Genomic DNA, 115343 nt, shown 5'->3' on the forward strand with positions numbered 1-115343 from the left:
CTGGAACCAGTGCATGGCGAGGCGATTGCTTTGTGGAAAAATGGATTGATTCGTGTGGAAAATGGTGCGGATTGGATCGTATTGTCCGGCGGCGCGGCAGAGCATACGGCAGTTTCGGTACGTGAGGCAGCGTATCCAGGCGATTGCCGAACATTGTTGGTGAATCTGGTGACACCGTTTGAGCATAAGGTGAGTATTCGGCTATCGCCAGGTGCGGCGACGGATGGTGCGGCGCAGGCGTTGGAGTGGGTGGAACGTCAGCGGGGGTAAGGGTTGGGTTGGAAAAGGGGATAAGGGCATGGACTCCTGTGGAGTGTGTGTTCTTATCCCTTTTTGGTTTGTTGTGGAGGAGGATGTTCTTGTACAGAGAGCGACAGCTGATTTAATTAATCAGCACATCGAGCTTGAATTTCAATCCACGCTCCCGCACGGAGAGCGACTTGGTTAACGAGCGAACGTATAATTACAATGAAATGGCATTTCAATCCACGCTCTCGCACGGAGAGCGACATGTCTCCCTTTGCCACGAGCACCTTTTCGGTTTATTTCAATCCACGCTCTCGCACGGAGAGCGACTCTCCTAGACCCATCTTCTTGCGGATCTCTTTGGTTTATTTCAATCCACGCTCTCGCACGGAGAGCGACTGCGGGCACTTTCAGCCCTTATATAGCAAGGCAATTCACACTAAAAAGCGCGAACCTCCATTTTAGAGTAGCTGAATAAGCTTCAAAATACAACAAAAACGCTGAAATCCCTTGCCCAGCAAGGAGCGCGAACCTCCCAGAGATTTGATGTGAGCTTGGGGTTCGCGCTTTTTGGATATAAAAGGAAAAAAGCTGGATTAGATCAGCTTTCTCTAGTTATACCACTCGGTGTATCTAACAAAGCTGTTTTATTCTGCCGAATGGATCATGCGCACATCGTTCATTTTCGCTTCATCCGGTAGCGTTGGTCATCATTTAAATATCTAAACTTTCTCCCTATAAAAACGTTTAAAGAATTGCACTCATTTCGCATTCCTTCGTTTCATTTCATTTCACTTTGGTGTATGATATGGATATAAAAAGCCTGTGGTGCGTCAACACCACAGGCGAGAATAATAGGGCCGGCACATACGTCGGCGATCACGAATAACTTCAGAAGTTACAAGAAAACCGCCGGATTAGGTTCCCTGACCTTTAGCTCCGGCGGTTTTTCTTGTTTTTGCGACGTCGCTGCTTTGGCTTCCGCTTTTTGAGCAGATGGCGTATCTGTAACCAGACCAGTAAAAACTGACCTGTATGGATACCGATTGTAAGCAGTTTCATCACAAAATCAAGGTGCGACATGGCGTCACCTCCTTTCGGAGTGCGATGCCGTGCCTGTACCGCCGGATACGTATTATTCCTTTGTATAGTGTAGCATAGTGAGGTGAAGAAACGAACGGGGACTGCTCTGTTTATTCGTATACTTTGACGCAGAAAAGATTGGGTGAGACTTTTTTTCGCCTTCATATATAAATGCCCATGCTCTTTGTGCAAGGGGATAAATCATTTGGATATCCAGCTTGCTCCTATCAAAAACTTTAAATTTTAAATAATGACACTCCATTCGTATTCCATCTTTTCATTTCATTTCGCTTTGGTGTATAATATGGATATAAAAAAGCCTGCGGTGTTGGAGCACCACAGGCGAGAATAATAGAGCCGGCACATACGTCGGCGATCGCGAATAACTTCAGAAGTTACAAGAAAACCGCCGGATTGGTTTGCCAACCACTAGCCCCGGCGGTTTTTCTTGTTTTTGCGACGTCGCTGCTTTGGCTTCCGCTTTTTGAGCAGATGGCGTATCTGTAACCAGACGAGCAAAAACTGACCTGTATGGATACCGATTGTAAGCAGCTTCATCACAAAATCAAGGTGCGACATGGAATCATCTCCTTTCGGAGCGCGATGCCGTGCCTGTACCGCCGGATGCATATTATTCCTTTGTATAGTGTAGCATAGCGAGGTGAAGAAACGAACGGGGATTCATCTATTTATTCGTATGTTTTAACGTAAAAAAGATTTATTGCGACTTTTTTTCGCTTTCACATAATAATGCCCATGCTCTTTGTCCAAGAGCATGGGCATTTTGGGTTATATTGTCGGATGGGACGGTTATTTGGAGCCAGGCTCCCGCACGGAGAGCGACTGTGAAGACGGAATTTTTGAATCTTTCAAAATCTTAAATTTCAATCCACGCTCTCGCACGGAGAGCGACTGCGTGCACTTTCAGCCCTCATATAGCAAGGCATTTCACACCCAAAAGCGCGAACCTCCATTTTAGAGTAGCGCAAAGAACTCCAAAATACAACCAAAACGCCCAAATCCCTTACAGGGCAAGGAGCGCGAACCTCCCAGGGATTTCAGGTGCGCTTAGGGTTCGCGCTGGATCGTGTTTCCATACTATTATGCAATAGTTCGTACTGTCGATTGTAAGCGCTCGTTTTATGATTTACAAAAACACTCCTGCTGCCCACAAACTCCAATCAGCACATCACACGATCTAGAGCTAAACGCCTAACATCCTCTCTCTCCCTTTAACCCACAATCATTTCCCCAACCGCTTCTTCAAATGCGTACGCAGCGATTTCGCCAATGCAGGCTCATTCAACAGCTGATGCAGCGTAGCTGTCTCCCCTTTTTCTTCATACAAAATACGATTGCATTCCGCGATCGTTATGCCATTACCTTCGCGATGCAACCATTGAAACGTATCGCCAGCAGTAATCGTTCCCGCAGTAAGCACGCGGAAATAGAAACCGGAATAACCGGTGTCGCGCACGCGTATCACCATTTCGCTACGTTCGAGGTGGGCGGACAGTTTGAAGCAAGGTTGGCGTGGCTGGCTGACTTGGACGGTGGCGGTGCCGATTTGGTATGTATCACCGATGCAGACGTCGCGCTCGAGCAAGCCTTGCACGGTAAAATTTTCGCCAAAAGCGCCCGGCTCGAATGGGCGGTTCATCTGTTCGCTCCACCACGGGTAGTGGTCGGCGGAGTAGACGCAAGCTGCTTTATCCGGGCCGCCGTGGTTTTTCAGATCACCCTGACCGTCGTGCTCGATGCCGTCGGCGCTAATGGACAGCGACTCGGCAGTTGGCGTTTTGATAAAACCGGTATAGACGGATTTGCCATTCCATTCGACATCGATGGGCAGAGCGGTGTTTAGCGATAGCAGTCGTGCGATCAACGTTTCGTTTGCGGTGGATGTGTTCATATGGATTTCTCCTTTCAGTATGTAAAACGATAGCATCAGAGTGAAGATGTAGACATGTATGGATGTCAACATATTTACCGACATCAACAAGTAGGCTGTGTTCAATAAACATCAAGTTTAAACGTAACTGAGCATATTCATGAGCAAGTGAGCATTGGATAAACACAACTTAAATTGACCTGAGATAACCTACGACATTGATCAAGATGAATTGGAGTGTTGAATCTGTTTTAAGATCGTATTATTAGAATTTCAGTACACAATCAAAATGAACATTGAACTTGGTCGTTGTACTACAAGTATGACGTAAACATAAGCTTTCCGGTTCGTGAATCTTCAATTACAGCGGGAAACAAAGCGATTTTGCGTAGCACAGATTATACGGCGTTGCGCTTGGGAATATGTCATGTTTGCTCATTTATAGATTTCTTGGCTCGTCTGTAGATTTCCGGATTTAATATGCGATCTTTGCTCGATCTTCCCTTGTTCCTCATTGCAGTGATGATTGCTCCCACCGCTCCATGCTCGATCCCCATACGCGCCGTCAAATGCAGCGCCGTTCATATCCTGGCTTTGTGTCTTGACGATAATTGTATCATAATAATGGTTGGATACGATTTCAATCTGTCATACTCGAACGCTAGGCGTTTTGGAGTTGCACATATAAAGGGGAGCCAGATGGAAAGGTTATTTCGATGGACTATAATATTGCTGCTCTGCTTGTTCATCGTCGGCACCGCTCTGCCGGTTATGGCGAGCGGTGGGGGGGTGGCTCATGCTTATTTGCACAGTCATGTCAAAGACGATATAAGGCTGTTTACAGACAAAGATATCGAGCGCATGAACCGTGCGCTGGTGAATCATCATTATAAGCTGTATGTCGTAACTGCATCGGGTTACAACGAGGTAGCTGGGATGAAGCTGGCGGATCAAGTATATGATGAGCTGGGGCTCGGTTATGATGATCTGCTGCTGTTGATTACGACCAATCCGAATTTTGTGCATATAGCGTTTGAAAATGAACAGCTCGCCTTCCGTATCATGTCCAGTCGTGCGCGCAGCGTGCGCGGTGTGACCGACACGCAATTTGTACCTTATGCCAAAAATGGAGATGTTGCCGGTGGCGTTATCGCTGTCAGTGAATACATTAACGGCTTGGGCGCTGTACCTAGTGAAAATGCAAGCATAACAGATGAAAATACAGGCAAAGGTAACATCGCAGCGCCGATCACGTCGGACATGTCACACATAAGCGAGCAGCAAAATAACAATTTACATCACAAACGGCAACTGGTAATGCAAATTGGTACGGTAATATTGATCGTGCTTGTGCTTGCCAGTGTGCTGCTCGTGCTGCGCCGATTATCGACACGTCGGAAGCTGCTGCGACGCCGGACAGCGATCCAGCGCCAAATTAATAAAATGGAACATCGGCTTGCCGTGCTGCTTGGCTCGGATGCGCTGAATGTGAATCTGCCAACCGATGGCAGCAGCAAAGACAAAAGTATGCTGCAATCTCAACTACGTCAGGACGGGGAACAGCAGTTGCAACAACTTCAGCAATGCCGCATAGCTGTGCGTACAGTGCGGTTGCGACTGCTATCTCTGTCGCGCCCTAGATTGGAACTGGGCAGGCTAGAGCATGAATTACTGCTAATTGATGAGCAGTTGATTCCGTTGGAGCAGCAGCATGCGTTGCTGGATGGAACGGTGCCTGCTGAAGCTTCTGTGCCGACTAATCTGGTGGCGACTACAACTCATACTACTGCTATCGATTCGGATACAATTGTACCGTCTCTGCAAACATATGATCCGGCGCAAACGTATGATTTGGATGCGATCGCGGCGGAACTGGAGGCATTTATCGCCCGTGAAGGGCTATATGTCGGCGGAGCAGATCATCCGCTTGTACTGCTGGAACAGGCGCGTACCGATCAGCAGCGGATGCGTAATTTACAAGCTCGCGGCGATCGCAGTGGTGCGGCGGCAGCGGAGCGTACACTGGATAGTCATGTGCACAAAGCGCAGCGTTTAGTGGAGGACATGCTTCGCTTTCGCACGTATGCGATGCAACTGTCCGAGCAAGCGGAGCGAACGTTGGAGGAATATGAACTATTGCCTGACTGGTATGCACGTGAATGGGAGCGTTTGGAAGGGCATTATACAGAGTTGCATCTGGCACAGCAACGCAAGCGTTATGAGGAAATGAACGATTTGTTGCAGCGAATCGACCGACTGTGCCCGCAGATCGTCCATAATTTGCTTAGTGCGGCGCCGGATTATCGTCGTGCTTATGAAGATGGCATGCAGATCAGTATGGCGATCCAGCGTTTGCAGGAGCAGCGGCTTGCATTGCTTAGTTATGCGGAAGAACTTGATTTGCGCAAAAAGCTAAATATGGAGCGCTGGGAAGCGCTCAGCAGTCATCATCGTGATATCGCCAGTCGTTTAAGCGAGCAGCAGTTGGATCATCTGCAAATTAGCCCGTTTCAAGAGCAAAGCTTTCAGTCGCTCGAGCATGCCCGTCTGCTGCTATTGCAACAACCGGTCGATCTGTATACTGCCGAACAGTCGCTAGAGCTAAGCGAGCAGCATTTGGAACAGCTCATCCGTCAGTTTGAAACGGCAGAACGATCGATCCGCGCTGCTCAGCCAGATGGAGAGCAACCTTCCGGTAGCACTGCGGAGGAGAGTGTGGAAAATGAACAGCATGATATGCCACTCGACCAGCGTAAATTAGATGAGCACAAGTAAACAGGATAAAAGTTCCTCTGTACAAACTGTCAAGCGGATTAGAATGAGCGAGCAGAAGCAGAAGCAGAAGCAGAAGCAGAAGCAGAAGCAGAAGCAGAAGCAGAAGCAGAAGCAGAGCAAATAGCTAATAGGCTGTCTCAAATGAAAATTGTGTTTAAACGTACTTCAATCGATTCAGTACCAAGCGATGGTTAGATCGACAAACTGTAAATGTACTTGAGACAATCTACTAGGTGGTGTCTTCAAACGATCATCCTTGTCAGTTTATCGGTCGAATGGGTCACGCTTCAAGTGAGTTGAGCTGCTTATACGACAATAATCTAATGAAAAAACCCATCAAACTGCTTATAAAGAAGTTTGAAGACACGCCCTAGTACGTTGACCAAGTTCAATGTTCATTTGGATTGTGTACTGAAATCCTGATCCATACGATCTTAAAACAGATTCAACACGCATATTAATCTCGGTCAACACCAGAGCTTAATCCTCCTGAACAACCTTGCAAAGCGATGTTAAGCCTGTTATAAACTGGCAGCAAAATGAACAAAAGAAAGCCCTGCTACATGCAACTTGACCGTCACGATGACCGACGGTGCTGTTTGCAGCAGGGCTTATTTATCGTATTCGTAGCGTAAACGTCACCGCTTATTGTTTCATAGGCATCATTCATGTACATGAGCTGCCATGTACATAAGCTGCGGATTGGCAGAGGAAGATTATGGCGGATAGAGGCGAGCAACCGCTTGATTGAATCGCCAGTCGATCGTTGCACCTGACCGCTAGTAGCTTCATATCCGTCAGCGACATGCTTTATCGCACACTGCTTGCTCGGTCTGCATGATCAATCGGTTTATTTATTTATTTATTTATTTACGAGCGGACGGACTTCCAGCGCCAGATCAGTTCACCGAGCAAATAACCGCACAATAAAAAGAGCGGTACGGTGCGTGAAATTTCACCCAAAATGCCGTCCAGCGTCAGTGCAAAGGTATGATCCATATAATGCATCGCCATCACTCCGAGCGAGGTGACGCCGCCGTAGCCGCACACACCTTCACACCAGATGAATTGATATTTACTCATCCTGACCTCCAACGCTTTGCGTATGATGGTTTTATCATAAAACATTACGAAAGCGGCTTCAATACTAAAAATGGAAATAGCTGCCGTTATTTTGTATCCATCGGCTGGATAAAATGGTGCAGATCATGATCCGCTTTTGCCTGATTGCATAAATTGCATGCACAGACACAATTGAGTGGTGTCGTATGCCCGCCACGTGCACGCGGCAACAGATGATCGATCGTATCCCCGTAGCCGCCGCAAAAATAACATGTATAATGATCACGTTCCAAAATATACTTTCGAAACGAGCGATTGCTGTACAGCCTGCGAATCGTATGCCGATTCACGACGACTGCGGCGTATTGTTCGACCAATGTCACCGCGGTGTCCAGATCGGTCTCCTGATGCCAGCGCCGCCCTTTATCGGTGCGACCGCGCATATGCACAATGCCGCGGCGGGTCGGGCGCAAGATGGACAGATCGAGCCCGTGCCCGCGAATATCGCTCGCTTCGATAGAGGGCAGACTGCGAACCGGACGTGCGGTTACGATGGCGGAGCTGGCTTCATGACGAGCTGCCGAGCGAATGAGCTGTGTTTCCGCTCCATTCCTGTCAGCAGATTGCGCTGTGACTATGGCACCGGATGGCAGTGCGGCAGCAGCGGTCGCCTGTTGCGCTGCTACTGTCTGATCGTCTACATATGCTGAATCGGCGGCTGATGTCTTGAACTCGGCAGTGGCGATCTTTAATTGTTTGCGGCAATGGCGACAGGTGCCACGGCGACGCGCTCGTCCGGACTTGCGCCCGGTTCGTTTTAAATAATGGGAGAGCGGATACGTCTGACCGCAACGTGAACAAACTTTACTTGGGTTTTCTGCCGCCGCGTCTGCACTATGCTCTTGTTGTGGTGCACAATCGACTACATCGGCAGCGACTGTTGCTGATTCCGAACCAATATGCTGCATCGTTCTCACCTGTTTTCTGTAAATTATCCTGTTGGGAGGATCGCCAGCTTGTGGCTATAGCGGCAGCAAATCCTGTCGTTTGGCAATCGGTTCGCAATCTTTACATACGCCGACCAGACCACCTTTATCGGTAGCGTAAAATGTCAGACGGTGAACTTCCTTTTTGCAATATGAGCATTTTTGCAGTCGTAGCTTGGGCACATCGCCTGACTTGGACAAAGGGAGCGGTCGTACGGTCGCAGGTACAGCCTTTTTGTGCTCTTGCAGCTGATCGCCTTTTAAAAGCTGCTCTGGTAGCTGCTGGGTGCGTTTCATCTCTTTGCCTGGCGTTACGCGGCGCTGCCGAAAGTCGGCAAGATCGACTACATTATGCGACGTAGCGCCTGTTTGTCCGCTTGTCGCTGTCTCGTCCGGTCTCGGAGTGTGATGATTGATCAGTTTACGCGGCTGGGCGAACAGGATCAAGCTGATCCAAACGGCGACCAATACGATCGCAACCATTCCAACTGCCATTAAAATCCATCCAGGGTGCATCTAACTCACCTTCCTCGCTGATAATTAAGCCGTGCTGCGCTGTACTCTGGCGGTGATTCCCTTTTAATTCCTGCTCATCCCTTTTTTGTTACATTTTAATTTGATATAATGCGTGACAAGGGCAGGGAGGAGAAACGAAAAGGCTTTTCCCGTTGCCAGCTACATATAGGTCAGAGTACGCAAACGGTGGAACAGAAGAAGCTGATTGAAACTATGAAAGGAATGAAGCCTGTGAACAAGAAAATGAGACGATTGACGGTACTATGTCTGCTGGCTGTCCTGTTCGCTTCTGTACTCAGTTCGTGCGGATCGGATACCAGTAGTAATGAAGAAGATGGACGGGTGACGATTAAGTTTTGGACGATTGCCTTGCAACCGACTTTTAACGATTATTTCAATAATCTAATCTCAGAATACCAAAAAAACCACCCCGGCGTCACGGTAGAATGGAGCGATTATCCGTATGATGCTATCTCTAATAAACTATTAACCGGAATTGCGAGTGGTAACGTGCCTGATGTCGTCAATTTGAATACCGAATTTGCCAATCAGATGGCTTCCAAAGGCGCATTAGCCGATCTGACGCCGTATTTGAGCGATCAGGAACGGCAATCTTATTTTGACGGTATTTTTAATTCGACCGTCCTTGCTGGCAAACCGTATGCACTGCCTTGGTATACTGGCACCGAAGTGCTGTATATGAACACAAGGCTCGTAAAACAGGCGGGACTAAATCCGGCGAATCCACCGAAAACACGTGATGAGCTGAACGAATGGGCACGTACGATCAAAGCAAAAACAGGCGCGAGCGGCTATGCGCTTACGTTTGCGGCGCGCTTGTTCCCAGTGGAAGGCATATCGATTCTGAATGAGGATAAAACGGCTGCCGCCTTCAACACACCGGCAGCGCTGCAAATGATCGAGCATATGCAGCAGTTGATTCAGCAAGGGGTAATCGTACGCGACAACGCTAATTTTGACAAACAAATCCAGTATTATTCCAGCGAACAGACCGCATTTGAGATCGCTGGGCCGACATTTATTAACTTTATCAAAACGGCGGCACCGGATGTGTATCAAAATACGATCGCTGTGCCGCTGCCGACTGGCAAAGCTGATGTGCGCCTGTCCAATACGATGGATTTGGTCATACCGGCGAAGTCCGGCAATCCGAAACAGGCAGCTGAATTCGCCAAATTCATTACCGATGCAACCAATCAGACGTCATTTGCCAAAGCAGCCAATACGTTGCCAAGCACAAAAGCATCGATTAAAGACCCGTATTTTACCGAAAACAACAACTCACTTGAAGCGCAAGCAAAAGTCGCTTCGGCTAAAAGTCTCGACAAAGCGGTCGATTATATGGTCGGTGTGCCCAATGCCGGGGATATTAACTCCGCCATTGCGGTGCAGTTGCAAGAAATTTTCCTGAACGGCAAAGACCCGCAGCAAGGTCTCACTATGGCGGAGCAGGAAGTGAATCAAATTTTGAAGCAGTAAAATAAAACAAACACCTGTAACGATGCAACCATTAACGTAGACGACAGATTACAGATTACGACGACTTCTATTTTTTCATTTGCTGTGAACTTAACAAGACGCTCGATCACAGTGACTCCTATCCTCATCTGGAAGTGAGAACGGACTGACCCTGAAAAGGCGGTGAACGCGCATGACAAGATGGATGAAAACCGAGACGTTTGCCGCGTGGGCGTTTATGGCACCCGGTTTACTCATTGTGGCGGTATTCGTATTGTGGCCGATATTGTACGGCATTCCGCTGTCCCTGACCGATTATTCGGTTATCGGGGAAACGCATTATGTAGGCTTTAAAAATTATGTGACCGCTGTGCATGATCGCAGCTTTCTCATATCGCTCTGGAACTCGCTCGTGTATGTGCTGATCGTGCCGTGCATCCAGATCATTTCGATTTTGATGGCGATTCTCGTCAATACAAGGCTACCGCTAATCAAAGCGTTTCGCGCCGCTTATTATGTGCCGGTCGTCACCTCGATGGTCGCGGTGGCGCTAATGTGGAGCTGGCTGTTCAGCAGCAATGGTGTCGTCAACTATGTGCTGATGCAGCTTGGCATCATTCACGAGCAGATCGGCTGGCTGTCGACGAGCAGCACGGCGTTGTATGCGCTCATGTTTATTACGCTCTGGAAAGGGCTTGGTTATTATATGGTGTTATACCTTGCCGGTTTACAGTCGATTCCGTCCGAGCTGTATGAAGCGGCGATGATCGATGGGGCAAGCCGCTGGCAGACGGTGCTGCGGATCACGATCCCGCTATTGCGTCCGCATATTTTGTTTTGTACACTAATTTCGCTCATGGGGGCGATCCGTGTATTTGACGAAATGTTTGTGCTAACCAAGGGCGGTCCCGGCAATGCAACATTAACGTCCAGCCTGTACATTTACCAAAAAGGGCTAGAGCAATTCAATTTCGGTTATGCTTCCGCACTAGGGCTAATCGTGAGTGTTATTGTCGGTGCGCTTAGCATCGTCGTGTTCCGTTTGAACCGGAAAGGCGGTGTACAAACGTACTCATGAACAATGCGATGAAGTATTCCCGCGACCATTCGCTGTCATCTGCCCGAGCGCTGCGTGTGGTGAAAAAGACGCTGCGTTATACGATCATTTATGCGCTGCTGCTATTGCTGGCATTACTAATGACCGGGCCATTTTTGTGGCTGCTTAGTGTGTCGCTCATGCCGGGACGGAATGTGTTTTCTAACCCGCCAGCGATTTTGCCGACGTTTATCAATTTTGCAAACTATGTGCAAGTATGGAATTACATGAATTTCCCGCGTTATATTATGAACACGGTCATGATTACCGCGCTTGGTGTGGCGGCAAATATTGTTTTGTCGTGTATGACGGCGTATCCGCTAGCGCTGTTTCGGTTTAAAGGTAGAGATATCGTGTTTACGCTGCTGATCGCTACGATGATCATCCCGTCAGCAACGGCGATGATCGTGCATTATTTGACGATTCAGTGGCTGCATCTGGGCAATACGTATATCGGGGTCGTATTGCCTGCCGCTGTATCGGTGTTTAATATTTTCCTGATGCGGCAAACGTTTCTCGGCATTCCGACTGAGATTCGTGATTCCGGCAAAATGGATGGTGCGTCCGAGCTGCGCATTTGGTGGCAGCTTGTATTGCCGCTTGTGAAGCCGGGCATTGCGGTCATTTTGCTGCTCGAAGTGATGGCGTTTTGGAACAATTTCCTGTGGCCGATCGTCGTGCTGGACGATCCGCAAAAATATCCGCTTGCCGCTGCACTGACGTATTTAAATGGACAGTTTGCTTACAATTTCGGCTGGATCGCGGCGGGTACGATCATTTCGGTCATTCCGATTATCGCCATTTTCCTATTTACACAGCGTTATTATATGGAAGGGCTAGCTGGGGCGGTCAAAGGATAACGTAGCCGGTGCAATGAGTGCGTTGCCGTATTGCAGCCTCTATACGATTGATCCTATGTGTAATTTATAACGTCTAGGTGAAGATCGACATCGCCGCAACGAACCGGATGAAGCGCAATTTCAAACGGGATAGAGATAAGCGGACAAAAGGATACTGAAACTATCCGGTGTAATTGCCGCTTGCAGTTGATCTCATTTGTGCACGATGCTCTTAGCAGGCACTTCCGTCGAAGCGTGGACGTAGCACTTCGCGCTCAAACCCGAACGTTGATCATAGGTTGCCATGCTGTCGCAGCCGTTGACGTATGCTCAGCAATCGACTCAAACCCGAACGTTGATCATAGGTTGCTTCGTTTGGCAACAATCGATGTGAACATCTTGAGTAAACTTTAATCGAACTTTGACAATACGTTGCTATACATGCTCAAACCTGTCTTTAATCTGTATTGTTGATCTGACCAGCCTGTATCGGTTGCTGCATGTAGGCGCGACCGCTACAGGCTGGTGGTGTGATTATGCGAAAGGAGCTGTAACCGTATGAGTACCGATAACGATCGTACAGAAGGGATTACCCGCATCGTCATGATGCCGCTGGATGAGCGGCCATGTAATTATCATTTCCCATATCGACTCGTTCGTACGACCGATGTCGAGCCGGTGCGTCCGCCACTGGAATGGATGGGACGCAAAAAAGAACCTGCCGACACGGATCGGTTATGGACATGGACACAGATGGAAAGCCAAAATGCCGCTGGAGCGGTGTTATCGCTTGATACGCTGCTCTATGGCGGCATCGTACCTTCAAGGCTGCATGAGCTAAGCGTCGATACGATTGCGGTGCGGCTGGCGCGTTTACGTCAGTTGAAAGAGAATCATCCAGGGCTTATTATTTATGCATTTCAATTAATTATGCGTTGTCCGCAATATTCATCGTCAGATGAAGAACCGGATTATTATGCCGATTGGGGCAGAGAAATTTTCCGTAAAGGCTATTTGGAACATCTGTCTGAGCATCAGCCATTAAGCACAGCGGAGCAGAGCGAGCTGGACGATATTAATAGCCGTTTGCCACAGGACATACTGGACGACTATCTCGGTCGCCGCGCTGTTAACCGTGAAGCGAATCGGTTAGCACTGGACTATGTAGCGGACGGAACGATTGATTTTCTTATTTTCCCGCAGGATGATTCCGCTCCTTACGGCTATACGGCACGCGACCAGCAGCGTGTGCGCGCCGGCATTCGCGAACGCCAATTGGGGACAAAAGTATATATGTACCCTGGCGCTGATGAAGTAGGCTGTACGCTGATCGCCCGGATGCTGAACACGCTAAATGGTATGACACCGCGTGTGTATCCGCGTTTTGGCTCGGTGCGTGGCTCGCAGATCGTCCCTGCCTATGAAGATCGCCCGCTGCTGGAAACGCTCAAATACCAAATTATTGCGGCTGGTGGCATGATCGTATCGAGTCAGCAGGAAGCGGACATCGTGCTGCTGCTCAATACGCCGGGCGAGCGGATGGGGGAAGCGGTCAATCAGGGCGTACCAGCGCCCAATTATGATACCGAGCGTGGCGTGGTCGAATTGGTGGAATATGCGGCATATTTGCTGCGACAGCAACAAGCCGCTCACCATCCAGACTTAGGACAGAAGCCGGACAGTCAGCAGTCGATGTATGCAGCGGCATGCCATCCTGTCGTTGCGCTTGCCGATATCGCCTATGCGAATGGCGGCGATCTGGAACTGCTCGATTTGCTGCGTCAGCAAGGCATATTGTACCAACTGGGCGGTTATGCAGGCTGGAATACAAGCTCGAATACACTTGGCACCGTGATTGCACAGTCGATGTTATTGGCGCAGTATGGGCATTCGCAGCGTCAGCTTAACTTTTTGGCGCTGCGGTATGTGGAAGACCTCGGCTACGATTCGGTCGTCCGCAAAGCGCTGAGCAACGGCCCGATTCAAGAGCTGGGGCTGGACAAATTTATGCTCGACGGACAGCGTGGCATTGTGTCGGTTATGGTACGCGAAGGGCTGGAACAATTTATCGCCCATTACTTAAGTCAGGAAGGCTATACGATCGACATACTAGACTGTTATATGCCGTGGAATCGCATGTTTGAGGTGGGACTGTCGGTGAAAGTAACGCAGGAAGTGTAGCGGAATGTGCAGCACGATATAATTCGCAATATGTATGCTATTGGTGTATCAATATATCTGAGTGTCGGAAATGCTCAGCGTATAGGCAAACTGATCTGCGGCGAGTTGCGCGGAACGAATTGAAACAAGGGAAACAGAATGGCTCAAGTGTTTGCGAATTTCAAACACGAGTTGCAATGAAAAAAGGTTTTTGCGTAGCAAAAGACGGTACTGTTCTCAGCCTGGAAATCGATATTTTGTACGGATTCATAGATTTCCAGGCGAGATTGGATTCCATCGCTTTGTTTCTTATGTTAGTAAAAACTGCTCTAGTCCAAAACGTTTGCCTGCACCTGCAATTCGATTCGTATGTTCATAACTTCTATCTCTACTTATATCGTTTAACAGCGCAACATGTACATGTCAGCACGCGCATTTTTACATTTTGGCTAATCGAAGGGAGCACATCATAATGAACAAACAGCAATCTACTCAACCCGCCTATCCGCAAACGAACTACCAAACGTTGCAAGCCGATGTGGTCGTGATCGGCGCTAGTCTAGGCGGTACGCTGGCAGCATTGGCGGCGGCAAAACAAGGATTATACGTTATTTTGACTGAGCCGACCGATTGGATTGGCGGGCAGCTTACCTCGCAAGCGGTGCCGCCGGATGAGCATCGCTGGATTGAACAAGGAATCGGTGCCACAGGCACATATATCGAATTTCGCGAACGGGTACGCGAATATTACCGTTTAAATTATCCGCTTACCGAAGCAGCGCTGGAAAATCCGATTCTCAATCCGGGTAACGGTTGGGTTAGTCGACTTGCCCATGAGCCCAAAATTGCGCTACGGGTGCTCGAAGATATGCTGTCCGTGTATGTGAACACTGGGCGGATTCGTATTTTGTACGGAACGGTGCCAGTAGAAGCCGTAACCGAGCACGATCGGATCGTAGCGATCACCGTACAGGGCAAAGACAGTGCTGCTTGTGGGGTGGCGAATTATACGACACTGCTAGGCAGTTATTATTTGGACGGTACCGACGAAGGTGATCTGCTGGAATTGAGCGGCACGGAATATGTGAGCGGTGCCGAAGCGCGTTCCGACACAGATGAGCCGCATGCATTGGAGGAAGCCGATCCGCTCGATATGCAGTCGATTACCCATGTGGCTGCGGTTGATTATATCGAAGGTGGCGATTTTACGATTGAGCGCCCGGCACAATATGATTACTGGAAAGCGTATAAGCCGTCCTTTTCCGAATATCCAATTTTAAGCTGGTATGCGACCGATGCGAACGATACGAGCAAGCTGAAAGAGTTCACACTGTTTCCGAACGAGCAAGGTGTCACCTCACTGTGGGATTATCGCCGCATCGTTGATCCAGCGATCTGGACGGAAAAGCTGAGCGCCGAAGTGTCCTTGCTAAACTGGGCGATGAACGACTACTATGCTGCCCCGGTAACCGGTGTATCGCTCCAGGAACGTCTGCCTAATTTGGAAAGCGCGCGCCAGCTCACCTTATCGCTCGTCTACTGGTTGCAGACAGAAGCGCCGCGACTGGACGGCGGCAAAGGATATCCGGGTATCCGGCTACGCGGCGACATTGTCGGCACTACAGATGGTCTTGCCAAAGCGCCATACATTCGTGAATCAAGACGCATCAAAGGCATGTACACGATTACCGAACATGATGTGAGCAAAGAGCTGCGCGGTCAACGAGGCATTAAGCGCTATGCGGATAGCGTTGGTATCGGCAGTTATTCGCTTGATCTGCATCCGACGGTAGTTACGCACCGTACATTTTATATCCCGAACTATCCGTTCGAAATTCCGCTCGGCTCGCTCATTCCGGTACGTATGACCAATTTGCTGCCTGCCTGCAAAAACATTAGCATGACCCAGATCGCTGGCGGTTGTTATCGCCTGCATCCGGTAGAGTGGAATATCGGTGAAGCTGCCGGTTATCTAGCAGCATATGCGATCGCCAATGAGCTGACACCGCAGCAAATATACGCCTCTACCGAACATGTAAGCCGCTACCAGGAGCTGCTGCAACATGATGGCGTACAGCTTCATTGGCCGGAAGAAGTGGAACAAGAAGTGTTGCAACCACCGCAGTCGTAAGCAACTGGACAGAGGGTTGTAGCCGTGTAGACGGCAAGCGGTCAACGCGCGCGGAACGATACAGCATAAATACGTCTGAAATCCTGCATCATAAACGATCTTGTTTCAGATCACGTTCATATTACCGCTTGCGGTCGGTATATTCATACACTGTGTACAGCAGGCAGTTCAGTTATGCTATGGAATAGGCGACGATTCCGTGTTTAATATCACGGTGCTCCCCTACGACCAGCATAACTCGTAAAGCATCAAAGTTGCTCACTATGCAGCAACTCGATCAGCTCCAGCCGCAGCGACTGCATGGCGTCCTCCTGTGACATCGGCATATAACGGCTAAGCTGGCGCATTTCCGGTTCGTAATAGTCTAACAACTTCAGCATCGCCTGCTGTCCGTCAGGGCGACGTGCTTGTTCCAGCAGCATTACAAATTGTATGTCTGGGAGAGGAATTGGATACTTTTGCGTTTCCATCGGTTCACCGCCTGTTGACTAATTTGAAGCTGTATCGCCAGCTCCTGCTCGCTGCGCCCTTCAATGTATAAGCCGATCATCATTTGCCGTGCTTTTGCCCACGGTAGGCTATCGATCCATGCTTGTACAATGACCATGTTCAGTTCGTCGAATTTTACGGAAACAGGTGCAATTTGCTCATTTAAACTTAAATTTTCATGATATAATTGGGCTTTGGCGCGGTATTGCATCCGCCACGATGCTTGCCGTAGCCGCTGCCTGTATTGTTCGCTTAACGGTACAATAACGGACATAAGAATCGTCTCCTTTTATATGACGTTTATGATATAATTTCCATTTAAGGTAACTTATGTTCTTATTTTACATCGAAAAATGAAGTACGGCGCAGGATGTATGATGGTTGTATAGCTGAAAAAGAGAGCTTTTTTGGCGGAACGTTGCTGCTCTGACGGTAGGTGTGATTGCATGCAGTGGCAAAAAGGTGCGCAAGCAAGCTGAGGGAATTGCCCGGAAAGGTGTTTTAAGGAAATGGTTATGATTTTGCTGTTTATTTTTGCAATTCAGATTGTGTATGTTACGGCGTATACGCTGCGTACGATTTTGACACTTAAAGGTCAGAAGTATATCGCTGCCAGCATCGGTACGATCGAAGTTGTCATTTATGTCGTTGGTTTGAATATGGTGCTGAGCTACCTTGATCAGATCGTCAGTCTGATCGTTTATGCGGTCGGTTACGGGATGGGCATTTTGCTTGGCTCCTGGATTGAAGAAAAGATTGCACTCGGCTATATTACCGTCAAAGTGATTAGCGATGCACCGAACTCTCGCCTTGCCGAAGTGTTGCGCGATAAAGGTTATGGTGTGACCGCATGGATCGGTCACGGTCGTGATGGCGAACGGATCGTGATGGAAATTCTCGCCAAACGCAAAAACCGGGAAAATCTATACAAAAATATTTTGGAAGTGGACCCGAAAGCATTTGTCATTATGGTCGAGCCACGCGAGTTCCACGGCGGATTTTGGACTAAAGCGATTAAGCGTTGATTAGGTGTTCATGATGTTATGTTATAGATCGATACGGAATTTGCACGATCAGTTGGTTAATGCTGGCGTTCACCTATAGCAGACATTAGATAGATCAATATTCATCGTGAATTACTCATTTCATATGGAAAAACGAATAACCCGCTGTCGATGTAGTCAATGTGACAGCGGGTTATTCGTTGTGCGCGTTGGGACTGTAGTTAGCCGTATAGTTAGCTGGTGCTAGCTTATAAACTTGGCGCAAATGTAAAAAGATGGGTTTCTTTGCCGCTGTTGTATGTTTAAAGTGCTAGGGTAGGGCGATATAGCTATTCCGAGGCTATCCAATCGCAGACTATAACAGGAGGATGATGAATATGGAAATCGATGTACCGATGATACCTATGAACGACGGACATAATATACCCGCCATCGGGCTAGGCACGTACTCGCTGAACGGACATGCAGGTGCCGCTGCGATCCGGCAAGGGATCGATACCGGCTATCGTCTGCTCGACTCTGCTTTTAATTACGAAAACGAAGGCGCGGTCGGCAAAGCGGTGCGCGATAGTGCGGTGCCACGCGATCAACTGCATATTTGTTCCAAACTGCCCGGACGTCGCCATGCGTACGAGCAGGCGCTGGTGACGATTGAGGAATCGCTGCTGCGGACAGGGCTCGACTATTTTGACCTATACATTATTCATTGGCCAAATCCGAAAACGGATCAATATGTCGAAGCATGGCAAGCGCTGATCGAAGCGAGAACACGCGGTTATGTACGGTCGATCGGTGTGAGCAATTTTTTGCCAGAGCATTTGGAACGCATTATTCGTGAAACTGATGTCGTACCATGTTTGAACCAGATTGAGCTGCATCCGTATTTTGAACAAGCAGCACAGCGCCAGTTTCATGAGCAACATGGGATCATTACCGAATCGTGGAGCCCGCTCGGACGTGGGCGCGGTGATGGGGTGCTGGAAGATGAAGGGGTACGCGCCATCGCGGAAACATACGGCAAAACGCCGACCCAGATCATCTTGCGCTGGCATACACAGCTTGGCGCGGTGCCGATTCCGAAGGCAGGCTCGCCAGAGCATCAGCAGGAAAATTTGAATATTTTTGATTTCGAGCTGACCGCTGAGCAGATGAAGACGATTTCGGCATTTAGCAAAGATAATAAACGGCTATGGAATCAAGACCCGGCGGAGTATGAGGAATTTTAAGCCGAATGAATGGAGCGCAAAGTGAGTAGATTGCGCTAGCAGTATAATTCGCCTAGTGTTTGCACAGCTAGCGACCGATATACGATTGCATCAGAGACGACATACAAGGGCATCCATTAATGGGTGCCTTTTGCTCATTCTACATACTGGTAAATTAACACAAGCGCATTATGAATAACTTCACCGCCGATCATATCGGAAATATCGGTATAACTGCTATAGGCTTGTACGGACGTTGGTGGAAACAAGGCGCAGCTATACTGTACATCCACTTCAAATGAATGAAGCTGTGCATTGTCAATTACTTCAGTCAGCTTACGATGGAAAACGGCTGCTTTGGACTCGCTAATCATAATCGTGCGCATAATATGTCTACGCATCGTATCACTCCTTCTGTATCGTTGAATAAGGGGATGAGACGTAAAGGCGTGCTATGTTCAATATGATTTGGTATAAACACAAACATGCATAATGATGATCCGCTGGAACGCATGCATTGTGCAGACACACACCAGCACACACCAGCACACACCAGCACACACCAGCACACACCAGCACACACCAGCACACACCTTTCCTTTTATACGAACAGCTTCAAATGCCGTTCCAACCAATCGACATAGCTTTGCTCCCGTGCCAGCGCCTTAGTTAGAACGAGATAATGACCGAGCTGCGGATCGTTAAAAGAAAGCGACTCGGCTTCGCCAGCCTTGCGTCCATTGGGAGCGTCTGAGTCGGCGTTTTGCTGCTTGTGTGCCATAAATATCGGCATTAACTGCTCATATCGCTGCTGTAAGTCAGCGAGCTTAGCACGTCGCTGCCGTAGCTGATCTGTGAACAGAGCATGCGCTTGTTCCAACGAGAGTGTATGAATAAAATACATTTTCAGCATAAACTCATCTTTTTCCGTTTCCGGCAACGACTCCGGCTGTGCTGCCCATGCCAGCAATTGCTGACGACCGTGATCAGTGATCGTGTACATTTTCTTTTCCAACTTCTCGCCTTGAATTTGGGTGCGAAATTCGATCAGACCTTCATCGACTAGTTTGCGTAACTCCGGGTAAATTTGGCTATGTTTAGCACTCCAAAATTGACCGATCTCTCGTTTAAACTGACTTGTAATATCGTAGCCGCTATATTCTTGACGGTAGAGCAGACCGAGAATGGCATATTTTAATACTCGCACAGTTGATTTCTCCTTTGATTCGCAATAGATGTGTACATTTGACCATAGCATATGAAGATGGTAAAATAAACATGTTGATATTTACATGTTTTTGAAAAGCACAGTTATGATTACAATGCGGTGAGCGCTGGAGTGATTCATGTTCACTACCATTAGCACGATTCAGTTTGGGGAGTTTGTTAGGGAAATTCATGTTTAATAAATCTTATTTTTATAGCGTAACGCTATACGATGAAACAAAGCTCGAACATAACAGTGGATCGGCTTTAATGGATCATTGCTGTAGCGTGACTGTGCTCGTTCGTATCACAAACATGACGCTGTCATTCGTAGGCAAAGCTACACCCATCATCTTAACGGAAAGCTGGTGCTTAACAATGGAAAACTTTGTAGGCAGTCATATGATCTATACGTATGAGAATGGCTGGGAGTATGAAATTTATATTAAAAATGATCACACGATCGATTACCGTATTCACTCCGGTATGGTGGCAGGCCGCTGGGTTCGCGATCAACAAGTCGACCTGGTGAAACTGACCGAAGGCGTGTATAAAGTATCATGGACCGAGCCAACCGGCACGGACGTATCACTGAATTTTATGCCAACAGAAAAACGGATGCACGGCATTATTTTCTTCCCTAAATGGGTACACGAGCGTCCCGATATTACCGTCTGCTTCCAAAACGACCATATTGCGCTGATGGAGGAATCACGGCTCAAATACGAAACGTATCCAAAATACGTTGTGCCTGAATTTGCCGATATTACGTTTATCGAACATGCAGGTGTGAATAATGAAGAAGTGATCGCGGTTGCTCCCTATCCAGGCATGACCGACGATATCCGCGCAGGTCGCCCATTGCGTAAAGATTAATTTGATAAATATACATGGTAATAGGATGTAGCAAAACCCGTGTTATTCGACTGGATGTTCGAATAGCACGGGTTTTTATGTTTTGAGGTGAAAGTATGATTAATATGATTAAATAGAGTGATATTTAATGAGTTTTTGTAAATGTATACGACTTACATTGCTTTTTAGTCATTATTCTCCCTGCTGGATGCACCTAGACATTATGCATTCTTAACTCACAACACATAATGTAGCATAATCGCCTTAATTATTTTCCATTTATGCAGACATACATAAATGCCGCCCGGCGCGGTACGTGAAATGCCAACGTTCACGTAAGTTTTACACTTTAAATTTAATATGGTAAAAAATCATTGGTAACCATTATTATCTTTAACGATGGTTGCTTTTGCATATAAAGTGTAGTGATAACATGATATAAATCGAAACACTATTAACCTATCCATATTTATTTCATATTAAAATACCTAATCTACGAAGGAGGCATTGAACTTGAACCCGACTAACTTGGACTGGGCACAACTCGTACATTCAGACGGACAACTGAACCGCGAACGGGTAACACATATTGAAATTATATACACAGGTTTGCACGGACAATCTGTACAACGCTTCCGATTAAAAGATGGACAAAGTGGACAAAGTGGACAAAGTGGACAAAGCTATATTTACAAGCCATTACCACCAGGCGATGAACGCTTTCGGGAAATTAAAGCGTATGTACAAATTATGCCGTTGCTGGCAGAGCTTGTACACGCGCCGACCTATCCGGCATTAATTGCGTATGCTGCACCGGCTGAACAGTTGGCGTACTGGCAGGAATCGAGTCCGTCGTTTGCCGAGCCAATCGCTTCATTTGTGCATCCGGCATGTTGGATGATTGCCGAGGATAGCGGTGTGTTAGATCATCAGCACTCCTCTGCTGTGCTGGAACAGGTGATTGAGCAGATGGCATGCTGGCATACAGTAGGTGAGCACGATTTGACCGCATTACCGCAAAGCGGGCAAAAGCCGCCGCTGCATAAGGCAGCAGCTTCGCTATTCCAGCGCTGGGAACAGGTGCAGGCGGTTATACAGGAAGTCGTTGCGCCAGCTCAAGCTTTCGTTGAGCGATCAGATGAGCTTTTCGCTTCCCGCACAGCGCGATTATTTCCGTTATCCGCGCAGTTGCTGTCTGCATTACATAGCGATCTGCGCGCGGCTACCGAGCGTATAGGTGCACAGCGATCTGTTTTGCTGCATGGTGATTTGCATGCCGGTAATTATGGGATCAATCCGCACGGAACGATGATTGTTTTGGATTGGGAGCACAGTCATGCCGGGTCATTATTTTGGGACGTCTACCATTTGCTCGATCTGTCGCATCCGCTATTTCCGCGTTTAATGACTGCCGAGCTTCGTCACCGGTTGCTGGAACGATATTGGATAGCGAGCAGCACAGCGATCACGGCTGCTTCGTGGCAGCGTCATGCTGTAGTGCTTGCCGAATATGCTGATTTTGCCGGATTCCAAAAAGATTATGTGCTGTATGCGATCCTATATTCCCTTTGGATGCTGCTGCTCATTCGCAGCGATTTGCGGCAACAACCACCGATCTGGCCGCATGCGCTATTGCTGGCACAGCAGTATGAGACGCAGCAGCATTTAGGACAATGTTTAGTTGCTTGGCAGGCGAAGCGGACAGAGATATAAATCCATTTTAGCGAAAGGAAATCGTATATGCCGGTCGAAGTGTCGACCGTAGTCAACAGGACATAAATCCAGTGCAGCGAAAGGAGGCTCGGAATGCGACTTGCCGAGGAATATGTGCGCTTACGAACGAGCTGGCAACAACATAGCGAAGGAGCAGCCTTTCATGTGACGATGCCGGAGCTAGCTAATGTATTATGCTGTACACCGCGGAATGCGCGCCTCATTATCGCACGTTTGGTCGCCGCGGGCTGGATTATATTTCAATCCGGACGCGGGCGTGGACATACGTCAATGTTGACGTTTAGTCAGTCACTGACAGAGGTGGTAATGAATGAAGCGAAGGCACGCGTACAGCGCGGCGATGTAGCTGCTGCGCTTGCTTGGATACGGCAGCCGGGCATAGCGGAGCAGGTAGAGGCGGCATTTATGAGCTGGCTCGGGCAGTATTTTGGTTATACGTCAGGACGATCTTCACAGCAGGAGCAGCGGCTTATGGATACGCTGCGACTTCCTATTTATCGTCCGGTCGTCTGCTTGGACCCGGCGGAGGCGGTATTTGCGTTTGATACACAGTTGATTCATCAACTGTATAGCCGCTTGGTGGAATATAATGCACAGGACGGTCAATTGCTGCCTGGTATTGCTCATGACTGGGAAGGAGAGCAAGACGGAACAAAATGGACGTTTTATTTGTATAAACATGTTCGTTTTCATCATGATCGTTTGCTGACCGCAGACGATGTGGTGGCAAGCTTGCGACGATTGCAAACGGGAAATTATGCGCATAGCTGGTTACTGGCAAATGCCGCTGACATTTATGCTGCTCATCCGTATACCATTGTTATTACGCTGACAGCGTCGAATTACTGGTTGCCATTGCTGCTATCACATAGCGGAGCATCGATTGTAGCGGATGAGATCGGGCAGAAGTCTATGTTGCCGATCGGTACAGGTATGTATCGATTGCTGGAATGGACAGCAGGACGTTGTGTATTGGAGCGTTTTGAGGCGTATTATAGTACGGGAGCATTAATTGACCGAATTGAAATTTTAATTATGCCAGAGCAGGAGGCACCGATTGCACTTGTGGGCGGTCATGGCATGCTGACCGTATTGACAGGGGAATTGGATACGGAAGCGTTTGATCATTTGCCGCGTCAGCATGTTCATACCGGTGTATCGATGCTGATGCTCAATCGCAAGCATGGCAGCTTGGCAGAGGACAAAGCATTACGACAGGCATTGTGTTACGGTGTGGATCGCACAGCATTGGTGGCTGCGATGGGCGATACGTATACCGCTCCGGCGCATGGGCTGATGATTGCAAATGGATCGTTGACAGCGGCAAATGCGTCAGCTGTCGAGTCGAATCGGTCTTGTCAACGTAGGGCAAAGACAGCTAAGCTGGGTACAACCGCTGCTACAAACTGCATCGATGCAATGTATTGTGCCTGCGAGTATTCACAGCATGATGCAATCGCTCAGCTACAACGATCTGCCTATGACGGCGCAGAACTGCAACTGTATACATTTCAACGCCACGAGCGTTCCGCCTACTGGCTGCGCGAAGCGTATGCAACAATCGGTATCCGGATCGCGGTGCATATTGTAGCATGGGCTGATATGATGAGCGATAAAATTGTAGCCCAAGCCGACCTATTGCTGTTTGAGGCAGTAATAAGCGGCGGGTTACATCGTCAGCTAGAATATATGCATTCCAAGCAAAGTCTAATTCGACGTATGTTGCCTGAAAGGCTAGTGAATATGCTTGAGCCGTTAACGGCTCAGCTGTTGCTCAATCATTTGCCTGTAGGCAGAAATGGCAGCAGTCAGCATCATATGAGCAAAGACGGTAAGCTAGTATCGACTTCAAATCAATCAACAGAGCAAAATCCAAAATCGTTCGCGCTTGAGCCAATCGGTAATATGTCTATAAATACGTCCGTCAATCAGTCAGGCAACGAGTCACCTCAGCCGCAACCTGCGCAGGAGCAGCGCCCATTAGCCGCAATGCCGCTTGCGACTACAGCATGGTTAAACAGCGTAAATCATTTGCTGCAATCTACTTATAGCGCTGTATTTCTGGCGGAACGGTCAGCAAGCATGATCATCCCTTCATTTTTGCGTGGCGTACAGATGAATGAGCGCGGCTGGGTCGATTTTGGCAAATTATATGTAGTAGAGCCGGATTCGGAATAAAAGCGGAAAAGAGATACCGTCCGTTTACCCTTTTTCTGTCCACATGATCCCTGTATACTGCATCATAAGCTGACTCGGTTGCTTGGCGATCACTATCCATGTACCGATAATTGCTGCTGCTAGCGATAGTGAAGCATGAAGCAATGGATGATCGTTTAAACGTAACCCGGTTTAGATCGTCTCCAACAAATATAGGGGGAATTCACATGGAAACAGGAATTCAAATTGAACGCTTGCAACAGCTGGACAGCCGCTTACCCGCATTTGTGGATATGTTAATTGCAGTCGTACACGATGGCGCATCAATCGGATTTCTAACGCCACTTTCGAGGGCGGCAGCAGAGCAATATTGGCGCAGTGTGCCAGGTGACGATGTGATCGTACTGATCGCTACGGTCGATGGACAACTGGCAGGCACGGTACAAATCCATTTATGCAGCAAGCCTAACGGCATGCATCGCGCTGAAATTGCCAAGCTGATAGTACATCCACAATTTCGCCGCCGTGGGATCGCCCGTCTGCTGATGGAATGTGCAGAGCAATATGCTAAACAGGCAGAGCGGATATTGCTCGTGCTCGACACGCGAGATGGCGATCCGTCTAATACGCTATACCGTTCGCTTGGCTATATCCAAGCCGGACAAATTCCACAGTTTGCGATCTCGGATACAGGCATTTTGCATGCTACCAATCTGTATTACAAGCTGCTACAGCAACCAGCGTTATGGACGATGACGACTGAAAATGATGAGCAATAGAATAGGTAAGGGATGATCCGAGGACGATAGTTTTATACCGAATAGCACAGACAGAACACAGGTAGAACACAGTAGAACACAGACATAAAACAGACATAAAACAGACATAAAACAGACAGATGCGAGCGACATCAATCTGTTGTTGCTGTACGCTACGTATACATCTAATCTTGCCGCTTCCATAGCCATGCATGATCCTATCCAGATGATCGTGCATGGCTTTTCCATATGTACAAACATGTTGATCCATTTCCATTACAGTTGGCAGATGGCGGCAAACTCGCTATAGTGATAATGAATATGGCAGCAAGACCAGCAAGACAGGAGGTAGACAATCATCATGACAAAAGTCGGACTAGTAATGCGCAAAATTCAGTTCACCGAAAATCAAGGGCCGCGTGTATTTGCCGAGCGGTTGAAAGCGCTAAGTGCGGAGCTTGGAGTGGAAATCGTATTTATTTCCCCGGAGCGAAATGTGAGCGGGTATGACTGGTTGCCTGGGTATGAGCATGAGAAGGGCGATCTGGTCAATTATGATATCGTGCTCGATCAAATTAATAAACATGGCATTGAGCATGTACTGTATACGGTATCAGGTTTTACGTTTTTGAATATGTTTTTGTCAAAGAGTGTGTTGTTCCCGCACAGTTTCCCTGACCCGGCGCTGACAGGCTATGAAATGATGAAGCCTTTTTATACGATTGTCAACAAAGCGGTCGTGCAGACGCCATTTCTGAAACGACAAATGGCAACGCAGTTCGGCATTACCGATGTCGATGTGATTCCGATCGGCTTTAGCGAACAATTGGCAGAACGGCATTATAACCCTGATCTGGTCGTCGATAACCGGATTTTGTGGATCGGTCGGGATGAGGACAATCGTCGCCCTGATCTGGTACTGGAATATGCGCGCCGTAATCCGGACAAAGAAGTGTATATGGTGTTTGGCGGCGAGCGCTATCGTGAAAGTATGAAAAAATATAATATTCCGTCCAATATTAAGCTACAGTTTGCCTTATCACAAGATGAGATTTTCCAATTGATGAACAGTGCGAAAGTGTATTGGAGCTGTTCGCGTTTTGATACATTTGCGATGCCACTCACTGAAGCGCTGGCGATGGGCAAAATTGTCGTCAAGCCGGAACATCCGTGTTATGACCATATTAGCTCGACCCATTCGTTTGCCGGTAATGAGCAAAACTGGTTTGAACTGGTCAATATGGCGGTGTCGTCGCCGCGCCGCTATTCGCAGGACAATCGGGATTATGCGTTTGCGACATTTGCGAGCCGGATAATGAAACAAGGTTATCGGAATTTCTATGCGGATTGGCTAAAATGATACCGAGCGGCAAAACATACTTCCATCTACTATTCATCCATACAAGAACGGAGCGAACCCGATGAACAAATTACGCAAAGCGATTATTGATACAGACACGGCTGGCGACGATACGATCGCCATTTTGACGGCGCTGCATCATTTTGATGTGCAAGGCATTATGATGACAGGTGGTAATGTGCAATTTGACCAAGAGGTTGAAAATGCGCTGTATACGATTCAGGTGGCGGGAAAGGGCGGTGCTGACGGAAACATTCCGGTTTACAAAGGCTGTGAGCGTCCGCTGCTCATGACCTGGAATGCGCAGTCGCATCGTACGGTGGAAGATGTACACGGTAGCGACGGGATGGGCGGTTCGAATTTCCCACAAGCGATCCAGCGTCCGGCAGACGGGCATGCGGTCGATTTTCTGATTGAAACGGTGCACCGTTATCCGGGTGAAATTCATCTGCTGGCGATCGCGCCATTAACGAACATCGCGATGGCGATTCAAAAAGACCCGACGATCGTACCGAAAATCCCGCATTTGTACGTCATGGGCGGTACGAACAATGCGCTTGGCAATATTACACCAGCAGCCGAATACAATTTCTATGTCGATCCGGAGGCGGCACATATCGTACTGCGTTCCGGCATTCCGACGACGATGGTCGGTTGGGAAATGTGTACACGCCATTCGCTGATGGATGATAACGACCATGCGGAAATTGCGGCACTCGGCACAGCCGGGGCTCAGTTTTTTATCGATGTGAATCGGGTCGTGATGCAGTTTAACAAACAGGTGCATCGACTGAACGGTACGACACATCCGGACACATTGCTAATGGCGGTCGCTGCGAATGAAGCGGTGATGACGGAAGCGCATAATTATTTTGTTGATGTGGAAACGAAGGGCGAGTGGACGCGCGGCTACAGTGTCGTGGATATTAATGGACGGCTTGGTCAGCAGCCGAATGTGCGGGTGTGTGAACATATCGATCGTCCGCTGTTTAAGCAGATGCTGTTGGATGTGTTGAGCGCGATTAAGTAGGGTGTGTGCATCAACGCCCTAACACAACCTGAATGCAGAGCACTTCAAAAAACGATTGTTTCTCGTCTAGTCGAGAAATAGTCGTTTTTTTATTGCAAATAAAGATTGAAAATTAAACACAATCATTGTATATCGAGCATCGTATTTGGAGAAAAATGAATACATTTTAGCTACTGAGTTGTTTTATAATTAAGTTTGTAATGTTTTTTAAGGATATGCAAAAGGAGACCGAATTTTATGATTAACAAAATCGTATTCATTTTTGCCCTGTTGTTATTTATACAACCTATTTCCATCATTCCTACTACAATTTTGGCTGAACCATCATTGCATAATGACAACAAACTAGCAGACAACCCTGTTAATGCCTATCAACAGCAAGCGCCAGCTACTCCAGCTATTGATCAAAGTACAATTTTATACTCTAAACAGCTAAGCCAATGGAAACAACAATTTCCAAGCTATCAACCGCAATTTCCATCCAAGTTTGTACAGCCAAAACGGTTAGCTTCTTCAGCCAAACCATCCACAGCTGTATCTACGCATCACAACGAAATTTATAAACTTCAGCCCAAATATTTAACGAACAACTTTTCCTTTTCAATGATAGCGTCCACGATTACCGATCAAAATATGGTCATTAGCGCAGGCAATTTCAGAACACGTTCCGATCTTAGTGGCATGAGCTGGGAGTCCCAAGATCATTACAGTCATCCGGATTTAAAATACCCTACCGATGCAAACTTCTCTAATTTAACTTTAACCTATACATATTATTTATATGGTGATGTACCTGCGATGAATGCTACGTTGGCACCGGTATTGACGGTAGAAACTAACAGTGGCGAAGTGTACTATGTTCGCTTATGGAACTATGTCGTGAATCGCGCGCAGGATGATTGGGAAGCAGGAGCGCATATTACATTTCCAGCCGGCAGAACAGCAGGGAGCGCAACCGGCACGACAGGCAATATTGAAATCGATTTTAACAATTTGTATGCAGGTTGGCAGCCATATGTGCAAGAAAGCAAGCTCACTACCGATGGTACCCAACAATACTCCACACAATGGGTCAAAAATAAAGATTGGAAAAAAGTACCTGTACAAGATATCAAAAAATTAATGTGGACGTATGTGCCCAAAGAATATGATGTCACAGCGACCGACGCGGATTTACATGATTCCAAAAGCTTTTTAGTTAAAATGACCGACTGGACGGTAACAGGCGCTGCTTTTTTACGAACAGAACCGGACGCCAAGCCCGCACAAAAGGTTAGAATTACCGATGATTATGATGATATTTATAACTTGACGCCTGAACGAGTCGTCTCGGATTACCAAAAATTAGGATTTACAGGTTGGGTGACGATGTATGTGGGCGCCTCTCATTATTACGATAAAAAATATGTAAACGGAACGATGCAAATCATTACCGACCATCCGTTTAATGCCGGTTTTGAACAATGGTACGACAATTATATTCAACGACTACAGCAACATCATTTTAAGTTGATCCATTCCATTTCGATGGAAAATGTCGATGCACCTGCCGAATGGTGGCAACGTACATGGAATAATATACCCGCTACTAGCGGTTGGACGCCGCCGCCTCATTTGTTAAGTTTTACTAATAAAGCTGTACAACAATTTTACAAAAGCTATGTGAATGAACTTGCGCAAATGTCAGTGAACAATGGGATGCAGCCTATGATTCAATTAGGTGAACCGTGGTGGTGGTTTATGGAAGGTATGGATCAGAAACCGCCGGCTTTTTACGATCAAGCGACTCGTGATCTGTATAAAAAAGAAACCGGTAAAGCGATGTATGAGTTTAAATCGAGCAATGAATCGATCAAAGGGCATGAAGATTTACTGTACTGGCTAAGAGATAAAAATGGTGAATTTTCGCTTATGCTGCGGGATGAACTCAAAAAAAATAACCCGGATGCGCAATTTACAGTGCTTTTTTTCACGCCATCTGTAATCGATCAAGATCGTGTTCCGGCTATGATGCGCATCGTGAATTTCCCGTATAAACAATGGAAATACCCGAATCTTGATTTCTTTATGCTGGAAGACTATGACTACCTTATTGATGATCAGTCACAAAAACATCGAAATACGTTGACCTATGTACAAGCTCATTTGGGATATCCTGCCAAGCTGATTCATTATTTTAGCGGTTATGTGAGTGACAGACAGCATCTTGAAGTATGGAACAACATCAATCAAGCGATTAATGATGGATTTAATCAAGGTTTTGGGGAAGTGTATGTTTGGGCTTATGCGCAAGTAAAGCGGGATGGCTGGGTGATGCCGGATATGATTATGGCAAGTAAACCTACAGGGTTGTACGAGCAGCCTTTTGAGTTAAGTTTGACAACGACGGCAGATCAAATTAGGTATACGACAGATGGAACCGTCCCGACGCTAACGCATGGCACCGTCTATTCCAAACCGATCCATATCGCTGCTGCCACCACCATTAAAGCCGGTGTCGTCAAAAATGGAGTCATTACCCAAATTTATGATTTTGCGTACGATATCGGTATTAAATAATATGAACATGATCTATTTAAGCGCTTAATCTAAGAGCGGTTTGCGCAAAACGGGAAGCTTTATATTGTGGAGTGTACGTATGATCAGCAGTCAATACGACCAAAAGAGAACAGATGATGATCAATGAATGATTCCAAGACCTCGGGTGACAATCCTCAAGGTCTTTCTTTTTACTTACCGTGTGCCAAATAAAGCGGGCAGTTCAAACTGTCCCAAATTCATCCTATCCCCTCTACCGTATGTTTATGTAATACTGCGATATGTACATAAATGCTTGGACGATTTCGCATGGTGATCTGTATTTAGGTTAGGCGCATTTTTTAATCTAAAAACCGAATGCTGCACAATGAATTTATTTTTATGCATTCGCAGCAGTACTGAAACAAGGTATATAATAAAAAGAAAACCTACGGAGGATCAGCGATCATGTACCGTATTGCGATTTGTGATGATGAGCAGCCGCACAGGGAAGAAGTGCGGCGGATGTTGCTCGATCTGTCCATAAAGTCTGGCATTGAGTTTGAACCGGAAGAATTTACGTCAGGTGAAGCGCTGCTATCGCATTACGAGAACGGTGGCGAACCTTTTCATATGCTTGTGCTTGATATTGAAATGAACGGATTGACTGGCATCGAGACGGCGCGCAAGTTGCGGGAGATGAAGCGGCTGAGCGAACAGATCGTATTTTTGACGAGTTATGCCGAATATATGCTGGAAAGTTTTGATGTGATCACCTTTCAATATTTGCTGAAGCCGGTAAAGCCTGCATTATTTGTTGAAAAGATGCTCAAGCTGTGCCGTTATTTTGCCGAAAAAGAACAGGATATTTTGATCGTCAAATCCGTTGAAGGTGAGCTAGTGCTGCATTATGACGATATTATTGCAATTGAAGCCGCCAAAAGCTTGACCGTCAAACATAAGCTCCACCTTACTACTACACACGGTGTGTATGAAGGACGCGGGCTAATTTCCAGCTATGCCGAGAGTTTGAAAAAGGAGCGATTTTTGCAAATTCACCGTTCGGTGCTCGTCAATTTGTCGCATGTACATAAATTCGCTGGTAGTCGGGTCGTCATGTCTAACGGGATGGAGCTGCCGATCGGACGCTCCAAGCTCAAAGAAGTCAAAGACGCCTGTACCCGTTTTATGGTGTTGAGGATGGAATGATGAGCGCAATGATGCTGTTTTGGCTGCTGAATGTGGGCACAACGCTCGTGATGGCGGTGCAGATTCATTTCTTTTTTAATTCGGTATTTGGTAGCGACAAAAGCAAACCTAACAAAAAATATTGGATCGCCGCTTTTTTGCCGCTAACATTCGCTTATTTAACGCTTAATTTGCCGGATATCGTATCTTCGTTGCTGGCGATTGGAGTTATTTTTGTGTTTGCGCAAGCATATAATGTGTCGCAGAAGTTAAAATTAATGTTTACGATTTTGTATGCGGTGTTGTTGACGCTGATCAATCTTATTTTGATATATCTGTTTATACCTTCATTGCAGTTAGGCATGAGCCAAGTGGTAGATATGAAGACACATATGTTGATCACAGCGATCTTGTTAATCGATTTTACGATTATGTTTGCGATCATTCATGTGATCCGGCTGGTCGTCAAACGCCGCCGCTTTCCGCTAGAAGCGAGGTATGCACTCGCTTTTCTAAGCGTGCCGGTGATCAGCATTTATTTGGTGAACGTGTTTACGATTTATGGTGAGAAAAATGTCCATTATTTTGTGGCTGTGTTTGGCTTTATTATTTTAAATGTACTAGTTGTGTATATGCTCGATACCGTGATCGCCCGTTTTCAATTAACTTTGCAAAATGACCGTTTGCAAAGCCAGATGGATTACCAGGACGCCAATTACGAGAAGACAGTGCATAGCTTCAAAGAGATTAAACGCATTATCCATGATACGAACAAACATCTGCTCGTCATAGCCGAATATATCGAACACGGACGTAGCGAGGAAGCGATCGAGCATATTCGGACGACATTAACGGGCATCGATCATGCATATATGCGAGTGAATACAGGCAATCTCGTTGTCGATGCACTGCTTACTAATGCACTTAATGTTGGGCGCGCGAACGGGATTCGTATCGATACCGAGCTGCGGTTACGCGAGCCAGAGCTACCGATTGAACGCTACGATCTGTCCGTTGTGCTCGGCAATATGTTGGACAATGCGGTCGAAGCTTCGAAACATGTGCGCCAAGCCGAAGATCGGCTTATCCAAGTTGACATTCGATCGAGCGAAGCGGCGCTGTTGATCCGTGTGCGCAATCATACAGAACGCGAAGTAACCGATCTGCGCACACGTAAAGCAAGCCCGGGAGAACACGGCTTTGGGTTGACGAATATCGAGCGTATTTGCGAGAAATATGGTGGTCATATGACGATTGAGACGGCAAATTGTACGTTTGATAATATGGTGATGTTGCCATTTGCTTAATATATGTACGCAAACCTGGTCTGTTGAGGCAAACACCATTGCAGTACGGAATAAGGGGGCGGACTCCCGTCTTGCACAGGAATCTACGAATAGGGAGAGAAGGTAGATTCCCGTGCTCACAAATCGTATAAACATATACTTGTATCACACACGATGAACGTAGCTAGGCTAGTCTATATGACACTAAACTCTACATGTAACGCGGTCAGCCTATTAGTAGTTAAAGCACGTCTTGTCGCGTCTCAGTTTGTATCTATTTTCTGTGCCAAGAGCTTCGAACATGTCGTTCGGGGTTCTTTTTGTGCGTTTCAGGACATGGGGAAGGTGGATGCTTGTCCATACGGTATGCTTTATTCAGAGCTACAGAGCATACTAACTTTTCGAGGAGGATCAACGATCATATGACACAACCGATACATGTCTGGAAAAAAACGACGACAGCAACTATGGTTGCGCTGCTGCTGATATTGCCGATGACCGAAGGAGCAAGCGTCGCCAACGCCGCGACCGAAACGGTTAACACTGCCAGTGTATCCACGTCTACGTACAATATGTCGGCATCTGCCACTGCCGCGCATAACAATCCGGCACAGGCGAAAGCGCAAGAAATGATCGCAGCGCTGATGGCGAATTATGGGGTGACCGGGGCGCAGTATGCGATCCGGGATCATGGGCAAATTATGCTATCTGGCGGCACAACGCTGGACGATAACGGCAATCCACAAATGATCGATGCAGGCAGTATGTTTGGCGTCGGCTCGGTGAGCAAAATGGTTGTGACCGCTGCGACGATGATGTTGGTCGATGATGGCAAAGTCGATATCGACCAGCCGTTGACGACATACATTCCTGATTTCCAAATGGCGGACGAGCGTTACCGCCAAATTACCGTCCGTATGCTAATGAACCATTCAGCAGGCTTGTACGGTTCACATTACAAAAATTCGATTCTGATGGACGATAATGATACGCAAAATTACGATCAACTGTTGAGCAATCTGCGCAAACAGCGCCTAAAGTCCGCTCCAGGCGCCTATTCGGTATATGCGAACGACGGCTTTCAACTGCTGGAATTGCTAGTGGAGCGGGTAAGCAAAATGAGTTATAGCGAATTTTTGCACAAACGTGTGAGCACACCACTCGGTCTGAGCGCTACCGAAACGCCGCTCGATCCATTCGATCGCAGCAGGCTTGAACCGCTCCGTTTGCCAGGCATTCCGAATGCACTGCCACCGGAAAATGCGAATATTCTCGGCACAGGCGGCGTGTATTCTACCGCACAGGAACTGACACAGTTTGCGGAATTGCTGATCGGCAAGCGTCCTGATCTGTTGTCCGTACAATCGGCACAAGCGATGTTGAAGCCGGAATATCGTAACGGTGTGTGGGTGCCAGACACAAAAAACGCATTTGGTTATGGGCTTGGTTGGGATTCCGTCGATCTTGAACCGTTTGGCGATTACGGTATTCGCGCGGCGACGAAAGGCGGCGATACGATTATGTATCATTCCGCATTGATCAGTTTGCCGGATGACGATATTTCGATCGCATTGGTGACGGCTGGCGGTTCGTCTGTATTTAATACGACTGCGGCGACGAATATTTTGTTGCAATATTTGAAGCAGAACGGCGCGATTACCGATATTTTGCCTGAACCGACATTCGAGCAGCCGCGCCAACAAACGATGCCGGAGGCGATGAGTCAATATGCAGGCTTGTACGGTACGGTAGGCGAAACGCGTACGGTGGACATCCACAACGATACGATCGATATGCCTGCAATGATGAGCAATCTGATTCCGGCGCAAGCGTATGTGTATACCGGCAATGGTGAATTTACAAGTCAAGACGGACGTACCGTACTTGCTTTTGACGAACAGACGAATGGGCATACGTATATACGTATCCGCAGCGATATCGAGTTGCCTGGCATCGGCAATACGCGGATGGCATTTTATGAATTGCAAAAGTTGGATAACCATCCGGTTGATGAGGCGGTAGCGAACGTTTGGAAACAGCGCGATGGGAAAGCGTATTATGCACTCGATGAGAAAATCAATTCATTTTTCTATATTTCGCCTTCGATTCTGACGAAGACGATCAAGCTGGATGCCGCTAGCGGTTATGCGAACGGTGCGCAGATTATCGATGCCGATCATGCGGTCAATATTGCCGAAATTCCAGTTATGAACGGACGCGATACATTCGATCTGAACTTTACCCGTCAACAGGGAATCGAATATTTGCAAGCAGACGGACGCACCTATATGAACGAAGATGCGATAGAGACGCTACCTGCCGCGCCAGCTGCGATCGTAACGATCCCCGCTTCAGGCAATGTGCGCTGGTTTAACATTTCGGCAAGCACAGCCGGCAAAACAATGACCGCAGAACTGCCTGCCCATGCAGGCTTTGTCGTGTATGACAAAAACGGCTCCCCGGTCAGTCTTTCAGTCGCTACAGGTTCTAATACGGCTGTATTGCCGGAAGGCGGCAAAGTTGTATTTGGCGGACAAGCCGGGGATGTGCTGAAGCTGACGCTGGCGCAACAGTAAAGTACAAATATTCAGAGCAACAATCCCGCGTAAACCTTCAGAATTAATATGAAAAATTGGGACGAGAAACAAATGTCAGAAAGCCGATTATGAAAAGCTGTATCCATCAAAAATCCGATTCCGGTTGCATATGACGGAAATCGGATTTTTGGTTTGATCAAAAAAGTATACAGTTGATTGCATTTAAAACAAACAAATGTATACAGTAAGCATGATTTTTTTATTGCATATGTATATCATGGTGTGCGCAAAATATCATCTACCAACACATCAAAATAGCTGATTGGAGACAAACGAGCCAAAAAGCTAACATGTGCTTGATTTGAGAAATCAGGAAATGCCAAGTGATCAGGAATTGATTTTTTTCCCTTTCATCGATGCTTCCTCATACAAAATATGAATAGTTCTTCTCAAGGATCGACTCATTAAAAAATCACCTCAGGCACAGCACCAAACTTGCCTTTCATATAAAGTTGAGACCAGTTATGGTTGTTATACGTAATGCCTTCAAACTCTTTCAGTGAGAACACAATCGTACTTTCAGTTTCCCGATCTTTATCCACAAAATAAATTTGTTCTTTTGCAAAAAAGTCGGGATTTAATAAGAATGGATTGTGAGTGACCAACAGAAATTGTGCTCGTTGTTGCATGCCTTCATTCAGAAAGTTGTTAATGATTCCTTCTTGTAATCTGAAATGGTAATGACTTTCAAATTCATCGCTAACGTATAAACCTCCATATAAAATAGATTCATAAATATGCAGGGAGTTGGCGAGAAACTTACGTGTACCTGACGATTCCAAACCCATAGACAACGTATAATTGTTGTCACCAACCTGATGGATCGTTTCGATACGATATTGTCTGTTTTTACGGGCATCATTCAGTATTTTTTTTTGCATAGTTGTAGGCATTTGTGCAAAAGCATTGGAGGTTGAAAGTGCAGCTACAATATCATCTGTTACATCTTGAATATGAAAGTTTGCTAAAGCAAAATCAAAATCGGTCAAATTTTGTAAAATATATTGCTTAAACGCTTCATTTTTGTTTAGTGCTTCTGTAAATTCATTTAAATTCTCACCATTAGAGTCAAACCGAAGCTCGCGGTTCAGAAACTGTCCGCATATTTCTGCAAGATTAAAGCTTAGTGTACTCACTTCATCCGCATAAAATGTTTTGTTGATGTCAAATAGTATTAAAGATAAAACAAGCTTATGGGTGATATTTTCCTGTTTGATCTTTTCCAAAATACGAGAAATGTCTAGAGAGGATTCAATAACGTCGTACAAACGTTTGAAAATAAATACAGGTTGATCTAGTTTTGTTTTTAACACTTTACGATAATACAGTACTTCCTGTTTAATCTTTTGTAAGCTGTGATCAAACGAAAATTCGTAATTAATAAAATAGGAAGATGGCGGATGATCAAGTTGTTCGGTAATTTCAGTTACAAATTCGATCTTAAAAGTGGAGATCGGATTATCATCAAAGGCATACGGTTGGAGAGGGAATTCGATATCATCCGGTGTAAGAAAGGAAACGCTGTTTAAAAAATATTCGCGCATCACACGTAACCCGATTAAAACATTTGTTTTTCCTGAAGCATTAGCGCCAAGTAGCAGTGAACCGTTTAAAATGGCTCTTTTACGAGCATTGTCATAATATTCGAATAAAATATTATCTTTAAAAATGCTCGCATTACTATAAGAATGATTAAATGAAATTTCCAACTCGTTTTTTATCGATAAAAAGTTGCTTACTGAGAATTTAGATAGCATATTATCCCTCCTTTGTACAGTATAACAAAGTTGAGTCGAAATAGAAAAAATAATTTAGAACGTTTTTTGGATGATTTTAAGCGCTATTTAATTGAATATTTTATTTATGAGAATAGTCTTCCTATTTTACATTGACATTATATTTAAACCCAAACATAGCAACACATTCGACACATCCTACCTATATACTACATAATCATACAATTACTACTTGATAAAATTATAATTTGTACCGATACAATTCATAATAGGTACATAGCAAGCATTATACATGGAGATACGGAGGAAATTGCATGAGCTTTAAGTTGCGTACCGGATTGGTACTCATCTTCATTGTGCTCTCGCTTGTGTTGTCGATTGCGCTCGGTCTAGTGTTGAATCGATATGCGGTACATAGTGTAAAAGAGGAGATTGGACAAGCGCTGTCCAGCACTGCTTATGATACGGCAGATAAGCTGGATAATTTTATGTGGACACATGCGGGAGAAATGGATTTACTGGCACGTTTGCCCGTATTCATGCAATCGGTCAATACAAAAGATATACACGACATGCTCGATCAGCTTCAGACGAATGTCCCGTCTTTTTCATGGATCGGTTATTTGAACACAAAAGGGACGGTCATTGCTTCGACTGACAATATTTTACTCGGTCAGGATTTATCGCAGCGACCTGTATTTCAACAGGGTATCCGGCACAAGTTTATCGGGGATGTGCATGATGCCGTCTTGCTTGCCAAATTATTGCCTAATCCGAGTGGGGAGCCATTGCAATTCGTCGATATTAGCCTGCCGGTCATCGATCGTTCTGGACGCACGGTTGGCGTGCTTGCGGCGCATCTAAGTTGGGAATGGGCGCGTGAAGTAAAGCGTTCCATGTTATCGTCGCTGCATCGTGCATCTAATCATGTCGATCTGTTTATTATTAGTCATAAAGATCGTACGATTTTGCTCGGTCCGGATCATATGATTGGACAAACGCTAAAGCTAAACAGTGTGACCGAAGCTCAAGCAGGGCATGACGGCTGGCAGCTGGAGCAATGGCCAGATGGCAAAACATATTTAACCGGCTACGCCTATTGCAAAGGATATATGGATTACAAAGGACTGGGCTGGATAGTACTTGTGCGCCAGCCTGAATCGATGGCACTCGCTTCGGTCATCGAATTAAATCGTTTTAGCGTAATGGCGGCAATTTGCGCTGCCGCTCTGTTTGCTGTGATCGGCTGGTTTGTGGCTGGCTGGATTGCGCTGCCGATTTTGCGGCTGACGAGGCGTGCCGATCGGCTTGCCGCTGGTGAGGATGTTACGTTGCCGGAAAAAGGCGGTTTTGACGAAATTCAGATTTTATCGCGTTCGCTAAATCGGATGCTACGTTCGCTCGTGCAAAAAGATGCTGAGCTGGGGCAGATGCAAACGATCGCTCATTATGATCATTTGACCGGGTTGCCCAATCGGACTGCACTGGAAAACTATCTAGAGCAGACGATTGGAGCGGTCGATGAGCAGGGGCAGCAACTTGGCTTTTTGTATATCGATCTGGATGGATTTAAAAAAGTTAATGACACGCTCGGTCACCAGGCAGGCGACCATCTGCTGCAAAAGGTTGCCCAGCGACTGAATGAAATCGCCCAGGCAGGCGATATTACGGTACGTCTTGGTGGTGACGAATTTCTCGTCGTACTGCGCACGTCAGCCGAGCAACTGGCTGCAGCAGTAGCGCAATATGGGCAGGAGGTGATCGCCAGTTTGAATCGACCGTTCGTGTTGGAATACGAGAAAGTTGTCATCGGTTGCAGCATTGGTGCCGCCCTGTATCCAGTCGATAGCGATAACCCGATTGAGATTATGCGGATGGCAGATCAGGCGCTGTATCAATCGAAGCGAGCGGGGAAAAATCGGTTGACCTTTTATGAGGAAACGGCTGCTGTATCACTAGTATAAGCATAAACGATTACAAATATCGTTAATAACGTCATAAAGCCAGTTCTACGCTGCATTGTGCAGTATAGAACTGGCTTTATTTGTATACTGTAGTCGATGGACTCATCGTATGTTGACGCTTAATAATGTATTAATAAATCAACCTAAAGGCGATATCGCATTCTACCATGTAATGAAGACAGCCTACTAGCAATCCCCACAACTTAGCGTCGCTGCCCCGCAATTCGCTGTCCGATCACAAGCATAATAAAGAGTACTGCCAGCGACCCGATAATCGTCACAATGGATACAATCAAATACCCGAATCCTGCCCAACCAGGCTGAAATAAGCTGTATAACATCAATATAGCACCTAGCAGTACGCCGATCAGCCCTGGTATAAACTGAATTGTACGTGATTGCTGATTTCGCCGTGTCAATATGATACTGACGAGCAGCAAAACGAGCGCAACGCCGCCGCCAATTCCGAGTAATCCCATTTTTGCACCTCCTCTGTGCATCTGTTGCCATGCTTGTATTTGCCATTCGCGCCAGCTATGTCATTCGATTACACTCTACAGCTTAAGCACTACCGCGCGTACGGGATAGTTGGTAAAAGAGCTGGAACATAAGCAATACTAGCCCGATCAGACAAGTGCCGATCATTGCAAGCGAGAAGGCAGCAATGCCTTGCCATATCCCTTGTTTCATATCTACATCGATATACAGCAGCACCAGCCCAGCAACAAGCCCAAGCAATCCCGGCAAAAAGCGCAAAATCCGTGGTGTAACGAAAAAGTACGTCAGCAGCAATCCAAGCAAATACATTACAAGCCCAGCACCTAGCCCGGCATATACAAGCGGATGAATCGGTTGCATATACAAATCCCCCTTTCGATCAATCGGTCTCCTGTCCATCTTACCATCTGTACGGTGTCGGCAACACTGTTACATGGCACTGTATCTGTTTCGGTTAGATTAGTTAGTTTGCCTGTATATTTAGCATGAGTACACTGAACGAATCGTATACGTTATAGTTCATAAGTACAAAAAGGGTAAATGTCGAATTGAAATCGTATCATATTGAAAAAATGGAACAGTCTCTACGGCTAAGTTCAGATTGGTAAAACTTGCAAAAAAACAATATCAAAAGCAGTTTAGGCAGCAAGCGACAGGGTAATGTGAATATAGGAAAAGAGAACTGCTTAAAATGTGCAACATACGCTATATTCCTCCATTCTGTCGATCATTTTTCCGACTTCAAGCTTATTGTAAGCGCTTCATAACAACGGTATTGTAGGATGCAATCGTAATGCTGTTGTTGTATGAGCTGCTATTCATGCAACATTCGATTAGCGTGCCGAGGGCGATCATAGTTGCTTGAAGATCGCTTTAATCGTTCGTTTCACTCGTTTCATCTATTAATCTTGAAAGGGATGATATTATGAAAAAATGGTTAAGTGCATGCCTTGCGGCTGTGCTGCTCGGGCTAACCTTAACGGCGTGTGGCGACGATCATGCTGCCGACAGCAATGTGGTACAGCTTGAGTTTTTCCAAAATAAGCCGGAAGCGAAAGCAAGTTTTGATGAATTGATTGCCAAATTCAACCAAGAGCATCCAACGATCCGGGTCAGTCAAGTTAATCCGCCTGATGCGGAAACAGTACTAAAGACGCGTGTCGTTAAAAATGACGTACCCGACATAATCGGCATGGGCGCTACCGATACCTATTCGTTGTTGGCACAGAGCGGCATTTTCCTTAATTTGACCAATGATCCGCTCTTGCAAAAGGTGAATCCACAATACGTACAGATGTTAAGCGATGTGTCGGGTAGGCAGGAAGTGAATGGCATTCCATTTGCGCTTAATGCAAGCGGTATTATTTACAATAAAGCGATTTTTGCAAAGTTCGGCTTGTCGGTGCCAAAAACATGGGATGAGCTAATCGCTACGGCACAAAAGGCAAAAGAGGCGGGTGTTATTCCATTTTATTTTACGTATAAAGATGACTGGCAAAGCAATTTGCCGTTTAACGATATGGGCGGTTCGCTCGTCGGAATCGATTTTTATAAACAGCGTCGTGAAAACAAAACGACATTTGTAGCAGCCTATCAGGAAGTAGCTAAAAAGCAACTGGAATTGCTGAATTATGGGCATAGCGATAATTTTGGTAAAGGTTATTCGGATGGCAACCGTGCCTTCGGTAATGGGCAAGCTGCGATGTACATTCAAGGTAGCTGGGCAATTTCCGAAATTCGCAAAGTGAACCCGGATATTCAACTTGGCTTTTTCCCGCTGCCGGCAAGTAATGATGAATCACAAACAAAGCTGACCGCAGGCGTTGATACATTGCTCGCCATCTCTAGCCAGACCGAACATCCAGAGCAAGCCAAACAGTTTCTGTCGTTCCTACTGGAACCGCAAAACAGCCAGCAATATATCGACCAGCAAAATCTGTTTTCCGCCGTGGACGGTGTACAGCAGCAGGATGATAGCGTCGCTCGTCTACTGCCTTATTTTGAACAGGGCAAAATCGTCGACTTTGTTGATCACTATATCCCGAGCGCCGTACAGCTTAACCCGACTGTACAGGCATTTTTGCAAAATAAAGACATTAACGCATTTCTAAGCACACTGGATCAAGAGTGGGATAAAGTAGCGGCGCGCCGGGCGAGTTAGCAGATGTAGATAACATCGTTAGCGGTATAGTAAACAGGACGTTTGCATAGCCAAAGATCATACGGCTGCATTTGTGTTCGAGTATGTTTATCGTCTCGGGACAGACGCTGGGCATTTCATCGCTGTCTACTACGATCTACTAAATATGCTCAGTAATGAACTTCATTTGAGTAGTATGGAATATTTCCTCCGTACTGCACGATCTACCAAATATGCTCGGTAATGAACGCCTTGTCTGGATTGGCGTCATCATCGTGCCGGTATGGCAGGGCATAACGCTAAATACGATCGTGTTTATAGTATTCAAACACTGGGAGCAGCATGTATAGTTGCTTATCGTGCGGCACGGCTCAGTTACTACTTGTGTTTGTTGCTGCGTTGCTTACCAGTTTATACAAAAGCCTATATAATGTCTCACTTGTAAGCGCTATCTAAGCAAGCATTACTATACTATACCGAATAAGAAAGGAGCTATTCCAATGTCCAAACGTATGTATACGTATTACTGGATGACGATTCCGGCGGTATTGCTGTTTTTCTTGTTTTTGACATTGCCGGCGATTCAAGGTGTGTATTATTCGTTTACGAATTATAACGGTTTTGGTCAAACGTATGACTTTATCGGGCTACGCAATTATGTGAACTTGTTTACCGACAATGTAGTTGGTGATGCGTACTGGTTTACGATTAAATTTGCGGTCGTAGTAACGATTGTAGTTAATATTTTTAGTTTGCTGATTGCGTTAGGGTTAAATGCAAGCATTCGGCTGCGCAATTTTTTTCGGGGGATTTATTTTCTGCCTAACATTTTGAGCGTATTGATCGTTGGATACATATTCAATTATTTGTTTTCCAATGTGTTTACCGTCTGGGGGCAGACGCTGGGCATTGCATCGCTGTCGACCAATATGCTCGGTAATGAAAGCCTTGCCTGGATTGGCGTCGTCATCGTGGCGGTATGGCAGGGCATTGCGCTAAATACGATTTTGTATTTGGCAGGGTTGCAGACGATTCCAAGCGATGTGTATGAGGCGTCCAGTCTGGACGGTGCGAGCAAATGGCGCGAATTTTGGAGCATTACGTTCCCACTTATCGCTCCATTTTTCACGATTAATATGGTGCTGGCGATGAAAAATGCGCTGATGGTATTTGACCAGATCGTGGCGCTGACAAACGGTGGGCCAGGGCGCGCCACGCAATCGATCTCTTTTCTGATCTATACCGGCGGTTTTGAAGGCGGCGAATTTGCGTATCAGTCCGCGAACTCGGTCATTTATTTTATCGTGATTGCGTTTATCTCGATCGTGCAGATTCGTTTCCTGCAAAGAAGGGAGATGGATATGTAATGAAAGCAACACGTCGAATCAACTTGCCGATTAATATCGTTGTGGCGATCGGTACGATTGTCATCCTGTTCCCGCTCTATATGGCGCTCACGATTGCGCTCAAAGACCCGCAGCAGATGGCACAATCGCTGTTCGGTCTGCCGACGAACTGGCGATTTGATAACTTTGCCAATGCGATCGAAGTGACGAATTTCTTCCAAGCGTTCCGCAACAGTGTGCTGGTCACGACGAGTACGGTCGTGCTGACGCTACTGACGAACTCGATGGTCGCTTATGCGATTGGGCGCAATATGCAGCGCAGTAAATTTTTTAAAGGATTGTATTTTTATTTTGTGAGTGCGATGTTCATTCCGTTTCCGATCATTATGCTGCCGATTGTGAAGCTGACCGCAACGCTGCATATGACCAATCTGGTCGGATTGACCATTTTGCATACGGTATATGCGCTCGCTTTTAATGTGTTTGTATATGTCGGTTATATTCGCTCGATTCCAGTTGCGCTAGAGGAAGCGGCAACAGTGGACGGTGCGAGCACATGGGGGACGTTTTGGCGGATTATTTTCCCGTTGATGGCACCGATTAATGCGACGGTTGGCATTCTTGTCTGCTTGTCCACATACAACGATTTCCTGTTGCCATTGATTATCGTGAGCGATCAGACGATGTACACATTACCGCTCGTACAGTACATTTTCCAGGGGCAATTTAACACCGATTACAATCTGGCGTTTGCATCGTACTTGCTGGCAATGCTGCCGATGATTATCATTTATCTGTTTGCCCAGAAATGGATCATTAGCGGCGTGACACGCGGTTCGGTGAAGTAACAGGTGTTAGTAAATTGAAGTGCGAGTGTAAACAAGTCTGTTCATTAAGCGATCAGGAAGTACACCTAAACGGAATGAAAGTGAGACAGCTTATTAGCTTGACTGCTTTAAATATTGGCTTTAAATTGGATAGCTGTCCTTATTTATAAAGGGGATTTGTACAAAATCAAACTATATATTGAAGATGGTCAAAACACTATTCGTATTTGCTATGGCGCAAATGTAAATCTATAGCTCAACATAAGCTTGTTCTTCGCCTATTCGATCTGCAATTGTAGATGGCGCAAATATAAATATATAGCTCAAGACAAGCTTCTCCGGTGCAGCCGTTTGGTTGGATAGGAGAAGCTTTTGGCATTGAAAGGGAAGTTCATACCGTAAGTTGCCTGCATTTGCTAGCGCAAGCGCTTGGCGGCTTCGGTCGATTGGCTAGTCTCATCGTTTTTTACAGCAAATGATATCATGTTGTTGTTTAAAGTGCTGTAAGCGATCACTATTGAATACACATACAAGCTCAATTAGCGACTTACCTTTATATTGTAAATAACTTTTCTATAAGATAAGATGGAGGTGAAAAACCTGTAAATCCCATTTTTGCTTAATTAAGGAGGTACATGTTGATGCCAAAAAAAGGCTATCTGCTGAAAAAGGGTACCGTTTTGACGATGGACAATGTGTTAGGCAGTTATCGGCAAGCGGATGTGCTCATTGAAGGCTCGCGTATTGAACAGATTGCGCCTAATCTGCACGTATCTGAGCATGATTATGAGACGATGGATGCGACAGGTATGATCATTTTGCCGGGATTGGTCGATACACATCGTCATGTGTGGGAATCGCTTGTGCGGACAGCAGGGGCGAACTGGTCGCTGCCTGTTTATTTGCAAAACTTGTATTATGGCGGGTTGGGCAGTCGTTTGCGTCCACAGGATAGTTATATCGGCAATTTGCTCGGCGCATTGGAAGCGCTTAATTCCGGTGTGACTACATTGCTCGATTGGAGTATGCCGTATTCACCAGAACATACGGATGAGCTGATTCGCGGTTTGCAAGAGTCAGGCATGAGAGCGGTGTTTGCACTCGGTGTGAATGGGGAAACCGAATATTGGAATCGGGACAGTCGTCTCGTCGTGTCGGATGATGTGTATCGGGTGAAAAAGCAATATTTTGCTGCGGATGACGGATTATTGACGCTAGGACTGGCAATTCGTGGGCCGGAATTTAGTCACTGGGATACGACTGTGACCGAAATTGGCATCGCGCGTGAGTTAAATGCGGTCTGTTCGATGCATATCGGTTTTGGTAACTGGGGCGCTAGCGATCATTCTGTCACTCGTTTGTATGAAGCAGGTTTGCTTGGGTCTGATCTGAATATGGTGCACGGCAACAAAATGCTGGCGGACGAGTACCGGATGCTGGCGGATGCCGGCGCTTCATTGTCGGTCACACCAGAGGTGGAGATGATGATGGGGCATGGCTATCCGGCGACCGGATTTTTTATGGAGCAAGGCGGTATGCCAGCGCTTGGTGTCGATGTAGTCACCTCGACAGCAGGTGAGATGTTCACCCAGATGAAGTTTGCGCTGCAAGCGGAACGGGCACGGGTCAATGAACAGATTATCGCTTCTGGCAATATGCCGATTGAGCTAAATGTAGGCGCGGTGCAAGCGCTGGAAATGGCAACGACCGCTGGCGCACGCGCACTGCGGCTCGATCACCAGATCGGGCAGCTAAAGCCGGGGTATGAAGCCGATCTGATGATGATTCGCGCATCCGATCTGAATTTGCTGCCGGTGATCGATCCGATTGGCGCAGTCGTACAATTTGCGCAGCCGTCCAATGTCGATACCGTGTTTGTCGCTGGGCGTGCGGTAAAACGGAACGGTCAGCTTGTCGGTGTCGATCTGGAACGTGTGCGTAAACTTGCCCTCCAAAGCCGTGAATATTTGGCGCAACAATACACATTTAGCGATGTAGATCGGATCGTGTATTCATAAACGTCAAGCGGCGGCAGTTTGGTAGTGTATGTTATAGCAGGGCAAGACAGCGATCGGGCAGGTACAATGAACGGACATGCCATTCGAGCTGTTTGGCAAATGCTTGACTGTAAGCTGGTCGACTGCACATTGGTTTGGTTGAAGTGTGCTGAAGCGATTTATTTTGTTCTATTGAAATCGATAGCGTAGTCAAATGGAAGGTTAAAGCAAAGCAAACTCCCGGTTCAGCAGAAACGGGAGTTTGTTTGTACCGATATCGATACCGATAAGCGATCGATTGCCTGCTTATTGGCAGTGTTGTGCAGCGTGCTTGTTGTCTTGTGCCGATCAACGATGTATGGATTCATGATAATTACTGAATCGTTCTGTTGTACGATGCCAAGCTGCGAATGCGAAGCGATCCATTCGTTTACTACAATCACATTCTGCTGCGGCATCGAGACGATTGCTTTCCAGCGGCAAGTGATTCACTCGTCTACCACAATCCCTATTTATTCGACTTCCGTTTCAGACTGCGCATCTATCGCTTCGTTCTGCACCGTCCGCAGCGGAGCCGTCCATTCGCAAAATAGTGCATAATCCCGTTCCACCTGATCGGCATAAGCGTACGCCCAGCGTGAAAGATGATGGGCAAAATGATCCGGCTCGTCGCCCATCGCCGCGGCGATTTCACGCTCGCTATGATAATTCAGAATGCCTTGACTCAGGTCGGCGTCGGCGCGTGCATGCATTTTGGCAGTCAGATTGCCCATGCTGGTGACGATTTTTTGCATATCGTTCAGATCGGTAATATTTTCTAGCTTCAGGCGCTTTTTGTACGGAGAACGTTCACGCACATAAAAGTCCCGTCCATCCAATGTCACAAAGCCCAAATACGGATCGGCTTTATGGTGCATCGCTTGTTGGGTCGTTGTCACCCGTTTGCCTTGAGGGGCAAAGTTATGCCAGAACGATTCGCTATAGGGCAGGAAATAAGCAGGCACCGGTGCGCGCACTTCTTTGACTTCCAACACGATATCGTCTGCGCCTTGTTGCTCGGCTCCGCCTTCGATCAGCACATAATAACGATCCAGTCCGATCGATGCCGTACCAGAGCCGTGTTTAATCGCAATATCTTTAATATTGTAGTGTGCTACATCGTCTTGGCAGCACAGTAATGATTGTTGATACTCCCCCCACACCTGTTCTAGCAATTGCTGCTCATGGGCGGATGGAACGACCAGCTCGCTATTTTCCAAAAACACACGATCCGTTTGCATTACCGCTGTTACTTTTTCCAGAAAATGACCTTGCCGTCGCTTTTCCAGCTTGCGCAGCAATTTGCGAATCGGGCCGTTTGCCTGTTGTTCATCCATACAAAATTTGCCCGGATCATCTTTACCGGCAGCAAAGCGGCGAATTTGTTTGTAATATGCTTGCACATACTGCTCTAGCGCTGTCAGTTGCTGCTGGCGATCATAACTGAGCTGCCGACCAACCAATGCGATACTAACCGACATACGCAGCACATCGTACAAATACGAACCGACATAACCTTCGTCAAAATCATTCACATCATACACAATATCCCTGGATTCATTACGAAAAGCGCCGAAGTTTTCAAAATGCAAATCGCCTTGAATCCATGTCGGACGATCATCCGGTGTATGATACGGAAAATAATGACGAGTAGCGTCAAAATAAAACAAATACGCACTGCCGCGAAAAAACGAAAACGCGGTTTGTGCCATTTTGCGATATTTCTCGGCTCGTTTGGCAGCATCCAATTGCATAATTACACCATCAAATTCATCCAGCACCGAGATGAGCGTATCCCGACGCAGCTTCGTGCGCGTACGAATGACATTTTCCGTAATGGTTGAGTTCATAGGTAACCCTTCTTTCGTATGTATCGTTTAGCCATATGATAGCGTGGGGGGGAAGGATTTTCAACGGTGTGCGTGCGTGTTCGCTTTGATGATGGTGCATCCATCACTATGGGTCGGCACGGCATACACCACTGCGGTACGGAATAAGGGGACGGACTCTTAATCCCAATAATGAACAATAATGGTATTTTGTTGGGATCGATCGCTGGAGGAAACGGATGATTACGCATATGATCCATGCTCATTTTAGACGCTGTTGTATAATTGTATGGCATGGAGACGATAAGAAACATGGATCATACGTGTTCATAATCAATGCAGACATTAGCTTTAACTGTGATTCCATAGAGCTCTATTTATAACTGCTTCCTTTAATTGGGGGGCGAGCTTTTTATTTCCCGGGAAAAGACGTCCAGTGCTGTACGTTTCTCCCAGCCACTAGCTGCCCAAAATGATTTGCCTTCCGCATTGCTGCTCATTACAAAAATATGAGCTTTATCAATGCCTTGCCGCTCCAACGCCTCCATACTGCGAGCAAGCAAATCTTTGGCAATGCCATGTCCGCGAGCTTCGACAGCGACAGCCATATGGTACAAATACGCACGTCGTCCATCATGTCCTGCCAGCAATGTGCCGATGACTGCCTGATGTTCAGGATAGGAAAGATTGACTGCGACATACGAACAGCCTGGATTGCGTTCAAGATAGCGCTCGATTTGGGGGAGTGTATCGGCTTCACTTAGTCCCATGCCTTCGGTATTGCTCCATAAATAATACATCGCGGCATAATCGGCAATGTTCATTTCACGAATCATAATCATACATAGGCTCCTTTTGACGATGAAATGGGGATGGATGTCTAGATTTGTATGTGGGAGCAGACCGTATCGTGTGCTCCCAAGGCATGAAAATAGATACAGGTGTTCGATATTTTTATATTGTTTATTTTATTATTGATTGTTGTGCGGAAATTTTCAATTTTTTCTGGCAATTATGGTTAATAAGGCTTAGCATAGAGGAAGTAAGCGAATGATTTAGTCAGACAACAGGCTCCGCTTTGTCTGATTTTTTGAAGCGGAGTATCACTTTAAACGATTTAAGCATAATTTTTCAGGAGGCAATCCTTTGAATATAAAAAAGAATATGAAAAAATGGCTGTTTTTGGCGCTGATTTTGAGTGCAGTATGTGTAGAAACGATTTCGGCGGCACGGTTACATTCAGATCAATCGCTGACAAGTACAAACAGTACACCGATCCGCGTCAATGCGGTGACAGCGGACGAGACAGGCAGTACATTGGCAAATGCTGGGGATGATGAGGAAAGCAGCCGTGATATCGTATTTGCCGATAGCGCACTTGGTGTGATGATTGAAGGTGAGCCGAATGGACAAGGTATGTACGATCATTTGACGATTCGTACGCCTGTTTTTCAAGGTAATCTGCCAGGACAACAGGTACAGAATCCGACTTATGCGCCGTGGGTAGCTGAAGCAGATTTGGACGGAGACGGACAGCCAGAGCTGATCGTAAATCTGACTTCGGGATACGGTACAGGAATGGAGCTGAATACGATCCAAGTATTTAGCCAAAATGGTGAAAATATTCCGGTGGAAGCGTTACAAACGGGCATGGCACGCCAGTTTAGTGCTAGTATCAATGGCGATCAATTGGCACTGAAGTTAAACGGAGTTGTGCATTCGCTCCCTTTAAAAAACTTGCCAGAGCAGACCGTATCCAGCAAGCCGCCAGTATTCGGCGGAGCGGTACAACAATTTAAGGTTGATCATCATCAAATTACCGCCATTTATTCGCTACAAGTCGGCATAAATGGCTTTATCGGTGAACTGGATGCAACGTATCGTTATGAAAATGGTATGTTGCGCCTGGCACCAGCGAAATTGAATTTGCAATAGACAGCGCATGTATAACAAATACCTGCCTTTACTCGGAAACAAGGCAGGCATTGCAGCGGGATCAGTATGTGCTCATTCAGGCATTATGATCCGGTCAATCTAGTACGTTGACCGAGATTCATTCAAGTGTTGAATCAGTTTTAAGGTCGCATTGATCACGATTTCAGTACACAATCCAAATTAACATTGAACTTGGTCAAGGTATGAGTAGGCTGACCGCGCTACATGTAGAGTTTAAAATGTTTGCGGCTATATGAACATATAACATGCTTCCGTGATCGCGGCGGTTGCCAGTCGCTTCTGTTCACCGTTATACTATCCTGTTGCGTTGTTACCGTATAACCGGCTCACAGCCCGTCCGCAATGTGGATCAATTCGCGCATTCCTTGTTGAATAAGCATCTCATTGGCAAAAGAAAAACTAAGCCGGATATACTGGCTGTGACGTTTGCCATGATCAAATAGTGAGCCGGGCACAAAGCTAATGCCTGCGGGTAATGCATGGCTAAGCAAGCGGGGCACGGACAGCTCTGGCGGCAGCTCTACCCATAAATTTAAACCGCCCTGTGGTTCGGTATAATGCCAGTTGGTGCGGCGCAATTCATCTTGCATCGTTTCTAGGCGAATGCATAAGGCGATGCGCAACTTATCGAGATGACGATGAAGTCGATCGGACATAAAATAATGCAAAAACACTTTCTGATTTAGCAGCGGTGTACCTCCGTCAGTCAATGATTTGCAGGAGATCAATGTTTGTAACCACGGCTGCCTTGCTGCGATACAAGCGATACGCAAACCTGGCGAAATGTATTTGCTAAAGCTGCGAATATGGATCGTATAGCCTTCCGTATCATAAGCGAACAGCGGTGGTGGCGGTGCATCGCCAAAGTAAATATCACTGCATGTATCGTCTTCGATTAGCAAACACTGGTGCTGTGCCGCGAGATCGACCAGTTGTTTGCGTTGTTCCGCTGGAATGCACCATCCGGTTGGATTGTGGAATGTTGGATTCAAGTAGAACAGACGCGGACGATATTGTCGCATTAATTGTGCAATCTGTTCGATTGGATAGCCATTTGCATCGATATCGATCTCTAGAAATCGTGCGCCTTTTTGCCGGAATACATCAAGTGCAGTCGCATACGTAGGCGACTCCACGAGCACATAATCGCCGGGACGAATCCATGCTTCAGAAATTAGAAAAATCGCCTGCTGGGCACCGCTGGAAATCAGCAGTTCTTCCGGTTCGATATAAAAGCGCGAGTGTTGGCTAAAATAGCGTGCCAACAATTGCCTTAGTTCCAAATCACCTTGCACATGCGCATACGTGCCGAGCAGCTTTGGATACAGATCGAATACCTTTTTCGTATATTCAGCAAAATAATGATTAGGCAACAAATTTGGATCGATCAGCGCTTGTGAAAATTGATAGCGTGCTGGCAACCGATGCAGCTCATTCATCGTGCCTGCAAACAGTGCAGGTTCCAGCTCATTTTCATTTGTTAATGCGTGTACAGCAGGTGGTGCGACATAATAACCGGATTTGCTGCGCGCATAGATTATGCCCTGTTCTTTCAGATGCTGATACGCTTTAAATACGGTTAAGCGATGCATACCGCTATCACGGGATAACTGTCGGACAGAAGGAAGACGCTCATGGGCTTGCCAATCACCACGCTGAATACGTGCTTCGATATAGGAACTAATATGTCGGTAAGAGACGCGTGCTGATACATCCTGCAATTCCAGCGCTTGCGTGTTGGATGGAGTGGACGAGTTGTTATTATAATGAGCAGGTTTGCTAACCGGATGATCCAGATTAGGATCGGATAGTGCCGAATGGCGGAACGATGGCATGATTAAGACTCCTTTCGAGCAGAGTAGTAGAGGGTTTCCATTTTATGAGCTGGTTAGTATGGTTTAATACATGATCTGTTCTGTCACGCTTGTTTTCATCATACAGCTAGACCATGTTCCAACCGCAGCGTCTGTTCTGTCTAACGCCATCTGTTCTGTTGTGCTTCCTTTACAATAACAGAACAAAGAGGAGGAATGACAGATGATAATGCTCGGTTATGCTATAATGTGCCTAATTTTTAGCACGACTTTTTTGGCGGTCAAAATTGGAGTGGATGCAGGGCTGCCACCATTTTGGAGCGCAGGCGTCCGCTTTTTCCTGGCAGGTTTGATCCTGATGCTCATTATGCGACTATGCGGCAAAACTAGCTTTTCGTTATTATGGCGCAAGCAAACATTATGGATCGGTGCTAGTATGACGTTTGTAACGTTTGCCGCTCTGTACTGGGCAGAGCAATATGTAACGTCCGGAGTAGGCGCATTGCTGTCTGCAACCGGCCCGGCGATGATCCTGCTTATTCGTGCACTCGTGCTCAAAGTAAATGTATCACGGATCGCGTTTATCGGTGTATTTATCGGTCTGGGCGGAGTGGCATTGCTAATGCTACCCGGCTTGTCCGGCACGGTGCACGGTCTATGGATGCTTGCATGTGCAGTCGTCATTATTGGCGAGATCGGTTATGCTAGCGGTGCCGTCTACTCCAAACAAGTATCTTCCGCCATGAAAGACGTATCCCCAATCGCGCAAAATGCAGCCCAACTTATGCACGGCGGCTGGATGCTGCTGTTGCTGTCACTATTGACCGAACACGGACAGATTCAAATCCGTGCGATGCTGGAACCAACCGCATTAGCCTCACTAGTTTATTTGATCGTCGTCGGTTCAATGGGCGGACATACACTGTTTTACTGGCTCGTCTCGCGCACGAATCCGGTATTTCCATCCACTTGGCTATACATCTCGCCTGTGCTCGCACTGCTGCTCGGCTGGGCGTTGTACGGCGAACCACTAAGCTGGCTAGTAGCTACAGGCGCAGCCATCGTCCTCTGCGGTGTCGTGCTCACCAATTTCGAATCATTACAAACATTGTGGAAAGGCAAAAAACATAGCACTATCACCAAACGACAGTTGGAGCAACGTCTGGAACCATCCCTACCCGTTAAATCAAGCTGAGGCGCAAGAAGCAAACAGACTATTTTCGATTATCGTTCTGCCGATCCCAATGTTGGAAAATTATAAACACTACAAGCAGCGTTGATAGTAGCAGGAATTCCTCCTCCTGAGTCCGAATTAGATAAGTAGCTAAATCACTACTTAGCGATATCGGAAATGGAGGGAACTGCGCAGTGAACTTTAATATCAAAACCCGTCATACAACCGCAACAAACGCATCTATAACTACCGGTGACAACAAAGCTCCGCAACCGCTGCATACGACCCGCCGCTTCGTTCGCAGCGGCATCATGGCACTGACGCTTGGCGTTGTGTTAGCAAGTGTAGGAGGATTATGGTTTACTAGTCCGTATGCTAGCGCCGCGGCTACCGGTTCTGATTCGGCAACTTCAGCCAAAGCAGCCCAGCAGCCAGCAACGGTCACATCAGGTGCTTCTACAACCAAGACTACAACATCCGGCACTGGTGTTGTGCAAACACAGACGCAAGTGTATGAAGGCAAGCACTTCCGCTTCTATTATCCGCCTGCCTGGAAAACCGGCATCAAAGCGGCAATCTACCATCCACCCGGTATGGATAGTTCCGAAGTTGTCGATTTTAGCTATAACGGTTTTTCCGTCCTTAGCTTGATGGCGATTCCACGTGCTGTCTGGAATGCGCAGTTGCCAGATGAAGTGCCTTATGGTGAACGGATCGCCGCTAACAGCAACTACATTTATGCGATCAATCTGCCGCAAGATAGCGTCTACGATCCGGCGAGCAAAGAATATCCACCATTCCACAAAAGAGTACTTACTACAGATCAAGTCAAACTGATGTTCCAAGGTAAATAAGGCTATCTTATGACCCGGATATAGACGAGATGGATCATCCGTCTGCGCCTGCTGTTGCACAAGCGAGTTAAACACTGTAAGTATGAATCGAATTAAAAATTATAGTAGTTCCATATAATACTACTGAAAATCATCATGTAAAAGAACGTTAATCTCAAAGGAACAGCACTACCAAAAATGACAGCTCAAACAGAGGAGAAGCACAAGCATTATGCTTGCGCTTCTCCTCTGTTATAGGGAACTATCGTTCATGCCGATCGATTATTATTTACTGATTTACCGCATAAATGCCTGGCTTGCCGCCAACAACACCGATCCATAGCTCACCATTGCCGACCATTACACCGCGATAATTAACAAACACATCGTTCACATTTTGCTGTGCTAGCGCATTACGCACTTTTGCGGTCATAATCGAATTGTATTCTTTCAAAAATTGCTTTTCATTCAAAATGCTGCGCTTTTTGCCGTTTGCCCCATTAACAGCTAGCGGATACGATACACGCTTGGCTACTGCGTCCAGATTGCCTTTAGCTACCGCTCGTTTCAGATTGGCAAAATAACCGGTAAACTGCTTAGCAGAGTCAAAGCCTGCCACATTGACGAGTCGATTGTTCAAATTCGATTCGGATGATGAACTAGCCGAACTGCTGCCAGTGGAGCTGCTCGAACTGCTACTGGAACTAGAGCCTGATGTCGAGTTGCTGTTGGAACTGGATGAGACGGATGGAACGGATGGTGTACTCGGCATTTGCGGTACGGACGGCGTGGCGACGGTTGCTTCTTTGACCGCTGGAACAGTCAGATCGTTTGCAGCATACGCCGATGTCGACAATGCCATCGCCATCACAGCGATCAGCGGAATTGTACGTTTGTTGATCATAATGAATCCTCCTCTGTGTGTACTGTGCATATATGATGCTGGAATACGTTATATCCATATGCTTGTTCTTTTTTACCCGATTTTAAGCGTGATTGACCAATAACTTCCAGTCTGTGTACGTATGCTTCATAATCGCGATTGCCTTGACGCTATTATGTGCTAATTTCCAGCCAGATGGCAAGCTTACTACTTATCATAAACGAAAAGAAAAAGCCTGCTGTGAGCATCATCGGCTCACAGCAGGCTTGGATTAGCGGATACAGCAATATCATTCATAACATACGTACGAATAGGTCTATGTTGATGATGCTCAACGAAGCGCTGCCCGTTCACTAGCTTATAGCAATAGATTAATTTTTGAGATGGAATGGCACAGTAGCAACAACTACGTCTTTGTAATTGAGCAAATATGCTCGCATGAGCAAACTCGTCTGATTGTGCAAAATGCTTTCCCACCAGTGCTTAGTCACAAATTGCGGAATTAGAATCGTAATATGGTCGGTTTCACCATTTTTCCATTCCACTGTATCGATAAATCGACGCAATGGGCCGAGAATGCTGCGGTAGCGCGAACGAAGCACGATCAGACGTACGCCTGGATTCCATTGCTCCCATTTACGCTCCATTTTCTCAATCGCTTCTTCATCAAAGCCGACATAGACGGCGACTACATTCGGTGATAACGTCTGTGCGTAGCTAATCGTATTCATAACGACGCGTGTAATGCCAGCGACCGGAATAATGATCGTATTGCCTTTAGGCTGCGGCTTGTCATGTTCAAGATCGATCCGTAGCTGTTCGGCTGCATTGCGATAATGCACATAAATTTTGTGGAACAAATACACTACAATCGGCAAAAAGATGAAAATAATCCATACCTGCGAAAACTTGGTGAAAATAAAGATTAGCGTAATCGATAGTGTAGTCAACATGCCGATCGTATTGATTAACAGCTTGATACCCCAGTTTGCCGGGCGTTTCTTAATCCAGCGAATCATCATTCCAAGCTGTGATAGCGTAAACGGAATAAATACGCCGACCGCATACAACGGAATCAGATTATCGGTTTCGCCGTGGAATAAGATGACGAGCAATGCCGAAGCAATGCTCAGGAAAATAATGCCGTTCGAGAAGCCAAGCCGGTCACCACGTACCATAAACATATGCGGCATGTACTTATCTTTTGCTAGCATAAAAGCGAGCAGCGGAAATGCCGAATAAGCGGTGTTGGCAGCGAGGAACAAAATGAGTGCAGTCACACCTTGAATAATGTAATAAATGACCCCACTGCCAAACGTCATCCGGGCAATTTGCGAAATGACCGTTTCCGTTGGACGCGGGCTGACACCATACCAATAAGCAAGCAGCGTAATGCCGATAAACATGCTGCCGAGAATAATGCCCATCATTAGCAAAGTGGCAGCAGCATTACGTTCGGCAGGCTGGCGGAAGTTCGGAATCGCATTGGATACGGCTTCCACCCCGGTTAAGGCAGAACAGCCGGAGCTGAATGCCTTCAGTAGCAAAAATAGACTCACATTGGAGATCGTAGCGCCAAATTGCGGAGCCGCCGCTTCAATGCCACCGGTCATATATTTGATCGTACCGCTAATAATCAGAAAGAAAATGGCGATGACAAACAGGTAAATCGGAATCGCCAGCACGGAGGCAGATTCGGTCACCCCGCGCAAATTCATTATCGTCAAAAATACAATCATAATTAAGGCAATCAATACCCGATGATCATGCAGCGCCGGAAAGGCGGATGTGATCGCATCGGTGCCTGCGGACGAACTAACCGCAACCGTCAGCACATAGTCGACGAGCAGCGAGCCGCCAGCAATCAGGCTCGGCACATGACCGATATTGTCTTTGGCGACAATATAGGCGCCACCGCCTGTCGGATAGGCGAAAATCGTCTGCCGATATGAGATGACTAGAATGACCAATAGCGCCAGCACAGCTAGCGAGATCGGCACAGAATACCATAATGCGGCAAAACCAGCTACCATCAATACGATTAAAATTTGTTCGGTTCCGTATGCAACCGAGGATAGCGCATCGGAAGACAAAATAGCGAGTGCTTTCAGTTTGCCTAGCTTTTCCGCTTCGAGTTCTGCGGATTTCATCGGTCTTCCGATCAAGATACGCTTTAACTTGCCCAACATCTGTGTGTACCCCTTCGTTGTGTAAATTTGATAGTTGACATTGTAAATAACATAATGATTATACGTGTACCGGACGATCATGGATACATATAAAATGCGTTACGATTTATATACACCCTTTTTCCGGTATCAACGCAATTTGTTCAGTTCAGCATTACAACGAACCGCACAACAGCGTACAGCATCATGCCAGCTTGTGCCGGATGAAAGCCTATACGCATATCGTTGCCTATCGGCTGTACAGCTTCTTTGTCGGCTGGACGGAACAGGCGTATTTCATTATACTCCTCAAACGCAAAAAGTCATGCTAAATTTTGCGAAAATTTGTTAAAATTAAACGATCTGCAAATTCGTTTACCGCAGCGAATTTGCCGAGGCAGCCACAACGCATAATGGACGACATCGGTTGCGAAATGTAGAACGATAGGATCAGCATAACAATAATGGAAAACAGGAGCGAACGAAGATGAAAAAAGTGATGCTACGGCTGCTACTAATCGTGACGGTATTGATGCTGGCTGCGATTGTGACATGCTTTTATCTCGGTTATTTTATGCAGGCATATTTGCTCATTTTTATCATTTTGGCGGTGTTATTTGCGATGGGGCAGGTGGCAAGTTTGAACAATAATGTATGGCTACATCGCAACAGCTATGAACGCCGCATCCAGGAAGAAACCGAGCGCTATCGCGACGAGCGTGAACGATAATAAACAATCATGTAATATTCTAAAATTTTACATTTGTACTATATAATACTCTGTGATGTTCCCGCCGATATTAATAGAAATGAATTGCCGCATCTACACTTTCATTCCAGCGCTGACGGCAAATCAGATGGCGAACAGGAGGATCACCGATGAAAAAGACAAAATGGCTGTTTCCTATGATGCTGGCAGGAATGATACTGGCAGGCTCTAGCGGCGTATATGCAGGCGTCAAGCTTGAACGGATTGAAGCGTTCAAAAATTACGGGATTCGTGTGGAATTAAACGGACAGACGTACACACCGATGAATGCCGATGGGCAGCCGCTAGCTCCGATTACGTATGAAGGTAGCACGTATTTGCCGATTCGGGCGATTGGCGAGACGATGAATACGTCGGTGCTGTATGATGCGGTCAACAATCGCGTACTGATCGGTAAAGCAGGCACCGCGAGTACTACCAATGCAGCGATACCGACGAAGGATACAACATCGACTACGCCAGCAGCGACCCAAAATGCGACGTCCACTGCACCTGTAGCGACCAAAGACACAGCAACAGCTAATGCCGCAACCGGTTCTACAACGACAGGTAGTGGCAGCACAACCGCAGCGGTCACATCACCACCGGCACAATCTTCCAAAACAGCAACTTCTGACAGCACCAATACACCAAGCGCCAGCGCTGCCGTTGCCGCAACACCAGGACCGATCGATACATTAAATGATCCGACACCACCACCAATAGCCAATATCGGGATGACAACAGGTGTCATTCAAAGCTCCTATCTGTCCGCCGACTTTCCATTCCCGGCAGACGCAGAACGGGTCAGAATGATGGAGCTAGTAGTAGGTGGCAAAAAACAGCTTTCACTCGTGTATCGCACCCAGGCGGATTTGGCGATGATCGGTAATGCGTATATTGATTATTATACTGGTTACAATATGCAATTTGGCGCTAAACAGTCCACCAGCTCTAGCATTAGTATCGTCGGGATTGTAAACGATGCGTTCGGTGTATCGATTCAAGGTAACCCGATGTCACAGCGCCCAGGCTACAACAGCGTATCGATCATCTTGGCGGAGCAGTGAAGTGAATGATGTTATAGTAATAAGTAAAATTATGAAAATGAGTGTTTAGCCGCAGGCATTTGTAAGCGATTAAGCGAGTATTTATTTTCATAAAAACGAACATTTTTTCACAATGATTTTCATAATGAAATATTATGGGAAAAGTAAGCAGGACATAGGCGGTTTGTAAGCGGGAGTAAGCAAATGGATTTGATTACGATATTGTGCCAACACCTGATATATAAGGTATCTTACCTCTACCGCAAGGAGAGGGGATGCCTTTTTTGCTGTTTGAATCGCTTGTGCAAACTTGTGGAAAACACATATTAGCGAACCTTTTTTTCGTGCCAAAAAGTCACAATACCCGCCCATAAAACATTTGAATCGGAAAAATTGAAATTTTTTCAGAAATTTTCAGTTTAGGTAGTGCAATTGGAAAATGGATATGCTAAGATACGTAGAGTTTTAAGAGATGTCTGTCGGAAATGACCTTTGAACTTCATGCCAATGCATGCTGTTGCGCGAAGTTTTTGCAGCCAAGACTGCCATAATGAATTGTAGTAAACAAGAAACAAACAAAAGGAAGGTGACATCATGAGCGCTATGAACACTGCACCAAGCAAATCAACGGTTGAGACTCAATTTAATCTGTTTAAACTGACCTGGCCGATTTTCCTCGAAGTATTCCTGTTCATGTTAATGGGGATCGTCGATACACTAATGCTGAGCGACGTATCGGACAACGCGGTGGCGGCTGTCGGTACATCCAACCAAGTCATTTCAATCGCTATACTGATTCTGGAGGTCATCGGCAACGGGGCGGCAATCGTTGTAGCCCAATATATCGGGTCACGCAAGCTGCTAGAAGCGAGCCGGATTACGGCGCTGGCGATTACGCTGAACTTATCGGTCGGTGTGCTTTTGAGCGGAACCTTCCTGCTGTTTGGTAAACATATCATGGAAGCTATGCATTTGCAGGGCGATATTTTGGCACTGGCGGAAAGTTATATCGCGATCGTCGGTGGTGCGATTTTTTTGCAGGCGTTAATTAATATTTTGGCTGCGGTCATTCGTACGTATGGTTTTACGAAAGAAACGATGTTTGTGTCGGTATTTATGAATGTGCTGCATATCGGGTTGAACTATTTGCTCATTTTCGGTCATTGGGGCTTGCCTCAACTTGGCGTACAAGGTGCAGCGATTTCTACCATCATCAGTCGCCTAATCTGTATGCTCGTCTTCTTCTGGCTCATGTATCGTGTGATGGAAGTACGCATTATGTTTGCCGATTATTTCAGAATGTCCAAAGAATACATTATGAAAATTTTGAAAATCGGTGTGCCATCGGCAGTTGAGCAAATTACGTATCAATTGTGCCAGCTCGTATTCGTATTTTATGTCACGTATCTTGGTAGTGAAGCGATGGCTTCACGTCAATATGCTAACAATATTTCGACGTTTATTTATTTGTTCAGCATTGCAATCGGGATGGGCACAGCGATTATCGTCGGTCGTCTCGTCGGTGCGAAACGTAAGGAAGAAGCATACCATCGTGTGTGGAAAAGTGTGAAATGGGCGATGGCAGCTACACTGGTGATGGATGTGATCATCATCTTGCTGCGCGAGCCGCTAATCGGGATGTTTACTAGCAACCCGGACATTATCCATATGGCTTCACAGGTGATCCTGCTAAGCTTCCTGCTGGAAACGGGACGAACATGCAATATCGTGATTATTAACTCGCTCCGTGCCTCCGGCGATGCGAAGTTCCCGGTCTATATGGGACTCATTTCGATGGTGTGCATGAGCTTGCCGCTCGGCTATCTGTTTGTATTCAAAATGAACCTCGGTCTCGCTGGCATTTGGCTGGCGATTGCAGCGGATGAATGGACACGCGCGGTCATTATGTATTTCCGCTGGAAAAGTAGAGCCTGGGAGAAACACGCACTCATTCAGCATGAAGAACCGGAAGTGCCAGAGAAATTGCCGCTGGCAGCGCCGGTATGACCTTGCACTCCAAACTTGCGGGATACGATGATTGTGTCGTATAGCAGTCGGTTGGCAGAGCGGCATTGCCTGTGTGCAGATGATGTAGTGTAGCTTTATAGTATAAATAAATCCCGTTCACCGGAGGGTGGGCGGGATTTTTGATATATACTGTTTGCTGGTCGGATGGTGGAATAGACACGCATCCGACTCCATTTAAAGCCGGATCACACGGCGATATTGCATATAACCGATACGTTCTGACCAATCCAGTTCATTTTGATACGGATTGCGGTAATAGGTTGCGACTGGCAAATAGCCTAGCATTATCCCGATCCCGCCGCAGATCGCATTGCCGCCATCGCCGCCTTTATCGATATCTTGCCCATCCGCATTAACAGTCAATTCATACCGATAAGGATCGCCGGTAAAATGCAGTCCAAACGCATTAGGCAGCTCCAAATCGTATGGACGATCATCGTGCTCCGTACCATCAGTAGACTTGTGGAAATGTCGCAATTTCAGCGTATAATCAAAGCTATCTCCCCACGGAAACAACGTCCGGCATCCGCCGCCATACACATACTCCCATTCATCTTCGGTTAGCAAGGAAAACGGTGGTGTCAGATCATAGTCGATCCATTCCTGCACATCTTCCGCATCGTTAAACACATACAGCTTCACTTGGTCGCCATCACGCTCAAGCAGACAGGTCTGGTCTACTTCCAGACTACGATAAGTGGACGTTTGAAACCGCTCGAGATGTTCCAAAATATCGTCATCTTCTTCCGGATCAAGCTGTTCGGGCGCATAACGTATCCAACCGACAGCATGCGTCTGTCGTTCCACTACGAGCGGCGCGATCTGCGCTTGCCGTACGGGAGACATTTGTGGTGAGATTATCGAATCCGCTTCATCCAGCTTTAAATCCAGTTCGCTTAATCCGGCTTCTAAATCTTCTCGTGTAGCTTGATCCAGCTCACTTGGCAATCGATCCAACCCCAATGTCACCGTATCACCAGGCACAAATACAAATTCACTGCCTTGATAGGTAAACACACCCGTCTCGGTCGTCTGTCCATAACGGTTAAACGTTTCCAGTCGATCCAGCGTAAAGCCGGTTGGAAGCTGGGCTTGCAGTTGTGCTAATAACTGCTGCCGTTGCTGACGCTCTAGCGTATTCCAGATTGGACGATTATATTGCTCGTTCATCATCGATTTCGTCTCCTTTCGGTAGCTATAATAGGGTTGCGATTGTTCTAGCTGGCTGACTTCGCTTTTATTGATAGCGGCAGCATGCTTGGGCTTAGCCATTAACTGCCATCTTTGGATCACCATTCCCCCTGTTCTTGATGCAATATAATTTATTGTACTGCCGTAGATTGTATTGCATCGATGTAAGAGTACCGAACTGCTCGAATCAATGCACGTATTGGTATACTTGTACTACAGTAGATCAAGCACAAGTACCGAACTGCTCGAATCAATGCACAAATTCTACGTACTCATATCCAGTAAATTATAGCATGGACACAGCGGGTTAAACATCGTGCAAGCATCACGAATGAGAGGGCGGAGCGTATTACTGTGCACGAATCGGCACGGCAAGCAATGTGAACACGCCAGCATAGGGGGCGGTATATTGCAGCATATAATGATGTTGCTCTAGCCACTGCTGTAACAGGTTGACAAGGGAAGGATCGTTTGCTTTGTCCGGCGTGTCTGCCGCCATCGTATCGGTAATACATATGCGTCCATATGGTTTTAATACGCGCCGTAGCTCTGCTAATGCCAGCGGCAGCTCTTGTTCGGTAAAATAACGGAAAGCAAAGCTGGACACGACAAAATCAAAGCTGCGATCATCATACGGAATCGAAAGCAGATTGCCGATGCGCACGTCCAAAGTCGGAAATTTGCTGCGGCATTGTTTAAGCATTTCCCGCGATTGATCGATACCGGACATCTCTGCTCCTTGCGCCAGCAACTTGCCAGCAAGATTGCCGGTGCCTGTACCAAGATCAAGTCCTCGCTCACCGCTGGCGGCACGCACGCTAGCCGCCGTATAATTCAGTACATACTCATAACCTGGATAAGCGTGATGATCGATGTGCACATGCTGGTCATGCTCGGTAGCACGCTGATCAAAATTCCAATGATCCCGCCAGTTATGCCGCAGTTCGCGTAGTTGCCGTGCTTGCTGTGCAAGTTCAAAAAATTCCTGTAGCGGCACTTCACGCTCATTGTGCAACAGCTCTAGCATTTGCGCAGTCGTCTCCGCCATACGCCGCATTTCCAGCCACTGCCCGGCAAGCAATGCTTGCTGTAGCTCCAAATAATAACGCAGCCGTTCGCGATCAGTCACCGTCTGCTGCGCAGACTCCGCTTCCAACACCTCGCGAATATCTTTGACGCTCATCCCGGCTTCGCGCAGTGCGATAATCGTTTGCAGTCGCCATACATCTTCGTCGCTAAATATTCGATATTGATTAGCTTCCCGCTCCACCTGCGGCAGCAAACGATGCTGCTCATAAAATCGAATCGTCCGTGCCGATATGCCCAGCTTGCGCGCCAGCTCGTTAATTTTCATGAGAAACTCCTTTGCAATACATATATACAATAGTGACAACAAAGGTTGTTCACCTCATTTATAGCATGCTTTAATTATAGGTGATGATTAGCTATATATTCATTTCTATCACATTTTATAAAACAGCGTCTATAACGGTATCGATCATATTAAGTCATGACGAGGAGGCAACGATGAGAAAGCTTGAATCTGCGATTTCGGTAAACTATGAAACGTTTATGGATATTGTTAAATATGAAAACGAACAGATCAGTGGGGCAACGGTTTATCATTCCAATTTAGGTTCGCCCCTATTTTTTCATTGTATCCTTCAGCAGTTGCGGTTGGATCATTGTGATCTGAACAATGCGAGATTTTTTGCTGCTTGTACGATTGAGCAATGCCAGTTTATCCATTGCGATCTGCGTGCGGTTGGCATTGGGGATGGTGAAGCTGTGTTTACAAAATGTGAGTTTATAGGTTGCGATATGCGGGGAATGACGTTGGAACATGCGACATTTATCGATTGTACATTTAACAAATGTACATTTAGTGACCGTATATTAAAAGCATCCCGTATCGTGAATTGCTGTTTTGTTGGCAAATTAAGCGAGATTACGTTTGAAGGGACAGGCAAGCAGAAATTAAAGGCGGATTTTGCGAATTGTAGACTGAATGGTGTGCAATTTATCGGTTGTGATTTGACAGCATGTATTCCGCCCAACTATCCAGATCATTTGTATGTTAACGATCTATCTGCCCGCATCGCCAACGCTTTGATGACTACTGATGCAAACATTGCTTTGTCTGCTGACGAGCGTAAACAACTGGTGCGTAGCCTGAACAATCTGCAACGTAACGAACAGTATATTTTTAATATGACCTATATGAATAAAATGTATGGAGCGACGTTTACGAAAGCATGGGTGGGCAGTTTAGGGTTGGCTGAATAGGCAATCTAGACATGAACCGAGTGATAAAGATAAGCTATGAAAAAGAGGGTTTATAGCGAAGTGGGAATGATTCGAATCATAAAGCGCGAATTTAAAAACATTATCAAAGCTAATATTTATCATGGTCAAAGTAGTAGGCTGTCTCAAATAAAAATTGTGTTTAAACGTCCCTAAATCGATTCAGCACCAAGCCATTGTTGGATCGACAAACTGTAAATATGTTTGATACAAACTAGTAGTAGCTTGACTGTTTTCAATATTGGTTTTAATTCTACTGCCTGTCCTGATGAATAGCGGGAAGCTATGCAACATCAAACTATAAAGCGAAAGCGGTCATAATAGTACGATATCGTTTTATGTTGAGACGATTACAGATGAATTGAACTTAAAAGCATCAGCCGCCATACCGCTGCTGATGCTCTTTTTTCATGCGTACATAATCCGTATCCGTCTTCGCTTCATCCCATTTCACCTTAAAAATGCGTGCAGATTCCGCTTTGATCGGGTCGCTTGTATAAGGGAGTATATTGCCGTCTTCGTCGTATTTGCGTCCGCCTTTGTGATTGGTGTAGCGGCGGGCGCGGGTGTAGCCCATTTGCAGAAATTTGCGTGCCATATCCATGCCGATAAAGTCGTTTTGTCGTTTGTATTCCAGAAACAGCGCATAGATTTTCTCGGAAGATTCGGTAGCGATATCCGGTGTTTTAAAGCGCCAGTGTGGCAAAATTTCGCTTTTGTACGGCTCTACCATCAGCACGCCTTGCTCGCCTTTGCCTACACGATACAGTTCGGGATGTTCGCGCAAATTAAGATTCGGATAGTCTAGATCATAGTCGAATTTGTCGGGCATAACGATCACCTCGGTTTGTCTGTTTCCAACCATTTACCCGTTTATACAGTGATGTATTCGTTCATAGCAAATGTTAATGATCGTTATAGGCGAGCCGTCGTGATGACTACTTAACACACCATGTTTGCGTACACAGCTTAACCAATATATGCGTCTGCATGGAAGTGCAGGTTATAGGCGAACGGTCATAAGCGGTAATAACATTTATTTGTCGCACAAAAAAAAGCATCGCTTACCGCACAACAGCAGCTGTAAGCGATGCTTTTAGTTAAACATGATCGGCTATACTTGCTAGCAAAGCTAACTCATTTATCGATAATATCTTTAATATCGTCTTTGAGCGCTTCGGATTGTGTACCGAAAATGACCTGTACCGCGCCCTGTCCGAGTCGCATAATGCCAGCTGCACCAAGTTTGCGCAGTTCAGCGTCTTCAACCTGGCGATCATCTTTGACCACGAGACGTAGACGGGTAATACAGGCGTCGATGCTGTCGATATTTTCAGCGCCACCGAGATGGCTTAATACTTGCGCGGCTTTGCTGTTTGCGTTAGCACTGGATGCTGAGATCGCTGCCTTCGTACCATCAGCTGGAACAGCGGTTAATGGCAGATCGTCATCCTCACGACCCGGTGTTTTCAAGTTGAATTTTACGATCAGGAAGCGGAACAACCCATAGTACAGTAAACCAAATGCCAGACCGACCGGAATCATCCGCAGCGGATGTGTTGCCAGCTTCATATTGACCAAATAGTCGATCAGACCGGCAGAGAAGCCAAAGCCGAGTTTGACGTCCAGCATATACATAATCAAGCCGGATAGACCAGTTAACAGCGCATGCACAATATAGAGCAGTGGTGCGGTAAACATAAACGCAAATTCCAGCGGCTCCGTAATACCGGTGAGGAACGAAGCTAGTGCCGCACTAATCATAATAGCGGCGACCGCTTTGCGTTTTTCCGGACGTGCAGTATGGATAAAGGCAAGCGCCGCACCTGGTAGTGCAAACATCATAATCGGGAAGAAGCCGGACATAAACATACCTGCTGTTTTGTCGCCAGCGAAAAAGCGGGTCAAGTCACCATGCACTACTTTACCAGCAGCGTCCGTATAATCACCAATTTGGAACCATGCGATCGAGTTGAGCACATGGTGCAAACCGATCGGTACGAGCAGACGGTTTGCAACGCCGAATATAAAAGCGCCCAATCCGCCCAAACTGACAACCCACATCCCGAACACGGAAATCGCGTCTTGAATCGGACTCCAGATCATACCGATCAACGTAGCGAGCACGATTGTTGTACCGGCTGTAACCATCGGCACAAAGCGTTTGCCGGAGAAGAACCCAAGCCATTCCGGCATTTTAATATTGTAGAAACGATTGTACATATATGCCGACCATAGACCGACGAGAATACCGCCGAGCACGCCCATATTGAGCTTCACATCATCCGGTATATAGCCCATCATGCCTGGAATAATGCCAAGGATTGCGGTCAAAATCATATAACTAAGTACAGCCGACAACGCGGCAACGGCATCACGTGCCATCCCGATCGCAATACCGACCGCAAAAATCAGGGCAAGATTGCCAAAAATCGCACCGGCACCAGCGGTCAACAACGGGGTAATATAGTGATTCATAAAACCGCCAACAGTAGAGCCGAGCGGGATGTCCGTCTCGTAGTTAAGCAGCCCGATCCCTTGCAAAATAGCTGCAGCAGGCAATGTGGCGACCGGAAGCATCAGTGAACGGCCGATCTTTTGCAAAAATTGAAGCATAGCATAATCCCCCTGACAGTCATATGGACGCGCAAATGCGTCATTTCCACGATGACTATATTATTTTTAAAGCTGTAAAACGATGAAACCGTACAACAAAAGTATAGAATTTATGAAAAAAATTTTCAATACGGAGGATATAGCAGTCATTCACCCATCCGCTAATCCTGCGTTTATCCGTACATTTGCAATGTAGTTGTATAGATAATGACGCACGATTAACGGATGAATGGAAGCATAGCTACCATAACTCCGGCAGTACAGCATGATCGTATCGATTACCAGTTGGATTTGGGAGTACAAAGCGGTCTTCGCAGTGATGGGGGCAAAACACGATGTTATGAAGCAAAGGCATATCTTAATCGATGTGGCACATTAACTTTCCTTGTTGTACGTGCGAAATAGCCGGTACAAATGCATAGCTAGAAAACAAACTTCATCCTCCGGTACCGTCAATTTCAGCTCTTTTTCCATCACACCTTTCATGCGTAGTGCAAGCGCATATTCCGCAGCATACTGATCGCGGATTTGTTGGATCAGCGGGTTATCCACAAGTGAGCCTTGGACGATTCGCTCCAGCGCGAAGCGTAGATGGATCATCAGGCGTACCTGATTCATACTGCCCTGCCGGAATGTCATCTGGTGCTCCTGCTCGATCATCTGTTGCAGCTTGCTCAGCAGCGATGACATTTTGACCAGTTGTCCTAGCGGAACATGCGTAACAGCCGAATGGATATGATACGTCAGGAAGCCGGCTTCATCTTCCGGAATGTCCAACTTGAACGCCTCCCGAATCATCTGTAGCGCATCCAGCGCCACCTCGTATTCCTGCGGAAAGCAAAGCTGGGTTTCCTGCAAAAAAGGATTCACAATCTCAATCCCATGACGCATCCGATACACGGTGAACTGAATATGGCTTGGTAGTGCCAAATAAATCTTGTCGTTCAATCGTTCCGGAAACGTCTGTCCGATCCGCTGGATGATGCGATCGGACACATCCATAATGGACGCGTCCATATCCTCAAAAAAGGTAGGATGGTTCATTAGTTGTTCCCGATCTTCAAGTCGAAACCGCTTTTCGATCCGTTCATCGGTTGTGTCCAGTTGCTGCAAGTTTTTGGCGGCAAAGCCGAGCCCTTTGCCCAGCAGCACATATTCAACACCGGTTGCTTCAGAGGAAGCCATAACGATGTTGTTGCCGACGATGCGATCTACACGCAACAATCGATTGTCTATGCTCATTCCGAAATCACCTCTTGCTTGCAGAATAACACGGTCAGGCGCTGACGAAAAGCAATAATGACGCTGCAGCGATACATTTTGCTATTTATACCTGACATGTCATCCAGCCAAGACCAGAAACGTCAAAAAGAGCCAAGACAATGGAGACACAGCAGTACCTTGAAAGGTACCGGTATCGTCCGTTGCTTGGCTCATGCCCATTACTGGTAACACGCCGATGTACGGTCGTTATATTTAATTTGATGGCGGTTTCATACGTAGCATATAACGGATGAAGGGAAGCGTCAATATCGTTTTTGTATTTTCACGGTGAAAATATTTTTCTTCTTTTATTATCCTAAAAATAAATACGGAAGTTTACAAATTGCTGTATTAGATAGCTCATCGTTGTTAAGCTGTTTAATATAATTATCATACGTATAATCGATCGAGTTCAGTATGTCTGTTATTTTATAATTTGGATTTGTATGAAGATAGATGTTGATTTACAAAAGCCTGATCTACTATGATTAAATCATAAATCGATAAGTGCTTATAATCTTCTGAAATGGGTCATTTTGATTCCCCCAGATGATTGTAGCACTTTTTTAATGTTGTTTTAGTTTAAAAATCCCCAAATAACTGTTGAAATCCCCTTTCCAATCTGGTAAGGTATGTAATGTTGATGGAACATCCTGTCAATGATCAACCTACAATTGAATGAGTGAAGGAATTATCATACATCGTGTATAACCTCAATAATATGGTTTGAGGGTCTCTACCAGGAACCGAACAATCCTGATTACTACAGATGGTGCATCTTCTATGCATCCTGTCGTAATCAGGATTTTTTTATGGATTTTGCGGCATTCCGGCACTCTCGTTTTGAACATAAGCAGCGGAGATGCACATAACCGTCGATCCCGTCTGCATGCATGTTACACAACAATCGTGGCAAACAAAGGAGAGAAAAGGCTTGAATTTCAAAGTAATGATTTTGACGATTGCGACCTTTACGGTCGGCTTGATTGAATTAATTATCGGTGGGGTGCTGCCCGAAATTTCGCGTGATCTGCACGTATCGATCGGCACGGCAGGACAATTGATCACCATTTATGCATTAGTGTATGCGATCGCCGGGCCTACATTGCTGGCGCTGACAGCGGGGGTGGAGCGCAAATCGTTGTATTTGTGGTCCATGCTCGTTTTTACGGCAGGTAGTTTGCTCGCATTTTGGAGTCCGAATTATGAAGTGTTATTTGCCTCACGGATGCTGACGGCAGCGAGCGGTTCGCTGATCGTTACGCTGTCGCTGACGATCGCTGTGAAAGTTGTCGCACCGGCGTTCCGTGCCCGTGTGATCGGAATTATTTCGATGGGCATTAGCTCGTCGATCGTACTCGGCGTGCCGATCGGTGTACTCATTCAGGAAGCGCTTGGCTGGCGTGTGCTGTTTCTGGCGATTGCGCTGCTGACACTGGTAGCGATGGTCATTATCGGCTTGTTTCTGGATCGCATTCCAGTCGAAGCGTCGATGCCGTTGCGTGCACAGCTGGCGTCGCTGAAAAATGCCAAAATCTTTAGCGCCCATCTTGTGACGATGTTGCTGCTGGCAGGTCATTATACGATGTATGCGTATTTGACACCATTTTTGCAAACTACGATGGGGCTGAATGCGTACTGGATTAGTATTGTCTACTTTGTGTTTGGTCTTGCCGCTGTAAGTGGTGGTATGATCGGCGGCATCATGTCCGACCGTCTTGGCAGTCGCCGCAGCATTTTGATCGTAATCGGTGTATTTGCACTCGTTATGTTTGCATTGCCGCTGGCAGCGAAATCGGTGTGGCTGTTCCCGGTGGTGCTGTTCGTCTGGGGCGCACTGAGCTGGGCATTGTCACCAGCACAGCAAAGCTATCTGATCGAACATGCACCAGAAACTTCCGATATCCAGCAAAGCTTTAACTTCTCCGCCCTCCAAGTCGGCATCGCGATCGGCTCCGCATTTGGCGGAATCGTAATCAAAAATACGGGCAATGTAAACCTCAACTCCTGGATCGGCGCCGCGATTGTCGTGCTGTCATTCCTCTGTGCGCTGTATTCACTATCCCGTCCAGCGATCGCCGCTCGACGTGTAAGCAAGCAGACGACAGTGCATTCGGCTTAAAGGAATTCGGGAATGGTATACAATGTTGATGATGATGCTAAAGTAAAATGATATAAACGTAGTTGGAGTTGTTTGGAATCGAGATAAACGGGTAGATCAAAAAGCTTCGTTCGCCATGATATAGCATGGTGGACGGAGCTTTTTGGAATAATGGGGTGGGGAGTGCCGTTTGGAAAATATCACTTTATTGTTTGGTGGTAATGTAAATGGAAGGAGCAGGTGTATCATATTGCCCGTGGTTTAGTGAGGGTTTCACAAACTGTACATTGGCTCCTAAACTTTCACTAATCACTCGCAAATTTACATATAGTATATCACCATCTATTACAGGCGCTTGCGCAACTTTTAGTGGTTTACGATTGATATAAACAGTCTGCGCAGCATTTGTTAATACGATGGTTTTAGAGCCATCTTTCGTAGTCGCGGTAACAGTTTGGGTCGCTTGGTTCCAATGTACATTCATATTAAATGGAGTAAAAATATCTCTGAATGAGACCATTGCGACACCTGTGACAGCAATAAATGCGTCGCAATTCAGTTTTTGTTTGTTGACATAAACAGTGGGCACGAATGGAGGCGTTGTGGCATATGTATAGCTAGTTGGTGCGATCATAATTGAAAATAGCAAAAAAAGTAAAATCATACTAATTAATGACTTTTTCATATAAGCCCTCTTTCTTCATAAAATGAATTGATAAGCAATGTCTTAAAATGAATTCAAGTTGATTGATCTATAACGAAAGAAGCTTCATTTGTAATGATTGTTCATTTACGAATGGAATTTTGATGGGTGCGGTTGGAGAATATGACTTTAAAAGTATGTCCTTATTATTTGGTTGTAAATTAGTGTAGTAGGTGAGTAACGTTTGGAAAATATTACTTTATTGTTTGGTGGTAATGTAAATGGAAGGAGCAGGTGTATTATATTGCCCGTGGTTTGGAGAAGCTTTCACAAATTGTATTTTAGCGCCTAACGCTTCGCTAATGACTCGTAAATTTACAAATAAAGTATCCCCGACTACGGTAGGGGATTGAATAACGGTTAGCGGTTTACCATTGATATAAACGGTTTGCGAAGCATTGGTTAAGATGATGGTTGTGGAACCATCTTTAGTAGTCGCCGTAACGGTTTTAGTCGCTTGATCCCAATTGATATTGACATCAAAATGGGAAAAAATATCGCGGAACGAAATCATTGCTGAATCATTAACGATGATAGCGTCACAATCCAGCTTTTGGTTGTTTAAATAAACAATCGGCGTGACACGAGGTGGACCGGCATACGTATAGCTCGTTGGCGTAATTGTGAGTGTAACCAGAATAACCAGCAACAACAGACTACATAGTAACTTTTTCATACAAATCACCTTTCGTTATCAATTGAATAAGAATGTATTGCCTTGAGCCTTGAGGTAAAGTTAGTCTGAACGATAGCTGATGGATAAATCAAGAAGCTCCACTGGTCATAGTTATTCATATACGAGTGGAGCTTTTTGAACGATGTAGTGGGCGAATACAACTTCAAAAACTTTATTTATTGTTTGGTCGTAATGTAAATGGAGGCGGCAGGTGTGTTATATTGCCCGTGGTTTGGAGTAGCTTTTACATATTGCACCTTAGCACCTAACGCCTCGCTTACGACTCTCAGATTAACAAATAACGTATCCCCATCTATAAATGGAGCACTGGCAACCTGGACTGGCTTGCCATTAATATAAACGGTTTGCGAAGCATTTTTTAATACGATGGTTGTGGAACCGTCTTTGGTGTTTGCGGTAACCGTTTGAGTGGCTTGATTCCAGTCGATATCCATATCAAATTGAGAGAAAATATCGCGGAACGAAATAAAGGCATAGCGATAAAAAACAAGAGCGTCACAATCCAGCTTTTGGTTGTTTAAATAAACAATCGGCGTGACACGAGGTGGACCGGCATACGTATAGCTCGTTGGCGTAATTGTGAGTGTAACCAGAATAACCAGCAACAACAGACTACATAGTAACTTTTTCATACAAATCACCTTTCTTGATTCAATGAATGAGTATGTATTGCCTTGAAGTGAAGTTAGGCTGAACGATAGCTGATGGGTAAATCAAAAAGCTCCACTCGTCATAGTTATTCATATACGAGTGGAGCTTTTTGAACGGTGCAGTGGGCGAATACAACTTCAAGAATTATATTTTTATTGGTTAGTAGTAATGTAAATAGACGAAGCAGGTGTATTGTATTGCCCGTGGTTTGGAGCAGCTTTCACAAATTGCACTTTAGCGCCTAATGCCTCGCTTACAACTCTCAAATTAACAAATAACGTATCTCCGCCTACAAATGGAGCACTAACAACATGAAGCGGCTTGCCATTAATATAAACCGTTTTCGAAGCATTCGTTAATACAATTGTTTTAGAGCCGTCTTTAGTCTTGGCAGTAACCGTTTGAGTGGCTTGATTCCAATCGATATCCATATCAAATTGAGAGAAAATATCGCGAAACGAAATAAAGGCATAGTAGTCAACAATAAGAGCGTCACAATCCAGCTTTTGGTTATTTAAATAAACAATCGGCGTGACACGAGGCGGACCGGCATACGTATAGCTCGTTGGGGTAATTGTGAGTGTAACCAGAATAACCAGCAACAACAGACTACATAGTAACTTTTTCATACAGATCACCTTTCTTTATAAAATGAATTGGAGTGTGTTAACCAGATACAGTAATCGTCACTTTGTTATTATTACCGCTAAAGTCTCTTGTGATCGTAGCTGCTTCGGTTTGCGGCGAATCAAAGGCACTGCTTGGAACAAGTGTATTGTCGATTTTAATGCTGGAATACGTTGCTTTATTGCGACCATGATTTTGGTTGGAAACGACTGTAGATAATAATTTCCATTTATCTACTTTACTAATATTCAAACTGGAACTGTCAGTTTCTATAATCGTGGTGAGCGACGTGTTTTGTTCTGATGTACAAGCCCGATCCGTACAAATGGCTGTTCCAGTAATTTTCATTCTGGCTTTACCGTTATAGTTGTACCATACATACAGTACGACATTAGAGTCAGAAGCGTAGGCGTTTCTGAATTGCACATCATTATAACCTGCAACCATATTAGAGTTACTCGCGACAGTGCTATTTCTTTTGATAGTCATAGTAGGTTTCCAGCCTTTGCGATTAGAATAAAATCCCACACTCGAATCATAAACTAACCCCATATCCGCTTCATATGCACCTGAACTAAATCCAGAATAATTATAAGCACTTTCTTCTTGTTGCACTTCTGAATCTTTAGGCAGTTGCAATAAAGTGGACAAGTATCCGCCAGCTCGTTGTATCGTTTGTCTGCCACCGATCCCATCTGCGATTTGGAATGACGATTGGGCAGCGAGCGACGAGGAGAGCATATTAGGATCAGCATATGTATGATCTAGGTTGTAATACGTATCTGTATTCACGCTTTCTACGTTGTTATACGTATCTTCGGCAACGCTGGGATCGTATACGGATACATCTGTAGGTGCTTTTTGGATGTCTAGTGTAGGTTGCTGATTGGGTGCTTCTTCGTACGAATACACATAATCGGAATCGATCACGATGTAATCGTAAATGCCGCTTGCTGCTCGATTATCGTTGAGACTGTTCGTTGCATAAGCGGATACTGCTTTTTGCTTCTTATCTTGTTGTATTCCTGCCTGGATGTGCAGCAGCATATCATTGATGTCTTGTTTAGGGATACTATACGGATCATCGACAATCGTGCCTTTTGGATAATCGCTAACCGTCTGTTGCCCATCTGAAGCATCTGATACTGCATTAGAAGATGTAAACAGTAATGCGCTTGCCATAAGAATAAGATACCATTTTTCACCAAAAAATATCCTTCAAAATATGGATATATTTACTGTGAATATAAATACAAATGGATTATATGAAATAAATTTGGAGTTGTAAATCTATTTTTTTAGTAAATATAATTAAAGTAAAAAAGTGGGTATTAAATATAAAATGTTTAAAAACTGTTGTTTAAAGAAGTATAGTTGAATATTAAAAGTATTTATGTCTATGGAAAATTATCAATATTATATGATTTCAAGCATTTATTTTAATGTTATTTGATGATTATATTTAGTTTTTTAAGCTTAAAATATGTATTAAAATGCAAATTAGAGTAGACGGGTGCGTCTTTTTAACTAACTAGTACCTTGGCTGCTTTCAATATTGGCTTTGAATCCACTGTATGTCCTTATTTATAGCAGTAATCTACACGGGGTTTAAACTATATATTTAAAACAGTCAGAGTACTAGCAATATTGTAGATAAATCGTTCTGTTGTTTTGAGATTTCATATGATATTTTTAAGTTCATATTCTTATTATTTCAAAAAAATCTATTAATTATATAGACAAATATTAAAAAGTCTATAAAATATACATAAAGAGAAAATTTGATACTCCGTCATAGCAGCGTTTATACAAAAGCGATTAATCTCCAATGAAAGTTAGGACGTGTACGCAAACTCGTAGGCTGCGAAAAGCACTTCACTGCCGGAAAGAAACAAGGGGGAAGGACGAACTTCAGTGTTTGCGGTTTTCAAACACGGTTTGCAATGAAAAAAGGTTTTTGCACAGCAAAATACACTACCTCTTTTGAGCGCGGGAATCTACCTTCTCTCCCTATTCGTAGATGCCTGTGCGAGACGGGAGTTTGTCCCCTTATTGTGTACCGCAGTGGGGGATGCGCCAACATACCAGGTTTGCGTACACGCCCTAGTTCGTGCATTTCAATGATCCTAAGTCCGTAATTTGCCTGTCTGTGAGATAACGTTACTCACTTTTTGGGACAATCTTTAACCAAACCGACGATTCAGCAAGCAATACGGCATGATAACAAACCTGTCTTATATTCAACAGTGAGCACATCACAGTAAAGGAGCATCCTATGAAAGATACGACAAATAACAAAAGCATAAGCCAAAACAAACAATTATCCGAGCGTTTCTGGCAGGCGGATTTGCTGGAATTGAAGCGAGGGTATGTGGAAGATGAGCAGGCGAGCGAATATGGGAGCTTTGTTTGTCTAATCGATGGACAGATGTTTGAAAAAGGGCGTATATATGAGCAGGAGGGGGCATTTTATGAAGCTGAGCGGTTTATGCAGATGCATATTCGGCAGCAGTATGGCTCGATGTTTCATTATTTGCTCACACTCGATAAAAAATGGACAGGGTTGACAGAGCTGCAAAGCGAGTTGGTACGTGCTTTTTACGAAGGGCAAAGCGATACCGACATTACGGCTGCGCACGGTGGCAGCAAATCGACGATTCGCAATCATCGGTTTGCGCTGCGTGAAAAGGCGAAGCAAGCACGTGTATTTTTGGCGATTATGGACATGTTGGAAGAACAGCAAAATGACCCGTCTCCGTTTGTATCGATTCATCGCACTGCTACGATGCTGGATGAGCGTTATGCTGTGACCGAGCAGGAAAATGAAGCGGTGCTACGGCAATATTTTAAACAAGGAACAGACGGGCCATTAGCCGAGTTTCCGCGTAAGGAAAAGCGTAAAATTATTATTTTGCGCCAGTTGATTCGCCGCTTTGAAGTCGGGCGTACGTATACCGAAAAGCAGGTGAATGAAGTGCTGGCAGCGGCTTATGCGGACTATGTTACACTGCGCCGGTATATGATTGCATATGGCTTTATGGATCGTCAGGACGATGGCAGTGCCTACTGGGTCAAGCGATAAATAACAAGTGCGCGTGCGTGGATGAGATGCGAGACGGCAGTTCGTCCCTTTATTCCTTACCGCAGTAGGGGCTGTCTCAACATGCCAAGTTTGCGATTAGATTGACTGCTTTCAATATTGGCTTTGAATCCATTGTATGCCCTTATGTATAGCTGTAATCTGAATAATTTTAAACTATAAGACCAAGTTAAATGTTAATTTTGATCATGCACTGGAATCCTGATAAATAATAGCTTGTTCCAGCTTCAACACTCCAATTCATCTTGGTCTAGGTACTGCTATTATATTGACTGATATTAATATGAATTTTGAAGCTGAACCCTATAAAACATCAATCTATCTAAATCGAAGCGAATAGCAGCGAATAACAAATACCCTCTCTGATCCGATTTTGTCGGCATAGAGAGGGTTTTGATTTGTATGTGTATATGGAACCAAAGCAGCGATCTACAAAAGAACATGTTAAGCGACAGACAAGCTTATTTATACGAGCATGCGATAACCGAATTACTATAGTCATTTACAATCTATCTTTACATGCTAGCCTGTATTCAGTCTGATCCTGTTTTGCCATTAGTGTCTAAGCTTATAGTCAAATCGATACTACTAGCAATAGGCATGCGCAGCGTAGTAGCTTGAACAGCTTACATTCAATGTCTGATGGACTACAGCTTATGAAAAATATACTGGAATCGTAGCTTCAGAACATCTCTGTTATGCAATATCAAAAATATCAAACTGCCTATTTAACGCGGTCAGCCTAGTACTCGCTGAGCGGTTGCTGCTGTCACCTATAAAAATGACTGCTTCGGTACAAAACAAGGAAAGCTAGTTGTTAATCGTTATGTGCATGGACGGAGCGATCCCTAGTAAACATCATCAAGCTAAACTTGTAGCCAGTAGGTATACTGCTTAACGGTTGTAGCCTACACTGGACGAGGCGCGTAATTCTTTTTGAATCTGGCATACCCGACTTTGCGAGATGCCCAATATACGAGCCAGTTCATTTTGTGTCGCACCTGGATGCTCTTGCATCGCCGTTTCCACTTTGGTCAGCATTTCACCGCGTTTGCTTCTTGACTTGCGCAATGACGATTGCAGATTACGGTTAAAGGCAGGTGTTTCGGGAGCTTCTGCCAGTGGAATATGTTGTGACTCGTCGCCCATTTCTTCGGCACAATGACCGCAAATAAACTGATCTTTGTAATACATCAGATCGTCAAAGCTGCCGCAAAAGATGCATTGAATCCCTTTATGCTTACGGAAAATAATTTCTTTTTCGGTAATAAAAAATTCCATCGGATCACTGATGCCAATCTCCATCGTATCCCGAATTTCTTTAGGAATAACGATTCTGCCGAGACTGTCCAATTGACGTACCATACCTGTTTTTTTCATAATTAAGGGCCTCCGTTTGGTTCAGTTTAGGTTATTGCATTATCGCTTGCTTAACATTATTTGCCTGCTGGCTCCAATCATCAGGCTGCTCTTATATAAATATACAACAATTTCAGTATAAAATTCATCTTTTGCGAATGGGATTGAATAAAAATATTGGAAAATGTCCGAATATATACGTTAATCACGGTTGGATAATAATGGTTGAAGTAGTGTAATGCTTATTGTTGTCGGAACAACTGAAAGGACATAATAATAGAAATTACGATTAAATTATAAGCAATTTATACAATCGGAAATTTAATCAAACTAATATTTATTCATATATACGTATAAAGTTATGTATTTATGATAGGTATCAAAAGGATGTAATAGCATTGTTTATGTATGTTGAGGGTTATTTATACAGTCATAAAAAAGCTGCCCATTTAGGGCAGCATCATAAGCGCAAGAATCGGTGTTGTAGCGAGTGTAAATAAAGCGGACAAAATCATCGAAATGCTAGAGATCGTTCCGGTGAGTGAACTTAGCTCAAATGCTTTAGATGTTCCAGTACCGTGAGCAGCAGTGCCAAACAAAATACCGCGTGCAACCTCGCTTTCAATCCGGAACCATTTGACGATATACGGCCCGATCATACTGCCGATCAGCCCGGTAATGATGACAAATATGGCTGTAATCGTTGGCACACCGCCGATCGCCTGCGATACATTCATTGCAATCGGGGTGGTAATCGAACGCGGAATAATGCTGCCCATCAAATGATGATCAAGATGCAGCAGCTTCGCAAACAGTGCCGAAGTGCTGACAGCGACGAGTGAGCCGCATAGTACGCTTACGATAATCGCACTGGCGTGTTTTTTGAGTGTGTGCAAATTTTTGTATAATGGCACGGCAAAGGCGATCGTTGCCGGTTGTAGCAGCAAGGACAGCAGATGACCGCCTGCATTGTAGTGACTGTACGGAATTTTCATCATTAACAGCACGATGACGAGCACGAGCGGTGTCGTTAGCAGTGGAGACAGATAAACGTGCGGGAAGCGTCGATACAATTTTTTGGCGCCTGCATAGATAATTAATGTCGCCAGCAGGAAAATAATCGAATTCATGATGGATGACGCTCCTTTCGTTTGGACAGGATAGCTGCCAGCAAACCGGAACTAGCCATAACGAGAATCGTACTGCAAATGACGATGACCATAATGCGCACACCGTCTTGCTCCAGCATCGGAATATAGTTCATCACGCCAACAGCAGATGGGATAAAAAACAATAATAGCTCTGCTAGTAACCAGCTGGCTCCGATTTCGATCCATTCCAGCTTAATGATGCCGGATTGCAGTAAAATAAACAGAATCGCAATCCCGATAATACTGCCGGGAACAGGCAGATGAAGCCAGCTCACCAGCAGATTTAACAGCTCGGAGAAACCCATCAACAGTGCGACCTGGAGTATGCCTTTCCCTATATTTTTCATGAACAGTATCCTTCTTTCTTGTAGAGTTGATGTATGGTGAAGTCGCTTGCCCAGACGGTTGGGGGTTGTAGCAGTCTGCCTATTGCAGTCATGAATCCAAGCGACAGCTGTACTAAAATGAAGATTGTTGTAGCTGATATGAAAAGTTTACAGCTGTTTCTTTCATGGGTAAAATTCATATATGGCATGAAATGTATTCCATTTGGTTATGAGTTGGAGAGGAGGGGCGATTGAGGTGGATATACGGCATTTGCAGTATTTTATGGAAGTTGTGCGGTTAAGGAGTTTTACGCGGGCGGCGGAGGCGTTGTTTATTACGCAGCCGACGATTAGCAAAACGATTCGTGCGCTAGAGGAAGAACTGGGAGCAGCGTTGTTTCATCGGGTGGGGCGTACGATTGAATTGACGGATGCTGGGCGTGTGATTGAGCAGCAGGCGCAAAATATTGTGAAGTCGTTTCAGAGTCTGTCTTCACAGCTTGACGATTTGCGTAATTTGAAAAGTGGACATTTGCGGATTGGCTTGCCGCCGATGATCGGGTCGCGCTTTTTTCCACGTATTATTGGCAAGTTTCATCAGCTCTATCCGAATGTGACGATTCAGCTATTTGAAGATGGCGGCAAAAAGGTGGAACATGATGTCGTTAGTGGCGCGCTTGATATCGGGGTGACGGTGCTGCCGGTAACGGATCATGTGCTGGAATATTTTTCTTTTCAAGAGGAAAAACTGAATTTGCTCGTACCGGTTACGCATCACCTTGCTGGGCGGCAGCAGGCGGAATTGATTGAGCTGGCGGAAGATTCGTTTATTATTTTTCGTGAAGATTTTACGCTGCATGGACGAATTATCGATGCGTGTATTCGCGCTGGCTTTCAACCGAAAATCATTTATGAAAGTTCGCAATGGGATTTGATTAGCGAGATGGTGAGCGCCGGGCTAGGCATCGCGCTATTGCCGGAGACGATTTGTAGGCAGATCAATCAGCATAAGCTGCATATCGTGCCAGACATGCAACCAGCGATTCCGTGGCAGCTCGGTATGATCTGGCATCGTGAACGGTATTTATCGTTTGCGGCGCGTGAGTGGTTACGGTTTACACGCGAGCAGATGCAGAAGTAGGGCGGGCATGAAAACGTGAATGACGGAGTGTGATGCGATCTGCTCGGTATGTTCCACCAGGCATTGGTGTCTGTGCTGTGATTACAGCGGTTATGATCGATATAATGAACGGATACGGACAGTGATACTGAAAGAAGGGCGGTAGAAATTATGACAACGATTATCGATATTCCGGTCAGACCGCTAGTGGAGTATGTGTACCGGACAGGCAGCATTGAATCAGGCTTTCGGGTAGCGCAAACGATGCAGGAAGGTACACGCATCCATAAACAAGTGCAGGAAGGTTATGGAGAGGCAGGCGAAAAGGAAGTTCATTTGCGCATTGAAATCCCGCTGCGTGAACTGCTGTTCCGAATTGAAGGGCGTTGTGACGGTTTGTGGACGGACGAATCCGGTCTGCTTACGATCGATGAGATTAAGTCGACATCGATTACGGCGGAAGATATTGGCGACGGGCGTGAGGTGCATTGGGCACAGGCGCAAATGTATGGGCATATTGTTGCCGAGCAGCGCGAACTGGAACAAGTGCGCATTCAGCTTACGTATGTTCACAAAAGCAGTGGCAAAGAGACGAAGCTGGAGCGTATTCGCACTCGGCAACAGTTGCAGGAGTTTGCGCTCGATACGCTGGAGCGGTATGCGCCCTATGCCGAAATGCTGGCACAGCATCGGCGGCGGCGTAATGACAGCATCGAAGGGCTACCGTTTCCGTTTGCCGGTTATCGCTCCGGACAGCGGCAATTTGCCGGGGCGGTGTACAAAACGATCGGAGAGAAAGTGAATCTGTTCGCTGAAGCACCGACCGGCACAGGCAAAACGATCTCGACTTTATTTCCCGCCATTAAAAGTATCGGCAATGAACGGGCTGAACGATTGATGTACATTACCGCCAAAACGGTGACCCGTGCTAACGCTGAGGATGCGTTACAGCGTATGCAGCAAAACGGGTTGCATTTGCATGGGGTGACGATTACCGCCAAAGATAAAGTATGCTTTTGTACAGCGGAAGGTGGCAGTGGGCGGGAAAACTGTGTCTATACGAATGGATATTACGACCGAATTAATGAAGCGATGCTCGATATGTTGACTCATGAAACGATAATGAACCGCGACGTAATCGAGCGTTATGCGCAAAAGCATACCGTTTGTCCGTTTGAGCTGTCATTGGACGCTTCGTATGCGTCGGATGCGGTTATTTGTGACTACAACTATGTGTTTGATCCGCGTGTGTCGCTTAAACGGATGACCGATGATCAGCGTAAAAGCACGGTATTGCTCGTGGATGAGGCACATAATTTGGTTGATCGCGGACGGAGCATGTTTTCGGCACAGCTGAGCAAGTCGGCATTTCTCGATCTCAAACGCGATTATCAGCACAGTTCAGAGCCACTGTCCAAAATGGCGGGTGCGATCAATGCGTATTTTATAAGGTTACGCAAACAGATGGGCGAGCAGCAGACAATTAGTCGTAGTGAGGCGCCGGAAGATATTTTTAAGTTGTTGGAAGAATTTACGATTCGGGCGGAGACGACGTTGCTGGAACAGGGAGACAGCGGCGATACGGAGCAATTGCTGGAAACGTATTTTGCGGTACAGGCATTTTTGCGGATCGGGCGCTTGTATGATCTGGCAAGTCATATTACGTATGTGGAGCAGGACGGCAGCGAGGTGTTGCTGCGTATGTTTTGTATCGATCCGTCGTTACAGTTGCGGCAGATGGCAAAAGGCTATCGCTCGGTGATTCATTTTTCGGCTACATTGTCACCGATTCGTTATTACCGCGATATGCTGGGGGCAGCGGAAGAAGATTATAATATTTCGATTCCGTCGCCTTTTTCTAAAGAACAGCTTGAAGTGCGCATTGTACCGTTATCGACGCGTTATCGCGATCGGGAGCGCACACGTCAAGAGCTGGCAGAACTGCTGGCAAGGTTGGTAAATGAGCGTGGTGGCAATTATCTAGCTTTTTTTCCATCGTATCAGTATATGCATGATGTGCTGGCAGCATTTGAAGCGTTGGCACCTGATACGGATATACTCGTTCAGCAATCGAGTATGGCGGAGGAAGAACGGGATCGTTTTCTGGCAGCATTTCGCCCGGATCATGAGCGTACATTGACTGGTTTTGCGGTGTTAGGTGGTATTTTTAGCGAAGGTGTTGATTTGGCAGGCGACCGTTTGACCGGCGTGATTATCGTCGGTGTTGGTTTGCCGCAGATTGGGCCGGAGCGTGAGCTGATTCGTGAGCATTTTAGCAGGGCAGGGCATAGCGGCTACAATTATGCATATGTGTATCCAGGCATGAACAAAGTGTTGCAAGCGGGCGGGCGTTTGATTCGCACCGAGCAGGATCATGGTTTGCTAATGCTGGTCGATGATCGCTTTTTGCAAAATCCGTATGCCCAGTTATTACCGGCGGAGTGGAAGGATTAGGTGTACCGGTGATCGTTTTGACCGCGTTATAGTTTAATTTTATAGTGTGCTGTGTTGGCATGGCTGCATTGTAGCGCTTGAATCCGCTTTAAAACTCCCATTGATCATAGTTAGTTGAAAAATTTATGTGGCGGCAGGATTCTGCTCGGTTTGTTTAGAAAAATACGGTATGCGTGTGTGTTAGACGACAGGCGCTATATTCATCTATTGCGCTATGAAAGGTGGAGATACAGTTTGGATCATAACGATAAACCATCCGTACAGCCAACACCGAAAAAGCTCGGTTCTGCCAATCATCTGGATGATATTTTTAATGATTTTGTAGCCAATGGCGGCATGGAAAATGTAAAAGGAGCAGGCAAACCGCTCCATGTTCCAGATGGTGATGTGTTGAACAGTGTGCTGAAAACCGCCAACTATTTGCCACCTTGGTTGGAACTGCAAAAGCAGATTCGTGCGAATATGAAGCATCTGATCGAACAGCTGGATAATAATGCGGCTGATGTGAGCAAAGACGATTGGGCAGCCCAGTTTGATGAGCTGAATGAGCAGATTAAAAAGTACAATCGCAGCGTGCCCAGCCCATTGTTGCAAAAAGGGTTTGTGTCGGCAAATAATATTAGCAGCAAGTACGAGCAGTGGGAGTAGACGGGACAATGGGTACGCTGCGATTCAAGATGGATGCAGTCTGATGCAACACGACCATTTCGAAGTGCCAATTCGTCCCAACTAGTTTTAACCTACTTACGGCTCAAGCTCACCTGCATTAAGTTTGAAAATGAGCGATGTTCACTAGTACTGTAACAAACAACAGCATAAAACTACTATTTTGAAATCGGCATGCTCATCGATAATATAGTATAAAAAATCCCCTTATCGTATCCGGCAGTCAAGCGCTCATTAAGCGCTGCTTATCGTGTACGGTCAGGGGATTTGATTCATTTCCGTTATTTATTGCGAAGCGTTGCTAATTGCCGCGTACGCCCAGTGTTGCGGTGTTACATCTTTCCAGTTGCTTGCAGTGCTGGTGGATGCGGACGCAGCGTTCGTTTGGATTCGATTCAATACGGTAACGATCTCGGCACGGGTGACCGGCTCGTTCGGATAAAAGTTGCCGTCCGGGAAGCCTTTCATCAGTCCAGCGGCGATCACTTTGTTAATATCCGCAGCTGCCCAGTTATGTTGTACATCGGCAGTGGTAGTTGTGGCTGTGTCCATGCTGTCCAGTTCCTGCCAACGCGATAACAGGGAAGCAAGTTCAGCGCGAGTTAGCGCTTGTCCTGGCTGGAATGTGCCGTCCGGGTATCCTTGCATCCAGCCTTGTTGTCCGACCCATTCAATGCCGGAAGCTGCCCAGTACGAAGCAGGGATATCTTTGAAGTCGATGCCGGCTGTACGATTCTGGCTGCCGATCAATCGATCGAGCATCATGGCAAGCTCGGCACGGGTAACTTTTTGCTCAGGACGGAATGTGCCGTTTGGATAGCCTTGAATATAACCGTTGCCTGTAATGGTGGCGCTAGTGTTACTGCGTGATACGGTATCCTTTTTATTCGCTTTTGTAGCTGGAACGGTAGTTGTCGTTGGTGCTGCGGTGGAGTCGGTAATCGCTGCACTAGTCGTTCCGCCATTCGTTATTATGTCATCCAGTCGGGATGCGCCGGCACCATTGCTTCCGCTACCGCCGCTGATTAACACCGGAATGTTGGTCATTGGCTCAACAGGCAGCTCAGGCAGGAATGGGAATGTGATCGTAAGCGCTGGTGGCAGTGGCATATACGTGTCGATCGTCGGTGTAGTGGATAGGTTTGGATCGATTGCCGTATTTGCACTGTAATTGTGATCCAGTGCGGCAGGCTGCTCCAAATCTGTCGGTACGGTTGCTGTTGATTTTTCTGTGCTTGATTCTGGCTCTGTTTGGTCAACAATCGGTGCGGATGGCTGTTGCGACTCCGCTTGCAAGCTTGCTGGAATGACCTGAACCGTATACGTTTTGCTTTGACCGCTCGGTGCGGTAACTTGTAAGGCGAGCTCGGTCAACTCATCGGTTAATGGAGCGGTATAACGTAAGCTGTTGGTGCTATATACGACATCGGTTACGGTGATGCCGTTCACGGACAGTGTAGCATCCGGATCGTATACACTTGCTTGTACGGTAATCGCTTTGGCATCGGCGTTTAGACTCGCATGATAGGTCATCACATCACGTTTAAATCCCGGTTGTAGTGAGCTATTATCGATCGTCAGTGCAGTCAGCTCGGTGCTGCTTTCCGGTGCATGCGCATGGATGATAAATGTTTTTTCCAATGTGCCGCCTTGTGGGCCAGTGACACGGATTCGTACCGGATAGCTGGATACGCCACGTACGAGTGAAGCGGCGGTAACGAGGCGATTATTTTCGATCTCAAAATAGCTGTTGCCTTCGCTACCTTCACCGGAGACAAGGCTATAAATAAAACGATCATCCGGGTTAGCGCTTGTCGCCGTCAGTATACCGACGTTTGCGCCTGGCTTCATATCCCAAGTTAGCTCATCGCCGGACAATGCCAGCTCGGTCGGAATTTGTTCCGGCACGGTCTGATAATCGGCATGAATGGCGGCAAGTGCAGCATTCAGATTCGGATTCACACTGCTGTAAAATACAAGCTCGGTTGATGCGCCTGGTTTCAGCGTACCCGCATTAAAGGTCAGCGTCAGCCAATCATCGGCAAGCTTTGCATCGATCCGCTTCGCTCCATCCGTCTGGAAAGCTGGTGCGCTATACGGATCGCGGCTAAATCCAACCGATGCTTGCGCACGCGGATCACTAGCTACATACATAAACACATGATCGCTGGCACTACCCATTGCGATTGCAATCGCATCGGAATCTGCAGGTGGATTGGAAGGAACCCAGTTGATCGTGCTGTTATCATTATTCAGATCGGCATCCATATCGGGATCAAGGAAACGCATATAATGGACATCGTATACGGAATCGGTCACGCTTGGATTGGTGAGTGTGATCGTTGTTTTATAGAAGGAGTCGCCTGGTTTGAAGGAGATGATTTGATTGATGCCGAGGGCTTGGTCGCGTGTTTTGCCGACTGTGCGGGCGGCAAGCAGCGTATCGGTGGATATATCCTGTGTCGTGCCGGGAATATCGACACTGCCGTTTTGCTGTTCATTGATAAAGCTTCGGGGACTAATAGCTGACGGGCTATGTTTGTAGCCGACGATAAAGCCTTCAGAAGGACTGCCTGGCAAAATATAATCGCCACCGTTCATTTCTTGACCGTGATCGTACCCATCATGATCGGTGTTCAAGCCTATACTTTTACGCAATGCACCGGGATGAAAGCCACCCGGACTTGCGCTGGATGTACCGAGTGTACCGCTGTCTGCAATTCCTAGCTCCATATATTGTCCGCCAAGATACGTATCCTGACTTACCTGTTCATGGCGCCCAGCTACTGTTGCAGCATGAATCGGAGCAGACGGTAGCAATAACAGAATGGCGAGCCAGCCGCAGACGCCAGTTTTGACGGACAGCCGCCGATGCGAACGCAGCTTGCTTGTTTTCATATTAAATTGACCTCCTTTGATCTGGACAAGCTTTATGCCGATTGGCAAATTCTCTATATATAGTTATCGTAAATAAAAAGAAATTTTTAACATTTTTAAGGTGAAAAAATGTTAAAAAGTATAAAAAAATACGTTTGTTAACAAAAAATTAACAATTTAATGAGCCAGTAACAAATTAAAATGTATAGAAATCAGAATATACAAACTGAAACGTCTTAATTTATTAGATTAGGCTTAAAATACGTAAAAGTAGTGGTATTATAATAGATAATGATTGACAAAGAATTACTTCAAGTTATAAAATTAGATAACCTAATAAATAGTAATGCTAAGTAATTGTTGGCTTATACAAAAACGTGACTAAACTTCGGGGTGAGAAATGTGGAAGATGTAAAATTTGAAGGAATCTCGCCGACGGGCGAGGAGCTGCTGCGAGCGTTCCGTTTGTTCCGCAAAGCGGATTGGCGGCAAAAGCCTGTAGCTGGTTATAAGCCAAGCGAGATTATGGCGCTAATCTGTATCGGCAATCAGGAAGATTGCAAAAGTTGTGGCGTACAAGTTTCCGAGCTTAGCCGTATGCTTCGTGTAACGTCTCCCACTGTCACTCAATTGATCAAAGGTATGGAAAATGAAGGCTTGGTCGAGCGCAATATGGACCCGAGCGATCGCCGTGCTGTTCGTGTAACGTTAACGGATAAAGGTGAATCGATTATGGATCAGTCACTATCCGTGTTCAAAAGCTCCTTTGAGGGGCTGGTCGATTATTTGGGAGAAGAAGATAGCCGCAAGCTGGCACAGTTGCTTGGACGGGTATTTGAATATTTTGAAGAACGCGTGTTTGAACCGCTGGAGCCGACCCACAAAGGGGACTGTCAATATGATTAGGATGCTCCGTCAACTGCGGCCTTATTATGGGGTCGCAGTTTTTATTCTGTTGCTGACTTTTTTGCAAACGATGTCAGAGCTGTTTTTGCCGACATTGATGGCGGATATTGTGGACACAGGTATCGCTCATGGCAATACGCCATACATTTGGCGCATCGGTTCGTATATGCTGCTGTTTGCAGCGCTCGGTATGGTCTGTTCGATTGCAGCAAGCTATTTTTCCGCACGGGTGGCGCTTGGCTTTGGGCGCGATTTGCGTAGCCGTGTATTTGCGCATGTAGAGCATTTTTCGCTACAGGAATTTGATCGGATCGGCACAGCATCGCTCATTACACGCACGACGAATGATATTACACAGCTACAGCAGGTGCTGACGATGCTGCTGCGGATGATGCTGATGGCACCGCTGATGATGCTGGGTGGCATTATTATGGCGGTATCGAAGCAAGCGCAGCTATCGCTGATTTTTATTGTAGTCATTCCGGTGCTGGGGCTGACGATCTGGCTGATTGGACGGCAAGGGTTTCCACTTTTCAAAGTTCAGCAAACAAAGCTGGATCGGCTCAATCGAGTCATTCGCGAAAATTTGACCGGGATTCGGGTTATTCGTGCCTTTAATCGTGATCGGTATGAAAATGTACGGTTTGACGGAGCGAGCCGCGATTTGGCGGATACGGCGATTCGGGTCAATAAGCTGATGGCGCTGATGATGCCGATGATGATGTTAATTTTGGACGTATCGATCATTTGTATCGTTGGTTTTGGTAGCTTTCAGATTAGTTATGGGCATATGCAGGTGGGCGATTTGATGGCATTTGTGCAGTATGCGACCCAGATTTTGTTTTCTTTTCTCATGTTGTCGATGATCTTTATTATGATTCCACGCGCTTCCGCATCGGCGGCACGTGTGAACGAGGTGCTGGATATGCAGCCGGATATCGTTGATCCGGTGCTATCGCAATCTGCTGGGACAGCTGGTGTTGCTGTACATTTGGCAGGTGAAAATGTGCTGGACGGCAATACAGATCATCCGGCATATCGTGCAGCGCGTGATGTCGTGCTGGAATTTGATGAAGTGGAGTTTTATTATCCAGGGGCAGAGCAGCCTGCGTTGAAACGGATTTCGTTTCAGGCACGTCGTGGTGAGGTGACGGCGATGATTGGCGGCACCGGGTCGGGCAAGTCGACGCTCGTCAATCTGATTCCGCGTTTTTACGATGTGAGCGCTGGCGCAATTCGGATGAATGGGCATGATGTGCGTGAGCTGACACAGGAGCAACTGCGCGCACAAGTCGGCTATGTGCCACAACAAGCGTTGCTGTTTACCGGAACGGTGGCGGACAATATCCGTTATGGCAAAGCCGATGCGACACAGGAGCAGATTGTGCATGCAGCTCGGATCGCACAAGCGGATGAGTTTATTATGCGAATGCCGGATAGGTATGAATCGGAAATCGCGCAAGGCGGTGCCAACGTATCGGGCGGGCAAAAGCAGCGCTTGTCGATTGCGCGCGCACTTGTGCGTCAGCCGGAACTGTACATTTTTGATGATAGCTTTTCGGCGCTTGACTTTAAGACCGATGCACGGTTGCGGGCGGCGTTACAGCAGGAAACGGTTGATTCGACCGTGCTGATGGTTGCTCAGCGTGTGAGCACTGTGCGTGATGCCGATCAGATTATTGTGCTGGACGAAGGCGAGATCGCCGGCATCGGCACACACGATGAATTGATGCAAAGCTGTGATGTGTATCGTGAGATCGTATCGTCTCAGCTTTCGGAGGAGGAGAGCGCATGAGTGAGCATACGAATCGCAGACCCTCTGGACGTCCGCCTGGCGGTGGCCCGATGGGAGGCCCACCAGGTCTAACATTGCCTGGCGAAAAACCGAAAAATTTCAAAGTGACACTCGTTCGTTTATTGCGTTATTTGCGTCCGTATCGTATGCAATTAAGCGGCGTTGTCGTCGCTGCGCTGCTCAGTACGCTGTTTTCAATCATTGCACCGCGTGTGCTGGGGATGGCGACGGATGAGCTGTTTAACAGTGTGAGCGGCGGGCGCGCGATCCGTTTCGATTATATTTTTGAGCTGCTCGGTATATTGGGCGGGTTGTATGTGTTCAGTGCATTATTTTCGTACATTCAACAATATTGGATGGCAGCGGTGACGCAAAATACGGTCTATGAAATGCGCCGTGAGATTAAGCAAAAACTGACCCGGCTGCCGCTTAGCTATTATGATCGCCACAGTCATGGTGAGGTGCTAAGTCGGGTGACGAATGATGTGGACAATATTAGTACAACATTGCAGCAAAGTTTGACGCAGATGATTACGTCTGCGGTGACACTTGTTGGTGTAATTATTATGATGCTCACACTTAGCCCACTGTTGACGCTCATTACGGTGCTGACGATTCCGCTTAGTCTGATCGTAACGATCTTTGTGGCGCGCCGTTCACAAAAGCATTTTGCCGGACAACAGGCATCGCTCGGCAAATTGAACGGTCATGTGGAGGAAATGTATACCGGGCATCAGATCGTCAAAGCATTCGGGCGCGAGCAAGCGGCACTGCACACATTTGATGAATTGAATGAACAGCTGTACCATTCCGGCTGGCGTGCGCAATTCATTTCCGGTACGATTATGCCGCTCATGAACTTTGTGAGCAATATCGGTTATGTGCTCATCTGTGTAGTCGGCGGCATTATGGTCACACGCGGCAGTATCGGTATCGGCGGCATTCAGGCGTTTATCCAATATGCCCGTCAATTTTCACAGCCGATCACACAGCTTGCCAATATCTCGAATATTATTCAGTCAGCGATCGCATCGGCAGAGCGGGTATTTGAAGTGCTGGATGAGCAAGAGGAAGACCGACCTGCATGGAGTGGGACGAGCGCTACGGCACTAGGCGCGGTTGTGGCGCCAGGACAATCTGCTCTGACGCCTGCTGAAACGGCTGCTGGGCAGCAAGCGACTGTCGTATCTCAGCCCAATGCTGGTGGGGATGGTAGCGTTATTAGCACAGCGATGGGCACACAGCACGATACCGTTTCTACTGGGCAAGGCAGCGGGCAAAATGCGGCTTCAACTCCAATTCGGGTGCGTGGAGATGTATCATTTGAGCATGTGCAATTTGGTTACAAGCCAGAGCAATTGCTCATAAACGATATGAATATCGACGTGCATGCCGGACAGACGGTAGCGATCGTCGGGCCGACTGGGGCGGGCAAAACGACACTGATCAATTTGCTAATGCGCTTTTATGAGCTAAATGGAGGTACGATCCGCATCGATGGGCGCGATATTACCGAGCTGCCACGCGGTGAGCTGCGCAGTTTGTTCGGGATGGTGCTGCAAGATACATGGCTGTTTGGCGGTACGATTCGCGACAATATCGCCTATGGACGCGAAGGTGCGACTGAACAGCAGATTGTGCAAGCTGCTGAAGCGGCGCGGGCGGATCATTTTATCCGTACATTGCCGGACGGTTATGATACGGTGCTGAATGAAGAAGCGTCTAACATTTCGCAAGGGCAAAAGCAATTGCTGACGATCGCACGCGCTATTCTTGCCGATCCGTCGATTTTGATTTTGGACGAAGCGACGAGCAGTGTTGATACGCGTACCGAAGTGCTGATTCAGCAGGCGATGAATGAGCTGATGCGTGATCGCACGAGCTTTGTCATCGCGCACCGTTTATCGACGATCCGTGGCGCTGATCTGATCCTCGTGATGAATCATGGCGAAGTGATTGAGCAGGGGACACATGAACAGTTGCTGGAACGGAATGGATTTTATGCGGATTTGTATAACAGTCAATTTTCCGATGAGGCGGTAGGGTGAACAGCGTTCCGCTTGTATGTTATAAATATGCCAAACGACAGTAGTTTCTATCATGATACGAATATTACACAAAAAGAAGCTTTTCCCCTGCTGGAGAAAAAGCTTCTTTTTGTGTATCAGATCAACCCATTATTGGGTTATGTGTAATAAGGCATGTTACGTATAAACTTGTTCGGTCATGCCGTGATGCTTAGTGAATATTTTTCTTCTCAAAATTACCGCCGATCACTTCGCTTACATGTTCAACCGCGAGGAAAGCGGATGGGTCAATATCGTTGACGATCGTGCGCAGCTTGGCAAGTTCCAGACGGCTGACGACGCAATAGATCATTTGCGTATCTTCGCCGGAATAGCCGCCTTTGGCATACATAAAGGTAGTGCTGCGACCGAGACGATCCATAATCGCCTGCGAAATTTCATCATATTCCTGCGAGATAATCGTAACCGATTTGGATTCTTCCAAACCTTCGACGACGATATCCATTACTTTGGCAGCGATATAGTAGGTGAAGATCGAGAACATCGCTGAGTCCCAGCCGAATACGAATCCGGCAGCGGTAAAGATAAACACGTTAATAATCATAACGATCTGTCCGACCGGCATATGAAACTTTTTGGCAAGCAAAATGGCAACGATTTCTGTACCGTCCAGCGAGCCACCAAAACGGATGACCAAACCGATTCCGAAACCGAGAATGACACCGCCAAACATACTGGCGAGCATTTTGTCATCGGTCAGTGCGGGTACATGGTGCAAATAAGCGGTCATTGCCGACATGACGGTAATGCCGTATAAAGTTGAGACGGCAAATGTTTTCCCGATTTGTTTGTAGCCGATAATGAGGAACGGAACGTTGATCACAAAGATAAAGATACCGAGCTGAACGGAACTAAGCTGGGACAGGATGATCGAAATACCGGTGATCCCACCGTCGATTACGCTGTTGGGGATTAGAAAGATTTCCAGTGCGACCGCCATTAGGACGGCGCCTGTCGTGATGAAGACAAACTTCGCGAGCAATTGACTGAGGCTCATTTTTCGGTGTGTTCTTGGCATGCACAATCCTCTTTTCCAGAATAATTTGGGCAGGATTGTTGATTAATTCCATAAGCGCTGCATAAGCTCCGGCTCCCTGTTGCCGGACATGACATGGGTAAATGATCAATAGTCGTGCGACCCGATGACGGAAGGACAAGCAAACAGGAGTACGGACCGGTGTTGCGGAGAGATCACAGTCAGCAGACGTGCCTGATGACTAGTATGAACAGTGTCTCGTCACCTAATATGCTGAACCGGTAAGCGGCTGTATCGAACTATTCAACAAACGTTTATCTTAAATTAATAATGATAATCTACCTATCTAAATTATAACATAAAAAACATACGCAAACCCAAAAAAGCTTAAAATTGTTGCGATTTTTTGCAAAAAAGGCAAATTTCCCGAACAATTAACATTATATCGCAACAAGGCAACTTAAATATACGCCAATATCGTAAAATCATAAAAAAAATTTGATTTGTATCATTGCTTAACAGTTCATTTTAACAGGCAAATGGAGGGGAAATGATGTTTAAAACAGGCATGATCATCTATAACGGCAACGCCGGTTCAGTCGATACAGCGCAAATCGGTACAGTACTGGGCATATTATCGGCAGAGCTGCCCGAACTGATCGTTCGCCGGACGAGCGAGCCAGGCGAAGCGAAAAAAATCTGTCGTCAATATGGCGAACAGGTGGATGTGCTGTACATTTTGGGCGGTGATGGTACGGTGCATGAATGTATTAATGGACTTGCTGACTTGGAGCGTCCGCCGATGATCGGCGTGTTGCCTGGCGGCACATGCAATGACTTCTCACGCGCACTTGGCATGCCGCAACAGTTAGCGCGTGCTGCCGAGGTGCTCAACGAGCGGCGTACACGCATGCTTGATATCGGAACGGCAAACGGTCATTTTTTTACGAATTTCTATGGGATCGGTTTGATCTCGGAAACGTCGCAAAATATTAATGCCGACATTAAAGGGGCATTTGGCAAGCTCGGTTATTTTTTGAGCACATTGCAGACGGTGCGCACTGCGCAGCCGTTTACGTTTGAACTTGAGCATGATGAAGGGGTGCTGTCCGGTGAGGCGGTGATGATCTATGCGGCAAATGGACGTTTTCTCGGTACGAATCCGCTACCATTTCCCGATGAGTCGTTACAGGATGGACTGCTCGATGTGCTTGTTATTCGTGAGGCGGGTTTGCCGCTGCTGCGCGAGCTACTCAGTCGCAAATCACCGGAAAACTGGAAGCCGGAGGAGAACAGCACGATCGACTATATCCGTACGACACGGCTGGAACTGCGCACCGAGAAGCCGATGCCTGCCGATACGGATGGTGAAATTTATTTGCAGACACCGGCACAGCTTGGCGTATTGCCGAGCAAGCTGACGTTTCTAGTCGGAGACGGAAGCGGAGGGTGAGTGCACGCAGTGTACGTATGGAGCTAATGTTCGCCAGCGGATGATCTGGCAAATGGCTGCTGCGGGATTGGGTTATTCCTTTATCGAAAATGAGTACTATCGTGCGTATGGATTGAAATACCGTGTGGATTGAAATACGTAACAGAGGTATCCGAGGATCAGTGCCGAACGGTCGCTCTTAGGCTGTCTCAAATAAAAATTAAATTCGAACGTATCCGAGCGCATTGACGATCAAGCGATGATGAGATGTACACATAATAAATGTATCTAGAACAAGCTGCTCTCTGTGCGGGAGCGTGGATTGAAATGCTTTGATTGCTTTGCCACGGAGGTTGATTGTCGGGTCGCTCTGCTAATCGAAGTGCCTGGCAGTGTAGCCGATACGCTCAAGCGCTGGATTGCGCTTGTCAGGCGTATAAATTGAGCAAGCTGAATCGGACGCCGCTATTGCTGTTTCCAATAAATGACTGTGGAACATCGTTTCGGCTTCCCTCATAATAGAAGATGGACATGCATGGGCTGTGCCGAGCGGTAGAGCGGCTATTGCTAACCGTTTATTCGTATGTACATTGGTCACAGTCTGATTAAGCTTATACATTGGGGGAGTCAAACGATATGTCACAGATGAAATCCGTATATTTTAACCATGATGCCGGTGTTGATGATCTGGTATCTCTGTTTATGCTATTGCAAATGGACAATGTGCAGTTGACCGGTGTGTCGGTCATTCCGGCAGACGGTTATTTGGAGCCAGGCGCCGATGCGAGCCGCAAAATTATCGACCGTTTCGGTCATGGAAACGCAGCACCAGAAACGGCAAAATCCAATTCGCGCGGCAAAAATCCGTTCCCACCGGCATGGCGTATGCATACGTTTTATGTGGATGCGCTACCGATTTTGAATGAATCGGGCACGATGGAAGCGCCGCTGTCCGAACTGCCAGCGCATCGCCATATGATCCGCCAGCTGCTGGCAACCGAAGGCAAAACGACACTGCTATTCACCGGCCCACTAACCGATCTGGCGCGTGCGCTGGATGAAGCGCCAGAGATCGAAGCCAAGATCGAAAAGCTCGTCTGGATGGGCGGCGGCTTTGAGCGTGGTAATGTGGATGAGCCTGAGCATGATGGTAGCGCAGAATGGAATGTATTTTGGGACCCGGAAGCGGCGCATCGCGTCTGGCAAAGTGGGATCGAGATCGATCTGGTAGCGCTGGAAAGTACGATCAAAGTTCCGCTTGATCTGAACATTCGTAAACGCTGGGCGTCTGAACGCCGTTACGAAGGTGTCGATTTCCTCGGCAACTGTTACGCTTGCTGCCCACCGCTTGTGCATATGGAAAATAACTCCACTTATTATTTCTGGGACGTACTGACCACATTGTCGATCGGCAAACCGGAACTCGTTAGCCAAAAGACGATCAACTGCATCGTTATCCCTGACGGTAAGTCCCAGGGCAGAACGATCAAACAGGCAGACGGTCGTCCAGTCAACCTCGTCTACGATACCGATCCGCAAGCATTTGCCGATTATATGATCGAATTGGCGAAAAAGGCGGCACCGGCGCGATATTAAGCAAAAAATACAAACACCTTTATAGCAACTCATCCGCTTGCCGGATCGGGCTGCTTTGAAGGTGTTTTATCGTTATTTTGGATACAAAAATATAATTTTTTATAGAATAGTAAAATGCATATCCTATTATGGGGCAGGCGATGAAGTTGAAAAAAACAGATGGCATCGACAATCATAAAGATTTAGATAAGATCAAGTTAAGACCGTTGACGATACAGGATTTTGAGTTGGTATGGAATTGGAGCAGGGATACTATGTTTTGTTTGGCTAATGGATGGGCATTATACCAAAGTTCAGAACAACTATATAACTGGTGGTTACAATGTGTGTTTCAAGGAAGTGATGATTTTGTGAGATTAGGTATAGAGTGGAATGGGGACTTAATCGGTTATACCGATTTAGCTAATTTGAACAGCAACACGGCTGAACTAGGTATTGCGATTGGGGAAAGGAAGTTATGGGGCAATGGCATCGGTTATTGTGCTGCTCTATGTACAATACAGTATGGGGTGAGCAAATTAGGGGTCACTACTTTTTATGCAGAAACCGTGGAAACGAATATTCGCTCGCGGAAAATGCTTGAGAAAATAGGATTTAAAGAAGTAGGCAGATCAGATGAGGAAGCGAATATGCATGTAAATGAGCAACTCATCCGCTATCAACTGCATATGTAAAAGGCAAACCCTCCGATGAAAGGTCTGCCTTTTACATAACAATATAGGTACTTACATTCATGTTCTCTCGTCGATCCTCACTCAACAGCTACAGCTTAGTTACCCGATCCGCTCCTGCAATTGCAGTTGTGCCTGTTGCCGTAATGCCATCAATTGCTCGCGCACACGCACCACTTCGCCAACGATAATGAGCGCTGGATTGCGCAATTGCTCCTGTGCGGCGATTTCGGCAATGTCGATCAGTGTGCCGGTCAGTACGCGCTGGGCGGAGGTGGTACCATTTTCGATCAAGGCGACAGGGGTAGAGGCGGGACGACCATGCTGAATCAGTTGTCCGCAAATGGAACCGAGCTGGCTAACGCCCATATAGATCGCCAATGTATCGACACTGCCGGCAAGCAAATCCCAGCGAATCGGCGTCGTATTGTCGGCGGACTGACTGGCGGTAACGCAGGCGAATGAAGTCGCCACCCCGCGATGTGTAAGCGGGATATCCGCTCCGGCAGCAGCGCCGATAGAGGCGGTAACTCCAGGCACGATTTCATAACGAATGCCTTGTTGCTCCAAAAATAACGCTTCTTCACCGCCGCGTCCAAATACGAGTGGATCACCGCCTTTTAACCGGACGACATGCAGACCGAGCGCTGCCTGCTGCTGCAATGTACGATGGATCGCTTGCTGGCTCATATGATGCAAGCCGGGCGCTTTGCCGCAATAAATGCGGCGCGCATCCGTACGTGCTTCCAGCAGCAGTTCCTCACTCACAAGGCGATCATAGACGATCACGTCCGCCTGCTGAATGCGTTTGAGTGCTTTGACCGTGATTAGCTCCGGATCACCTGGGCCTGCTCCAACGATACTGACCATTCCTTGTATACGGCTCATCGGCATGTCCTCCTTTTGGCGTTGCTCGTATTGGTGTTTGCCTGTTAGTGCTGTACTGAATCGGATTGTACGGTTAGCTTGTTTTCATCATATGGTATGTTAAATGATTGATGTCCTAACACGGCATATTGCGTACACGCCTTAATAAACAACCTAAATGAGATGTTAAACCGTGCCATTTGATTAAGGCAGCCGATTACGCTACTACGGGATCGGACTAGTGGCATTAAGCAAGTTGCTGTGCGGACGGCAGCAGTACATAGACACTGCCGCTGTGCTCATCAACTTCAACCGTAAATGTCGTCACACAGCCATCGTCCGGCTCATGTACTTTGCCGCTGCGCAAATCGATTTTCCAGTCATGCAGCGGGCAATGGATCGTTGAGCCGCATACCATGCCTTCGGACAGCTTGCCGCCTTTGTGTGGGCAGCTATTTTCCACCGCCTGGATCGAGCCGTCACTAAGCCGGAAAAGGGCGATTTCCAGCTCACCGAGCGTAAAGCGACGTGCTCCTTTGACATCAATATCTGAAATATGTGCGACCTGATAACGGTTCATATGCTGTCCCTCCTTCGTTATTTTGCGGATGGCGATGTGCCTGCCAGTGCTGCCGATTCATTCAAATCGGTAAAGTTTTTGCGCAGCTCATCATTTTGAATAATATTTTGCCACGGATCGCTCGTATAGCTGAGCGTTTCTTGCAAACGAGATACGAGTGCCTGGCGGGTATCGCCATCGGCGAGCACTTCTTTGACATGTTCCAGACCGACGCGCTCGATCCATGCTGCTGTCCGTTCATTCCAGCGTGCTTGCTCACGATAATATTGCAGGAATGCGGATGTCCATTCCATGACTTCGTCCTCGGTTTTGACGGTGCAGAGCAGTTCACCTGCACGAATTTTTACGCCACCGTTACCGCCTACATACAGCTCCCACGCGCCATCCAGCGCTACGACGCCGACATCTTTAATGCCTGCTTCGGCGCAGTTACGCGGGCAACCGGATACGGCAAGTTTCACTTTTGCCGGTGCATCCATCCGTTCGAATGCTTTTTCAAGCTGGATACCCATGCCCATCGCATCTTTGGTACCAAAGCGACAGAATGTATCACCGACGCATGTTTTGACGGTACGCAATGTTTTGCCGTACGCATGACCAGATGGCATGTCCAGTTCTTCCCAGATGTGCGGCAGGTCTTCCTTGCGCACGCCGAGCAAATCGAGCCGTTGTCCGCCGGTAAATTTGACGAGTGGTACATTGTATTTTTCCGCCACATCAGCGATTTTTTTCAGATCGGTAGGGGAGGTAACACCGCCGTAAATGCGCGGAACGACCGAGTAAGTGCCATCCTTTTGAATGTTGGCGTGATAGCGCTCGTTGGTGAAGCGCGATTCTTTCTCGTCCTCGTATTCACCTGGCCACAGCATGCCCAGATAGTAGTTCAGTGCCGGGCGGCATTTGGAGCAGCCTTCCGGTTCGGACCAGCCGAGTACGTTCATCGTTTCTTTGACCGTTTTGAGTCCCATGCGTTTGATTTCGGAAACGATCTCATCGCGATCCAATGAAGTACAGCCACAGATGCCTTCTTTGACCGCTACACCTGCATTGTCGCCGGCATACAATTGCAGCAAACCTTCAACGACAGGGGCACAGCCGCCGCAAGAGGCGGATGCTTTGGTGCATGCTTTGAGCGACTTCATCGTATTGCAGCCTTTGCCGATTACGGCTTCACCGATCGCCGCTTTGCTTACTCCGTTACAACCACATACGATCTCGTCATCTGCCATCGCTTCCAGACGTTGTAAAGGTGAGACCGCTGCACCGCCAGCAGGTTGCCCGGTGAGCAGTTCTTTTTCGCGTCCTTTTACCGATTCACCGCTTTTAATTAACGAAAAGAGTGGGGCGCCATCGCTCGTATCACCGAACAGCACCGCACCGATCAGGCGACCGTCGCGAATGACGAGCTTTTTATAAATGCCATCGATATCATCTTGCATCCGCAATGCGCGTGTATCAGCGGCATCATGAAACTCGCCCGCCGAGAACACATCGACACCGGACACTTTTAGTTTGGTAGAAGTGACAGAGCCTTCATATGGAACGGTATCGATACCGGCAAGGCGTTTGGCAAGCACTGTACCTTGTTCGTACAGTGGAGCTACTAGCCCGTAGCCGATCCCGCGGTGCTCGGCACATTCGCCAACAGCGGAAATGCCAGGCATATTCGTACGCATATAATCGTCAACGACGATCCCACGATTGACCCGTACACCTGAGGCTGTCGCTAGCTCCACATTCGGACGAATGCCGACTGCCATTACGACCAGATCGGCATCGATCGCTGTTCCATCGGTAAACCGTACGCCGGTAACGCGGCGTTTGCCAGTCAGTTCCACCGTACGTTTGCCGAGCAGAAACTGCATCCCTTGCGCTTCCAACTCCTGTTGCAGCATCAGTCCAGCCGGACGATCCAACTGCCGATCCATCAGATGTTCATTAATGTGAATGACCGTAACATCCATGCCGAGATTGAGCAATCCACGCGCCGCTTCCAGTCCGAGCAAGCCGCCACCGATGACGGCAGCCCGCTTGTATTGTCCAGCCGCCGCCATCATCGTTTCGCAATCTTTAATATCACGGAAGCCGATGACGCCGTCTTTATCCGAGCCTGCAACCGGCAGGATAAAGGCGCTAGAGCCGGTAGCGAGAATCAGCTCATCATAGGAAACCTGCTTGCCGGAGGCAGAGCGCACGAGCTTTTGTTGCGGATCGATTGCGGTTACCGGGTCACCTGTATGCAGCTCGATCTGATTTTCCCGGTACCAATCCAGATCGTTAATAATAATATCGTTCATTCCGGCACCACCAGCGAGTACGGACGACAACAGAATGCGGTTATAGTTCGGATGCGGCTCCGCTCCAAAAATCGTAATCTCATACGTTTGCGGTGCAAGCTTGAGCAAATGCTCCAGCATCCATACCCCCGCCATTCCGTTACCTACCAGCACTAGCTTTTTTTTGTTGTTCATCTGTATCTCTCCCTCCACGTAATAAGCATCCTATCCGGCATTTGCATCTCCCTATTGTGCAATGGGCTAAATCCACTGTATTATCGATAAAAAAAGCCTGTCCCGCGTTTGCCGCAGACAGGCGTGAACATACGTACACACTGCGTTGGCAAGCTCGGGACAGGCTTCATTGCCGTCCGGTTTGGATACACCATTGTATCCTTGTCGATGAGTTGAATATGGGCTTAACTATAAAAGAAGTTGATTTACATGTCAATATAAATAACATAAAAATTTTATTTGAAATTGTAAGTTAATTATGTTTACATGAAACACATTAAGGCGGAAAAGCTTATGAACGGCGCTAGATCAAGTTTTTTCGCCTTTTATTTTAATAATAAGGAAAAAAATAACGTTTAACATTTGCCAATACAGTTTGAATAAGCACAATCTATCTAGTACATCATCGAAATTTATGTTAGATTATATATCATGAATATCGAATTCATTAATCAAGCGACTGAACATAATAAGGGCTGCATAAAGCTGTATGGGCAGGGGCGACAGGGGGGAGCATCTGTATAATGCGTTCGTTACTCATTATCCGAATGGAAAAGAACATCTGCGATCCGGATCAGATTGCGTCAGGCATTGTATATCCTGAGCTGCTGCTGGGCAACAACGGTTATCAGGTGCTGACCGCCGATGGAGATGACAGCTCCACTGCCGTGCTCAAAATGCTAGGGGAAGCCGATGCGGTCATACTCGACCTGCCGCTGGAAGAAATTCCTGATTGGGAAAAGCTGCTGTCCCAGTCGAGGCCGATTCCGATGTTATGGTGGTGTAGCTCGGATACGGCGTCAGAATCGGCTGAGGCATGCGAGACGGAGATTGCGATCGATGGCATTATCACGCCGTCGATGCGTGATCGGGAGCTGCATTGGGCACTTCATTTTGCCGCTCGTCAATGTATGGAGCGGCAGCAATGGATTAGTGAGCGCAAACAGCTGCAATCCAGGCTGGAGGAGCGCAAATGGATCGATATGGCAAAAGGTATTTTGGCGGATATGAAACAAATTTCCGAAGCGGAAGCTTATGATCTGTTGCGTAAAAAGGCGATGAACGAACGCAAACGGATGGTGGATGTGGCGACCGCTATCGTCAAGGCGCATCAGTTGCTGCAATCGTAGAGCAGGGAGGAATCAGACATGGACATGACCGAAATACTGAAGGAAGTCGGGCGCGGTAAGCGTGGCTCACGCGATCTGACCTATGAAGAATCGCTTCATGTAGCGAGCATGATCATGAATCGCGAAGCGGCAGATGTGCAAATTGGTGCTTTTTTTATGGCGGAACGAATGAAAATGGAAAATGTGGACGAGATGCAAGCTTTTGTGGATGTGTGCCGTCAGAAGGCGCTGCGCTCCTCGTTTAAAAACGGTGGCATCGATTGTGCAGGTCCATATGACGGTAGACTTAAATCGTTTATCGCTGGTTTTGCCACTTCATTCGTCTTGGCGGCGGCAGGCGTTCCAGTGACGCTGCATGGCAGTGAGCCATTGCCGCCCAAATGGGGCGTAACGTTGCCGGTGCTGCTGCGGCAGATGGGCGTGGATACGACGAATTTGACGCGTCAGCAGGCGCTGCACGCCGGAGCGGAGACAGGGTTATTGTTTGTCGCTGCCGAGCAGTGGTGTCCGCCGCTGGGCGAGCTACGGGAACTGCGCGAGCAGATTGGGGTACGTACCGTACTTAATACCGCCGAGAAGCTGATGAATTACAGCTATTCACCGTATCTCGTATATGGTGTGTTCCATAATACATTTTTTGAGCGCATGTCGCGGTTGTTATTGCGGCTTGATTATAAGCGCGCCTTTATCGTACAAGGAGCGGAAGGCTCGGAAGATTTGTTTATCGATCGCCCGACACGTACGTATACGGTGGAAAATGGGGAAGCTCGATTGGAAATTATCGACCCGGAAGCATATTTTCTTGATATGTCGGTGCCGGAGCTGAATTGGACGGCAAAATTACAAATTGAGATTACTGAACAAGTGCTGGCAGGGCAGGCGGACAAAGCGTTTATGAATCAGGTGCTGCTGAACAGTGCGTATCGGCTGTATTTGGCAGGGCGCTCCGGCTCGATTGAGGAGGGCGTGTACGATGCCAAAGCATTGCTGGACAGCGGTATTGCCTATCGTTTATATGTCAAATGGGGCAGCCTGATGCGCGGCGAGCAGCCGAATGTATTGCCGACAGGAAGTGTGCGCTAAATTAGCACATTAAAATTAACATCATGTTACCGCTTACTTACTATTGATACTGCTTATGTATACCAAAAAAGGGATGCCTTCGAATGTTACGAAGGCATCCCTTTTTGACTTGCTTAGATGGCGTACTGCGGTATATACCGGCCGTATAACCCGGACGATATGTGCGCACATACCGTTCAGATTAAGGTACATATCGCTGTCCGCTTACTTGATTGATCGATTTGCTCATTGCTGTATCGTTTGCTTTACCGAAGCTTCCATAATGTTAGCATAGTTTGGATAGCTAGTCGGTACGTCTGGCCATACTTGCTTGGACAGTTCAGCGGCAGGCTGACGGTTCAGCAGCAGATTGAAAGCTGTAATCGCATCCGAACGCGTAATCGGCTCGTTTGGATGGAACAGACCGTTTATATCACCGCTTAGCATATGGTGATTCACCGCTTTGGCAATGGCATCGGCTGCCCAATGCTTGTTCACATCTTTAAATGTGATCGGCGCATTGTCATCCATGTTCCATTGACTAATATTGGCGAGCACTTGTGCAAATTCGGCTCTTGTAACAGCGCGGGCAGGTTCAAACTTCTTCCCTGGATACCCTTTGAGCCATCCTTGCTCGGTCGACGTGTGAATCGATTTGTTCGCCCACTTCGTCGACGCAATATCTTTAAACGCGATGTCGGCTTGTGTTGGTGCATTTTGCTCCAGTACACGTGCCAGAATGGCAGCCAGCTCGGCACGGCTCAATCCGCGTTCAGGATAGAACTTGCCATCCGGATAACCGCGCATATACGGCTCGCGCACGATCGAAGCTGCATTTGGCTTCAAGCCAAAGTTGTAGTTTACAATTTCGGTACCGACGTGAATCAAACCATTTTGGATATAGCTGTCGGCGCCATGTTTCTCGTCACGCATATCTTGACGGCTATCATACGGTGCATAACCATCGTGCTGCGCTAAAATATAATAATCTCCATTACCAAATACCATCCAGCCATATTCACCGTTGTCTGTACTCCACTGTGGTACATGGTTCTGGTTCGGCATAAATTGCGGCAGCTCCGGCAAATCGACAAGCGTATTCGGAATTCTGCCCTGAGCACGGTTTAATGCCGTATCCGCCCAGTAAATTTGCAATTTGACACCGCTGATCGGTTGACCGGTCTTCAGATCGGTAATCGTTCCGTATGGGTCAACCAGATCGTATTTCATCGTTGCCCCGCCTTGACTGTTCACGCTCAGCTGTGCTCTTGTACCGGCGAGCTTTTGCCCGTTAGGTGCGGCAATTTGCATCACCATGCTATAGGAGCCAGCAGGTAAAGCAGCAGGAACAATAAAGCTGCCATCTGGATTTACGGAAAGGTTGGCGTTGACGACTTTGCCAGTAGCATCGATCAACTGACCATTTACTTTCAGATCAGTACCGACATATTGAATGAGGTTCGCTTTCGCTTCCGTTTTGCCAGTAGCAGGGTCAATGATTTGTGGTGCGATCTTTATCGACGTAGCTACAGGCGTAACCGCACCGCCACCGCCGCCACTTGCTTTCGACGTGGTGAAGGAAATCGTGTTCCCGTAAAATACGCCTTGTGCATTCACCACATAAGCGCGAGCATAATACGTTGTACTGCTGTTCAAACCTGTCAATGGCTGGCTGAAATTACCTGTACCTGTGCCATTCGTGTCGACAAGTTTGGTGTCTTGCCCGATTACAGGCTGACTGTTTGTCGAATAAACAAAACCGCGTTCTGTAATCGGTATGCCTCCATCACTTACCGCTGTGCCTGTCAATGTGCCACCGCTCGTACCGATATTGCTAGCTTGAGCTGTAGTGGCAACAGGTGCTGCCAGTGTGGTGAAAGAGACGGTGTTGCCATAAAATACCCCTTGCGATGTTTTCACATAGGCGCGAGCATAATACTTCGTATTGCTAGTCAAACCGGTCACCGGTTGATTGAAATTGCCTGTGCCTGTACCAGTTGTGTCCACGAGTTTATTGTCTTGGCCATACACAGGCTGGCTGTTTGTAGCGTAGACAAAGCCTCGTTCTGTAATCGGTGTGCCTCCATCCGCGACCGCTACGCCTGCAAATGTGCCGCCGCTCATGCTTACATTGTTCACTTGAGCTGTAGTGGCAACAGGTGTAGAGAGCGTTTTGAAGGAGACGGTATTGCCGTACGTAATGCCCTGTGAAGTAACAATATACGAACGGGCATAATACGTTGTATTACTGGTCAAACCGGTCACTGGCTGGTTGAAATTACCTGTGCCCGTACCATTCGTGTCGATCAGTTTGGTGTCTTGCCCGATCGTAGGCTGACCGTTGGTGGAGTAGACAAAGCCTCGCTCCGTAATCGGTGTGCCGCCATCATCTAGCGCTACGCCTGCAAGTGTGCCGCCGCTCGTGCTTACATTGCTAGCTTGAGCTGTGTTGGCAACAGGCGCCCATAGCGTTTTGAAGGAAACCGGGCTTCCGTAAAATACCCCTTGCGATGTTTTCACATAGGCGCGGGAATAATACGTTGTATTACTATTCAAATTCGTCACCGGGGTACTAAACGTGCCTGTACCGCTACCAAGTGTTGCCACCATTTGGGTACCTTGTCCAATCGTAGGCAGAGCGTTAGTGGAATATACAAAGCCTCGTTCCATAACCGCCGTGCCGCCACTTTCGACGACTTCACCTGCGAGTGTGCCACCGCTTGGACTGACATTGCTAGTTTGTGCCGTGTTCGCCACAGGCGTTTTGAGCAGTGTGAACGTATTGTTTTGCAACAATGTGTTCTTTTCGGTTTCGACAGTCGTTCCATTAGTAGATAATGCTTTGAATACAACGTTTTGTGCGCCGGACGGGACGGTTGCCGGAAGTGTATACGGCTTGCTCCATTGTTTGTACCCGTCTTGCAAATAAGTCGTCGGATTCGCCAACGTCAGTTCCACATCTTGTCCATACACATTGGCAACGACACGATCATCCTGGATCGAGCTAATCGCTTTCAGTGTCAGCGTATCGCCGGGGGACTTGAACAATGTTCCGTTGTTCGGAACCGGATCAAGTGAGCCGTCCAGATCGACACTTGCAGTCACTTTAAACGTTGTCGTTGTTGTTTTGGTGCCATCGCTTACGGTTAAAGTGATCGTTGAGTTGCCGGTAGCCGCGCTGGTCGGTGTGACCGTAACTGTGCGGGATGCGCCCGATCCGCTAATTACGATGCCGCTAAGTGGAACAAATTGCGTATCGCTGGAAGAAACGGTAACAGTTAGTGCGCTTGCAGCCGTCTCAAAATCATCGACTGTAAATGGCAACGCCTGTGTGCTTTGGTTAACGAACAATGACTGATCAGCGATCGCCGTAATCGTCGGCGCTTGATTCACTGGAATAACGTTCAAATAGACGGTTTTGAATGTGGTTAATGCGCCGCCTTCACCGGTATTACCTTCGTCATTCACGGTGAAATTGAGCTTGTCGATCCCGTTAAAATTATGATTCGGGATATACTGGAGCGGTATAAGCGCTTCATTGATCTGAGTCATATCTCCGCGTAGCGTAATGCTGGCTTGATTGTTGCCGCCTTGCACGATCGTTACGCCTGAGCTGCTCGTATTCAAATTCACTACACCATTATACGTGTCCAGTGTCACCGTCATCTTGGCATTCGGTGTTTCGACAAAATCGACATCCTGCACATACGAGCGGTTCAGATCGGTGCTGCTGTTCGTATTTTGCATCATCGTTGAAGTTGGAGGGACAGTCGGATCATTAACCCATTGTGCGCCTACGATCGTCGCTGAGTTAAAATGTCCGCTCGTATCACCGAGCACTGTGCCTTGACCTTCAATCGCTGGCAAATAAGTGAACAGATTCGCTTCTTTGCCTGAAAGTAATGATGGGTATGAATCTCTAATCTGTTGAGCGGTACGCACTACGTTCCACATCCGTATGTCGCGCAATTGACCCTGGAAATAAGCATCCTGCACCCAGTTACTGCGGCCAACGAAGTTTTTCGTACGCGTAATTTGCTCGGTAATTCCGATATTGCCTGACGCTTGCACTATGCCGTTCCAATAAATAGACGCATTGCCTTGATTATCAATGGTAATGGCAACATGCACCCATGTGTTCGTAGGAAACACATTGCTGGTAGTGATTGCCGTGCCAGTTGAACCACGATAGCTCATCAACTGCATTTTACCGGTATTGTTCTCGTAACCGAGGTAAACGTTAGAACTAGCCTGGCCGTTACCAAAGTCAAAAATCCGGTTCCATGTCGAAGTTGGGTTTGTGCTTTTTACCCACGTCTCAAACGTAAAGTTTTGCGGCAAATTAACTGTAGGCATGTTCACATACTTGGTCGAACCATCAAATGTCAACGTTTTCGGTGTAATCGGGAAGATTACATCTGGTGGGGTGTTGACCGGTGTAACTACAATGGAGGCTGTTTGTGTGTCCGCACTGTAATTCGTGTCGGCTCCATTAGTGGATACGTCCAGTATTGTACGCGCGGATTGATTTGCACCCGGATCATTGACACCATCCCATGCCCGATAGGTGATCGTCGCAGTTCCATTCCAGTTTACCGCTGGACGGAAACGAATCTTTTCACCTGTATGGATCATTGTGGCATAGGTATCGCTTGTTGCACTGATGCCTCCTGGGTTAATATTCCACCATGTACCACCTGCACTATATTGTACTTCCCAAGTACCCAATCCCGTTGTTCCCACAACTGCGATATCAGGCTGACCATTGCTACGCTTTACGGTAATGCTGTTACCGACAAGAGTGGAAACGAGTGTGCCGTTATCGCCTGCCGTTAAAGTTTCTTTGATCGTTGGGAATACGGGTTTAAATTTAGAATCAATCTCTGGTGAGTATGTTTGTGTAACTACAGTAGATGCAATGCTAACGGACTGAGACGTGCTAGTTGTTGCACTTTGTGGTGGGGCACTGTTTGACGTATTGTTAGTTGGATTACTTGCAAATGCAGTCGTAATGCCTGTGCTGCTAATGGCGACTGCCAGACAAGTAACCAAGCTAACATGACGTAGCAGAAGTGTTGGTAATTTCATATGAAACCTCACTGTCGTTCTTATTTTTGAGTTACCAGCTTTAACGCACTGGTCGTTCCACTCGTGTTGTCAGACAGTTTGTATAGGTATACAACTGCACTGACGTTCTGTTCGTTCGGAAACGATCAGTGCTACTTGCTCCTTTCGCTATTATTTTTTAGTGCCACCATAGATATATATCGGTCTTTTTACCTAAATATTAAGGCTATTAGTTAAATTTTAGATGGAGATTACAGCTTATTTTGCGTAAATGCACAAAACAAACCGTTCAGAACTATATTTATATTAACAAAAATGTAAATATTATTTTTTATAATAAAAATTATGTAAATATATAATTTTTAAATGACACCCAACATAAAACAGCCCGTATCGATGAAGCGGATACGGGCTGTTGAGTGCATTGTATACGGTTTAATTTTCTTTTGTTTCCGTTTGTTCACTTTCAACGGAATGGCGTGTAATTTCTAGCTTACGATAACGACGTACACTACGACGCAACACACGAATCGACAAATTCTCAAATTCATATACCGCACCGACTGGAAGATCAGGTCGCTGACCGTACAACCAGCCACCGATCGTATCTAATTCTTCATCATCCAGCTCAATATTCAACATATCGTTCACTCGATTAATGAACACTTTACCGTCTACGATCAGATGATTATCATCAACACGCTGAATTTCATCTTCTTCATCCGCATCGAATTCATCGCGAATCTCACCGACGATTTCTTCCAAAATATCCTCAATCGTGATCAAACCCGATGTACCACCATATTCGTCGACCAGGATCGCGATATGAGTGCCTTCACGCTGCATGCGTTTGAGCAAGTCTTTGACCGGAATCGTCTCGGATACCGACATGACCGGATGAATAAGCGAAGCGACATGCAGACTTTTGTTCTCCTCTGCGGCGAGGAAAAATTGCTTCGTATTCATCATACCGACGATATTGTCTTTGCTACCTTCGGCAACCGGGAATCGCGTATATTGCTCACGACGAATAATTTCGCGGTTTTCTTCAGCCGTTTTGTCCGTAAACAGACAGACCATATCGGTACGCGGTACCATCAATTCTTTGGCGATCATTTCGTCAAAAGCAAAAATACGGCTCACATAGCCATATTCACTCTGGTTAATTTTACCACTCTCATAACTTTCGTTCAGCAGGATATGCAGTTCTTCCTCACTATGTGCCTCATCGCCTTCACTTGCTGGGCGCAAACCGATTAGCTTCAGCAGCAAGTTGGCAGACCCGTTCAATATCCAGATAAACGGATACATAACACGGTTGAACAAGATGATCGGACGAGCCGTATACAGCGTTACTAGTTCAGCTTTACGCAGTGCGATCGTCTTCGGCGTCAATTCACCGACCACGACGTGGAAATACGTGACCAGAACGAGCGCAATCGCATATGACAGCACATGAGATAGCGCTGCCGGTACGTTCATTTCGTGGAACAACGGTTCCAATGCCGCTTCTACCGTCGGCTCTCCAAGCATACCAAGACCGAGGGCGGTAATCGTAATCCCAAGCTGACATGTAGACAAATAACCGTCCAGATTGGAGATGACCTGTTTGGCATAACGGGCGTTTTTGTTGCCCTCTGCGATCAGTTGATCGATGCGGCTACTGCGCACCTTTACAATCGCGAACTCGACCACTACGAAAAAGGCGGTCATCACAATCAAAATAATAAAAAGCGTTAAATTCAATCCTATATTAATACCACTGTCCGTCAAAAAACTCTCTCCCTTCGCGTACATCGGTTGCAGCAGCTTGTGCTTGCAAGCAAATCGTACGCACCAATTCGATAATGGATGTTATGCCGCCATTAGGCGGTAATCATTGGCTACAGATTGCGCTGATGATGTGTGGACAATCTGTAGCGTATCCATATAATTCGACCGGTACTTGAGCGCTGCTAGCAGCAGTCGCTTCAGCAGGAGAGGTATGCAGGAAAGCAGATGAGTGCGATCTAATGCCGACAACAGAACGAGGCTAAACATAACGCTTAGCGCAATACCGCCGCTTGGCTCCGGCGTATCATTGCCGTCATGCACAAAACGCGCATGCCCTAATGATAATGCACCGGGAGCGATCCCGTTCGTTACAGCATAATCATAATCCGTTTCGTCCGCCGATTGAAACGGCATACAAAACAAAAACATGATCAGACCGAAGGCAAATGCACTCATCTGCCGCCTTCGTGAAGGTAAATTGTCCAATGAGCATCTCCCATTTATATGACGGTATGTCCGTCTATTGATAGTCCTGTCTGCCGCCTGCTTACATGGAGGCGCAGACAAGCGATACAGCGACGCTTCATCCACATAAATGCTGAATCGAAATGATCGTGGATGAAGGAACCGACCGAAGCGCAGCGTGATAGTCGCCTGCTTCTGCCAGAATAGACGCATCAGTCAACACCGAATGCGCAGCTAATCGTGTATACGTATTGTAACGCAGTGCGTTTCAAAAGCACATTAATTTTTTGGTATCGATGTTGGCATATGAACGAAGCTGAGATCAGCAGTATGTACCGATTAGACGTTACTAATACGTTAACGCTAGGCGACATATGTAGGCTTCACCGTCTCTCCATAACGCTAGAGCCTGCTGCCAAGTAGCATGGTCGCTTCACAATCGGCGGCGAACAGTCTTCCCCAAAGTAAAAGCCTGCCACAAAGGGCAGGCTTGAACAGCAATCTATCCATTATAGCAGAGCGAATGAATGATAATGAATTACGAAGCAAGCACGATAAAAAAGATAATCGCGATCACAAACCGATACACGGCAAACACAGTCAGTGACAGGCGTTTGAGCAAGCTTAGGAATGTTTTGATCGCAACCATCGCTACGATAAAGGCAGCGATAAAGCCTGCTGCAAAAAAGCCAAAGTCGTCCATGCTCAAATATTGAGCACTTTTGTACAGATCAAGCCCTGTCGCACCGAACATGACCGGTACGGACACGAGGAACGTAAATTCGGCTGCTGCGGTGTGCGATACGCCGAGCAAAATACCGCCGGAGATCGTCGAACCAGAGCGCGAGAAGCCTGGCCACAACGCAAGACATTGGAACAAACCGATGCCAAATGCTTGTTTGTACGTAATATCGTCTACCGTCATCTCCCCGGCACTACGGCCTTTGCGCCATTCCGCATAAATCATTAGCAAACCGCCGACGACAAGGCTGTATACGACCGTTTGCGGCCCGAACAGATACTTTTTGATAACATCATGCAGCAGCAGACCGACGACGACCGCCGGCAGCATCGCAAGTGCAATATGTAAAATATTCAGGCGGCGTGGAGCGTTAATGCCGTTGCCTTGTTTGACCTTACCGCGAAATACGTCCGGAATCGTCATTAAAATATCGATAAATTTGCGCCAGTATAACACGACAACAGCGAGCACAGCGCCGAGCTGGACGACAATCTCGAACGTTTTGACCTGTTCGGAGTTTTCGTTAAGTCCGAGCAAGTAAGCAGTCAGGATCATATGCCCTGTACTGGATACCGGCAGGAACTCGGTAAGCCCCTCAACAATACCCATAATAATGGCTGAAATAATATCCACGAATGGACCTCCTTTGAATGTGTGTTTGCAAGCCGGCAAACACGATTGGACTGAATCGATCATCGTTTGGTTGACAACGGATGTACGGGTGCGGTTTCCTCCAGGATGAACTCGCTTCTATATAGTATGAGAAAAGATAGATATTCGTCAATTTGCGCTTAAGTAGCTGCCCAGCGCTGCTTTTAGGCCTAATGGCAAGGATGTGCAACGAAAGAGCTAGTCACCAATCTGTTCGTTTTAAAAGTAATCGCTTTCAATAGAAGAAACACGATAGATACATGACCCAACAGTCGAAAACTGTCGATATAAATATCGTCAAAATCGAGTCTACAAATGTATATTTCCCTGACAGGAAAGTTTTAGTTAAGATAAAGATAGTGGCTCTGTCGGTTCAACTGGCAGGCGAGCTTCCATGATTCACATACACCTGAAACACAACCAACATACAGGGAGGTTTTCAAATGGGGTTTAGAATCAACAATTTGACAGATAACAGCAATACGGTCATTCATGAGAAGCTGGGCGGCTTTACCGTACTGGAGTATATTAAAGATTTGAGCTGTACGTCCGTGATGGATGCAACCGCTCAATATTATATGTCACACAGCAATATGCGGCGCAAACAGCTAATGATCGAGCTGAACAACAGTGAGATTATGATGCGGGCAGGTGCGATGCAATATATGATGGGGCAGCTGGAAATGACGACAGGCATCCAAAGTCTGGGCGGCGCGGTCAGCAGCATTTTCAAATCGGCAGCAAGTGGCACCGGCGCAATCAAGCCGCATTATCGCGGTACAGGAACGATTATGCTCGAACCGACGTACAACTACATTTGGCTGATCGATGTGGACAATGATGAAGTGGTGATCGAAGACGGGCTATTCCTCGCTTGTGAAACGTCGCTGAAGATTGGCGTGACAGCACGCAGCAATTTCTCGTCGGCTGCACTTGGCGGGGAAGGGTTGTTTAATATGACCGCCAGAGGTAAAGGTGTACTGGCGCTAGAAGCACCGGTACCAGCAGAGGAAACGGTCGTCGTTGAGCTTGAAAATGACGAGCTGAAAGTGGACGGTAATTTTGCGATGATGTGGTCGAACTCGCTCAAATTTACGGTCGAAAAGTCCGGTAAAACGAAATTCGGTTCTGCCGCCTCCGGCGAAGGGCTCGTTAATGTGTATCGTGGCACAGGCAGTGTATGGCTATCTCCGCTAGCACCGTACAATTAAACTTTTTTTGAAAAAGGGCTGTTCAAATTCGCTTCTGTCTGCTATTATTAAATCAGGAATTAGAATAAGTCTAAATTTAAAAAAGAAAAGAGGAACTACCCATGACAACCGTAAATAACCAATCCCATACATCTGAGACTACACAACTGGAAGCCCTCTATAACGCATTAAACGTACAAATCGCTAACTGGTCTGTTCTGTACACCAAATTGCACAATTTCCACTGGTATGTAAAAGGCGAGAACTTCTACACATTGCACGCTAAATTTGAAGAACTGTACGATCAAGCGACTTTGCATATGGACGATGTAGCTGAGCGTCTGCTTGCCATCGGCGGCCGTCCGGTAGCGACACTGAAAGAACAACTGGAAATTGCTACACTGCTCGAAGCAACAGGCAGCGAATCCGCCAACCAAATGGTCGGTGCTGTGATCGAAGACTATGCTACACTGTCCGGCGAAATGAGCGAAACGATCGGTCTGGCTGAACAACTGAGCGACCACCCAACCGCTGATCTGCTGACAGGCATTCGCGGTACAGTTGAAAAAGCGGCTTGGATGTTGAATGCGTATTTGGGTCGTTAATTCGCCCAAGCTCTGTCTGCAAAATGAAGCGTAATATGCGCTAAACAGGATTACATCGAATAACATCGAATAGATTAAAAAAGGTACTCTTTGCCATTTTGCCGGCTAAAGAGTACCTTTTTGTATGCTTTGCTGTAAAGTTGCTAGTCTACTATTTGTAAGTTCGTGTTGTTAGTAGTGTTCGTATTTAAACGTAAAGCATAGTAGGTTTTTAAAATTTTAATTGCTTCTCCATTGTCCAGTTACCGGAACAGAGCCTTGAAAAAAGTTCGTGTTTAATTCTAATTGTACAGCAGCACTAGCAACCTGAGGGCTATCTAACGAATAGGTATTACCTCCACTGACAGCTCTTGTCCATGCTCCATTTCCAGCACCTGAATTGGTTCTGGCGTCTAATGTAGCTCCTCCCGTAGAATTCAGTTTTAATCCAGCCAAAGTATTAGAAGTTGATTTAAATTGAGTGGATGAGTACCAACTACTGTTAATGCCAGGTACAGTGCCACTAAAGGATTGGTACGAAGTTGCTGCGTAAACAAAGCTTGAAGATAAAGCGCCAAATAATAACATTCCGACGAAAGCCTTTTTTTTGCTCGACATCCAATCTACTCCTTTTATGTAAAATTACATTTGGAGTATATTATGCTTTTTTTATGGAAAAAAAGAATTTTTTTTCTTTGTAAATAAATATATAATAGCTTGTTGTAAGAGGATGTATCAGTTGTTTGCAGCGGTAAAATATATTTTCTTTATATCGCTGTTTGAATAAGCGAGTGAGCTGCATGTAACTTTCAAAATTTACAGAAGGGAGAAAGCAATGAGACTGATTTTACAAGAGATCAAAAGCCAGTTTAGTATCAAATCGATGCTAGGTTTATTGGTGATTGCCATTGCATGCCTAGTGGCGGGGAGTGTTCAAAGTCGATCTTATATCCTTCGTGATCAATTGGATTTACTAGGGCTAGTGATGAACCTTATTTTGCCGCTTGTGTTTCCGGTGCTTGTTTTGATCGTATACGTATTTCCATTTGTGGGGGAAGTGCGCCATCGTGCTCTCGTTTATACGCGTACTCGAATTTCAATCGTGCACTTGCTAGCTGTCAAACAGACGGCTAATATGTGGACGACGTTTATCGTATTTGCCTGTATGACACTACTCATTTTTATGTATGTGTATGTTGTTGATCCACTTTATGTACATACTTCGTTTTATCCAGAACGGTTTGGCATCAATAGTATGAATCATGCACAAAATATGTATATGCGCCATACATTTACGTCATTTTTACAGTACGGAACATTTGCATTTGCAGGCATATATTGCATATGGGTAGGGATTTTTGCTTGTTTGTATGCGGGTATTGCTTTGCAGCTCGTTATTTTGTTGTCGAATTCGTTGCTGGCGATTTCGTTGCCGTATATTTTTTATATTTTGGCTAGCTTTTTGTGTAGTGTCATTCCGGGCTTGTATTATTTTCAACCGTTTCGAGTGATTTTTCCATTATATGATGTGCAGGCACCTTTATGGACGGCATTGCTGACTTTAGCTGTGCATATGTTCATTTTCATCGGTTTGCGGCAATTGATCCAGCGACGTTTACGCCGAGGTGAAGTGCTGACGTGAAGATGGTGAAATCGCTGCTTCGTGAAGGGTTCACTTGGAAATGGTTGCTTGTGTATGGAGTGTTATTGCTGATGAGCAATGCTAGCAATCGTGTATTATTGCAAAATCAAGCTGTGCTTGGTGCGCAGGCGAGCATATGGGATCGTTTGTTATTGTCGTTTAGTCATACCGCATTGCTCGTTTATGTGATGATGCCATTTTCTATATTGCTGTCTGTGATGGTGATTCAGCGCAACCTGGATCATGTAGTACGGATACGGTGTCAAAGTTGGTGTAGGTGGATCATTTGGGTGATGACCGAGTATTTGCCTGTTTTAAGTATGATGTTGCTCTGTTTAGTCTGTTCGGTTATCGTTTTGGGGTCGGTATTTCGAGCTGGTCATAGTTGGAGTGCGTTTGCTGATGAGCCGTCCAATAGTGTTAACTGGTTTAGCGCGCTAGCCGCTCAGTCTGGCATGCCGCCTATTGTCGTGATCGTCATCCATATTGTGCAATTGGCGTTTTTCCTTATGTTTGTGCATCTGATATTAACGCTTATACAGATGTTAGTTGGTAGGAAGTATAGTGCAGCGGTAGCAGGTGGAGTTGTTTATGTGTATATTGCGCTTGCGTCCCATTATTTTCCGCTAAATGGGTGGAATCCGATTGTGTATATGTCTGCTTCAACGGTTGCCGTCGTGTACCATTCGTATTGTACAGGCTTGTGGATAATGGCATGTCTGGCAGTAGTGCTCGCAAGTGTAGCATGCTGGATGCAAAAGAGGTGATTGTAATTGCAATGGCGCTTGATTCGTACAAGTTCAGCGAAACAAATGATTGCGTATAGTTTATATGTCGGGCTGGTAGTGTTAGGTCTGCTCGTTCCGTTTCCAGGCATAGCAACTATACGAACAATCGAAGATTTGATCTATACTCGTTTATATGGCTACAACGATCATGGTGCCAATATCGTGGCATTATTTTATTTTTGGCTTGTATTTTTTGGATATATATATGTGCAGATGGTAAAGCTTGACCGTGAATGGTCGGTAGATGTGTATTATTGTCTTATTCGTTATGGTCGTTCATTGGCTTGGTTTCTGCATGATATGAAACACGCGGGAATGAGAGCAGCGGTCTTTTTAAGCGGTTTAATCGTTGTTTGTATGTTGATTGGAGTATGTAGAGGGCTAAGCTGGACACCATCTGGATACACTGAATTGACGATTACACAATTGTTGTATCATGTGCTAATCAATGGTTGGCTGCAAATAATGAACTATGAATTGTTTTTGCTCATTTTGCATTGGCTCAGTCCAAGAGCGGACGTGCGATTTGCTGGCTTGATTTGGCTGGTCATCTTGTCAACGCCGTTATTTGCACATATGTACGTTCCTTCAGGATTAAATGCACTTGGACAGATTGCGCATGGCTGGGCAGATATGTTGCCCATTACAGGGCTGTTAGTCGTATGGATGATTATACAATGCATCGTGGCGTCGATTGTATTTCAAAAATTACCGCCTGCTACGTGATGGATACATACATTGTTTAAATATGGAGGTCGATGTGATGAATGTGATTGAGCTGACCAATGTAAGCAAAACGTTCAAAAACCATCTTTTATTTCAAAATGTTAATGTTACGTTTGCAAAAGGCAAGATTTATGGCATTACAGGTGCTAATGGCTCGGGTAAATCTGTGTTATTCAAAATGATCTGTTTGTTTGTGAAACCAGACTCCGGTACGGTTC

The 115343-nt window shown here is 46.4% G+C and carries 91 protein-coding genes and 1 riboswitch (2 of these 92 cut by a window edge); of the genes, 50 read left to right on the forward strand and 41 right to left on the reverse strand.

Translation table 11 applies throughout. From position 1 onward, the window contains the following. Positions 1-270, forward strand: the 3' end of a protein-coding gene (locus U1I11_RS11360) for a hypothetical protein (RefSeq protein WP_322906246.1). It extends 1539 nt beyond the left edge of the window; the window shows 270 of its 1809 coding nt (coding positions 1540-1809); its start codon lies off the left edge, out of view; its stop codon occupies positions 268-270. Between the two features lie 909 nt (positions 271-1179). Here the strand turns inward: U1I11_RS11360 and U1I11_RS11365 are convergent. The 3 genes from U1I11_RS11365 to U1I11_RS11375 form a co-directional block, all read right to left on the reverse strand. Next, positions 1180-1329: a hypothetical protein gene (locus U1I11_RS11365; protein ID WP_322906247.1), complete on the reverse strand. Its 150-nt coding sequence runs from the start codon at positions 1327-1329 to the stop codon at positions 1180-1182. A 429-nt stretch (positions 1330-1758) separates the two neighbouring features. Continuing rightward, positions 1759-1908 (reverse strand): hypothetical protein, encoded by a 150-nt coding sequence (locus tag U1I11_RS11370; protein ID WP_322906248.1) that lies wholly within the window; start codon positions 1906-1908, stop codon positions 1759-1761. Between the two features lie 664 nt (positions 1909-2572). After that, positions 2573-3241, reverse strand: coding sequence for an MOSC domain-containing protein (locus U1I11_RS11375; RefSeq protein WP_322906249.1), 669 nt, complete (start codon positions 3239-3241; stop codon positions 2573-2575). A gap of 678 nt (positions 3242-3919) precedes the next feature. Between U1I11_RS11375 and U1I11_RS11380 the strand changes: the two genes are divergently transcribed. Further along, complete coding sequence (locus tag U1I11_RS11380) at positions 3920-5995, forward strand: TPM domain-containing protein (protein WP_322906250.1); 2076 nt, start codon at positions 3920-3922, stop codon at positions 5993-5995. Between the two features lie 870 nt (positions 5996-6865). On the opposite strand, the gene U1I11_RS11385 is transcribed toward U1I11_RS11380, so the two are convergent. The 3 genes from U1I11_RS11385 to U1I11_RS11395 form a co-directional block, all read right to left on the reverse strand. Then, positions 6866-7078, reverse strand: a complete 213-nt coding sequence (locus U1I11_RS11385) for a hypothetical protein (RefSeq protein WP_322906251.1) — start codon at positions 7076-7078, stop codon at positions 6866-6868. Positions 7079-7164: 86 nt separating this feature from the next. Next, positions 7165-8025, reverse strand: a complete 861-nt coding sequence (locus U1I11_RS11390) for an HNH endonuclease (protein WP_322906252.1) — start codon at positions 8023-8025, stop codon at positions 7165-7167. Between the two features lie 54 nt (positions 8026-8079). Further along, positions 8080-8538: a hypothetical protein gene (locus U1I11_RS11395; RefSeq protein WP_322906253.1), complete on the reverse strand. Its 459-nt coding sequence runs from the start codon at positions 8536-8538 to the stop codon at positions 8080-8082. A gap of 243 nt (positions 8539-8781) precedes the next feature. On the opposite strand from U1I11_RS11395, the gene U1I11_RS11400 reads away from it, so the two are divergent. The 5 genes from U1I11_RS11400 to U1I11_RS11420 all read left to right on the forward strand — a co-directional run bounded on the left by U1I11_RS11400 (position 8782) and on the right by U1I11_RS11420 (position 16264). Then, a complete protein-coding gene (locus U1I11_RS11400; RefSeq protein ID WP_322906597.1) occupies positions 8782-10059 on the forward strand; it encodes an ABC transporter substrate-binding protein in 1278 nt (425 codons plus the stop codon). A gap of 172 nt (positions 10060-10231) precedes the next feature. Beyond that, complete coding sequence (locus U1I11_RS11405; protein WP_322906254.1) at positions 10232-11116, forward strand: carbohydrate ABC transporter permease; 885 nt, start codon at positions 10232-10234, stop codon at positions 11114-11116. Beyond that, the gene (locus tag U1I11_RS11410; protein ID WP_322906255.1) at positions 11113-11994 is read left to right on the forward strand and encodes a carbohydrate ABC transporter permease; all 882 of its coding nucleotides are present in this window, start codon (positions 11113-11115) and stop codon (positions 11992-11994) included. The genes U1I11_RS11405 and U1I11_RS11410 overlap by 4 nt, the downstream gene beginning before the upstream one ends. A 537-nt stretch (positions 11995-12531) precedes the next feature. After that, a complete protein-coding gene (locus tag U1I11_RS11415) occupies positions 12532-14154 on the forward strand; it encodes a DUF4127 family protein (protein WP_322906256.1) in 1623 nt (540 codons plus the stop codon). Between the two features lie 451 nt (positions 14155-14605). Beyond that, the gene (locus U1I11_RS11420) at positions 14606-16264 is read left to right on the forward strand and encodes an FAD-dependent oxidoreductase (RefSeq protein ID WP_322906257.1); all 1659 of its coding nucleotides are present in this window, start codon (positions 14606-14608) and stop codon (positions 16262-16264) included. Positions 16265-16512: 248 nt separating this feature from the next. On the opposite strand, the gene U1I11_RS11425 is transcribed toward U1I11_RS11420, so the two are convergent. Further along, a complete protein-coding gene (locus U1I11_RS11425; protein WP_322906258.1) occupies positions 16513-16734 on the reverse strand; it encodes a hypothetical protein in 222 nt (73 codons plus the stop codon). Continuing rightward, a complete protein-coding gene (locus U1I11_RS11430; protein WP_322906259.1) occupies positions 16686-17027 on the reverse strand; it encodes a sigma-70 RNA polymerase sigma factor region 4 domain-containing protein in 342 nt (113 codons plus the stop codon). Before U1I11_RS11430 ends, U1I11_RS11425 begins: the two co-directional genes overlap by 49 nt. Before the next feature lie 235 nt (positions 17028-17262). On the opposite strand from U1I11_RS11430, the gene U1I11_RS11435 reads away from it, so the two are divergent. Both U1I11_RS11435 and U1I11_RS11440 read left to right on the forward strand, forming a co-directional pair. Then, positions 17263-17778, forward strand: a complete 516-nt coding sequence (locus U1I11_RS11435) for a DUF2179 domain-containing protein (RefSeq protein WP_322906260.1) — start codon at positions 17263-17265, stop codon at positions 17776-17778. Between the two features lie 356 nt (positions 17779-18134). After that, a complete protein-coding gene (locus U1I11_RS11440; protein ID WP_322906261.1) occupies positions 18135-18983 on the forward strand; it encodes an aldo/keto reductase in 849 nt (282 codons plus the stop codon). 134 nt (positions 18984-19117) lie between these two features. Here U1I11_RS11440 and U1I11_RS11445 read toward each other — a convergent pair whose 3' ends face one another. Together U1I11_RS11445 and U1I11_RS11450 are read right to left on the reverse strand one after the other, a co-directional pair. Next, on the reverse strand, positions 19118-19363 hold the full coding sequence (locus U1I11_RS11445; RefSeq protein ID WP_322906262.1) for a hypothetical protein: 246 nt from the start codon (positions 19361-19363) through the stop codon (positions 19118-19120). 200 nt (positions 19364-19563) lie between these two features. Beyond that, positions 19564-20169 carry a PadR family transcriptional regulator gene (locus tag U1I11_RS11450; protein ID WP_322906263.1) on the reverse strand — a complete coding sequence of 202 codons (606 nt, stop codon included), beginning with the start codon at positions 20167-20169 and terminating at the stop codon, positions 19564-19566. A 377-nt stretch (positions 20170-20546) separates the two neighbouring features. Between U1I11_RS11450 and U1I11_RS11455 the strand changes: the two genes are divergently transcribed. The 10 genes from U1I11_RS11455 (at position 20547) to U1I11_RS11500 (ending at position 35629) form a co-directional block, all read left to right on the forward strand. After that, on the forward strand, positions 20547-21044 hold the full coding sequence (locus U1I11_RS11455; RefSeq protein WP_322906264.1) for a phenolic acid decarboxylase: 498 nt from the start codon (positions 20547-20549) through the stop codon (positions 21042-21044). A gap of 492 nt (positions 21045-21536) precedes the next feature. Then, a complete protein-coding gene (locus U1I11_RS11460; protein ID WP_322906265.1) occupies positions 21537-22736 on the forward strand; it encodes a phosphotransferase family protein in 1200 nt (399 codons plus the stop codon). Positions 22737-22829: 93 nt separating this feature from the next. Further along, on the forward strand, positions 22830-24935 hold the full coding sequence (locus tag U1I11_RS11465) for an ABC transporter substrate-binding protein (RefSeq protein WP_322906266.1): 2106 nt from the start codon (positions 22830-22832) through the stop codon (positions 24933-24935). Between the two features lie 206 nt (positions 24936-25141). Continuing rightward, complete coding sequence (locus U1I11_RS11470) at positions 25142-25693, forward strand: GNAT family N-acetyltransferase (protein WP_322906267.1); 552 nt, start codon at positions 25142-25144, stop codon at positions 25691-25693. Between the two features lie 340 nt (positions 25694-26033). Continuing rightward, the gene (locus U1I11_RS11475) at positions 26034-27032 is read left to right on the forward strand and encodes a glycosyltransferase (RefSeq protein ID WP_322906268.1); all 999 of its coding nucleotides are present in this window, start codon (positions 26034-26036) and stop codon (positions 27030-27032) included. A gap of 61 nt (positions 27033-27093) precedes the next feature. Then, positions 27094-28062, forward strand: coding sequence for a nucleoside hydrolase (locus U1I11_RS11480; RefSeq protein ID WP_322906269.1), 969 nt, complete (start codon positions 27094-27096; stop codon positions 28060-28062). Positions 28063-28299: 237 nt separating this feature from the next. Next, positions 28300-30621: a chitobiase/beta-hexosaminidase C-terminal domain-containing protein gene (locus tag U1I11_RS11485; RefSeq protein WP_322906270.1), complete on the forward strand. Its 2322-nt coding sequence runs from the start codon at positions 28300-28302 to the stop codon at positions 30619-30621. 426 nt (positions 30622-31047) lie between these two features. Beyond that, entirely contained in the window at positions 31048-31788 is a 741-nt protein-coding gene (locus tag U1I11_RS11490) for a LytR/AlgR family response regulator transcription factor (RefSeq protein ID WP_322906271.1), read from the forward strand. Then, positions 31785-33074, forward strand: coding sequence for a sensor histidine kinase (locus U1I11_RS11495; protein WP_416235616.1), 1290 nt, complete (start codon positions 31785-31787; stop codon positions 33072-33074). The genes U1I11_RS11490 and U1I11_RS11495 overlap by 4 nt, the downstream gene beginning before the upstream one ends. 401 nt (positions 33075-33475) lie before the next feature. Continuing rightward, positions 33476-35629 (forward strand): serine hydrolase domain-containing protein, encoded by a 2154-nt coding sequence (locus tag U1I11_RS11500; protein ID WP_322906272.1) that lies wholly within the window; start codon positions 33476-33478, stop codon positions 35627-35629. Between the two features lie 425 nt (positions 35630-36054). On the opposite strand, the gene U1I11_RS11505 is transcribed toward U1I11_RS11500, so the two are convergent. Then, positions 36055-37407 carry an AAA family ATPase gene (locus U1I11_RS11505; RefSeq protein WP_322906273.1) on the reverse strand — a complete coding sequence of 451 codons (1353 nt, stop codon included), beginning with the start codon at positions 37405-37407 and terminating at the stop codon, positions 36055-36057. 293 nt (positions 37408-37700) lie between these two features. Here U1I11_RS11505 and U1I11_RS11510 point away from each other — a divergent pair, with 293 nt between their 5' ends. Beyond that, entirely contained in the window at positions 37701-39350 is a 1650-nt protein-coding gene (locus tag U1I11_RS11510; RefSeq protein WP_322906274.1) for a GGDEF domain-containing protein, read from the forward strand. A gap of 203 nt (positions 39351-39553) precedes the next feature. Here the strand turns inward: U1I11_RS11510 and U1I11_RS11515 are convergent, their stop codons facing one another. Both U1I11_RS11515 and U1I11_RS11520 read right to left on the reverse strand, forming a co-directional pair. Then, positions 39554-39829, reverse strand: coding sequence for a hypothetical protein (locus U1I11_RS11515; RefSeq protein ID WP_322906275.1), 276 nt, complete (start codon positions 39827-39829; stop codon positions 39554-39556). An 82-nt stretch (positions 39830-39911) separates the two neighbouring features. After that, positions 39912-40208: a hypothetical protein gene (locus tag U1I11_RS11520; RefSeq protein WP_322906276.1), complete on the reverse strand. Its 297-nt coding sequence runs from the start codon at positions 40206-40208 to the stop codon at positions 39912-39914. A gap of 565 nt (positions 40209-40773) precedes the next feature. Here U1I11_RS11520 and U1I11_RS11525 point away from each other — a divergent pair. The 4 genes from U1I11_RS11525 to U1I11_RS11540 all read left to right on the forward strand — a co-directional run bounded on the left by U1I11_RS11525 (position 40774) and on the right by U1I11_RS11540 (position 46179). Then, the gene (locus U1I11_RS11525; RefSeq protein WP_322906277.1) at positions 40774-42009 is read left to right on the forward strand and encodes an ABC transporter substrate-binding protein; all 1236 of its coding nucleotides are present in this window, start codon (positions 40774-40776) and stop codon (positions 42007-42009) included. A gap of 479 nt (positions 42010-42488) precedes the next feature. After that, a complete protein-coding gene (locus U1I11_RS11530) occupies positions 42489-43355 on the forward strand; it encodes a carbohydrate ABC transporter permease (RefSeq protein ID WP_322906278.1) in 867 nt (288 codons plus the stop codon). After that, positions 43355-44182 (forward strand): carbohydrate ABC transporter permease, encoded by an 828-nt coding sequence (locus tag U1I11_RS11535; protein WP_322906279.1) that lies wholly within the window; start codon positions 43355-43357, stop codon positions 44180-44182. The genes U1I11_RS11530 and U1I11_RS11535 overlap by 1 nt, the downstream gene beginning before the upstream one ends. Before the next feature lie 620 nt (positions 44183-44802). Continuing rightward, positions 44803-46179: an amidohydrolase family protein gene (locus tag U1I11_RS11540; RefSeq protein ID WP_322906280.1), complete on the forward strand. Its 1377-nt coding sequence runs from the start codon at positions 44803-44805 to the stop codon at positions 46177-46179. Positions 46180-46670: 491 nt separating this feature from the next. On the opposite strand, the gene U1I11_RS11545 is transcribed toward U1I11_RS11540, so the two are convergent. Together U1I11_RS11545 and U1I11_RS11550 are read right to left on the reverse strand one after the other, a co-directional pair. Further along, positions 46671-48047 (reverse strand): DUF2252 domain-containing protein, encoded by a 1377-nt coding sequence (locus U1I11_RS11545; RefSeq protein ID WP_322906281.1) that lies wholly within the window; start codon positions 48045-48047, stop codon positions 46671-46673. A gap of 371 nt (positions 48048-48418) precedes the next feature. Further along, positions 48419-48868: a GNAT family N-acetyltransferase gene (locus U1I11_RS11550; protein ID WP_322906282.1), complete on the reverse strand. Its 450-nt coding sequence runs from the start codon at positions 48866-48868 to the stop codon at positions 48419-48421. A gap of 304 nt (positions 48869-49172) precedes the next feature. Here U1I11_RS11550 and U1I11_RS11555 point away from each other — a divergent pair, with 304 nt between their 5' ends. Then, positions 49173-49961 (forward strand): hypothetical protein, encoded by a 789-nt coding sequence (locus U1I11_RS11555; RefSeq protein WP_322906283.1) that lies wholly within the window; start codon positions 49173-49175, stop codon positions 49959-49961. A 347-nt stretch (positions 49962-50308) separates the two neighbouring features. Here the strand turns inward: U1I11_RS11555 and U1I11_RS11560 are convergent, their stop codons facing one another. Beyond that, entirely contained in the window at positions 50309-51817 is a 1509-nt protein-coding gene (locus U1I11_RS11560; protein WP_322906284.1) for an aminotransferase-like domain-containing protein, read from the reverse strand. A 202-nt stretch (positions 51818-52019) separates the two neighbouring features. On the opposite strand from U1I11_RS11560, the gene U1I11_RS11565 reads away from it, so the two are divergent. Both U1I11_RS11565 and U1I11_RS11570 read left to right on the forward strand, forming a co-directional pair. Further along, the gene (locus U1I11_RS11565; RefSeq protein WP_322906285.1) at positions 52020-52991 is read left to right on the forward strand and encodes a DMT family transporter; all 972 of its coding nucleotides are present in this window, start codon (positions 52020-52022) and stop codon (positions 52989-52991) included. 173 nt (positions 52992-53164) lie between these two features. Continuing rightward, positions 53165-53824 (forward strand): hypothetical protein, encoded by a 660-nt coding sequence (locus tag U1I11_RS11570; RefSeq protein WP_322906286.1) that lies wholly within the window; start codon positions 53165-53167, stop codon positions 53822-53824. Between the two features lie 268 nt (positions 53825-54092). On the opposite strand, the gene U1I11_RS11575 is transcribed toward U1I11_RS11570, so the two are convergent. Beyond that, positions 54093-54707 (reverse strand): hypothetical protein, encoded by a 615-nt coding sequence (locus U1I11_RS11575; RefSeq protein ID WP_322906287.1) that lies wholly within the window; start codon positions 54705-54707, stop codon positions 54093-54095. A gap of 350 nt (positions 54708-55057) precedes the next feature. Next, positions 55058-56875, reverse strand: coding sequence for an APC family permease (locus tag U1I11_RS11580; protein WP_322906288.1), 1818 nt, complete (start codon positions 56873-56875; stop codon positions 55058-55060). A 466-nt stretch (positions 56876-57341) separates the two neighbouring features. Here U1I11_RS11580 and U1I11_RS11585 point away from each other — a divergent pair, with 466 nt between their 5' ends. The 3 genes from U1I11_RS11585 to U1I11_RS11595 all read left to right on the forward strand — a co-directional run bounded on the left by U1I11_RS11585 (position 57342) and on the right by U1I11_RS11595 (position 60658). Continuing rightward, the gene (locus tag U1I11_RS11585) at positions 57342-57584 is read left to right on the forward strand and encodes a hypothetical protein (protein WP_322906289.1); all 243 of its coding nucleotides are present in this window, start codon (positions 57342-57344) and stop codon (positions 57582-57584) included. A gap of 149 nt (positions 57585-57733) precedes the next feature. Next, entirely contained in the window at positions 57734-58672 is a 939-nt protein-coding gene (locus tag U1I11_RS11590) for a hypothetical protein (protein WP_322906290.1), read from the forward strand. A gap of 573 nt (positions 58673-59245) precedes the next feature. Then, the gene (locus U1I11_RS11595) at positions 59246-60658 is read left to right on the forward strand and encodes an MATE family efflux transporter (RefSeq protein WP_322906291.1); all 1413 of its coding nucleotides are present in this window, start codon (positions 59246-59248) and stop codon (positions 60656-60658) included. A 195-nt stretch (positions 60659-60853) separates the two neighbouring features. Here the strand turns inward: U1I11_RS11595 and U1I11_RS11600 are convergent, their stop codons facing one another. After that, positions 60854-61852, reverse strand: a complete 999-nt coding sequence (locus U1I11_RS11600; RefSeq protein WP_322906292.1) for a hypothetical protein — start codon at positions 61850-61852, stop codon at positions 60854-60856. 367 nt (positions 61853-62219) lie between these two features. Continuing rightward, positions 62220-63224 (reverse strand): MerR family transcriptional regulator, encoded by a 1005-nt coding sequence (locus tag U1I11_RS11605; RefSeq protein ID WP_322906293.1) that lies wholly within the window; start codon positions 63222-63224, stop codon positions 62220-62222. 173 nt (positions 63225-63397) lie between these two features. Between U1I11_RS11605 and U1I11_RS11610 the strand changes: the two genes are divergently transcribed. Then, positions 63398-64156: a pentapeptide repeat-containing protein gene (locus tag U1I11_RS11610; protein WP_322906294.1), complete on the forward strand. Its 759-nt coding sequence runs from the start codon at positions 63398-63400 to the stop codon at positions 64154-64156. A 394-nt stretch (positions 64157-64550) separates the two neighbouring features. Here the strand turns inward: U1I11_RS11610 and U1I11_RS11615 are convergent, their stop codons facing one another. The 3 genes from U1I11_RS11615 to U1I11_RS11625 form a co-directional block, all read right to left on the reverse strand. Next, complete coding sequence (locus U1I11_RS11615) at positions 64551-65006, reverse strand: DUF4385 domain-containing protein (protein ID WP_322906295.1); 456 nt, start codon at positions 65004-65006, stop codon at positions 64551-64553. 305 nt (positions 65007-65311) lie between these two features. Next, positions 65312-66790, reverse strand: a complete 1479-nt coding sequence (gene nagE / locus U1I11_RS11620; protein ID WP_322906296.1) for an N-acetylglucosamine-specific PTS transporter subunit IIBC — start codon at positions 66788-66790, stop codon at positions 65312-65314. A 375-nt stretch (positions 66791-67165) separates the two neighbouring features. Further along, positions 67166-68032, reverse strand: a complete 867-nt coding sequence (locus tag U1I11_RS11625; RefSeq protein WP_322906297.1) for a BglG family transcription antiterminator — start codon at positions 68030-68032, stop codon at positions 67166-67168. A 704-nt stretch (positions 68033-68736) separates the two neighbouring features. After that, positions 68737-68836: riboswitch (purine riboswitch) on the forward strand. 151 nt (positions 68837-68987) lie between these two features. Between U1I11_RS11625 and U1I11_RS11630 the strand changes: the two genes are divergently transcribed. After that, on the forward strand, positions 68988-70175 hold the full coding sequence (locus U1I11_RS11630; RefSeq protein ID WP_322906298.1) for an MFS transporter: 1188 nt from the start codon (positions 68988-68990) through the stop codon (positions 70173-70175). Positions 70176-70359: 184 nt separating this feature from the next. On the opposite strand, the gene U1I11_RS11635 is transcribed toward U1I11_RS11630, so the two are convergent. From U1I11_RS11635 to U1I11_RS11655, 5 genes are all read right to left on the reverse strand, one after another. After that, positions 70360-70839: a copper amine oxidase N-terminal domain-containing protein gene (locus tag U1I11_RS11635; protein WP_322906299.1), complete on the reverse strand. Its 480-nt coding sequence runs from the start codon at positions 70837-70839 to the stop codon at positions 70360-70362. Positions 70840-71056: 217 nt separating this feature from the next. Beyond that, entirely contained in the window at positions 71057-71533 is a 477-nt protein-coding gene (locus tag U1I11_RS11640; protein ID WP_322906300.1) for a copper amine oxidase N-terminal domain-containing protein, read from the reverse strand. A 176-nt stretch (positions 71534-71709) separates the two neighbouring features. Further along, positions 71710-72186, reverse strand: coding sequence for a copper amine oxidase N-terminal domain-containing protein (locus U1I11_RS11645; protein ID WP_322906301.1), 477 nt, complete (start codon positions 72184-72186; stop codon positions 71710-71712). 171 nt (positions 72187-72357) lie between these two features. Continuing rightward, positions 72358-72834 carry a copper amine oxidase N-terminal domain-containing protein gene (locus tag U1I11_RS11650; protein ID WP_322906302.1) on the reverse strand — a complete coding sequence of 159 codons (477 nt, stop codon included), beginning with the start codon at positions 72832-72834 and terminating at the stop codon, positions 72358-72360. 37 nt (positions 72835-72871) lie between these two features. Continuing rightward, positions 72872-74014, reverse strand: coding sequence for a YrpD family protein (locus U1I11_RS11655; protein WP_322906303.1), 1143 nt, complete (start codon positions 74012-74014; stop codon positions 72872-72874). A 1093-nt stretch (positions 74015-75107) separates the two neighbouring features. Here U1I11_RS11655 and U1I11_RS11660 point away from each other — a divergent pair. Continuing rightward, complete coding sequence (locus U1I11_RS11660; RefSeq protein WP_322906304.1) at positions 75108-75914, forward strand: DUF2087 domain-containing protein; 807 nt, start codon at positions 75108-75110, stop codon at positions 75912-75914. A gap of 912 nt (positions 75915-76826) precedes the next feature. Here the strand turns inward: U1I11_RS11660 and U1I11_RS11665 are convergent. The 3 genes from U1I11_RS11665 to U1I11_RS11675 form a co-directional block, all read right to left on the reverse strand. After that, positions 76827-77312, reverse strand: a complete 486-nt coding sequence (locus tag U1I11_RS11665) for an AbrB/MazE/SpoVT family DNA-binding domain-containing protein (protein WP_322906305.1) — start codon at positions 77310-77312, stop codon at positions 76827-76829. A 428-nt stretch (positions 77313-77740) separates the two neighbouring features. Further along, positions 77741-78421, reverse strand: coding sequence for an LrgB family protein (locus U1I11_RS11670; protein ID WP_322906306.1), 681 nt, complete (start codon positions 78419-78421; stop codon positions 77741-77743). Beyond that, positions 78418-78789: a CidA/LrgA family protein gene (locus U1I11_RS11675; RefSeq protein WP_322906307.1), complete on the reverse strand. Its 372-nt coding sequence runs from the start codon at positions 78787-78789 to the stop codon at positions 78418-78420. The genes U1I11_RS11670 and U1I11_RS11675 overlap by 4 nt, the downstream gene beginning before the upstream one ends. A gap of 235 nt (positions 78790-79024) precedes the next feature. Between U1I11_RS11675 and cidR the strand changes: the two genes are divergently transcribed. The 3 genes from cidR (at position 79025) to U1I11_RS11690 (ending at position 82990) form a co-directional block, all read left to right on the forward strand. Beyond that, complete coding sequence (cidR, locus tag U1I11_RS11680; protein WP_322906308.1) at positions 79025-79909, forward strand: cidABC operon transcriptional activator CidR; 885 nt, start codon at positions 79025-79027, stop codon at positions 79907-79909. Between the two features lie 150 nt (positions 79910-80059). After that, a complete protein-coding gene (locus U1I11_RS11685; protein WP_322906309.1) occupies positions 80060-82342 on the forward strand; it encodes an ATP-dependent DNA helicase in 2283 nt (760 codons plus the stop codon). A gap of 234 nt (positions 82343-82576) precedes the next feature. Continuing rightward, entirely contained in the window at positions 82577-82990 is a 414-nt protein-coding gene (locus tag U1I11_RS11690; protein WP_322906310.1) for a DnaJ family domain-containing protein, read from the forward strand. Positions 82991-83293: 303 nt separating this feature from the next. On the opposite strand, the gene U1I11_RS11695 is transcribed toward U1I11_RS11690, so the two are convergent. After that, a complete protein-coding gene (locus tag U1I11_RS11695) occupies positions 83294-85906 on the reverse strand; it encodes an S-layer homology domain-containing protein (protein ID WP_322906311.1) in 2613 nt (870 codons plus the stop codon). 381 nt (positions 85907-86287) lie between these two features. Between U1I11_RS11695 and U1I11_RS11700 the strand changes: the two genes are divergently transcribed. From U1I11_RS11700 to U1I11_RS11710, 3 genes are read left to right on the forward strand one after another with little or no spacing between them, the layout of a single operon-like run. Further along, entirely contained in the window at positions 86288-86791 is a 504-nt protein-coding gene (locus U1I11_RS11700) for a MarR family winged helix-turn-helix transcriptional regulator (RefSeq protein WP_322906312.1), read from the forward strand. After that, positions 86784-88586 (forward strand): ABC transporter ATP-binding protein, encoded by a 1803-nt coding sequence (locus U1I11_RS11705; protein ID WP_322906313.1) that lies wholly within the window; start codon positions 86784-86786, stop codon positions 88584-88586. Before U1I11_RS11700 ends, U1I11_RS11705 begins: the two co-directional genes overlap by 8 nt. Beyond that, entirely contained in the window at positions 88583-90634 is a 2052-nt protein-coding gene (locus tag U1I11_RS11710; RefSeq protein WP_322906314.1) for an ABC transporter ATP-binding protein, read from the forward strand. The genes U1I11_RS11705 and U1I11_RS11710 overlap by 4 nt, the downstream gene beginning before the upstream one ends. A gap of 190 nt (positions 90635-90824) precedes the next feature. Here U1I11_RS11710 and U1I11_RS11715 read toward each other — a convergent pair whose 3' ends face one another. Next, the gene (locus U1I11_RS11715) at positions 90825-91691 is read right to left on the reverse strand and encodes a YitT family protein (RefSeq protein ID WP_322906315.1); all 867 of its coding nucleotides are present in this window, start codon (positions 91689-91691) and stop codon (positions 90825-90827) included. Positions 91692-92199: 508 nt separating this feature from the next. Here U1I11_RS11715 and U1I11_RS11720 point away from each other — a divergent pair. The 3 genes from U1I11_RS11720 to U1I11_RS11730 all read left to right on the forward strand — a co-directional run bounded on the left by U1I11_RS11720 (position 92200) and on the right by U1I11_RS11730 (position 95351). Next, a complete protein-coding gene (locus U1I11_RS11720; protein WP_322906316.1) occupies positions 92200-93102 on the forward strand; it encodes a diacylglycerol/lipid kinase family protein in 903 nt (300 codons plus the stop codon). A 615-nt stretch (positions 93103-93717) separates the two neighbouring features. Further along, positions 93718-94677 (forward strand): nucleoside hydrolase, encoded by a 960-nt coding sequence (locus U1I11_RS11725; RefSeq protein ID WP_322906317.1) that lies wholly within the window; start codon positions 93718-93720, stop codon positions 94675-94677. Positions 94678-94817: 140 nt separating this feature from the next. Next, positions 94818-95351: a GNAT family N-acetyltransferase gene (locus U1I11_RS11730; protein WP_322906318.1), complete on the forward strand. Its 534-nt coding sequence runs from the start codon at positions 94818-94820 to the stop codon at positions 95349-95351. Between the two features lie 99 nt (positions 95352-95450). On the opposite strand, the gene cobA is transcribed toward U1I11_RS11730, so the two are convergent. The 3 genes from cobA to nirB form a co-directional block, all read right to left on the reverse strand. Beyond that, on the reverse strand, positions 95451-96236 hold the full coding sequence (cobA, locus tag U1I11_RS11735) for a uroporphyrinogen-III C-methyltransferase (RefSeq protein ID WP_322906319.1): 786 nt from the start codon (positions 96234-96236) through the stop codon (positions 95451-95453). Positions 96237-96462: 226 nt separating this feature from the next. Further along, positions 96463-96795, reverse strand: coding sequence for a nitrite reductase small subunit NirD (gene nirD, locus U1I11_RS11740; RefSeq protein WP_322906320.1), 333 nt, complete (start codon positions 96793-96795; stop codon positions 96463-96465). Between the two features lie 17 nt (positions 96796-96812). Continuing rightward, complete coding sequence (gene nirB, locus U1I11_RS11745; RefSeq protein ID WP_322906321.1) at positions 96813-99266, reverse strand: nitrite reductase large subunit NirB; 2454 nt, start codon at positions 99264-99266, stop codon at positions 96813-96815. 563 nt (positions 99267-99829) lie between these two features. Between nirB and U1I11_RS11750 the strand changes: the two genes are divergently transcribed. Both U1I11_RS11750 and U1I11_RS11755 read left to right on the forward strand, forming a co-directional pair. Continuing rightward, positions 99830-100435 (forward strand): ANTAR domain-containing response regulator, encoded by a 606-nt coding sequence (locus tag U1I11_RS11750; RefSeq protein ID WP_322906322.1) that lies wholly within the window; start codon positions 99830-99832, stop codon positions 100433-100435. Between the two features lie 18 nt (positions 100436-100453). After that, positions 100454-101518, forward strand: a complete 1065-nt coding sequence (locus U1I11_RS11755; protein ID WP_322906323.1) for an anthranilate phosphoribosyltransferase — start codon at positions 100454-100456, stop codon at positions 101516-101518. Positions 101519-101743: 225 nt separating this feature from the next. Here U1I11_RS11755 and U1I11_RS11760 read toward each other — a convergent pair whose 3' ends face one another. From U1I11_RS11760 to bacA, 4 genes are all read right to left on the reverse strand, one after another. Continuing rightward, positions 101744-106585, reverse strand: coding sequence for a LamG-like jellyroll fold domain-containing protein (locus tag U1I11_RS11760; RefSeq protein ID WP_322906324.1), 4842 nt, complete (start codon positions 106583-106585; stop codon positions 101744-101746). 414 nt (positions 106586-106999) lie between these two features. Then, complete coding sequence (locus U1I11_RS11765) at positions 107000-108361, reverse strand: hemolysin family protein (RefSeq protein WP_416235617.1); 1362 nt, start codon at positions 108359-108361, stop codon at positions 107000-107002. A gap of 57 nt (positions 108362-108418) precedes the next feature. After that, positions 108419-108793, reverse strand: a complete 375-nt coding sequence (locus tag U1I11_RS11770; protein ID WP_322906326.1) for a hypothetical protein — start codon at positions 108791-108793, stop codon at positions 108419-108421. Between the two features lie 547 nt (positions 108794-109340). Continuing rightward, positions 109341-110177 carry an undecaprenyl-diphosphate phosphatase gene (bacA, locus tag U1I11_RS11775; protein WP_322906327.1) on the reverse strand — a complete coding sequence of 279 codons (837 nt, stop codon included), beginning with the start codon at positions 110175-110177 and terminating at the stop codon, positions 109341-109343. Positions 110178-110638: 461 nt separating this feature from the next. Between bacA and U1I11_RS11780 the strand changes: the two genes are divergently transcribed. Then, positions 110639-111406 carry an AIM24 family protein gene (locus U1I11_RS11780; protein ID WP_322906328.1) on the forward strand — a complete coding sequence of 256 codons (768 nt, stop codon included), beginning with the start codon at positions 110639-110641 and terminating at the stop codon, positions 111404-111406. Between the two features lie 101 nt (positions 111407-111507). Beyond that, entirely contained in the window at positions 111508-111990 is a 483-nt protein-coding gene (locus tag U1I11_RS11785; protein ID WP_322906329.1) for a Dps family protein, read from the forward strand. 219 nt (positions 111991-112209) lie between these two features. On the opposite strand, the gene U1I11_RS11790 is transcribed toward U1I11_RS11785, so the two are convergent. Further along, complete coding sequence (locus U1I11_RS11790; RefSeq protein ID WP_322906330.1) at positions 112210-112587, reverse strand: hypothetical protein; 378 nt, start codon at positions 112585-112587, stop codon at positions 112210-112212. A 217-nt stretch (positions 112588-112804) separates the two neighbouring features. On the opposite strand from U1I11_RS11790, the gene U1I11_RS11795 reads away from it, so the two are divergent. The 4 genes in view from U1I11_RS11795 to U1I11_RS11810 are tightly spaced (at most 37 nt apart) and all read left to right on the forward strand, a layout consistent with a single transcriptional unit that may run on beyond the window. Next, a complete protein-coding gene (locus tag U1I11_RS11795; RefSeq protein WP_322906331.1) occupies positions 112805-113611 on the forward strand; it encodes a hypothetical protein in 807 nt (268 codons plus the stop codon). Continuing rightward, positions 113608-114378, forward strand: a complete 771-nt coding sequence (locus tag U1I11_RS11800) for a hypothetical protein (protein ID WP_322906332.1) — start codon at positions 113608-113610, stop codon at positions 114376-114378. Before U1I11_RS11795 ends, U1I11_RS11800 begins: the two co-directional genes overlap by 4 nt. A gap of 6 nt (positions 114379-114384) precedes the next feature. Then, the gene (locus U1I11_RS11805) at positions 114385-115125 is read left to right on the forward strand and encodes a hypothetical protein (RefSeq protein WP_322906333.1); all 741 of its coding nucleotides are present in this window, start codon (positions 114385-114387) and stop codon (positions 115123-115125) included. A 37-nt stretch (positions 115126-115162) separates the two neighbouring features. Then, on the forward strand, positions 115163-115343 hold the start of the coding sequence (locus U1I11_RS11810) for an ABC transporter ATP-binding protein (protein WP_322906334.1). The gene runs 458 nt beyond the window's last position; only the first 181 of its 639 coding nucleotides appear in the window; its start codon is at positions 115163-115165; the stop codon falls past the right edge of the window.

The sequence above is a fragment of the Paenibacillus campi genome, assembly GCF_034659835.1.
Classification (GTDB): Bacteria; Bacillota; Bacilli; order Paenibacillales; family Paenibacillaceae; genus Saccharibacillus; species Saccharibacillus campi.

Excerpts from the sequence above, each read along its gene's own strand:
- U1I11_RS11390 (WP_322906252.1), bottom strand. The coding sequence starts at position 8,025 with ATGCAGCATATTGGTTCGGAATCAGCAACAGTCGCTGCCGATGTAGTC.
- U1I11_RS11440 (WP_322906261.1), top strand. The coding sequence starts at position 18,135 with ATGGAAATCGATGTACCGATGATACCTATGAACGACGGACATAATATA.
- U1I11_RS11780 (WP_322906328.1), top strand. The coding sequence starts at position 110,639 with ATGGGGTTTAGAATCAACAATTTGACAGATAACAGCAATACGGTCATT.
- U1I11_RS11410 (WP_322906255.1), top strand. The coding sequence starts at position 11,113 with ATGAACAATGCGATGAAGTATTCCCGCGACCATTCGCTGTCATCTGCC.
- U1I11_RS11715 (WP_322906315.1), bottom strand. The coding sequence starts at position 91,691 with ATGCCAAGAACACACCGAAAAATGAGCCTCAGTCAATTGCTCGCGAAG.
- U1I11_RS11640 (WP_322906300.1), bottom strand. The coding sequence starts at position 71,533 with ATGAAAAAGTTACTATGTAGTCTGTTGTTGCTGGTTATTCTGGTTACA.
- U1I11_RS11385 (WP_322906251.1), bottom strand. The coding sequence starts at position 7,078 with ATGAGTAAATATCAATTCATCTGGTGTGAAGGTGTGTGCGGCTACGGC.
- U1I11_RS11490 (WP_322906271.1), top strand. The coding sequence starts at position 31,048 with ATGTACCGTATTGCGATTTGTGATGATGAGCAGCCGCACAGGGAAGAA.
- U1I11_RS11510 (WP_322906274.1), top strand. The coding sequence starts at position 37,701 with ATGAGCTTTAAGTTGCGTACCGGATTGGTACTCATCTTCATTGTGCTC.
- U1I11_RS11580 (WP_322906288.1), bottom strand. The coding sequence starts at position 56,875 with ATGTTGGGCAAGTTAAAGCGTATCTTGATCGGAAGACCGATGAAATCC.
- U1I11_RS11515 (WP_322906275.1), bottom strand. The coding sequence starts at position 39,829 with ATGGGATTACTCGGAATTGGCGGCGGCGTTGCGCTCGTTTTGCTGCTC.
- U1I11_RS11495 (WP_416235616.1), top strand. The coding sequence starts at position 31,785 with ATGATGAGCGCAATGATGCTGTTTTGGCTGCTGAATGTGGGCACAACG.
- U1I11_RS11650 (WP_322906302.1), bottom strand. The coding sequence starts at position 72,834 with ATGAAAAAGTTACTATGTAGTCTGTTGTTGCTGGTTATTCTGGTTACA.
- U1I11_RS11485 (WP_322906270.1), top strand. The coding sequence starts at position 28,300 with ATGATTAACAAAATCGTATTCATTTTTGCCCTGTTGTTATTTATACAA.
- U1I11_RS11405 (WP_322906254.1), top strand. The coding sequence starts at position 10,232 with ATGACAAGATGGATGAAAACCGAGACGTTTGCCGCGTGGGCGTTTATG.
- U1I11_RS11575 (WP_322906287.1), bottom strand. The coding sequence starts at position 54,707 with ATGATCAACAAACGTACAATTCCGCTGATCGCTGTGATGGCGATGGCA.
- U1I11_RS11545 (WP_322906281.1), bottom strand. The coding sequence starts at position 48,047 with ATGAACTCAACCATTACGGAAAATGTCATTCGTACGCGCACGAAGCTG.
- U1I11_RS11710 (WP_322906314.1), top strand. The coding sequence starts at position 88,583 with ATGAGTGAGCATACGAATCGCAGACCCTCTGGACGTCCGCCTGGCGGT.
- U1I11_RS11470 (WP_322906267.1), top strand. The coding sequence starts at position 25,142 with ATGGAAACAGGAATTCAAATTGAACGCTTGCAACAGCTGGACAGCCGC.
- U1I11_RS11535 (WP_322906279.1), top strand. The coding sequence starts at position 43,355 with ATGAAAGCAACACGTCGAATCAACTTGCCGATTAATATCGTTGTGGCG.
- nirB (WP_322906321.1), bottom strand. The coding sequence starts at position 99,266 with ATGAACAACAAAAAAAAGCTAGTGCTGGTAGGTAACGGAATGGCGGGG.
- U1I11_RS11660 (WP_322906304.1), top strand. The coding sequence starts at position 75,108 with ATGAAAGATACGACAAATAACAAAAGCATAAGCCAAAACAAACAATTA.
- U1I11_RS11415 (WP_322906256.1), top strand. The coding sequence starts at position 12,532 with ATGAGTACCGATAACGATCGTACAGAAGGGATTACCCGCATCGTCATG.
- U1I11_RS11645 (WP_322906301.1), bottom strand. The coding sequence starts at position 72,186 with ATGAAAAAGTTACTATGTAGTCTGTTGTTGCTGGTTATTCTGGTTACA.
- U1I11_RS11760 (WP_322906324.1), bottom strand. The coding sequence starts at position 106,585 with ATGAAATTACCAACACTTCTGCTACGTCATGTTAGCTTGGTTACTTGT.
- U1I11_RS11395 (WP_322906253.1), bottom strand. The coding sequence starts at position 8,538 with ATGGCAGTTGGAATGGTTGCGATCGTATTGGTCGCCGTTTGGATCAGC.
- U1I11_RS11595 (WP_322906291.1), top strand. The coding sequence starts at position 59,246 with ATGAGCGCTATGAACACTGCACCAAGCAAATCAACGGTTGAGACTCAA.
- U1I11_RS11375 (WP_322906249.1), bottom strand. The coding sequence starts at position 3,241 with ATGAACACATCCACCGCAAACGAAACGTTGATCGCACGACTGCTATCG.
- U1I11_RS11540 (WP_322906280.1), top strand. The coding sequence starts at position 44,803 with ATGCCAAAAAAAGGCTATCTGCTGAAAAAGGGTACCGTTTTGACGATG.
- U1I11_RS11380 (WP_322906250.1), top strand. The coding sequence starts at position 3,920 with ATGGAAAGGTTATTTCGATGGACTATAATATTGCTGCTCTGCTTGTTC.
- U1I11_RS11705 (WP_322906313.1), top strand. The coding sequence starts at position 86,784 with ATGATTAGGATGCTCCGTCAACTGCGGCCTTATTATGGGGTCGCAGTT.
- U1I11_RS11790 (WP_322906330.1), bottom strand. The coding sequence starts at position 112,587 with ATGTCGAGCAAAAAAAAGGCTTTCGTCGGAATGTTATTATTTGGCGCT.
- cobA (WP_322906319.1), bottom strand. The coding sequence starts at position 96,236 with ATGAGCCGTATACAAGGAATGGTCAGTATCGTTGGAGCAGGCCCAGGT.
- U1I11_RS11565 (WP_322906285.1), top strand. The coding sequence starts at position 52,020 with ATGATAATGCTCGGTTATGCTATAATGTGCCTAATTTTTAGCACGACT.
- U1I11_RS11505 (WP_322906273.1), bottom strand. The coding sequence starts at position 37,407 with ATGCTATCTAAATTCTCAGTAAGCAACTTTTTATCGATAAAAAACGAG.
- U1I11_RS11755 (WP_322906323.1), top strand. The coding sequence starts at position 100,454 with ATGGACATGACCGAAATACTGAAGGAAGTCGGGCGCGGTAAGCGTGGC.
- U1I11_RS11720 (WP_322906316.1), top strand. The coding sequence starts at position 92,200 with ATGATGTTTAAAACAGGCATGATCATCTATAACGGCAACGCCGGTTCA.
- U1I11_RS11400 (WP_322906597.1), top strand. The coding sequence starts at position 8,782 with ATGAAGCCTGTGAACAAGAAAATGAGACGATTGACGGTACTATGTCTG.
- U1I11_RS11585 (WP_322906289.1), top strand. The coding sequence starts at position 57,342 with ATGAAAAAAGTGATGCTACGGCTGCTACTAATCGTGACGGTATTGATG.
- U1I11_RS11765 (WP_416235617.1), bottom strand. The coding sequence starts at position 108,361 with ATGTACGCGAAGGGAGAGAGTTTTTTGACGGACAGTGGTATTAATATA.
- U1I11_RS11435 (WP_322906260.1), top strand. The coding sequence starts at position 17,263 with ATGGTTATGATTTTGCTGTTTATTTTTGCAATTCAGATTGTGTATGTT.
- nagE (WP_322906296.1), bottom strand. The coding sequence starts at position 66,790 with ATGCTTCAATTTTTGCAAAAGATCGGCCGTTCACTGATGCTTCCGGTC.
- U1I11_RS11530 (WP_322906278.1), top strand. The coding sequence starts at position 42,489 with ATGTCCAAACGTATGTATACGTATTACTGGATGACGATTCCGGCGGTA.
- U1I11_RS11445 (WP_322906262.1), bottom strand. The coding sequence starts at position 19,363 with ATGCGTAGACATATTATGCGCACGATTATGATTAGCGAGTCCAAAGCA.
- U1I11_RS11425 (WP_322906258.1), bottom strand. The coding sequence starts at position 16,734 with ATGGAAACGCAAAAGTATCCAATTCCTCTCCCAGACATACAATTTGTA.
- U1I11_RS11520 (WP_322906276.1), bottom strand. The coding sequence starts at position 40,208 with ATGCAACCGATTCATCCGCTTGTATATGCCGGGCTAGGTGCTGGGCTT.
- U1I11_RS11590 (WP_322906290.1), top strand. The coding sequence starts at position 57,734 with ATGAAAAAGACAAAATGGCTGTTTCCTATGATGCTGGCAGGAATGATA.
- U1I11_RS11665 (WP_322906305.1), bottom strand. The coding sequence starts at position 77,312 with ATGAAAAAAACAGGTATGGTACGTCAATTGGACAGTCTCGGCAGAATC.
- U1I11_RS11465 (WP_322906266.1), top strand. The coding sequence starts at position 22,830 with ATGCGACTTGCCGAGGAATATGTGCGCTTACGAACGAGCTGGCAACAA.
- U1I11_RS11420 (WP_322906257.1), top strand. The coding sequence starts at position 14,606 with ATGAACAAACAGCAATCTACTCAACCCGCCTATCCGCAAACGAACTAC.
- U1I11_RS11770 (WP_322906326.1), bottom strand. The coding sequence starts at position 108,793 with ATGAGTGCATTTGCCTTCGGTCTGATCATGTTTTTGTTTTGTATGCCG.
- U1I11_RS11475 (WP_322906268.1), top strand. The coding sequence starts at position 26,034 with ATGACAAAAGTCGGACTAGTAATGCGCAAAATTCAGTTCACCGAAAAT.
- U1I11_RS11600 (WP_322906292.1), bottom strand. The coding sequence starts at position 61,852 with ATGATGAACGAGCAATATAATCGTCCAATCTGGAATACGCTAGAGCGT.
- U1I11_RS11795 (WP_322906331.1), top strand. The coding sequence starts at position 112,805 with ATGAGACTGATTTTACAAGAGATCAAAAGCCAGTTTAGTATCAAATCG.
- U1I11_RS11455 (WP_322906264.1), top strand. The coding sequence starts at position 20,547 with ATGGAAAACTTTGTAGGCAGTCATATGATCTATACGTATGAGAATGGC.
- U1I11_RS11610 (WP_322906294.1), top strand. The coding sequence starts at position 63,398 with ATGAGAAAGCTTGAATCTGCGATTTCGGTAAACTATGAAACGTTTATG.
- U1I11_RS11370 (WP_322906248.1), bottom strand. The coding sequence starts at position 1,908 with ATGTCGCACCTTGATTTTGTGATGAAGCTGCTTACAATCGGTATCCAT.
- U1I11_RS11560 (WP_322906284.1), bottom strand. The coding sequence starts at position 51,817 with ATGCCATCGTTCCGCCATTCGGCACTATCCGATCCTAATCTGGATCAT.
- U1I11_RS11605 (WP_322906293.1), bottom strand. The coding sequence starts at position 63,224 with ATGAAAATTAACGAGCTGGCGCGCAAGCTGGGCATATCGGCACGGACG.
- U1I11_RS11500 (WP_322906272.1), top strand. The coding sequence starts at position 33,476 with ATGACACAACCGATACATGTCTGGAAAAAAACGACGACAGCAACTATG.
- U1I11_RS11785 (WP_322906329.1), top strand. The coding sequence starts at position 111,508 with ATGACAACCGTAAATAACCAATCCCATACATCTGAGACTACACAACTG.
- U1I11_RS11525 (WP_322906277.1), top strand. The coding sequence starts at position 40,774 with ATGAAAAAATGGTTAAGTGCATGCCTTGCGGCTGTGCTGCTCGGGCTA.
- U1I11_RS11675 (WP_322906307.1), bottom strand. The coding sequence starts at position 78,789 with ATGAAAAATATAGGGAAAGGCATACTCCAGGTCGCACTGTTGATGGGT.
- U1I11_RS11655 (WP_322906303.1), bottom strand. The coding sequence starts at position 74,014 with ATGGCAAGCGCATTACTGTTTACATCTTCTAATGCAGTATCAGATGCT.
- U1I11_RS11635 (WP_322906299.1), bottom strand. The coding sequence starts at position 70,839 with ATGAAAAAGTCATTAATTAGTATGATTTTACTTTTTTTGCTATTTTCA.
- U1I11_RS11670 (WP_322906306.1), bottom strand. The coding sequence starts at position 78,421 with ATGAATTCGATTATTTTCCTGCTGGCGACATTAATTATCTATGCAGGC.
- U1I11_RS11695 (WP_322906311.1), bottom strand. The coding sequence starts at position 85,906 with ATGAAAACAAGCAAGCTGCGTTCGCATCGGCGGCTGTCCGTCAAAACT.
- U1I11_RS11750 (WP_322906322.1), top strand. The coding sequence starts at position 99,830 with ATGCGTTCGTTACTCATTATCCGAATGGAAAAGAACATCTGCGATCCG.
- U1I11_RS11480 (WP_322906269.1), top strand. The coding sequence starts at position 27,094 with ATGAACAAATTACGCAAAGCGATTATTGATACAGACACGGCTGGCGAC.
- U1I11_RS11430 (WP_322906259.1), bottom strand. The coding sequence starts at position 17,027 with ATGTCCGTTATTGTACCGTTAAGCGAACAATACAGGCAGCGGCTACGG.
- U1I11_RS11365 (WP_322906247.1), bottom strand. The coding sequence starts at position 1,329 with ATGTCGCACCTTGATTTTGTGATGAAACTGCTTACAATCGGTATCCAT.
- U1I11_RS11550 (WP_322906282.1), bottom strand. The coding sequence starts at position 48,868 with ATGATTATGATTCGTGAAATGAACATTGCCGATTATGCCGCGATGTAT.
- U1I11_RS11625 (WP_322906297.1), bottom strand. The coding sequence starts at position 68,032 with ATGAGCATAGACAATCGATTGTTGCGTGTAGATCGCATCGTCGGCAAC.
- U1I11_RS11725 (WP_322906317.1), top strand. The coding sequence starts at position 93,718 with ATGTCACAGATGAAATCCGTATATTTTAACCATGATGCCGGTGTTGAT.
- nirD (WP_322906320.1), bottom strand. The coding sequence starts at position 96,795 with ATGAACCGTTATCAGGTCGCACATATTTCAGATATTGATGTCAAAGGA.
- U1I11_RS11730 (WP_322906318.1), top strand. The coding sequence starts at position 94,818 with ATGAAGTTGAAAAAAACAGATGGCATCGACAATCATAAAGATTTAGAT.
- U1I11_RS11685 (WP_322906309.1), top strand. The coding sequence starts at position 80,060 with ATGACAACGATTATCGATATTCCGGTCAGACCGCTAGTGGAGTATGTG.
- U1I11_RS11615 (WP_322906295.1), bottom strand. The coding sequence starts at position 65,006 with ATGCCCGACAAATTCGACTATGATCTAGACTATCCGAATCTTAATTTG.